94 protein-coding genes and 1 pseudogene are annotated in these 97,166 nt (G+C 69.5%); 51 read left to right on the forward strand and 44 right to left on the reverse strand.

Annotated elements, in window-relative coordinates; genetic code table 11:
- The first annotated feature begins 613 nt into the window (after positions 1 to 613).
- From U9J39_RS27395 to U9J39_RS27415, 5 genes are read left to right on the forward strand one after another with little or no spacing between them, the layout of a single operon-like run.
- Complete coding sequence (locus tag U9J39_RS27395) at positions 614 to 1,798, forward strand: AI-2E family transporter (RefSeq protein ID WP_116312227.1); 1,185 nt, start codon at positions 614 to 616, stop codon at positions 1,796 to 1,798.
- On the forward strand, positions 1,798 to 2,496 hold the full coding sequence (locus U9J39_RS27400) for a paraquat-inducible protein A (RefSeq protein ID WP_115708426.1): 699 nt from the start codon (positions 1,798 to 1,800) through the stop codon (positions 2,494 to 2,496). Before U9J39_RS27395 ends, U9J39_RS27400 begins: the two co-directional genes overlap by 1 nt.
- Positions 2,493 to 3,230, forward strand: coding sequence for a paraquat-inducible protein A (locus U9J39_RS27405; protein WP_115708424.1), 738 nt, complete (start codon positions 2,493 to 2,495; stop codon positions 3,228 to 3,230). Before U9J39_RS27400 ends, U9J39_RS27405 begins: the two co-directional genes overlap by 4 nt.
- Positions 3,217 to 4,890, forward strand: a complete 1,674-nt coding sequence (locus tag U9J39_RS27410) for a PqiB family protein (protein ID WP_326348605.1) — start codon at positions 3,217 to 3,219, stop codon at positions 4,888 to 4,890. Before U9J39_RS27405 ends, U9J39_RS27410 begins: the two co-directional genes overlap by 14 nt.
- Positions 4,887 to 5,507 (forward strand): PqiC family protein, encoded by a 621-nt coding sequence (locus U9J39_RS27415; RefSeq protein ID WP_115708420.1) that lies wholly within the window; start codon positions 4,887 to 4,889, stop codon positions 5,505 to 5,507. The genes U9J39_RS27410 and U9J39_RS27415 overlap by 4 nt, the downstream gene beginning before the upstream one ends.
- Here U9J39_RS27415 and U9J39_RS27420 read toward each other — a convergent pair.
- The gene (locus tag U9J39_RS27420) at positions 5,504 to 6,034 is read right to left on the reverse strand and encodes a nucleoside 2-deoxyribosyltransferase (RefSeq protein WP_115711563.1); all 531 of its coding nucleotides are present in this window, start codon (positions 6,032 to 6,034) and stop codon (positions 5,504 to 5,506) included. The two genes, U9J39_RS27415 and U9J39_RS27420, sit on opposite strands and share 4 nt — an antisense overlap.
- 161 nt (positions 6,035 to 6,195) lie before the next feature.
- Here U9J39_RS27420 and U9J39_RS27425 point away from each other — a divergent pair, with 161 nt between their 5' ends.
- From U9J39_RS27425 to U9J39_RS27445, 5 genes are all read left to right on the forward strand, one after another.
- Positions 6,196 to 7,137 (forward strand): 2-hydroxyacid dehydrogenase, encoded by a 942-nt coding sequence (locus U9J39_RS27425; protein ID WP_326348607.1) that lies wholly within the window; start codon positions 6,196 to 6,198, stop codon positions 7,135 to 7,137.
- An 80-nt stretch (positions 7,138 to 7,217) separates the two neighbouring features.
- Positions 7,218 to 7,412, forward strand: coding sequence for a DUF1059 domain-containing protein (locus tag U9J39_RS27430; RefSeq protein ID WP_012351957.1), 195 nt, complete (start codon positions 7,218 to 7,220; stop codon positions 7,410 to 7,412).
- A gap of 223 nt (positions 7,413 to 7,635) precedes the next feature.
- The gene (gene modA, locus U9J39_RS27435; RefSeq protein WP_326348608.1) at positions 7,636 to 8,403 is read left to right on the forward strand and encodes a molybdate ABC transporter substrate-binding protein; all 768 of its coding nucleotides are present in this window, start codon (positions 7,636 to 7,638) and stop codon (positions 8,401 to 8,403) included.
- A gap of 18 nt (positions 8,404 to 8,421) precedes the next feature.
- Entirely contained in the window at positions 8,422 to 9,132 is a 711-nt protein-coding gene (gene modB, locus U9J39_RS27440) for a molybdate ABC transporter permease subunit (protein WP_115679551.1), read from the forward strand.
- Between the two features lie 22 nt (positions 9,133 to 9,154).
- The gene (locus tag U9J39_RS27445; RefSeq protein ID WP_115679550.1) at positions 9,155 to 9,877 is read left to right on the forward strand and encodes a sulfate/molybdate ABC transporter ATP-binding protein; all 723 of its coding nucleotides are present in this window, start codon (positions 9,155 to 9,157) and stop codon (positions 9,875 to 9,877) included.
- On the opposite strand, the gene U9J39_RS27450 is transcribed toward U9J39_RS27445, so the two are convergent.
- The 5 genes from U9J39_RS27450 to U9J39_RS27470 all read right to left on the reverse strand — a co-directional run bounded on the left by U9J39_RS27450 (position 9,847) and on the right by U9J39_RS27470 (position 13,071).
- A complete protein-coding gene (locus U9J39_RS27450) occupies positions 9,847 to 10,386 on the reverse strand; it encodes a class IV adenylate cyclase (protein WP_326348611.1) in 540 nt (179 codons plus the stop codon). The genes U9J39_RS27445 and U9J39_RS27450 overlap by 31 nt on opposite strands.
- A gap of 15 nt (positions 10,387 to 10,401) precedes the next feature.
- Complete coding sequence (locus U9J39_RS27455; protein WP_116312223.1) at positions 10,402 to 11,001, reverse strand: LysE/ArgO family amino acid transporter; 600 nt, start codon at positions 10,999 to 11,001, stop codon at positions 10,402 to 10,404.
- Between the two features lie 52 nt (positions 11,002 to 11,053).
- Positions 11,054 to 11,848, reverse strand: a complete 795-nt coding sequence (locus U9J39_RS27460; protein WP_326348612.1) for a TOBE domain-containing protein — start codon at positions 11,846 to 11,848, stop codon at positions 11,054 to 11,056.
- 96 nt (positions 11,849 to 11,944) lie between these two features.
- Complete coding sequence (locus U9J39_RS27465; protein ID WP_326348614.1) at positions 11,945 to 12,778, reverse strand: tyrosine-protein phosphatase; 834 nt, start codon at positions 12,776 to 12,778, stop codon at positions 11,945 to 11,947.
- Between the two features lie 47 nt (positions 12,779 to 12,825).
- Complete coding sequence (locus U9J39_RS27470; protein WP_326348616.1) at positions 12,826 to 13,071, reverse strand: RNA-binding protein; 246 nt, start codon at positions 13,069 to 13,071, stop codon at positions 12,826 to 12,828.
- A gap of 318 nt (positions 13,072 to 13,389) precedes the next feature.
- On the opposite strand from U9J39_RS27470, the pseudogene U9J39_RS27475 reads away from it, so the two are divergent.
- Positions 13,390 to 13,518, forward strand: a pseudogene (locus U9J39_RS27475) (anion permease); the annotation flags it as partial.
- A gap of 59 nt (positions 13,519 to 13,577) precedes the next feature.
- Positions 13,578 to 14,273: a transglycosylase domain-containing protein gene (locus U9J39_RS27480; RefSeq protein ID WP_116312220.1), complete on the forward strand. Its 696-nt coding sequence runs from the start codon at positions 13,578 to 13,580 to the stop codon at positions 14,271 to 14,273.
- 27 nt (positions 14,274 to 14,300) lie between these two features.
- On the opposite strand, the gene U9J39_RS27485 is transcribed toward U9J39_RS27480, so the two are convergent.
- From U9J39_RS27485 to U9J39_RS27505, 5 genes are read right to left on the reverse strand one after another with little or no spacing between them, the layout of a single operon-like run.
- Positions 14,301 to 14,525, reverse strand: a complete 225-nt coding sequence (locus tag U9J39_RS27485; RefSeq protein WP_115708374.1) for a formate dehydrogenase subunit delta — start codon at positions 14,523 to 14,525, stop codon at positions 14,301 to 14,303.
- Positions 14,522 to 15,388 carry a formate dehydrogenase accessory sulfurtransferase FdhD gene (fdhD, locus tag U9J39_RS27490; RefSeq protein WP_116312219.1) on the reverse strand — a complete coding sequence of 289 codons (867 nt, stop codon included), beginning with the start codon at positions 15,386 to 15,388 and terminating at the stop codon, positions 14,522 to 14,524. The genes U9J39_RS27485 and fdhD overlap by 4 nt, the downstream gene beginning before the upstream one ends.
- A 15-nt stretch (positions 15,389 to 15,403) precedes the next feature.
- Positions 15,404 to 18,283 (reverse strand): formate dehydrogenase subunit alpha, encoded by a 2,880-nt coding sequence (gene fdhF / locus U9J39_RS27495; RefSeq protein WP_326348618.1) that lies wholly within the window; start codon positions 18,281 to 18,283, stop codon positions 15,404 to 15,406.
- A 30-nt stretch (positions 18,284 to 18,313) separates the two neighbouring features.
- On the reverse strand, positions 18,314 to 19,876 hold the full coding sequence (locus tag U9J39_RS27500; RefSeq protein WP_116312217.1) for a formate dehydrogenase beta subunit: 1,563 nt from the start codon (positions 19,874 to 19,876) through the stop codon (positions 18,314 to 18,316).
- Complete coding sequence (locus U9J39_RS27505; protein ID WP_326348619.1) at positions 19,873 to 20,412, reverse strand: formate dehydrogenase subunit gamma; 540 nt, start codon at positions 20,410 to 20,412, stop codon at positions 19,873 to 19,875. The genes U9J39_RS27500 and U9J39_RS27505 overlap by 4 nt, the downstream gene beginning before the upstream one ends.
- A 160-nt stretch (positions 20,413 to 20,572) precedes the next feature.
- Between U9J39_RS27505 and U9J39_RS27510 the strand changes: the two genes are divergently transcribed.
- Positions 20,573 to 21,673, forward strand: a complete 1,101-nt coding sequence (locus U9J39_RS27510; RefSeq protein WP_115708364.1) for a substrate-binding domain-containing protein — start codon at positions 20,573 to 20,575, stop codon at positions 21,671 to 21,673.
- Here U9J39_RS27510 and fdxA read toward each other — a convergent pair.
- Together fdxA and U9J39_RS27520 are read right to left on the reverse strand one after the other, a co-directional pair.
- Entirely contained in the window at positions 21,670 to 21,999 is a 330-nt protein-coding gene (gene fdxA, locus U9J39_RS27515; RefSeq protein WP_116312215.1) for a ferredoxin FdxA, read from the reverse strand. The two genes, U9J39_RS27510 and fdxA, sit on opposite strands and share 4 nt — an antisense overlap.
- Positions 22,000 to 22,133: 134 nt before the next feature.
- Positions 22,134 to 22,601 carry a hemerythrin domain-containing protein gene (locus tag U9J39_RS27520; RefSeq protein ID WP_115679516.1) on the reverse strand — a complete coding sequence of 156 codons (468 nt, stop codon included), beginning with the start codon at positions 22,599 to 22,601 and terminating at the stop codon, positions 22,134 to 22,136.
- A 358-nt stretch (positions 22,602 to 22,959) separates the two neighbouring features.
- Here U9J39_RS27520 and U9J39_RS27525 point away from each other — a divergent pair, with 358 nt between their 5' ends.
- Positions 22,960 to 23,607, forward strand: coding sequence for a recombinase family protein (locus tag U9J39_RS27525; RefSeq protein WP_116313233.1), 648 nt, complete (start codon positions 22,960 to 22,962; stop codon positions 23,605 to 23,607).
- 97 nt (positions 23,608 to 23,704) lie between these two features.
- Complete coding sequence (locus U9J39_RS27530; RefSeq protein ID WP_116313232.1) at positions 23,705 to 24,118, forward strand: hypothetical protein; 414 nt, start codon at positions 23,705 to 23,707, stop codon at positions 24,116 to 24,118.
- A 15-nt stretch (positions 24,119 to 24,133) separates the two neighbouring features.
- On the opposite strand, the gene U9J39_RS27535 is transcribed toward U9J39_RS27530, so the two are convergent.
- From U9J39_RS27535 to U9J39_RS27570, 8 genes are all read right to left on the reverse strand, one after another.
- On the reverse strand, positions 24,134 to 25,081 hold the full coding sequence (locus U9J39_RS27535) for a glycosyltransferase family 4 protein (RefSeq protein WP_326348621.1): 948 nt from the start codon (positions 25,079 to 25,081) through the stop codon (positions 24,134 to 24,136).
- Positions 25,074 to 26,075, reverse strand: a complete 1,002-nt coding sequence (locus U9J39_RS27540) for a glycosyltransferase family 9 protein (RefSeq protein ID WP_240987706.1) — start codon at positions 26,073 to 26,075, stop codon at positions 25,074 to 25,076. Before U9J39_RS27540 ends, U9J39_RS27535 begins: the two co-directional genes overlap by 8 nt.
- A 125-nt stretch (positions 26,076 to 26,200) precedes the next feature.
- A complete protein-coding gene (locus tag U9J39_RS27545; RefSeq protein ID WP_116312213.1) occupies positions 26,201 to 27,187 on the reverse strand; it encodes a glycosyltransferase family 2 protein in 987 nt (328 codons plus the stop codon).
- Positions 27,174 to 28,955, reverse strand: a complete 1,782-nt coding sequence (locus tag U9J39_RS27550; RefSeq protein ID WP_115708357.1) for a carbamoyltransferase family protein — start codon at positions 28,953 to 28,955, stop codon at positions 27,174 to 27,176. Before U9J39_RS27550 ends, U9J39_RS27545 begins: the two co-directional genes overlap by 14 nt.
- Positions 28,936 to 30,177: a glycosyltransferase family 9 protein gene (locus U9J39_RS27555; RefSeq protein WP_326348622.1), complete on the reverse strand. Its 1,242-nt coding sequence runs from the start codon at positions 30,175 to 30,177 to the stop codon at positions 28,936 to 28,938. The genes U9J39_RS27550 and U9J39_RS27555 overlap by 20 nt, the downstream gene beginning before the upstream one ends.
- A complete protein-coding gene (locus U9J39_RS27560; protein WP_326348623.1) occupies positions 30,174 to 30,815 on the reverse strand; it encodes a D-glycero-alpha-D-manno-heptose-1,7-bisphosphate 7-phosphatase in 642 nt (213 codons plus the stop codon). The genes U9J39_RS27555 and U9J39_RS27560 overlap by 4 nt, the downstream gene beginning before the upstream one ends.
- Positions 30,812 to 31,582: an SDR family oxidoreductase gene (locus tag U9J39_RS27565; RefSeq protein ID WP_373429494.1), complete on the reverse strand. Its 771-nt coding sequence runs from the start codon at positions 31,580 to 31,582 to the stop codon at positions 30,812 to 30,814. Before U9J39_RS27565 ends, U9J39_RS27560 begins: the two co-directional genes overlap by 4 nt.
- Before the next feature lie 195 nt (positions 31,583 to 31,777).
- Positions 31,778 to 32,296: a hypothetical protein gene (locus U9J39_RS27570; protein ID WP_326348624.1), complete on the reverse strand. Its 519-nt coding sequence runs from the start codon at positions 32,294 to 32,296 to the stop codon at positions 31,778 to 31,780.
- A 386-nt stretch (positions 32,297 to 32,682) separates the two neighbouring features.
- Here U9J39_RS27570 and U9J39_RS27575 point away from each other — a divergent pair, with 386 nt between their 5' ends.
- The 4 genes from U9J39_RS27575 to U9J39_RS27590 are packed head-to-tail and all read left to right on the forward strand — an operon-like array spanning position 32,683 to position 36,775.
- The gene (locus U9J39_RS27575) at positions 32,683 to 33,954 is read left to right on the forward strand and encodes a glycosyltransferase (protein WP_116312207.1); all 1,272 of its coding nucleotides are present in this window, start codon (positions 32,683 to 32,685) and stop codon (positions 33,952 to 33,954) included.
- A gap of 48 nt (positions 33,955 to 34,002) precedes the next feature.
- Entirely contained in the window at positions 34,003 to 35,031 is a 1,029-nt protein-coding gene (locus tag U9J39_RS27580; RefSeq protein WP_115679506.1) for a UDP-glucuronic acid decarboxylase family protein, read from the forward strand.
- Between the two features lie 29 nt (positions 35,032 to 35,060).
- Positions 35,061 to 35,837 carry a PIG-L deacetylase family protein gene (locus U9J39_RS27585; RefSeq protein WP_326348625.1) on the forward strand — a complete coding sequence of 259 codons (777 nt, stop codon included), beginning with the start codon at positions 35,061 to 35,063 and terminating at the stop codon, positions 35,835 to 35,837.
- Positions 35,838 to 35,866: 29 nt separating this feature from the next.
- Entirely contained in the window at positions 35,867 to 36,775 is a 909-nt protein-coding gene (locus U9J39_RS27590) for a glycosyltransferase family 2 protein (RefSeq protein ID WP_116312205.1), read from the forward strand.
- A gap of 30 nt (positions 36,776 to 36,805) precedes the next feature.
- Here U9J39_RS27590 and U9J39_RS27595 read toward each other — a convergent pair whose 3' ends face one another.
- Positions 36,806 to 39,502, reverse strand: coding sequence for an ABC transporter transmembrane domain-containing protein (locus U9J39_RS27595; protein ID WP_326348626.1), 2,697 nt, complete (start codon positions 39,500 to 39,502; stop codon positions 36,806 to 36,808).
- Positions 39,503 to 39,676: 174 nt separating this feature from the next.
- Here U9J39_RS27595 and U9J39_RS27600 point away from each other — a divergent pair, with 174 nt between their 5' ends.
- Positions 39,677 to 40,285 (forward strand): UdgX family uracil-DNA binding protein, encoded by a 609-nt coding sequence (locus U9J39_RS27600; protein WP_115708341.1) that lies wholly within the window; start codon positions 39,677 to 39,679, stop codon positions 40,283 to 40,285.
- Positions 40,286 to 40,290: 5 nt separating this feature from the next.
- Here U9J39_RS27600 and U9J39_RS27605 read toward each other — a convergent pair whose 3' ends face one another.
- Complete coding sequence (locus U9J39_RS27605) at positions 40,291 to 40,572, reverse strand: hypothetical protein (protein WP_326348628.1); 282 nt, start codon at positions 40,570 to 40,572, stop codon at positions 40,291 to 40,293.
- Positions 40,573 to 40,852: 280 nt separating this feature from the next.
- Between U9J39_RS27605 and U9J39_RS27610 the strand changes: the two genes are divergently transcribed.
- The gene (locus tag U9J39_RS27610; protein WP_326348629.1) at positions 40,853 to 41,236 is read left to right on the forward strand and encodes a hypothetical protein; all 384 of its coding nucleotides are present in this window, start codon (positions 40,853 to 40,855) and stop codon (positions 41,234 to 41,236) included.
- A gap of 6 nt (positions 41,237 to 41,242) precedes the next feature.
- On the opposite strand, the gene U9J39_RS27615 is transcribed toward U9J39_RS27610, so the two are convergent.
- A complete protein-coding gene (locus U9J39_RS27615) occupies positions 41,243 to 42,184 on the reverse strand; it encodes a zinc-binding dehydrogenase (protein ID WP_326348630.1) in 942 nt (313 codons plus the stop codon).
- Between the two features lie 209 nt (positions 42,185 to 42,393).
- On the opposite strand from U9J39_RS27615, the gene U9J39_RS27620 reads away from it, so the two are divergent.
- Both U9J39_RS27620 and U9J39_RS27625 read left to right on the forward strand, forming a co-directional pair.
- Positions 42,394 to 43,407: a LacI family DNA-binding transcriptional regulator gene (locus U9J39_RS27620; protein ID WP_326348631.1), complete on the forward strand. Its 1,014-nt coding sequence runs from the start codon at positions 42,394 to 42,396 to the stop codon at positions 43,405 to 43,407.
- A gap of 79 nt (positions 43,408 to 43,486) precedes the next feature.
- Complete coding sequence (locus U9J39_RS27625) at positions 43,487 to 44,431, forward strand: LysR substrate-binding domain-containing protein (RefSeq protein ID WP_252674618.1); 945 nt, start codon at positions 43,487 to 43,489, stop codon at positions 44,429 to 44,431.
- A gap of 53 nt (positions 44,432 to 44,484) precedes the next feature.
- Here U9J39_RS27625 and U9J39_RS27630 read toward each other — a convergent pair whose 3' ends face one another.
- The 5 genes from U9J39_RS27630 to xseA all read right to left on the reverse strand — a co-directional run bounded on the left by U9J39_RS27630 (position 44,485) and on the right by xseA (position 51,010).
- Entirely contained in the window at positions 44,485 to 46,197 is a 1,713-nt protein-coding gene (locus tag U9J39_RS27630; RefSeq protein ID WP_326348632.1) for an amidohydrolase, read from the reverse strand.
- Positions 46,198 to 46,263: 66 nt separating this feature from the next.
- Positions 46,264 to 47,244: a tripartite tricarboxylate transporter substrate binding protein gene (locus U9J39_RS27635; RefSeq protein ID WP_326348633.1), complete on the reverse strand. Its 981-nt coding sequence runs from the start codon at positions 47,242 to 47,244 to the stop codon at positions 46,264 to 46,266.
- Positions 47,245 to 47,297: 53 nt separating this feature from the next.
- Positions 47,298 to 48,392, reverse strand: coding sequence for a porin (locus U9J39_RS27640; RefSeq protein WP_115708331.1), 1,095 nt, complete (start codon positions 48,390 to 48,392; stop codon positions 47,298 to 47,300).
- Between the two features lie 450 nt (positions 48,393 to 48,842).
- Positions 48,843 to 49,424 (reverse strand): superoxide dismutase [Fe], encoded by a 582-nt coding sequence (gene sodB, locus U9J39_RS27645; protein WP_012351891.1) that lies wholly within the window; start codon positions 49,422 to 49,424, stop codon positions 48,843 to 48,845.
- 200 nt (positions 49,425 to 49,624) lie between these two features.
- Positions 49,625 to 51,010 carry an exodeoxyribonuclease VII large subunit gene (xseA, locus tag U9J39_RS27650; RefSeq protein ID WP_326348635.1) on the reverse strand — a complete coding sequence of 462 codons (1,386 nt, stop codon included), beginning with the start codon at positions 51,008 to 51,010 and terminating at the stop codon, positions 49,625 to 49,627.
- Between the two features lie 1,073 nt (positions 51,011 to 52,083).
- Here xseA and U9J39_RS27655 point away from each other — a divergent pair.
- From U9J39_RS27655 to U9J39_RS27690, 8 genes are all read left to right on the forward strand, one after another.
- Positions 52,084 to 52,704 (forward strand): MotA/TolQ/ExbB proton channel family protein, encoded by a 621-nt coding sequence (locus U9J39_RS27655; protein ID WP_026164567.1) that lies wholly within the window; start codon positions 52,084 to 52,086, stop codon positions 52,702 to 52,704.
- A 24-nt stretch (positions 52,705 to 52,728) separates the two neighbouring features.
- Entirely contained in the window at positions 52,729 to 53,154 is a 426-nt protein-coding gene (locus U9J39_RS27660; protein ID WP_115679493.1) for an ExbD/TolR family protein, read from the forward strand.
- A 149-nt stretch (positions 53,155 to 53,303) separates the two neighbouring features.
- The gene (gene lpxK / locus U9J39_RS27665; protein WP_326348636.1) at positions 53,304 to 54,407 is read left to right on the forward strand and encodes a tetraacyldisaccharide 4'-kinase; all 1,104 of its coding nucleotides are present in this window, start codon (positions 53,304 to 53,306) and stop codon (positions 54,405 to 54,407) included.
- Positions 54,388 to 54,591, forward strand: coding sequence for a Trm112 family protein (locus tag U9J39_RS27670; protein WP_012351886.1), 204 nt, complete (start codon positions 54,388 to 54,390; stop codon positions 54,589 to 54,591). The genes lpxK and U9J39_RS27670 overlap by 20 nt, the downstream gene beginning before the upstream one ends.
- A gap of 11 nt (positions 54,592 to 54,602) precedes the next feature.
- Positions 54,603 to 55,412 (forward strand): 3-deoxy-manno-octulosonate cytidylyltransferase, encoded by an 810-nt coding sequence (gene kdsB / locus U9J39_RS27675; protein WP_115679491.1) that lies wholly within the window; start codon positions 54,603 to 54,605, stop codon positions 55,410 to 55,412.
- A gap of 390 nt (positions 55,413 to 55,802) precedes the next feature.
- A complete protein-coding gene (gene adk, locus U9J39_RS27680; RefSeq protein ID WP_115679490.1) occupies positions 55,803 to 56,468 on the forward strand; it encodes an adenylate kinase in 666 nt (221 codons plus the stop codon).
- Between the two features lie 118 nt (positions 56,469 to 56,586).
- The gene (locus tag U9J39_RS27685; protein ID WP_326348637.1) at positions 56,587 to 56,796 is read left to right on the forward strand and encodes a type II toxin-antitoxin system Phd/YefM family antitoxin; all 210 of its coding nucleotides are present in this window, start codon (positions 56,587 to 56,589) and stop codon (positions 56,794 to 56,796) included.
- Positions 56,797 to 56,957: 161 nt separating this feature from the next.
- Entirely contained in the window at positions 56,958 to 57,716 is a 759-nt protein-coding gene (locus tag U9J39_RS27690) for a 3-hydroxyacyl-CoA dehydrogenase (RefSeq protein WP_018008911.1), read from the forward strand.
- A gap of 18 nt (positions 57,717 to 57,734) precedes the next feature.
- Here U9J39_RS27690 and U9J39_RS27695 read toward each other — a convergent pair whose 3' ends face one another.
- Positions 57,735 to 58,544, reverse strand: coding sequence for a helix-turn-helix transcriptional regulator (locus U9J39_RS27695; RefSeq protein WP_116312198.1), 810 nt, complete (start codon positions 58,542 to 58,544; stop codon positions 57,735 to 57,737).
- 158 nt (positions 58,545 to 58,702) lie between these two features.
- Here U9J39_RS27695 and U9J39_RS27700 point away from each other — a divergent pair, with 158 nt between their 5' ends.
- Entirely contained in the window at positions 58,703 to 59,482 is a 780-nt protein-coding gene (locus U9J39_RS27700) for a class I SAM-dependent methyltransferase (protein WP_326348639.1), read from the forward strand.
- 15 nt (positions 59,483 to 59,497) lie between these two features.
- Here U9J39_RS27700 and U9J39_RS27705 read toward each other — a convergent pair whose 3' ends face one another.
- Positions 59,498 to 60,415: a LysR family transcriptional regulator gene (locus U9J39_RS27705; RefSeq protein ID WP_326348640.1), complete on the reverse strand. Its 918-nt coding sequence runs from the start codon at positions 60,413 to 60,415 to the stop codon at positions 59,498 to 59,500.
- Between the two features lie 104 nt (positions 60,416 to 60,519).
- Between U9J39_RS27705 and U9J39_RS27710 the strand changes: the two genes are divergently transcribed.
- A complete protein-coding gene (locus tag U9J39_RS27710) occupies positions 60,520 to 61,545 on the forward strand; it encodes a bile acid:sodium symporter family protein (RefSeq protein ID WP_018008907.1) in 1,026 nt (341 codons plus the stop codon).
- A 78-nt stretch (positions 61,546 to 61,623) separates the two neighbouring features.
- Here the strand turns inward: U9J39_RS27710 and U9J39_RS27715 are convergent, their stop codons facing one another.
- Together U9J39_RS27715 and tsaE are read right to left on the reverse strand one after the other, a co-directional pair.
- On the reverse strand, positions 61,624 to 63,144 hold the full coding sequence (locus tag U9J39_RS27715; protein WP_116378193.1) for an N-acetylmuramoyl-L-alanine amidase: 1,521 nt from the start codon (positions 63,142 to 63,144) through the stop codon (positions 61,624 to 61,626).
- Entirely contained in the window at positions 63,138 to 63,650 is a 513-nt protein-coding gene (gene tsaE, locus U9J39_RS27720) for a tRNA (adenosine(37)-N6)-threonylcarbamoyltransferase complex ATPase subunit type 1 TsaE (RefSeq protein ID WP_115708318.1), read from the reverse strand. The genes U9J39_RS27715 and tsaE overlap by 7 nt, the downstream gene beginning before the upstream one ends.
- Positions 63,651 to 63,666: 16 nt before the next feature.
- Here tsaE and queG point away from each other — a divergent pair, with 16 nt between their 5' ends.
- Positions 63,667 to 64,881, forward strand: a complete 1,215-nt coding sequence (gene queG / locus U9J39_RS27725) for a tRNA epoxyqueuosine(34) reductase QueG (RefSeq protein ID WP_115708316.1) — start codon at positions 63,667 to 63,669, stop codon at positions 64,879 to 64,881.
- A 21-nt stretch (positions 64,882 to 64,902) separates the two neighbouring features.
- On the opposite strand, the gene U9J39_RS27730 is transcribed toward queG, so the two are convergent.
- Positions 64,903 to 65,796, reverse strand: a complete 894-nt coding sequence (locus tag U9J39_RS27730) for an AEC family transporter (RefSeq protein WP_326348642.1) — start codon at positions 65,794 to 65,796, stop codon at positions 64,903 to 64,905.
- 157 nt (positions 65,797 to 65,953) lie between these two features.
- Here U9J39_RS27730 and U9J39_RS27735 point away from each other — a divergent pair, with 157 nt between their 5' ends.
- From U9J39_RS27735 to plsY, 6 genes are all read left to right on the forward strand, one after another.
- Positions 65,954 to 66,649, forward strand: coding sequence for a chalcone isomerase family protein (locus U9J39_RS27735; RefSeq protein WP_326348643.1), 696 nt, complete (start codon positions 65,954 to 65,956; stop codon positions 66,647 to 66,649).
- A gap of 103 nt (positions 66,650 to 66,752) precedes the next feature.
- Positions 66,753 to 67,721, forward strand: coding sequence for a tripartite tricarboxylate transporter substrate binding protein BugE (locus U9J39_RS27740; RefSeq protein WP_115662932.1), 969 nt, complete (start codon positions 66,753 to 66,755; stop codon positions 67,719 to 67,721).
- Positions 67,722 to 67,827: 106 nt separating this feature from the next.
- Positions 67,828 to 68,307, forward strand: coding sequence for a methylated-DNA--[protein]-cysteine S-methyltransferase (locus U9J39_RS27745; RefSeq protein ID WP_115708310.1), 480 nt, complete (start codon positions 67,828 to 67,830; stop codon positions 68,305 to 68,307).
- On the forward strand, positions 68,304 to 69,242 hold the full coding sequence (gene xerD / locus U9J39_RS27750) for a site-specific tyrosine recombinase XerD (RefSeq protein ID WP_115679478.1): 939 nt from the start codon (positions 68,304 to 68,306) through the stop codon (positions 69,240 to 69,242). Before U9J39_RS27745 ends, xerD begins: the two co-directional genes overlap by 4 nt.
- Before the next feature lie 19 nt (positions 69,243 to 69,261).
- Positions 69,262 to 69,753 (forward strand): aminoacyl-tRNA deacylase, encoded by a 492-nt coding sequence (locus tag U9J39_RS27755; protein WP_116312193.1) that lies wholly within the window; start codon positions 69,262 to 69,264, stop codon positions 69,751 to 69,753.
- 124 nt (positions 69,754 to 69,877) lie between these two features.
- Positions 69,878 to 70,486: a glycerol-3-phosphate 1-O-acyltransferase PlsY gene (gene plsY / locus U9J39_RS27760; RefSeq protein ID WP_115708308.1), complete on the forward strand. Its 609-nt coding sequence runs from the start codon at positions 69,878 to 69,880 to the stop codon at positions 70,484 to 70,486.
- A gap of 102 nt (positions 70,487 to 70,588) precedes the next feature.
- On the opposite strand, the gene U9J39_RS27765 is transcribed toward plsY, so the two are convergent.
- Both U9J39_RS27765 and U9J39_RS27770 read right to left on the reverse strand, forming a co-directional pair.
- On the reverse strand, positions 70,589 to 71,860 hold the full coding sequence (locus tag U9J39_RS27765; RefSeq protein ID WP_116312192.1) for an ATP-binding protein: 1,272 nt from the start codon (positions 71,858 to 71,860) through the stop codon (positions 70,589 to 70,591).
- 33 nt (positions 71,861 to 71,893) lie between these two features.
- Positions 71,894 to 72,637 carry a response regulator gene (locus U9J39_RS27770; protein ID WP_111518539.1) on the reverse strand — a complete coding sequence of 248 codons (744 nt, stop codon included), beginning with the start codon at positions 72,635 to 72,637 and terminating at the stop codon, positions 71,894 to 71,896.
- Between the two features lie 336 nt (positions 72,638 to 72,973).
- Between U9J39_RS27770 and U9J39_RS27775 the strand changes: the two genes are divergently transcribed.
- The 4 genes from U9J39_RS27775 to U9J39_RS27790 are packed head-to-tail and all read left to right on the forward strand — an operon-like array spanning position 72,974 to position 82,388.
- Positions 72,974 to 74,440 carry an MdtA/MuxA family multidrug efflux RND transporter periplasmic adaptor subunit gene (locus tag U9J39_RS27775; RefSeq protein WP_326348645.1) on the forward strand — a complete coding sequence of 489 codons (1,467 nt, stop codon included), beginning with the start codon at positions 72,974 to 72,976 and terminating at the stop codon, positions 74,438 to 74,440.
- Positions 74,441 to 74,449: 9 nt separating this feature from the next.
- A complete protein-coding gene (locus U9J39_RS27780; RefSeq protein WP_115708305.1) occupies positions 74,450 to 77,572 on the forward strand; it encodes an MdtB/MuxB family multidrug efflux RND transporter permease subunit in 3,123 nt (1,040 codons plus the stop codon).
- Between the two features lie 2 nt (positions 77,573 to 77,574).
- A complete protein-coding gene (locus U9J39_RS27785; protein WP_326348646.1) occupies positions 77,575 to 80,871 on the forward strand; it encodes an efflux RND transporter permease subunit in 3,297 nt (1,098 codons plus the stop codon).
- Between the two features lie 17 nt (positions 80,872 to 80,888).
- Positions 80,889 to 82,388, forward strand: a complete 1,500-nt coding sequence (locus U9J39_RS27790) for an efflux transporter outer membrane subunit (RefSeq protein WP_326348648.1) — start codon at positions 80,889 to 80,891, stop codon at positions 82,386 to 82,388.
- Here the strand turns inward: U9J39_RS27790 and U9J39_RS27795 are convergent.
- Positions 82,385 to 83,287, reverse strand: coding sequence for a LysR family transcriptional regulator (locus U9J39_RS27795; protein ID WP_115679469.1), 903 nt, complete (start codon positions 83,285 to 83,287; stop codon positions 82,385 to 82,387). The two genes, U9J39_RS27790 and U9J39_RS27795, sit on opposite strands and share 4 nt — an antisense overlap.
- 108 nt (positions 83,288 to 83,395) lie before the next feature.
- Between U9J39_RS27795 and U9J39_RS27800 the strand changes: the two genes are divergently transcribed.
- From U9J39_RS27800 to U9J39_RS27830, 7 genes are all read left to right on the forward strand, one after another.
- Positions 83,396 to 83,860 carry a PACE efflux transporter gene (locus U9J39_RS27800; protein ID WP_115708301.1) on the forward strand — a complete coding sequence of 155 codons (465 nt, stop codon included), beginning with the start codon at positions 83,396 to 83,398 and terminating at the stop codon, positions 83,858 to 83,860.
- Between the two features lie 152 nt (positions 83,861 to 84,012).
- Entirely contained in the window at positions 84,013 to 85,266 is a 1,254-nt protein-coding gene (locus tag U9J39_RS27805) for a flavin-dependent oxidoreductase (RefSeq protein ID WP_116312189.1), read from the forward strand.
- A 111-nt stretch (positions 85,267 to 85,377) separates the two neighbouring features.
- Entirely contained in the window at positions 85,378 to 86,529 is a 1,152-nt protein-coding gene (locus U9J39_RS27810) for an ABC transporter substrate-binding protein (protein WP_326348649.1), read from the forward strand.
- On the forward strand, positions 86,526 to 87,113 hold the full coding sequence (locus tag U9J39_RS27815; protein WP_115708296.1) for a MarR family winged helix-turn-helix transcriptional regulator: 588 nt from the start codon (positions 86,526 to 86,528) through the stop codon (positions 87,111 to 87,113). Before U9J39_RS27810 ends, U9J39_RS27815 begins: the two co-directional genes overlap by 4 nt.
- A gap of 51 nt (positions 87,114 to 87,164) precedes the next feature.
- Positions 87,165 to 88,802 (forward strand): D-alanyl-D-alanine carboxypeptidase/D-alanyl-D-alanine endopeptidase, encoded by a 1,638-nt coding sequence (gene dacB, locus U9J39_RS27820; protein ID WP_326348650.1) that lies wholly within the window; start codon positions 87,165 to 87,167, stop codon positions 88,800 to 88,802.
- A 187-nt stretch (positions 88,803 to 88,989) separates the two neighbouring features.
- Positions 88,990 to 89,826, forward strand: a complete 837-nt coding sequence (locus tag U9J39_RS27825; protein WP_115708292.1) for an AzlC family ABC transporter permease — start codon at positions 88,990 to 88,992, stop codon at positions 89,824 to 89,826.
- Positions 89,823 to 90,149, forward strand: a complete 327-nt coding sequence (locus tag U9J39_RS27830) for an AzlD domain-containing protein (RefSeq protein WP_092307849.1) — start codon at positions 89,823 to 89,825, stop codon at positions 90,147 to 90,149. The genes U9J39_RS27825 and U9J39_RS27830 overlap by 4 nt, the downstream gene beginning before the upstream one ends.
- Positions 90,150 to 90,197: 48 nt before the next feature.
- Here U9J39_RS27830 and U9J39_RS27835 read toward each other — a convergent pair whose 3' ends face one another.
- From U9J39_RS27835 to pgk, 7 genes are all read right to left on the reverse strand, one after another.
- Positions 90,198 to 91,187, reverse strand: coding sequence for an L-threonylcarbamoyladenylate synthase (locus U9J39_RS27835; RefSeq protein WP_115708290.1), 990 nt, complete (start codon positions 91,185 to 91,187; stop codon positions 90,198 to 90,200).
- Between the two features lie 39 nt (positions 91,188 to 91,226).
- Positions 91,227 to 92,471 carry a 5-(carboxyamino)imidazole ribonucleotide synthase gene (locus U9J39_RS27840; RefSeq protein WP_092307845.1) on the reverse strand — a complete coding sequence of 415 codons (1,245 nt, stop codon included), beginning with the start codon at positions 92,469 to 92,471 and terminating at the stop codon, positions 91,227 to 91,229.
- 41 nt (positions 92,472 to 92,512) lie between these two features.
- The gene (purE, locus tag U9J39_RS27845; RefSeq protein WP_115708286.1) at positions 92,513 to 93,010 is read right to left on the reverse strand and encodes a 5-(carboxyamino)imidazole ribonucleotide mutase; all 498 of its coding nucleotides are present in this window, start codon (positions 93,008 to 93,010) and stop codon (positions 92,513 to 92,515) included.
- A 167-nt stretch (positions 93,011 to 93,177) separates the two neighbouring features.
- Positions 93,178 to 94,086, reverse strand: a complete 909-nt coding sequence (locus U9J39_RS27850) for a phosphoribosylaminoimidazolesuccinocarboxamide synthase (protein WP_326348655.1) — start codon at positions 94,084 to 94,086, stop codon at positions 93,178 to 93,180.
- Positions 94,087 to 94,249: 163 nt separating this feature from the next.
- Positions 94,250 to 95,314 carry a class II fructose-bisphosphate aldolase gene (fba, locus tag U9J39_RS27855; RefSeq protein WP_018008879.1) on the reverse strand — a complete coding sequence of 355 codons (1,065 nt, stop codon included), beginning with the start codon at positions 95,312 to 95,314 and terminating at the stop codon, positions 94,250 to 94,252.
- A gap of 50 nt (positions 95,315 to 95,364) precedes the next feature.
- Complete coding sequence (gene pyk / locus U9J39_RS27860) at positions 95,365 to 96,801, reverse strand: pyruvate kinase (protein ID WP_115679458.1); 1,437 nt, start codon at positions 96,799 to 96,801, stop codon at positions 95,365 to 95,367.
- A gap of 91 nt (positions 96,802 to 96,892) precedes the next feature.
- The coding region (gene pgk / locus U9J39_RS27865) for a phosphoglycerate kinase (protein WP_326348658.1) at positions 96,893 to 97,166 on the reverse strand (274 nt) is incomplete at its 5' end.

Raw genomic sequence — 97,166 nt, forward strand, 5'->3', positions numbered from 1 at the left:
TGGACAATCCCAATGAGGGTGTAGGCAGCCTGCTGCCGGCCGTATCGCGGGGACGCCTGCGGCTGCTGCGCAGGCTCGATTGCGCTGGCGGGTATTTGGCGCCAACGCAGCCAAAGGCGCCGCTGTACGATTCTCAGCCCGGGCCACAGACCGCAGCGCCAAGCGAGCGCAGCGATGCGTCCCGTGCCAGGGCCTACGCCGCGCGATAGGGCCGGCGCGCAGCGCAGCCGTAGGCGTTCCTACGGCAACGCCCGCAGCAGGGACCACCCACCGCTCTGGGCTCGTTCAACCTGCACTTCAACGCCCCTGCCACCGTGGTGCACCCCTGCGGCAGGCAGTCCCGCTATGCGAGGAAGCAAAGCCCCGTACGAAAACCCCCGGGCCCACTACGATAAGACATGCCGCCCGCAGGGCAGTAAACGCGCTTTTTGGTTACTTTTTGGCGCTCGGCCAAAAAGTGACCCGCCCAGCAGGGCGGAACCAGGCGGTCCAAAAGCCGACAGCATGTCACCACCAGCACCACCCCCTTTCCCATCCCCCCACCCCCCATAAGCTATATTTACGCCGTCCCCGTCACACCCACCCCCCGGGGGACAGAACAGAGACCCCAACCATGAGCTCCGGCCAGTTAATCGAAAAAATCGCCGCCGTCTTCGCGCTGATCGTGCTGATCGGCGGCTCGCTGCTGGTCCTGGCGCCGTTCACCACCGCGCTGCTGTGGGGCGCGATCCTGGCGTTCAGCTCCTGGCACCCCTACACCGTGCTGTCGCGCTGGCTCGGCAACCGCCGCGGCCTGGCCGCGCTGATCTGCGTGCTGCTGGCCACGGTGATCGTGCTGGGCCCGTTCGTCTATGCTGGCGCCAGCTTCTCCGCGCACCTGGACGACCTCGCCGCGCTGGTCGACCGCTATATGGAGCAGGGGCTGCCGCAGCTGCCGCTGTGGCTGAGCAGCCTGCCCTATGTCGGCAGCTACCTGCAAAGCTCGTGGGACGGCCTGATCAATGCCGATTCCGAGATGGTCGCCAACCTGCGCAAGCTGATCGCGCCGGTCGGGCACGTGCTGCTGGGCGCGGGCCTGTCGATCGGGGCCGGGCTGGGGCAGCTGGCGCTGTCGATCATCCTGGCATTCTTCTTCTACACCGGCGGCGAGTTCGCCATTGCCTGGCTGCGCGCGGGCATGCGCCGCATCGCCGGCGAGCGCGCCGACCACCTGCTGGAGCTGGCGGGCAGCACCGTCAAGGGCGTGGTCTACGGCGTGCTGGGCACCGCCTTCATCCAGGCCGTGCTGGCCGGCATCGGCCTGTGGATCGCGGGCGTGCCGGGTGCCGCCATCCTCGGCTTCGTCACCTTCTTCCTGTCAGTGGTGCCGGTCGGCCCGCCGCTGGTGTGGCTGCCGGCCGCGCTGTGGCTGTACCACACCGGCGCCACCGGCTGGGCCATCTTCCTGGTGGTGTGGGGCGTGGGCGTGGTCAGCATGGCCGACAACATCGTCAAGCCGCTGCTGATCAGCAAGGGCACGGGCATGCCGCTGATCTGGATCATGCTGGGCGTGCTCGGCGGCGCGCTGGCGTTCGGCTTCCTGGGCGTGTTCATCGGCCCGACCCTGCTGGCGGTGGCCTATGCCCTGCTGCGCGACTGGACCATCGGCTCGCAGGGCGAGCTGCAGCGCGACCTGCAGCAGGGCGCGGCGCTGGCATCCGCGCCGGCACCGGCCGCTGCGTCCGGCCCGGCATCGGCCCCGGCTGTGGTCGACAACCCCGATGTGCCGCCGGCAGCCACCGGCAAGCGATCCGGCTGATGGCGGCACACGACGTACCCCCGGCCCCGCCGGAGACCACGCTGCCCGACACCTCGCCGGCCGCGCTGCACCGGCTGGTGGCGTGCGAATACTGCGACGCCGTCTACGAGCGCACGCCGATCGCACCGGGCGAGCGCGCGCTGTGCCTGCGCTGCGGCGGCCAGCTCTACCGCGAGAGCCGGCGCCACTACCACCGGCTGCTGCCGCTGGTGCTCACCGCGCTGATCCTGTTCCTGATCTCCAACGCCTACCCCATCGTCGAGATGGACCTGAAAGGGGTGCGCACCCAGACCACGCTGCTGGGCGCGGTGCAGGCGCTGTATGCGGACCAGATGGCGCTGGTGGCGGCACTGGTGTTCGCCACCACCATCCTGTTTCCGCTGTCCGAGCTGCTGATGATGACTTACCTGCTGGTGCCGATGGCACAGCACCGCATGCCGGCCGGCTTCGACCGCATCGTGCGCGGCATCCGCCAGACCCGGCCGTGGGGCATGATCGAGGTCTTCATGATCGGCGTGCTGGTGACGCTGGTGAAGCTCTCGACCATGGCGCGCGTGCTGCCCGGCATTGCGCTGTGGTCGTTCGCCGCGCTGGTGATCGTGCTGGCGGCGATGCTGTCGTTCGATCCGCGCGACCTGTGGCGCCACCTGGAAACGCCCGACGACAAGGCCGCGGCGGCCGACGGGGAGCGCCGATGACCCAGCCGCAGCGACCGCCACCGCCCGCCGGCCGCCTGGCCCGTCCGCGCCAGCTCGCGCGGGAGGTGGTGGCGGAACTGACCGACGACGACGAGAACACTCCGCTGCCGCAGGTGCCCACCGCCAGCCGGCTCGGGCTGGTGTCGTGCCATGCATGCGACCTGGTCAGCCCGCGCACGCTGGAAGGCTCGCCCTGCCCGCGCTGCGGCGCCAGCCTGCACCATCGCAAGCCCGACAGCCTGGCGCGCACCTGGGCCTTCCTGCTGGCCGCGTACATCCTCTATATTCCTGCCAACATGCTGCCGGTGATGGTGACCCAGTCCATCCTCGGCACGCAGCAGGACACCATCCTGTCGGGCGTGATCTACCTGTGGCTGTCCGGTTCGCACATGCTGGCCGTGCTGGTGCTGATCGCCAGCATCGTGGTGCCGCTGCTGAAGATGGTGATCCTGACCTTCCTGCTGCTGTCGGTGCATTTCCGCTCGAGCTGGCGGATCCGGCAGCAGACCCGGCTGTACGGCCTGGTGGAGGTGATCGGCCGCTGGTCGATGCTCGATATTTTCGTGGTGGCGCTGCTGGCCTCGCTGGTGCGGGCCGGGGCGCTGGCCACCATCATCCCCGGCGGCGGCGCGCTCGCCTTTGGCGCGGTCGTGGTACTGACCATGCTGGCCTCGCTCAGCTTCGATCCGCGCCTGCTGTGGGATTCGCTGGAACCTGACAATGCCCGACACTGACAACCAAGCCCCGGCGGGTGCCATGCCGCCCTCTCCGCCCTCTCCGCCTTCGCCACCCCCGTCCGGCCTGCCCCGGCCCGAACGGCGGCGCCGCGCGCGCTGGCTGCCCTCGCTGGTATGGCTGATCCCGATCGTCGCCGCGGTGGTCGGAATCTCGCTGCTGATACACACGCTGACTTCGCGCGGGCCGGAGATCACCGTCAGCTTCCGCACCGCCGAAGGCCTTACGCCGGGCAAGACCGCGGTGCGCTACAAGGACGTCGACATCGGCCTGGTCAAGTCGGTGCGCCTGGCGCGCGATCGCTCGCACGTGGTGGCGTCGATCGACCTGACCAAGGACGCCGAGAACTTCGCCGTCGCCGACACCCGCTTCTGGGTGGTGCGCCCGCGCTTCGCCGCCAGTGGCGTGTCGGGGCTGGAGACGCTGCTGTCCGGTGCCTATATCGGCGTCGACGCCGGCAAGTCGACGGACTCGGCGCGCGACTTCAAGGGCCTGGAAGTGCCGCCGGTGGTGACCACCGACGCCTCCGGCAAGCAGTTCGTGCTGCGCGCGTCCGAGCTGGGTTCGCTCGACATCGGCTCGCCGGTCTATTACCGCCGCGTGCTGGTCGGCCAGGTGGTGGCCTACCAGCTCGATCCCAACGGCCGCGACATCACGCTGCGCGTGTTCGTCAACAAGCCCTATGACAAGCTGGTCACCGCCGACACGCGCTTCTGGCATGCCAGCGGAGTCGACCTCAAGCTCGATGCCGGCGGGCTCAAGCTGTCGACGCAATCGCTGGTGACGGTGCTGCTTGGCGGCGTCGCGTTCCAGGCCCCTGACCACACCACCGCCACCGACGCCGCCGCCGAGAACACCCAGTTCCTGCTGGCCGGCGACCAGGCCGAGGCGATGAAGGAGCCGGAAGAGCTGGCGCCGACGCTGGCGGTGCTCAATTTCGACCAGTCCGTGCGCGGCTTGTCGCCGGGTGCGCCGGTGGACTTCCGCGGCGTGATAGTGGGCCAGGTACGCTCGATCGGCATCGAATTCCAGCGCGAGAAGCGTGCCTTCCGCATGCCGGTGGTGGTCGAGCTGTACCCGTCGCGCATGGGCTTCCGCGAACGCGACGTCGAAGACCGCGAACGCGCGCGCAAGATCATCCAGGGGCTGATGCAGCGCGGCATGCGCGCGCAGCTGCGCACCGGCAACCTGCTCACCGGCCAGCTGTACGTGGCGCTCGACTTCTTCCCGAAGGCGGCGCCGGTCAAGGTCGACCTGGACGCGCCGATCCCGGAGTTCCCCACCACCCCCGGCGCCTTCGACCAGCTGCAGGCGCAGGTGGGCGACATCGTCAACCGCATCGACAAGGTGCCGTTCGACCAGATCGGCCAGGACCTGCGCACCACGGTGACGAGCCTGAACAAGACCCTGGCCACCGCCGACAAGCTGGTGCAGCAGCTCAACGGCGATGTCGCGCCGCAGGTGCTGGCCGCGCTGCAGGACGCGCGCAAGACCCTGACCGCGGCCAACGGCACGCTGGCGTCGGACGCGCCGCTGCAGCAGGATACGCGCCGCATGCTGCAGGAGCTGACGCGCACCGCCACGTCGCTGCGCACCCTGACCGATTACCTGGAACGCCACCCTGAAGCGCTGCTGCGCGGCAAGCCGGAGAAAGAATGATGAAGCGCCTTCCGCTCACGCTGGCCTGCGCCAGCTTCGCCGCGGCGGTACTGGCAGGCTGCGCCTCGCCCGAGCCGCGCTACTACACGTTGTCGCAAGGCCCCGCCGCCGTGGCGGCGCCAGCGCCGGCAGCCGCACCGTCGACGGACACGCTGTGGCTGGAGGTAGCGCCGGTGCGCGTGCCGGAGCGCCTCAACCGGCCGCAACTGGTGGTGCGCGATGGCCAGAACGGAAGCGGCGGCGATGCCGGCGTGCGCCTGCTGGACCTGTCGCGCTGGTCCGCGCCGCTGCCGGACGAGCTGCGCGATGCGCTGTCGCAGCGACTGCAAGCCACGCTGGGCGCGGTCGACACCTACCAGCAGGGGCTGTCCGACGTGCAGCCGCTGTACCGCATCACCACCGAAGTGCTGCGCCTGGACGCCGACGTGGGCCAGCGTGCCGGCGCCACCATCAACTGGACCGTGCGCCGGCTGCCCGATGGCAAGGTGGTCAGCGGCAGGACCCAGGCCGAGCTGCCCGCGCCGGGCGCGGTCGACGGGGTGGTCGCGGCGTATCGCGAGATCGTCGCGAGTACCGCCAACGATATCGCGGCCGGCGTGCAGGCGCTGCGGCGCTAGCTGCCGCTGCGGAGGGCCGCGTCGATGTCGTGCCGGGCGGCGGCCATGGCTGTCAGGCACTCGGCCGCGCCACCCCGCACCAGCCGCACCGGGCACGCCAGCATCAGGTTCTTGCCGAGCCCGAAGTCCTCGACGGTAAAGCCACGCGCATCCAGCGGCGTGCCGTCGGCATCGATGGCCATCGTGACGCGCTCGCGCAGCGTGCCGGTGTCGGCGCTGTAGCCCCACACGGGCTTTTGCAGCGCCACGGCAAAGCCGACCTCGAACGCCGTGCCGGAATCCGCTTCACCGGGGCCGCGGAAGTCATCCAGGTTGGCCATCACCAGGTCGGCGCGCCGCAGCAGCGCGATATTGGCGTCATAGATCCAGCGTGCGGTGTCGGGCCCGGACAGGCCTTCGGGCGCGGACTGGTCGAGCGGATACAGGCCGGTGAAGCCGTGCGTCGCGCACAGCGCCTTGAGATGCTCGCCCCAGGCGCGCGCGTCCTTGCGGAACACGTCAAAGCCGGCGAGGTAGATGGTGGTCATGGCACGTGGAAGCAGCGTGGCGCGGCGCTTGGCCGCGAGGCTTGCAGCATAACCCGCCGCCCGAACATCGCACAGCTTGCGCGCCCACGCCCGGCCGGGCGCCGGCGCGGGGCTGGCCCTTGCGCTAACATTGCCGGTCACGCCTCGACCTCCTCCTCCCCATGCCCGCTCCCCAGATCCTCCAGGTCGGCCCGCTCGCGCCGCCGGCCAATGCCACCCTGCAACAACAGTACGGCGCCGCGGCGCTGTGGCAGCAGGCCGATCCGCTGGCCTGGGCGCGCAGCGAGGGGCAGCAGGTGCGCGTGGTGGTGACCTCGGCGCGCCACGGCTGCAGTGCCGCGCTGATCGATGCGCTGCCGAGCCTCGAAGCCATCGTCAGCTTCGGCGTGGGCTATGACGCGATCGCGCTGGACGCAGCGCGTGCGCGCGGCATCCAGGTCAGCAACACGCCCGACGTGCTCAACGACTGCGTCGCCGACCTCGCCTTCGGGCTGCTGCTCGACGCGGCGCGCGGCATCGCCAATGGCGACCGCTTCGTGCGCGCCGGGCGCTGGCCGCAGGGCGGCTTCCCGCTGACCACGCGCGTCTCCGGCAAGAAGCTGGGCATCCTGGGCCTGGGCCGCATCGGCGAGATCGTCGCGCGGCGCGCGCAGGGCTTCGACATGGAGATCGCCTACCACAACCGCCACCCGCGCCAAGGCGCGCCGTGGCGCTTCGAAGCGGACCTGAAGGCGCTGGCAACGTGGGCCGACTTCCTGGTGGTCGCCACCGTCGGCGGGCCTTCGACCGCGGGGCTGGTCTCGCGCGAGATCCTCGATGCGCTCGGCCCGCGCGGCATCCTGGTCAACGTCTCGCGCGGCAGCGTGGTCGACGAGGCGGCGCTGGTCGCGGCGCTGGCCGAAGGCCGGCTCGGCGGCGCGGGGCTCGATGTGTTCCAGGACGAGCCCAACGTGCCACCGGCGCTGCTGGCGATGGACCATGTCGTGCTGGCGCCGCACATGGCCAGCGGCACGCACGAGACGCGCGCCGCCATGACCGCGCTGACGCTGCAGAACCTCGACGCGTTCCTGGCCGGCGGCAAGGTGCTGACGCCGGTGCTCTAGGGCACCAACCGGCAAGGACCGCGTGCCTATACTGGAGGCACCGGCTCAGCCCACCCCGCGGGCCGGCGTCAGGAGGCATCATGGCACGCAAGTTTATCGATTGCCGCGAGTATCCGAGCGACACCCACTGCACGGTCGCGCTGAGCGCCGACAGCGAGGACGAACTGCTCGAAGCCGCGGTCCAGCATGCGGTGGCGGTGCACCAGCATCAGGACACGCCTGAGCTGCGCAGCCAGCTGAAATCCATGTTCAAGGAAGGCACGCCGCCGGCCTGAAGCCGGCAGGGCTGGCGCCGGGCAGGCGCCAGCCGTTCCCTCCCCGGGGTTCATTCGCAGCCCCTGATACCGCACTTATGCCGGTTGGAATACCCCTGACACCCGTCATGGCGCATCATTGACGCCTCGCTATATACAGACGTATATTGCGCCTGACAGTCCACCCGCTCCGGCCTTGCCGCGCCAGCCCATGCATGCCGGCGGCCGCTTCCCGAGGATTCCGATGCCTGCCTTCCGTTCCCGCCGTCGCGGGCTGCTGCTGGCCGCCGCCACGCTGGCGCTGGCCGCCCCGCCTGCCTTCGCCGCCGACCTGGTGGTGTCCGCCGCAGCCAGCCTGACCAACGCCTTCAAATCACTGGCCGAGTCCTACGAGCGCGCCCACCCCGGCACGCACGTGGTGCTGAACTTCGGCGCCTCCGACGTGCTGATGCAGCAGATCGTCAAGGGCGCGCCGGCCGATGTGTTCGCCTCGGCCGACCAGGAGGCGATGAACAAGGCCGAGGCCGAAAAGGTGATCGCGCCGGCCTCGCGGCGCAACTTCGCCGCCAACCAGGTGGTGCTGATCGTGCCGGCCGACAGCAAGCTGGCGATCGCCTCGCTGCAGGACCTGACGCGCCCGGAAGTCCGGCGCATCGCCTACGGCAATCCGGTCTCGGTGCCGGTGGGCCGCTACACCCGCGGCGCACTGGAAGCGGCCGGGCTGTGGGACGCGGTCGCCGCCAAGGGCGTGCCGGCGCAGAACGTGCGCCAGAGCCTGGACTACGTCGCGCGCGGCGAGGTCGAGGCCGGCTTCGTCTTCGCCACCGACGCCACCGTGATGCCCGACAAGGTCAAAGTGGCGGTGCGCGTGCCCAGCCGCATGCCGGTGACCTACCCGATCGCCGTCACCAGCCAGGCACGCCAGCCGAAGGAAGCCGTGCAGTTCGTCGACTATGTCGCCTCGCCGGAAGGCCAGGCCATCCTGTCGCGCTTCGGCTTCCACAAGCCCTGACGCCGCGCCGCGCACGCCATGGATGCCGTCTGGGTACCGCTGCTGCTGTCGCTGAAGGTGGCGGGCTGGGCCACCGCGCTGAACGCCGTGCTCGGCGTCGGCGCGGCCTGGGCGCTGGCGCGCTGGCGCTCGCCGCTGCGCGACGTGGTCGACGCGGTGCTGACGCTGCCGCTGGTGCTGCCGCCGACGGTGCTGGGCTATTACCTGCTGGTGCTGGTGGGACGCCGTGGCGTGTTCGGCGAGTGGCTGGCGCGGCTCGGCATCGAGCTGGTCTTCACCTGGCAGGGCGCGGTGCTGGCGTCGACCATCGTCGCCTTCCCGCTGGTGCTGAAGTCCGCGCGCGCCGCCTTCGAAGGCGTGGACCACCAGCTGGAGAACGCCGCGCGCGTGCTGGGCGTGCCCGAAGCCGGCATCTTCTTTCGCGTCACGCTGCCGCTGGCGGCGCGCGGCATCATCGCCGGCGTGCTGCTGGCGTTTGCGCGCGCGCTGGGCGAATTCGGCGCCACGCTGATGATCGCGGGCAACCTGCCCGGGCGTACCCAGACACTGTCGGTGGCCATCTATGAGGCGGTCCAGGCCGGCGACGACAACACCGCCAACCTGCTGGTGCTGGTGACCTCCGTCACCTGCGTGCTGCTGCTGGTGATTGCCGGACGCCTGGTGCCAGCGGCCGCGCGCCATCCCGCTGAACTCTACGAACGCCGGCGCTTGCGCCCGCGAGTCCGCTAACGCCAGCATCACGCATATCGCCATGAGCATGCACGTCAGCATCCGCAAGCAGATGGTCTCGGCCGACCGCCACTTCGGGCTCGATATCGAATTCGATTCGGCCAGCCGGCGCATTGCGCTGTTCGGCCCTTCGGGCGCCGGCAAGAGCCTGACGCTGCGCGCCATCGCCGGGCTGCTGACGCCGGACAGCGGCCGCATCGTGCTCAACGGCCGCACCCTGTTCGACGCCGACGCCGGCATCGACGTGCGTCCGCAGGAGCGCCGCGTGGCCTACCTGTTCCAGGAATATGCGCTGTTCCCGCACCTGACCGTGGGCCAGAACATCGGCTTCGGCCTGGCGCGCGGCTGGCGCAATCCGCGCCGCGGCGCCGCGCATCCGCAGGCGCAGCGCTGGATCGATGCCTTCGGCCTGGCCGACATCGCCGGCAACTACCCGGCGGAGATCTCCGGCGGCCAGAAGCAGCGCGTGGCGCTGGCGCGCGCACTGGTGGCGCAGCCCGACATCGTCCTGCTCGATGAACCGTTCTCGGCGCTGGATCCCGCGCTGCGCGCGCGCATGCGGGCGGAGCTGCGCACGCTGCAGGCCAGCCTCGACGTGCCGATGCTGGTGATCTCGCACGACCCGGCCGATGTCGAGGCGCTGGGCGACCACGTGCTGGAAATCCGCGAAGGCCGCATCTTCGGCAGCGGCACCAGCCGCCACCATCCGCCGGTCTACGCGCCGGTGCCGGCGCGCGTGGCCTGAGCCGCGCGCAGCAGGTCCACGTACGCGCCTTCGATCAAGGCGGACGCGGGAACGCCCAGGCGGGCCAGCAGGGCGTGGGCCTCGGCCACGCCGTCAGCCACGCTTTCCGCATCGGCCAGCACCACTTCGAGCTCCAGGAAATCGCCGAGCGCCTCGACCCGGTCCAGGTGCACGCGCGTGCGTCCCGCCAGGTACAGCGTGCGCAGCTTGCGCACGCGCCCGCCCTCACCGTGCGCGGCGGCCAAGGCGGCGCGCAGCGTGCCGGGCGATGGCGTCGGCGACAGGATGTAGAAGCTCTCCTTCGGCCCGGCCTCGTCGGCGCGCGCGTAGAAGATCAGTTCGCCGCGCTCCGGCGCGAACTCGCGCAGCTTGAGCCGCCCGTTGGCGCAGCGGAAGAAGGTATCGTCCTGGCAGATGTATTCGGGTCCGTGGTCGGCCAGTGCGGCGGCGCGCGGCAACAGCGCCTCGACGCTGTCTATGCGCGCCTTGATCTCGACGTTTCTTGGCATCCGTGCTCCTTCCGTTCAACCGATCAGCAAACGCGCGGCAATCACCCACATGGTGATGCCGATCACCACCTCCAGCACCTGCCATGCCCGCGGCCGCGCGAACACCGGCCGCAGCAGTGCGGCGCCATAGCCCAGCGCGAAGAAGAACAGGAACGATGCGCTCATCGCCCCCGCGGCGAATTCGCGCGCGTGGCCCGCGAACTGGGTCGACACCGAACCGATCAGCATCACCGTGTCGAGATACACATGCGGATTGAGCCAGGTGAAGGCCAGGCACACGGCCAGCGTCGGCGCCAGCGGCCGCGGCGCGGCATCGCTGGGATCCAGCACCGCGTTCGAGCGCCACGCCGCGACGAAGCTGCGCGCGCCATACCAGGCCAGGAAGGCCGCGCCGCCATAGCGCATGGCCTCGCCCAGCCACGGCAACGCACGGATCATCACGGCAAAGCCCGACACGCCCAGCAGGATCAGCAGCGCATCCGACAGCGCGCACACCAGGCAGACCCAGAACACGTGCTCGCGCCGCAGGCCCTGCCGCAGCACGAAGGCATTCTGGGAACCGATGGCAAGAATCAGGGAAAGACCGAGGGAAAAGCCAGCCAGCGCGGCGTGCATTGCGAGGGAAACGACATGCTTTGGGGGCGGCTATTATTGCACGCCGCGGCACTCATCCCACTATGCCGAGGATCACGCTCGAGGCCTTGAAGATCGCCACCGCGGCCACGCCGGCCTGCAGTCCCAGCGCCTCGACGCTGCTGTTGGTGACGATCGCGGCCACCGTGCCGCCACCGTCGAGCTCGATCACCACCTCGGCGTTCACCGCACCAGGCATCACCCGCGCCACCACGCCCGCCAGCTGGTTGCGCGCCGACAGCCGCAGCCCCGGGTCGGGCAGCCCCACCAGCACCGACGATGCCTTGATCAGCGCAAACGCCTCGACGCCTTCGGCAAGTTCCAGCGTCTCGACGCTCTCGTGCGTGATGGTGGCGACGATGCGCTGCCCGCCGGTCAGCTCCAGCACCACCTCGTCGTTGACCGCGCCGCCCTTGACGCTGGCCACGCGCCCGAACAGCTTGTTGCGCGCACTGGTCTTGATCATCATTCGCCTCATCAGGTGGATATCGTCGGCCGCGCCCTCGCCCAGCCGCGACAACTGCGCGACAAAGCGCCGGTGCTCGTCCTCGAGCGCGCGATAGGTGCGGATCAGCTGTTCGCCGCGCGCGGTCAGGCGCGTGCCGCCGCCGCCCTTGCCGCCCGCGGCGCGCACCACCAGCGGCTCGCCGGCGCTGTTGTTCATCGCGTCGATGGCGTCCCACGCCGCCTTGTAGCTGATGCCGACGGCGCGCGCGGCGGCCGTGATCGAGCCGTGCGCGCCGATGGCGGCGAGCAGCGCGATGCGGTCCTTGCCGCCCCATTCCTGCGAGCCGGAGCGGAACCAGATGGCTCCCTGGAGTTCAAGCATTGGGGGTCGGGCGCCGCTGGCCGGCACCGCAATGAAGTCGGTAACGCGGTTATGGTAATCCGATTTCGGGATCCGCCCCGCCAGTGAGCCGGTGATTCAGCCGGCCAGGTAGTGCGCGCGCAGCTGCGCGACGTCGACCTGCAGCGCGTCGCGCAGGTAGTTGCCGACGCTGCCCCAGCCCGCGTCGATGGCCTGCATCGACGCCTCGAGATAGCTGGCCCGGACTTCCAGCAGCGGCATCATCACCGCGGCATCGATGCCGAGCCCGCCCATCTGCGCCAGCGCGGCCGCGTTGAACTGCGCGTTGCGCTGGTTCGATTCCAGGTAGTTGGCCAGGATGTCGTCCTGGCCGACACCCAGCGCGGCCAGCAACAGCAGCGCGGCAAAGCCGGTGCGGTCCTTGCCCGCGGTGCAGTGGAACAGCAGCGTCTGGCCGCCCTGCACGGTCTGCATGAAGCCGGCGAAGGCGGCGCGGTAGCGCACCGGGAAATCGCGGTACACCTCGAGCATGAAGGCATCCATTTGCGCCGGCGTGCTGGCGCGCAGGCGCGGCATCAGCACATCCATCGCCATGCTGCCTTCCAGCACCGGCACCGCCTGCCAGCGGAAGCGCTGGCCGAAGGCCGCTTCGCCCGGCGACTTCTCGCCGGGTGAGCGGAAGTCCACCACCATGTCGAGCCCGAGCGCCTGCAGCCGCTCCAGGTCGGCATCGCTCGCCAGCGCCGGGTTGCCGCTGCGAAAGAGCCGGCCCTGGCGCACGCGGCGCCCTTGCGCGCCCACCAGTCCGCCCAGGTCGCGCGCGTTGCTGATGCGCTCGAATACCAGCTCCGGCACCTCCGGCATGTGCGGCACGGCACCGGTCGCCGCCGGTGTTGGCGGCATGGCCGCGAAGGCATGCGGGCATGCCGCGCGTTGAAGCCACTTGAGCATTGTTCTTTCCAGTTTGTCGTTGCCGGGCGCGCCGGTGCCGCGTCGCTTCAGCGCTCGCGGTACGCCGGCACGTGCCAGCGCAGGATGCAGCCGGCGATATAGCGCCGGTCCAGCCGCGCCACCAGTTTCCAGACCGTCAGCGCGCCGGCGTCGATATCGACCCAGGCCCAGGGATGCCTGGGGTCGCCTTCCTGCACCAGTTCCACCGAACGGATCTTCGCATACCGTGCCAGCGCCTTGCGCAGCACCGCCGGGTCCAGCCCGGCCTTGAGACCGCGTACTAAAACCTTCATGGTCGGCTCCAATTATTTCAGATCACTCCGGCTCGTGTCTCGCGGAACCCGGAACGGCCCCGGTATCGGATCATGCGGACTGCCGCGCAGGCCTTGTGTGGCGAGCCTCTCACTGGTATGACGCGCGCGGCGGCCGGGGAATCCGGCGATCTGCCATCGCCTTGATCTTGCGCATGACGGGCGTAACTATCCGGCCTCGGTCCTCGACATCGCCCGCCGTCGGCCGGAGAATTTCAGATAGTCGAAACGACAAGGAGTGTCGGCGATGCGGCGCGTGCTGGCGCCGATCGGCGACAGCGTTACCAGCGCGATGCGCCGGTCTGCCTGGGCACCGAGACCTTCAACGGGCGGCAGTTCGCGCGCATCGGCATCCCGGTCACGGTCATCGGCTACGCCATGATGCTGCTGTTCGCCGCGACCTACTGGCGCTGGCTTGGCTGGGTATAAGTAAAACCGCAAACCCGCGGGCTCGCGCGGGGCGCGCGGCGGCTGGCACAATACGCGCCATGAAAAGCCTCTGCTCCGCCCTGCTCAAGCTGCTATTGCTCGCCGCGATCGGCGGCGCGCTGCTGGCCGCCATCGCCCTCCTAGCCGCCAACCGGCAGTTGCCGTCGCTCGACGCGCTCACCGCCTTCCGCGATACGCCGGACTACGTGCCCATCGGCAAGATGCCGCGCGCGCTGACCGAGGCCGTGGTGGCGATCGAGGACGAACGCTTCTACCTGCATGACGGCATCGACTACGTCGGCGTGATCCGCGCGGGCGTCGCCAACCTGTCGGACGAGCTGTCGCAGGGAGCGTCGACCATCACCATGCAGGTCGCGCGCAATTTCTACCTGTCGCGGGAAAAGACCTACACGCGCAAGCTGTATGAGGTGCTGCTGTCGTACCGGATCGAAAAGGCCCTCAGCAAGGACGAGATCCTCGAGCTGTACCTGAACAAGATCTACCTGGGACAGGGCGCCTATGGCTTTGCCGACGCCGCGCGAACCTACTTCGGCAAGCGGCTGGACCAGCTGACGCTGGCTGAGTGCGCGATGCTGGCGGGATTGCCGAAGGCGCCGTCGGCCAACAACCCGGTGGCGAATCCGCGGCGGGCGCGGCAGCGGCAGGTTTATATCCTGCAGCGGATGCTGGAGCTGGGGCGGATTTCGCGGGGAGAGTATGACGGGGCGTTGCTGGAGCCGTTGCGGCTGCGCTGACCCGGGCCAGTCCGCCACGCGCCCCGGCTACTCCAGCATGGCCCGGTGCCGGCCCAGCGCCTCCCGCACAATTTCCAGCAGCCCGCTGCCGGCATCGGCATCGACATGCCCGAGCAAGGCCCGGCGCATGCGCGGCTCCCAGAAGCGCTTGATGTGCCCGGCAATATCCGCGACCGCCTCCTCGCGATCGGGCATGGCTTCGAAGAAGCTGCCGATCTGGTTGGCCATGGTGATGAGGTTGTCGATCTTCATGCCAGACTCACTTCGTGCTGCAGACGTTGGGGATGGGCGTACACCACGTGCGCGCCGGCGCGCACGAAGCCGGCCAGGGTGATGTCGGCTTGTTCGGCAAGCCGCACGGCCAGCGCCGTCGGTGCGGACACTGCTGCCAGCACGCCGGCGCCGATGGCGGCGGTCTTCAGTACCATTTCATAGCTTGCGCGGCTGGTCACCAGCACGGCGCCGCCGGAGATGTCCTCGCCGCTGCGGGCGAGCGCGCCCGCGAGCTTGTCCAGCGCGTTGTGGCGGCCCACGTCTTCGCGCACCAGTGATACATGGCCATCGGCACGCAACCATGCGGCAGCGTGGGTCGCACCCGTGTGTTGCTGCAGCTCCTGCCGCAGTTGCAGTTGCACGAAGGCGGCCTGGATCACGTCGGTATGGAAGCTGGCATCGCTGCGCACCGGTGCCGGCAGGCGCATCACCTGTTCCAGCGATTCGGTGCCGCACAGCCCGCAGCCGGTGCGCCCGGCCAGCGAGCGGCGGCGGTCCTTGAGCCGCATGAAGGCTTCCGATGCGATCTCCAGCTGCACCGCGATGCCTTCCTCGCGCGTGTCGATTTCGATGTCATAGACATCGGCGGCACGGGTAACGATGCCTTCGCTAAGGCTGAACCCGAGCGCAAAGTCCTCCAGGTCGGCCGGCGTGGCCAGCATCACCGCGTGCGAGATGCCGTTGTACACCAGCGCGACCGGCACTTCCTCGGCCACTTCATCGGGGCTCAGCATCAGCTCGCCGCGGCGCCAGCGGCTGACCGCGAAGGTGCTGTGAGTGGCGGGCACGGCTTCTTCCGCCGCGGCCGGATCAACTTCCGGCGACTGCATGCAGCGCATCATCGCGTGGCCCTCCGCTCAGCCCGCGGCCTGCGCCGGGTCGGCGCTGGCCGCCTCCAGCAGCCGCAGCTGCGTGGCGTTGAAGTCCTGGTACTGGCGCTGCCATGCCGATGGCTGCGCCACCGGCAGCACCTGCACCGCGGTGACCTTGTACTCGGGGCAGTTGGTGGCCCAGTCCGAGTTGTCGGTGGTGATCACGTTGGCGCCCGACTCGGGGAAGTGGAAGGTGGTGTAGACCACGCCGGGCTGCATGCGCTCGCTGACGATGGCGCGCAGCACGGTGTCGCCGGCGCGGCTCTGCACCCCGACCCAGTCGCCGTCCTTGATGCCACGTTCTTCGGCATCGTGCGGATGGATCTCGAGCCGGTCCTCGGCATGCCAGTGGACGTTGTCGGTGCGCCGCGTCTGCGCGCCGACGTTGTACTGCGACAGGATGCGCCCGGTGGTCAGGATCAGCGGGAAGGCGCGCGTGACCTTCTCGGTGGTGGGCACGTACCGGGTGATGATGAACTTGCCCTTGCCGCGCACGAAGGCATCGATATGCATGGTCGGCGTGCCTTCCGGCGCGTCGGCATTGCACGGCCACTGGATGCTGCCCAGCTGTTCCAGGCGCTGGTAGCTGACGCCGGCGAAGGTCGGCGTCAGCCGCGCGATCTCGTCCATGATCTCGGACGGATGCTGGTAGTCCATCGGGTAGCCGAGCGCATTGGCCAGCAGCATGGTGGCCTCCCAGTCGGCATAGCGCGCCTTGGGCGGCATCACCTTGCGCACGCGCGAGATGCGGCGCTCGGCGTTGGTGAAGGTGCCGTCCTTTTCCAGAAACGACGAGCCCGGCAGGAATACGTGCGCGTACTTGGCGGTCTCGTTCAGGAAGATGTCCTGCACCACGATGCATTCCATCGACGACAGCGCCTCGGACACGTGCTGCGTGTTCGGGTCCGACTGCACGATGTCCTCGCCCTGGCAGTACAGGCCCTTGAAGCTGCCCGCCAGCGCGGCCTCGAACATGTTGGGGATGCGCAGGCCCGGCTCGGGGCTGATCTCGACATTCCACGCGGCTTCGAACAGGCCGCGCGTGGTCGAGTCCGACACGTGGCGATAGCCCGGCAGCTCATGCGGGAACGAGCCGATATCGCACGAGCCCTGCACGTTGTTCTGCCCGCGCAGCGGGTTCACGCCCACGCCTTCGCGGCCGATATTGCCGGTGGCCATGGCGAGGTTGGCGATGCCCATCACGGTGGTGGAGCCTTGCGCATGCTCGGTCACGCCCAGGCCGTAGTAGATCGCGGCGTTGCCGCCGGTGGCGTACAGGCGCGCCGCGCCGCGCAGCTGGTCCGCGGGGATGCCGGTGACGCTTTCCATGGCCTCGGGCGAGTTCTCCGGCAGCGCGACAAAGTCGCGCCACTGCCCGAACGCGCGATCCTCGCAGCGCTCGGCGATAAAGGCTTCGTTGAGCAGGCCTTCGGTGACGATCACGTGCGCCAGCGAGGTCACCAGCGCGACGTTGGTGCCCGGGCGCAGCTGCAGGTGGAAGTCGGCGCGGATATGCGGCGAATCGACCAGGTCGATGCGGCGCGGATCGACCACGATCAGCTTCGCGCCGGCGCGCAGGCGCTTTTTCATGCGCGAGGCGAACACGGGGTGGCCATCGGTCGGGTTGGCGCCGATCACCATGATCACGTCGGCCTTCTCGACCGACTTGAAGGTCTGCGTGCCCGCCGATTCGCCCAGGGTCTGCTTCAGGCCGTAGCCGGTCGGCGAATGGCATACGCGCGCGCAGGTGTCGACGTTGTTGTTGCCGAACGCGGCGCGCACCAGCTTCTGCACCAGATAGCCCTCCTCGTTGGTGCAGCGCGACGACACGATGCCGCCGATCGAGTCCTTGCCGTGCTTTGCCTGGATCCGCTTGAACTCGGACGCGGCATAGTCGATCGCCTCTTCCCACGACACCTCGCGCCACGGATCGGTGATCCTGGACCGGATCATCGGCTTGAGGATGCGGTCCTTGTGCGTGGCGTAGCCCCAGGCGAAGCGGCCCTTGACGCAGGCGTGGCCCTCGTTGGCCTTGCCGTCCTTGTACGGCACCATGCGCACCACTTCATTGCCCTTCATCTCGGCCTTGAACGAGCAGCCCACGCCGCAATAGGCGCAGGTGGTCACGGTGCTGTGCGAAGGCTGGCCCAGCTTGATGATGGAAGTCTCGGTCAGCGTCGCGGTCGGACACGCCTGCACGCAGGCGCCGCACGAGACGCAGTCCGACTCCATGAACGGCTGGCTGGTGCCGGGCGAGACGCGGGAATCGAAGCCGCGGCCGCTGATGGTCAGCGCGAAAGTGCCCTGGGTTTCCTCGCAGGCGCGCACGCAGCGGTTGCAGACGATGCACTTGGACGGGTCGTAGGTGAAGTAGGGATTGGACTCGTCCTTCTTCATCTGCGTGTGCGTGGCGATCGGGGCCGATTCCGGTCCGCCATCGTTGTAGCGCACCTCGCGCAGGCCGACCACGCCGGCCATGTCCTGCAGCTCGCAATTGCCGTTGGTGGGGCAGGTCAGGCAATCGAGCGGGTGGTCGGAGATATACAGCTCCATCACCCCGCGACGCAGGTCGGCAAGCTTGTCGCTCTGGGTCTTCACCTTCATGCCGGCTTCCACCGGCGTGGTGCACGAGGCCGGATAGCCGCGCCGCCCCTCGATCTCGACCAGGCACAGCCGGCACGAGCCGAAGGCTTCGAGGCTGTCGGTAGCGCACAGCTTGGGCACCGCGATCTGCGCCTCCATCGCGGCGCGCATCACCGACGTGCCGGCCGGCACGGTGACGCTGACGCCGTCGACCTCCAGGGTGACCATGTCGGTCGATGGGCTGGCGGGCGTGCCGAAATCAATCTCGTTGCGGGCGTTCATGGCGGTTTGTCTCCCGTGTCTCTGCCTGGCTCAGGCGGCCCTGGCCGGATTGGATGCGAGGCCGAAGTCCTCGGGGAATTCGTTCAGCGCGGACAGCACCGGGTACGGCGTCATGCCGCCCATCGCGCACAGCGAGCCGTTGAGCATGGTGTCGCACAGGTCGCGCACCAGCTGCACATGCCGGACCGGCTGTTCGCCGGCGATGATGCGGTCCATCACTTCGACGCCGCGGGTCGAGCCGATCCGGCACGGCGTGCATTTGCCGCACGATTCGATCGCGCAGAACTCCATTGCGTAGCGCGCCTGCTTCGCCATATCGACGGTCTCGTCGAACACCACGATGCCGCCGTGGCCGACCACGCCGCCGAACGCGGCATAGGCTTCATAGTCCAGCGGCACGTCGAAGCGCGACTCGGGCAGGTAGGCGCCCAGCGGCCCACCCACCTGCACCGCGCGGATCGCGCGGCCGCTGCGGGTGCCGCCGCCATAATCGACCAGCAGCTCGCGCAGCGTGACGCCGAACGCCTTCTCCACCAGCCCGCCATGCCGGATGTTGCCGGCCAGCTGGAACGGCAGCGTGCCGCGCGAGCGCCCCATGCCGAAGTCGCGGTAGAACTGCGCGCCGCGCGCCAGGATCACCGGCACCGTGGCCAGCGAAATCACGTTGTTGATCACCGTGGGCTGGCCGAACAGCCCCTTCAGCGCCGGCAGCGGGGGCTTGGCACGCACCACGCCGCGCCGGCCTTCCAGGCTTTCCAGCAGCGCGGTTTCCTCGCCGCAGACATAGGCGCCGGCGCCCTTGCGCACTTCGAGATGGAAGCGCCTGCCGCTGCCGCGGATGTCGTCGCCGAGCCAGCCGGCGGCGAGGGCGATGCCGATCGCACTTTCCAGCACGGCGATCGCGTGCGGGTATTCGGAACGGCAGTAGATGTAGCCCTGCTCCGCGCCCACCGCCAGGCCGGCGATGGTCATGCCTTCGATCAGCATGAAGGGGTCGTCTTCCATCACCATGCGGTCGGAGAAGGTGCCCGAATCGCCTTCGTCGGCATTGCAGACGATGTACTTGATGGCGGACTGGGCGCCGAGCACCGTCTTCCACTTGATGCCGGTCGGGAACGCGGCGCCGCCACGGCCGCGCAGGCCGGAGTCGGTGACTTCCTGCACGATCTCGGCGGGCTGCATCGCCAGCGCGCGCTCCAGGCCGGCGTAGCCCTCGTGCGCGCGGTAGTCGTCCAGCGACAGCGGATCGGTGATGCCGACGCGGGCGAAGGTCAGGCGCTCCTGCCGTTGCAGGAACGGGATCTGCTCGGTCGGGCCGTGTGCCAGCGCGTGCGCGCCGCCCTGCAGCAGGCCGGCGGCGAACAGCCCCGGCACGTCGGCCGCGCCGACCGGGCCGTAGGCCACGCGGCCGGCATCGGTCTGCACCTCGACCAGCGGCTCGAGCCAGAACATGCCGCGCGAACCGTTGCGCACGATGCGCACCGTCTCGCCGCGCGCGGCGGCTTCGCTGGCGATGGCGCGCGCGACCTCGTCGGCGCCCAGCGCCAGCGCGGTCGAGTCGCGCGGCACAAAGAGAGTAGTGACCTTGCTCATGCCTGCGCCTCCGCTTCTGCCGGGGTCGACGGCGCGCGCAGCGCGCGCACCAGCGCGTCGAAGCGCGCCGCATCGACATAGCCGTGCAACTGCTCGCCCACCATTACCGCCGGGCCGCAGGCGCACTGGCCCAGGCAATAGACCGGCTCCAGCGTCACCTGCCCGTCCGCGCTGGTTTCATGGAAGCCGCAGCCCAGCGCGCGCTGCGCGTGCTCGGCCAGCGCCTCGGCGCCCACGGCCTGGCACGCCTCGGCGCGGCATACCTGCACCACGTGGCGGCCGGCGGGCTGCTGGCGGAAGTGATGGTAGAAGGTGATCACGCCGTGCACCTCGGCGCGCGACAGGTTCAGCGCACGCGCGATCACGGGCACGGCGGTGTCGGGAATAAAGCCCTGGGTGTCCTGGATCTCGTGCAGGATCGGCAGCAGGGCGCCCGGCATGTGCTGGCGTGCCGCGACGATGGCGGCAATGTGCGCGGCATCGGCGGATGCCGGGGCACCGGGGGCACGGGGTGCGTGGGGGGCGATGTCTGGCATGGCGTCTCCTGTGAGGGCTCGCCAGGACCGGCCAAAGTGCCTGCCGGATCCCGCTTATATGCTATTTTTTTCCTATTTCCGGGCTATCGGATCGCCGTTTCGCCCGTTAGGCGGACTATATGAGAGTGACAGCGGCCCTTCAATAAGCTATTTTCTACATATGATCCGCATCTCGATCCAACCCCATCTGCAGATCCGGGACGACGCCCGGCCGGGCGCCGAGCCGCTGGACGTGTCCCGGCTGGTGGCCCTGCTCGGCCATATCGGCGACTCCGGCAGCATCAGCCAGTCGGCCCAGGCGGTGTCGTTGTCGTACCGCTATGCCTGGGGCATCCTGCGCGATGCCGAGGCGCTGTTCGGCGGCCCGCTGATCGACAAGACGCGCGGGCGCGGCAGCGCGCTGACGCCGCTGGCGCAGCAGCTGGTGTGGGCCAGCAAGCGGATCGGGGCGCGGCTGTCACCGACGCTGGACAGCCTCGCGTCCGAACTGGAGATCGAGCTGAAGAAGCTGATGGCGCAGCCGGAGGCGACGGCGCGGCTGCATGCCAGCCACGGCTTCGCGGTGGCGGCGCTGCGCGACTTCCTCGACGAGCAGCAGGTGCGGCACGACCTGAAGTACTGCGGCAGCGTCGAGGCCGTGGCCGCGCTGGCCGAGGGCGCCTGCGACATCGCCGGCTTCCATGTGCCGGTGGGCGAGTTCGAGCACGGCATGTGGCGCCACTTCACCACCTGGCTCAAGCCCGAGACCCACTGCCTGGTGCACCTGGCGGTGCGCAGCCAGGGACTGTTCGTGCGGCCGGGCAACCCGCTCGGCATCCACACGCTCGAGGACCTGACGCGGCGCGAAGTCCGCTTCGTCAACCGGCAGGTAGGCTCCGGCACGCGGCTGCTGCTGGACCTGATGCTGGCGGCGCGCGGCATCGACGGCGCGCGCATCGAGGGCTACAGCAATGGCGAATTCACCCACGCCGCGGTGGCGGCGTACATCGGCAGCGGCATGGCCGACGTGGGCTTCGGCGTGGAGACCGCGGCGCGGCGCTTCGGGCTGGCCTTCGTGCCGGTGATCAAGGAGCGCTACTTCTTTGCGATCGAGCGCGCCAAGCTGCGCAGCGCGGCGCTGGCCGGCGCGGTCGGGGCGCTGACCAGTGAGGCCTTCCGCCAGCGCGTCAACGCGCTGCCCGGCTATGACGGCACCCTGACCGGCACCGTGCAGACCTTGCCGGAAGCCTTCCCGGACTACCGCGACACGCCGCAGCGCTAGCGCCGCAGCAACGACAGGCGGTCAGGATGGCCGGCCCACTGCTCGTGGTCCGGCAGCGGTCCCTTCGCCTTCATCAGCGGCAGCCAGTCGGGCCGTCGCGACAGCTCGGCGTTGAGCGCCAGGAAATGGCGCTGGGCTTGCGGCAGGTCATGCTCGGAATAGATCGCGCCGACGGGGCACAACGGTACGCACATCGAGCAGTCGATGCATTGGTCGGGATCGATGGCAAGGAAGTTCGGCCCTTCGTGGAAGCACGACATCGGGCAGACTTCGACGCAGTCGGTATGGCGGCACTGGATGCAGGCATCCGTCACGACAAAGGTCATGGGGCAGTTACGGCACGGCAGGGAAACAGTGCGTGATGGTAAAGGCCGGCCGGGGCGCGTGGAGCACCCCGGCTTGTGCGACTTCTTCAAATTCGCTGAAGCGGCGGGGCGCCGCGCCCGCCCGGCACGCCGCGTCAGGCGGTCTCGCGCATCAGCTCTTCCTTGCGCGCGGCCATGGTCTGCGCCACCTCGCGCAGGTCGACCTTTTCCTTGATCACGTTCTTGAACAGCTCGCCTTCCTCTTCCTCGACGTGGTGGGAAACATATTCCGACAGCACCGTGAAGCTGGCCTCGAGCATGTCGCCGGCGGGGTCTTCCTCGATCGCGGCGATCAGGTCCTTGGCGACCTGGTGCTCGACCTGGGCCTCGTCCAGCATGTCATCGATTTCTTCGCTGACGCCCCGCAACGCCGGGTAGAAAATTTCTTCCTCGATGGTGGCGTGCACCGTGAGCTGGTGGCACACGTCGAGCGCGATCGATTCCTTCTCGTCGCGGTCGTCGGTGTCCTTGAACGCCTTGAACTGCTTCTTGACCGCACGGTGGTCGTCCATCAAGGCACCGAGTGCCTCGGCCTGGTCTGCGGGGATCTTCGACTTGTCCACGGTTCTCTCCTGGTGGGGAGCCGGCACTCCGGCTTCGCCCCGCAAGGAAGGCAGATTCCGTGCCCGCGCCGCATCAGCGCCGCGGCGCGCGCGTGGCGGGCCGGCCTGCGTGTCATTGCAATTCCTGCGCGAAGCCTTGTAATTGTGCCCGCGACGGCGCGTGGGGCCGCGCATGGCATGCGCGCATCGCCTTTGCCCACGGGTATGGCGTTGCACCGCTTTGATGGGGAGGCGCGACGCGCGGCATGAAAGTTGCGGCAGCTACGGCAACCGTTGCGTTATCCCGCAACCAGCCGGAACAGAATCCTCTGCCCGGACCGCTCTCACCAGCGTGCGGCGCGCGCCGTCCGACACCATCATGCCGACCACCTTCCTCTACTCCAATTGCGCCGATGCAGCGTCGGCGGTCCAGGATGAACTGCAGGCCGCCAGCGCCGCCGGCTATGGCGTCGACCCGCAACACGTGTTCTGGGAGGCCGCGCCCGCCTCGGTGCCGGCACTGCAGCGCTCGCGCCTGCGCACGCTGCAGCAACAGGTGCAGCCGGGCGACGCGGTGGTTGCGCTGCGCCTGTGCAGCCTGGGCTGGAGCGTGCCCGAAGTGCTGGCCACGGTCCGGCGCTTCCGCCTGCTGGGCGTGGCGCTGTACTGCGTGCAGCTGTCGCGCGATGACCTCGCCAGCGCGACGCCGCCCGAAGCGGTCGAAGTATTGCGTGCGGTCGCGGCGCTCGAAGGTGCGACCCGCAGCGTGCGCGTGCGCGAAAGCCTGGCCGCGGCCAAGGCCATGGGGCGGCAGGTGGGCCGTCCGCCCAAACACACGCCCGAGCAGCGCCACGCGATCCTGAGCGCGCTGTCGGCAGGCTATTCGGTCAGCGAGACCGCGCGGCGCTTCAGCACCTCGCGCCAGACCGTGCTGCGCATCCGGGCGGCCGAGCCGCTGGCGCAGCGCGCGGCGGCCATCGCCCTGGCCGACGCCGAAGAATCCGCCACCGAAACGGCGACGGAATGAAACCCGCCGCCACAACGCGCGGCACGCTGGTGTCGCGCTCCGCTGCATGCCCGGCCGCTTGCCCGGCCGCTTGCCCGGCTGCATTTGGCTGGCTGCCATGACCGACCTCCCGCCCAACGCCATCGACCTGCCCGCGGCACTGGTCGATGCCACCGTGCCGGCCGCGGCCACGCCCCTGCGCGCGCGCTTGGCAAGGCCTACCCTGCTGCTGGAAACGCTGCTGGCGACGCGGGTGGAACTGCTCAGCCGCGACCACGGCTGGCCGCCGCACACCCTGGCGCAGCGCCGCGCCGTGCTGATGCGGCTATGGGAGCAGCGCGCACCGGGACTGTTCGAGCAGGATGGCACCGCCGACAGCATCGAACGCTGCCTGCAGGCGGCGTTCGCCGAAGCGGCCGCCGGACGCCGGCTGGAAGCGGCGCTGCAGTTCAAGCGCGCCTACTACCTGGTGTGCTGCACGGCGTCGTCGGGCAGCCGCGCGAGGCTCCACGGCAACGGCGGCCCGGCCTGACGGCACGTGGCGCGGTCACGCGCAGACCGCGCGCAGCGTCTCGTCCCACTCCGCCACGAAGCGGCCGATGCCGAAGCGCTCGCGCGCCAGCCGGCAGCCGCGCTCGCCCCAGGCGCGCGCCAGTTCCGGATCGTCCAGCAGTTCGCGCATCACGCTGACCAGCACCTCGACGCGGGTATCGACATAGCCGTTGTTGCCGCTCTGGATCACCGTGGCCAGCTCGGTGGTGGCCAGGCCCACCACCGGCACCCCCAGCATCATCGCCTCCACCACCGCCAGCCCCAGGCTGGTGTAGCGGATCGGGTTGAAGAAGAAGCGGTAGCGCGCGACAAACGCCGCCAGTTCCGGGTTCGGTATCTCGCCCAGCCCCCCCGCCTCCTGCGCCGCCATCCCGACCAGGTCCAGGGGCACCTGCTCGCGCACGCGCGCGAACAGGTCGGCGCCGAGCCGGCGGCCGCGCCGCGACAGGTGGTTGACCACGCTGATGCCGCGCGCCAGTTCGCCGCTGTAGCGCACCGCCTCGTCGACCAGCACGCCGTGCTCGATCACGCGGCACGGCGTGACGCCGCTGTCCCACATCAGCGCGTTGAACGGCGTCACGTGCACCAGCAGCATCGACGGGTCCTGCACCGGATGGCACGTGTTGGTCGGGTGTTCCTGCGGCGGATCGTGTTCCAGGTAGATCGCCGGCAGCGCGCGCTGCGCGGCGCTGAGCAGGTCTGCGCGGTCATGCTCGTAATGGTGGCGGTGCTGGTACAGCACGCAGTCGAAGCGGCCGGCCGGGACCGCGCCGTAAGGCACCTCGTGCACGTTGGCCCCCCACGGCAGCGCGCCGCCGGCGCCGGCATAGCCGGGGGTGCCGTCGGCGCGCGTGACCAGGTACAGCTCGTGCGGGATCTGCGACAGGTAATACAGGTAGTTCCCGTGCACGTGCCAGGTCAGGATGCGCAGCCGCCTAGCCATGGCGGCGCTCCTGGGCCGCCAGCGCCAGCGCGGCCTCCACCACGCTGGCCACGCTGATATTCGACGCGCACGGGTGCCCCGCGAGCGGGCAGCGCTGGTGCATGCACGGCCGGCATGCCGGCTGGTCGGCCAGCACGCGGTGCAGCGTGGTGTCGAGCGGCGCCCAGCGCGCGCTGTCGCTGCCGCACGAGACCACCACGCTGGGCGTGCCCACCGCCGCGGCGATATGCGAAGCACCGGTGTCATTGCACAGCAGCAGGCGCGCATCGCGGATCAGCGCGGCCAGCGTGCCCAGCGCGGTCTGCCCGCACAGGTTGACCACCGGCTTGCCCAGGCGCCGCGCCAGCTGCGCCACCAGCGCGGCCTCGTCGCGGCTGCCGGTCAGCACCACCTTCCAGTGGCGCCGCAGCGCGCGCCCGGCCTCGGCAAAGCGCTCCACCGGCCAGCGCCGCGACAGCATGCGCGCGCCCGCGTGCAGGCAGACGTATTCGCCGGCAACCAGCCCATGCTCGGCGGCCAGCAGCCGCCAGCTGGCGTGGTCGAGCGGACGCAGCGGAAACGCCAGGCTGCGATCCGCGCACGGATAGCCCAACGCCTGCATCAGCGCCAGCAGCCGCTCGACCTCGTTGCCCTGCGGCCACGGCACCAGCACGCCGGCGCGGCTGCAGCGCGCCGCGGCGGGGTCCGGACAGAAGCCGGCCATGCGCCGGGCGCCCAGGCGCTGCACCACGGCGTTGGTGAGCGCGCCGCTGCCGTGCAGCTGGATCGCCAGGTCGAAGCGCGCCGCGTGCGCGGCCGCGTAGAACGGGCCGGCCGCGGCTTCGGCGCAAGGTTGTTCCGGCATCCCCGGTGCGCCGGGAAATATCATCAGGTCATCCACCAGTGCACTGAAGCGCGACACGAACTCCTGTGCCCACGGCAGGCCGACCAGCGTGATGCGGGCCTCGGGCTCGCCCGCGCGCAGCGCCCGCAGCGCCGGCACCGCGCACAGCATGTCGCCGAGCTGGAGCGCGCGGAACACCGCGATGCGCCGCACGCGCGCCGGCGCCGCGCGACGTCGCGCCGCTTGCTGCGGGTGCCGCGCGAGGGGCAAGGCCGTGACCGGCTCGACGCGTGCGTTCATAGGAACACCACCCGGAAGGCCAGCGCGCCGCGCAGCCGCCAGTACAGCGACAGCGGCGGTATCAGCATGGAGGTGAACGCCATCTCGGCCACATGGGCCGGCGTCAGCGCCGCGCCGCGCAGGCGCCGCGCGCACAATGCCGCGGTAAATCCGAACCACAGCAGGCCCGCCGCCGCGGCCACCGCCGGCGCGCCCGCCAGCCACGCGCTCGGCGCGGCCAGCAGCGCCAGCACCGTCACGTAGTAATGCCAGGGCGGCACGCGGCGAATGCGCTGCCGGTACAGGCGCGGATGCTTCTTGTACAGCAGCGCGTCGAAATACACCTTGGCCTGCGCCGCCACGCTGCTGCCCCATGCGGCCGGACGCACCGGATGCGCCACCACGGCCGCGGGCGCGCGCCCCACCGGGCAGACCTGCTCGATCAGCCGGAACTGCAGGTCCGAATCCTCGCGCCACGCGCGCGTGAAGCGCTCGTCGAAGCCGCCGATGCGCAGCAGCGCGTCGCGCCGGACGAAGCAATTGGCGGTGACGAACTCGGCGTGCGCAAGGCCGCCGGTATCGCGCTCGTGGTCGGTCGGTCGCGCCGGCAGCGGCACGTGCACGGTGCCGGCCACCGCGCAGCACTCCGGCTGCTCCGCCAGCGCCGCGCAGCCCGCTTCGAGCCAGCCCGGATCCGGCACGGTGTCGTCGTCGGTAAAGGCAATCACGGACGCGCGCGCGCGGCGCCAGCCCGCATTGCGCGCGCCCGACGGTCCCTGCGTGCCTGGCACCGGCACATAGCGCAGCGCATGGTGCGGATGCTGCGCGGCCATCAGCGCCACCAGCCGTTCGATGCGGGCCTCGCAGCCATCGTCGGCAACGATGATCTCGTACGCCTGCGCGGACAGGCGCTGCGCGCACAGCGCCTGCAGGCAGCGCGCCAGCAGCGCCGGCCGGCGCCAGGTGGGCACCACCACCGCAACCCTTGGCTCAGGCCTGTCCATGGGCGCCTCCCGTCTGTCCCTGGGCGCCTCCGGCGCCGGGTTTCTCCAGCAGGAACGGGCCGATCACCAGCGCGTCCAGCGGCGAGGTCCAGAAGCACTCGACCGCATCGCGCGGCGTGCATACGATGGGCTCGCCGCGCGTGTTGAACGAGGTGTTGACCAGGATCGGCACGCCGGTGCGGCGCTCGAACGCGGCCAGCAAATCGTAATAGGCCGGGTTCTGCTCGCGGCGCACGGTCTGCACGCGCGCGGTGCCGTCGACGTGGCAGACCGCCGGGATGCGCGCCGCCTGCTCCGGACGCACGTCGTAGATGAACAGCATGAACGGCGCTTCGCCGCGGCCGGGCTTGGCCGCGCTGAACCACTCCGGCGCGCGCTCCTGCATCACCACCGGCGCCACCGGGCGGAAGTCTTCGCGGTCCTTGATCTGGTTCAGCCGTTGCTGCATGCCGGGATCGATCGGCGAGGCCAGGATCGAGCGCGCGCCCAGCGCGCGCGGGCCGAACTCCATGCGGCCCTGGAACCAGCCGATGATCTTGTCCTGCGCCAGCAACTCGGCGGTCTGCCCGGCCAGGTCGTCGAGCCGGCGGTAAGGCAGCCTGGCCCAGTCGAGGAAGGCCGCGATCTCGTCCTCGCCATACGCCGGGCCCAGGTAGGCGTGCTCCATGGACCATTGCCGCGCCGGACGTCCGCGTTGCAGGAAGTCGATCCACAGCGCCGCGCCCAGCGCGGTGCCGGCATCGCCGGCGGCGGGCTGCACCCAGACCTCGTCGAACGGGCTCTGGTCACGCACGCGCGCATTCATCACGCAGTTCAGCGCCACCCCGCCGGCCATGGCCAGCTGCCGTTCGCCGGTGGCCTCGGCCAGCCAGGTGGTCATGCCGACCACGGTTTCCTCCAGCACCTCCTGCAGCGAGCGCGCGATATCGAAATGCGCGGCGCCGAAGTCCTCGCCGCGCTGGCGCGGCGGCCCCAGCAACGCTTCCAGGTCGGGCTGCGCCACGCGGTAACCGCCTTCGGCATCGCGCCGCACCATGTCGCGGAACACCCCAAGGTGCGCAGGCTTGCCGTAGGAGGCCAGCGCCATCACCTTGTACTCGTCCGACGAATGCAGGAAGCCCAGGTGGCGCGTGACGCGTTCGTACAGCAGGCCGAGCGAGTCCGGCAGGTCGATCTGCTTGATGCGCCGATACTCCTTGCCGTCGAACACGCCGTAGCTGGTGGTGGCGCGTTCGCCGCGGCCGTCCATGGTCAGCACCGCGCAGCGCGCGAACGGCGCCGCCAGGAAGGCGCTGGCTTCATGCCCCATGTGGTGCTCGACGAAATGCCAGCGGAACGGCCCGTCGTGGCGCACGCCGCGAAAGCGCGCGGCGAGGTGGTGCGGTGCGCCGCCGGCCAGTTGCCGCGGTGCGTTGACCACGTACGACAGGAACAGCGGATCCCACGGCGACTCGTGCCCGCTGGCAGCGCCGTGCGCTGACGGCTCCAGCGGCAGCGTCACGGTGGCGTCATGCCGGCGCGCGCCCAGCATCAGCGCGGGGTCGAACGCGTAGGCGACATGGTCGACCTCGCGCAGCGCGATGCCGGCCTCGCCCAGGCAATAGTCGATGGCGTGGAACGGCAGTTCCCATGCCGTGAACGGCACCGGGCGCTTGCCGTGCTTGATATGGGTGAAGCGTTCGTCTTCCGCCGCGGCGATGACCTCGCCATCGCGCACCAGGCAAGCGGCGGAGTCATGGTAGGCGGCGTTAATGCCAAGGGTGTACATGGTCGGCCTCGTCATGTGGGAGGTGGCGGGTTGCACTGTCGTCCGGCATCGCGGGCACGGCATCGAACTCGGCAGGCGCCGCTGCGGCCGCGCCCACGCCCGGCCACGGCAGTTCGACCGCGGGCATGCTGTCGGGATTGCCGCCCAGCAGCGCCAGCGCGGCCTGCACCGCGTGCGCGGCCGGCACGTCTTCCAGGCAGCGATGGTGTCCCTGCGGGCACATGCTCTTGTAGCAATAGCGGCACGGCACATCGGCAAACAGCGTGCGGTGCGGCACCTGCCACGGCGTGTGCTGCGGATTGGTCAGCGCGTAGAGGTCCACCACCGGCGTGCCCAGCGCGGCGGCCAGGTGGACCGGCCCGGTGTTGTTCGACACCAGCAGGTCGGCGGCTTCCAGCAATGCGCCCATTTCGCCCAGGCGCAAGGCGCCGGCGAGCGGCACCACGCGCGCGTGGCCGGCGGCGGCGCAGACCGCGCGCACGATGTCGTGCTCGGCGGCATCGCCGGTCACCAGCACGTGCGCGCCGGCCTTCACCGCCAGCGCGTGCGCCACCTGGGCAAAGCGCGCCGGCGGCCAGCGCCGCGACGGCGCGCTGGCGCCGGGATGCACCACCACCACCGGCCCGCTGCGGCCGCCGCGGATCGCGGCCAGGCGCCCGGCGAGCGCGGTGCGGTCCGCCGCCAGCACGCGAAAGCGCAGGCGCGTCTCGCGTGCGACGGCTCCCACCTGCGCCACCAGGTCGAGCTGGCGCTGCGCCTCGTGGCGCGGACGCTGGCCCGGCTGCGTGCCCGGCTCGGTGTCGGGGACCCAGTCGCTCAGCAGCGTGTAGGGGTTTTCGCGGCAGCAGGCCAGCCGCAACGGAATGCCCGCCAGCGCGCACAGTACCGCGGCGGGCAAGGGGCTCTGGCTGTAGACGGTAAAGATCACGGCCGCGTCGAAGCGAAAGCGCGCCAGCCAGCGCGCGCAGGCGGCAATCTCCGGCCCCGGCGCCGGTGCCGCCCGGGCCTCGGCATGCCTGGCCCAGGGCGCGTCCCAGGCCAGCACGCGGCCGACCATCGGCAGGTGCGGCGCCAGGGCCGCCGCGCTGTGCGAGGTCAGCAGCGTCAGCCGGCGCGCCGGCAGTGCATCGGCCAGGGCCTGCATCGCCGGCGTGCTCATCAGCACGTCGCCCATATTGTCGAGGCGCACGCACAGCACGCTGCGCGCGGATTGCCAGTTCATGGCGCCTCCGCACGGCATGGTGACGCGGCCGTCGATGCGGCGGCGCCGACAGGGTCCGCTGCGCGGGTGCGCGCAACCACCAGGCGCGCGGCGGCGTCGAGCGTGGGCACCACGTAGTCGGCCTGGCGCGCGGGCGAGAGCTGCCATTCGGTCTCGTTGCCGCAGTCGACCAGCACGGTGGCGCAGCCGGCGCGGTTGCCGGCCTCGACGTCATTGAGGATGTCGCCGATCATCCAGGACCGCGCCAGGTCGAGCCGCCATGCCGCGGCCGCCTGCAGCAGCAGCCCGGGCATGGGCTTGCGACACAGGCACGCGCGCGCGTAGGGCGCCACCTGCCCTTCGGGATGATGCGGGCAATACAGGAAGCCGCTCAGCGCCGCGCCCTGCTCGGCAAACATGGCCGCCAGCCGTTCACGCACTGGCACCAGCTCGGCCTCGGTATGCAGGCCATGGGCCACGCCGGGCTGGTTCGTCACCACCACCAGCGGCAGACCCAGGCCGCCCAGCAGCCGCAGCGCGGCGGCGGCGCCTGGCGCAAGCCGCATGCGCGCCGGATCGACGTTGTAAGGGACGTCGTCCAGTACCGTGCCGTCCTTGTCCAGCAGCACGGCCGCGCGTAGCGGGGCAGCGAGGCTCATGGCCACGAGGTCTCCTTCATGGGCAGCACCATCACCTCGGGGATCACGGTTTCTTCCGGCTGCGTCAGCACGAAGCGCACCGCGTTGGCGACATTGGCCGGGTCCTGCAGATTGCCCTGGTCGATGTCGGGAAAGCGGTCCAGCAGGAACGGCGTGCGCATGCCGCCCGCGACGATCGCCGAGACCTTGATCCCGTGCGGCCGCAGTTCCGCATGCAGCGCATGCGAAAAGCCCAGCAACCCCCACTTGGTCGCGTGGTAGGCCGAGGCATTGGGCCACGCGCGCTTGGACGCGGTCGAGGCAATGTTGACGATATGCCCCCCGCCCTGCGCCTTCAGCACCGGCACGGCGGCATGCGCCATCAGGTAGGGGCCGTACAGGTTGACCATCAGCACTTTGCGCCAGGTCTCGGCATCGACCTCGTCCACCGGCAGGGTGATGTCGATGGCGGCGTTGTTGACGATGCCGTCGAGGCGCGCGCCGCGCGCGCGCACGGCTTCGAAGGCGGCGCGCACGGACGCGGGGTCGGAGACATCCAGGTGCAGCGGCCACGCCTGCGCGCCGGCCTCGGCCAGCCCGCCGGCGCTGTCGCGCGCAAGCTTGTCGTCGATATCGGCCACGATCATGGCGGCGCCGGCCGCGCTCAGCGTGCGGCAGATGGCGGCGCCCAGGCCGCGGCCCGCGCCGCTGACGAGATAAGTGCGGTCCTGCAGCGGCATGGCGGCCTCGGTGTGCGCGGCGGGTCGTGGCGATTGCGAAGTTGGCATGGTGGTTCCCTGGCGATCGGTGTGGTGGACTGTGATTCGGACCACGAATCGGACCGAATCGGACAACGAATCGGACATCGGTGCTGGCACCTTGTCGGCTGCCGCATGCCGCGATCAGGACAGGCATGGCCAGGTGCGCAGGCTTGCTGCCAGTGCGAAATGTGTGCCAACAGTCGGGCGAACGCGGCTGCCGGATCAGCCGGCCGGCTGCGCGTGCACGCAAGCCCCTTGCGCCACCGCCCGCAGCAGCATCGCCACGCAGCCGGCAAAGGCCTCGTCGTACCACGCGTTGGCCCCGCTGACGGCGACCACGATGCCATCCACCACGGCGGCGCCGCCGAGCAGGGTGTCGTCGCTGCGCAGCCGGTGCGGGCTGCAGTGGACCACCTGCGCGCTGGCCATGCCGGTGCGCCAGCTCAGGCTGGCCTTGGCGCGCGCGTAGCGGCTGTAGTCGGCATCCCAGGCCTCGCGCGACGGCAGCGAATGCTCATAGAGGATCGCTTCCTCGAAGGCGCAATCGCCGGGCTGCAGCGTCGGATCCATCACGACCACATGCATGCAGCCGCTTTCGCCGACGGCCTTGTCGCGCAGCGAGGCCTGCAGCATTGGCAGCGCCAGCTCGACCGCGCGCCGCGCCGCGGCGGGATCGCTGAACCGGCTGGCGCCGGCATGGGAGGCGCGGGGCGCCTGGCCCGCATCCGGGTTGGGTGGCATGGGCAGCTCCATCGATGGTTTGGGACGGCACGCCGCGCCGCCATCGCGTACAGCGCGGCTTGCATCGGAGTCATCGACACAGCAAACATCGGGCCGGTTGCAAGCCTGCTCTGGCTCGCGTCCAACCGCAAGGACCGGTAAGCGCAAATTACAAAGCGGCGGCGTAAGAATGACTAAACCGCGCGCGCACAGGCTGTCGTGCGTCTTCTTCGCAATGCGGTGAGCCTGGCTCCTCGAGAACCGCTATATCGCTTCTGCTTCGGTTCCCCGCCCGACGTGTTTATCGCCGGAATATTGCACAGGGGCGATGGCACGCTAGCTGCAAGGGCCACCACCTCCATACCGCCCGCGCTCGCGGTCACGGCGGCAAACCACCGGAGCCAACCATGCGCAAGATCGCGCTTATCAGCGAACATGCCTCGCCACTCGCCAGCGTTGGCAGCACCGACTGCGGCGGTCAGAACATCTATGTGGCGCATCTTGCAAGACAGCTTGGCAGCCGCGGCTACCAGGTCGATGTCTTCACGCGGCGCGACAAGGCGCTGCTGCCCGAGGTGGTGGCGTTCGCGCCCAACGTGCGCGTGATCCACGTCACGGCAGGGCCGCCGGTGCAGATCCCGAAAGAACAGCTGCTGCCCTATATGGAAGACTTCGGCGCGTTCCTGGCCGACTTCGTGCGCGGCGATGCCACCGGCTACGACGTGCTCCATGCCAACTTCTTCATGTCCGGGCTGGCCGCGCTGCGCGCGCGCCACACGCTCGGCATCCCGCTGGTGATGACCTTCCATGCGCTGGGCAAGGTGCGCAGGTTGCACCAGGGCAGCACCGACGGCTTTCCCGACGACCGCTTCGGCATCGAGGACACGCTGGTGCGCGAGGCCGACTGCGTGGTGGCGGAATGTCCGCAGGACCGAGACGACCTCGTCAATCTTTACAGCGCCGATCCCGCGCGCGTGCAGACCGTGCCGTGCGGCTTCGATGCGGCCGAGTTCGCGCCGGTGCCGCGCGACGCGGCGCGGCGCGCACTGGGCTGGCCGCTGCATGGCTTCCGCGTGCTGCAGCTAGGGCGGCTGGTGCCGCGCAAAGGCATCGACAACGTGATCCGCGCGCTGGGCTGCCTGCGCCGCGACACCGGCCTCGACGCCACCCTGTACGTGGTCGGCGGCAACGCCGAGCAGCCGAGCGTGCAGGCCACGCCGGAAATCGGCCGGCTGCAGGACGTGGCCAGCGCCGAGGGCGTGGCCGAACGCGTGGTGTTTACCGGCAGGCGCGGGCGCGACACCCTGCGCCTGTTCTACAGCGCCGCCGATGTTTTCGTGACCACGCCGTGGTACGAGCCCTTCGGCATCACGCCGGTGGAGGCGATGGCGTGCGGCGCGCCGGTGATCGGCGCCGACGTCGGTGGCATCCGCTCCACCGTGGTGGATGGACACACCGGCTTCCTGGTGCCGCCCAAGGCGCCGGCGGCGCTGGCGGCGCGGCTGGCGCAGCTGGCCGCCAACCCCGCGCTGGCGCGCAAGCTGGGCGAAGCGGGCCGGCGCCGCGCGCAGGCGCATTTCACCTGGGCCGGCGTGGCCAGGCAGATGGAGGCGGTCTATGCGCACGTCTGCGCCGGGGTGCCGGCACTGCAGGCCGGGGCCCGCCGTGTCGCGGCCTGATGCGGACTCGACCGGCCGGCACGAGCAAGCAATGCAAGGAGAGCGGAAATGAAGGAAAGCGATCGCAAGCGCATCCTGGTCACCGGCGGCGCGGGATTTCTCGGCTCGCACTTGTGCGAGCGGCTGGTGCGCGCCGGGCAGGACGTGCTGTGCGTGGACAACTTCTACACCGGCACCAAGGAGAACATCGCGCATCTGCTCGGCCGGACCAATTTCGAGCTGCTGCGGCACGACGTCACCTTCCCGCTGTATGTGGAGGTCGACGAGATCTACAACCTCGCGTGCCCGGCCTCGCCGGTGCATTACCAGCACGACCCGGTGCAGACCACCAAGACCAGCGTCAACGGCGCCATCAACATGCTGGGACTGGCCAAGCGGCTCAGGGCGCGCATCCTGCAGGCCTCCACCAGCGAAGTCTATGGCGACCCCGAGCACCATCCGCAGCAGGAAGGGTACTGGGGCCACGTCAATCCGGTGGGCATCCGCTCCTGCTACGACGAAGGCAAGCGCTGCGCCGAGACCCTGTTCATGGACTACCACCGCCAGCATGGGCTGGACGTGCGCATCGCGCGCATCTTCAATACTTACGGGCCGCGCATGCACCCGGCCGACGGGCGCGTGGTCTCGAACTTCATCACCCAGGCGCTGGCGGGGCAGCCGCTGACGGTTTACGGCGACGGCGCGCAGACGCGTGCCTTCTGCTATGTCGACGACATGGTCGACGCGCTGGTCCGGCTGATGGAAGCCCCCGCCAGCGGCACGCCGGTCAACCTGGGCAACCCGCGCGAAAGCACCATGCTCGAGATCGCGCAGGCGGTGCTGCGCGCCACCGGCTCGCCGTCGCGCATCGAGATGCGGCCGCTGCCGGCCGACGACCCGCACCAACGCTGCCCCGACATCACGCTGGCGCGCCAGCTGCTGGGCTGGGAGCCGCACACCGCGCTGGAAGACGGCCTGCGCCGCACCGTCGATTACTTTGCCGCGCGGCTGGCCGCGCAGGCGCATGCCGAGGGTGCGCCCGGCAACGTGGTGCCGGTGTCCGCCACCGCGCGCGAAGCGCGTGCCGCGCTCAGTTGACGGCGTACCGGGGCGCGCGAGGGGGCGGCATGGGCACGGCGATGGTGGTCGATCTCGCCGCTGCGGTGACCGTGATCTCGCCGCATCTGGACGATGCCGTGTTCAGTTGTGGCGGGCTGATCGCGGCCGCGCGCGCGGCGCGCGTGGTGACGGTGTTCGCGGGCGTGCCGCCGGCGGACATGCCGGCGCCCGACTGGGACCAGGCCGCCGGCTTCGCCAGCGCCGAGCAGGCGGTGCTGTCGCGCCGCCGCGAGGACAACCACGCGCTCACCATGCTGGGCGCACACGCGGTGTGGCTGGAGTTCTGGGACAGCCAGTACGGGCGCCGCTATACCGCGCAACAGCTTGCCGACGCGCTGCACACCGTGCTGCTGATGCAGACCGAAGGCGTGGTGGTGGCTCCGCTCGGGCTGTTCCATTCCGACCATGCCCTGGTGCATGACGCCTGCCGGCTGCTGATGCTGGCCGCGCACGCGCGCGGCCCGGCATGGAACGGGCCGGCCGCCGCACCCGCCGCCGCGCCGCCGCCCGTGCAGTGGCTCTATTACGAGGACGCGATCTACCGCCGCATGCCGGGCCTGCTGCAGCAGCGGCTGGTGCAATGCCGGGACAGCGGCCTGTGCGCCACGCCCGTCAACCTGCCGGTGGCGCAGTACCTGACGCAGAAGAGCTACGCGCTCAACGCCTACCAGAGCCAGCTGCAGCTGTTCAGCGAAGACCGGCTGTGCGACCTGTGCGCCCCCGAGCGCTACTGGATGCTGCAGCCGGCCGGCCCCGCCCCTGAGCCTTGCCTGAGTCCTGCCTGAGTTCTGAGTTCTGAGTTCTGCCAACAGCCATGCCGATACCAGCCACCGCTTCCGCTTCCCGCGCTACTCCGCGCACCCGCCCTTGCGACATCAGCGTGGTGGTGCTGACGCACAACCGGCGCGATTCGGTGCGCACCGCGCTGGCGCGCCTGAGCGCGCTGCCGGAACGCCCGCCCATCGCCGTGGTCGACAACGCCTCGGACGACGGCACCGCCGCCATGGTGCGCAACGAATTCCCGCACGCCGCGCTGCTGCGCAGCGCGCGCAACCTCGGCGCCGCGGGCCGCAACCTGGGCGCGGACTGGGCCCGCACCCGCTATGTCGCCTTCTGCGATGACGACTGCTGGTGGGCACCCGGATCGCTGTCGGCGGCGTGCGCCATGTTCGAGCGCCATCCGCGCGTGGCCGCGCTGACGGCGCGCATCCTGGTGGGCGAACACCGCGGCGAAGACCCGACCTGCGCGCGCATGGCGGCCAGCCCGCTGCCCTCGGCGATGCTGCCGGGCCGCGCGATCCTGGGCCTGATGGCGGGCGCCACCGCGTTCCGCACCGATGCCTTCCGCCAGGCCGGCGGCTACCATCCGCGCTTCTTCCTGGGCGGCGAGGAAACGCTGCTGGCGCTGGACCTGGCCGCGCATGGCTGGCAGCTGGTGTACGCGCCGCAGCTGGTGGTGCACCACCATCCCAGCCCGCTGCGCAACCCCGCGCAGCGCCGCTCGCTGCTGGCGCGCAATGCCATCTGGTCCGCCTGGCTGCGGCTGCCCTGGCAGGTGGCGCTGGGCGAGACCGCGGCGGCATTGCCGCAGCTGTGGCGCTGCCAGGGATGGCGCGGCCTGGTCGAGGTGCTGGGCGGCATGCCGTGGGTATGGCAGGAGCGCCGGGTGATCCCGGCAGAAGTGCTGAAGCTGCGCAGCCGCTTGCGCGAGCCGCGCGCCTGAGGCGCGGCCGCTGCGGTCAATGTGGCCGCGCTACGCTTCCTGCGCGTCGGAGCGCACCGCCAGCGAACGGATCGCCGCCACCAGCTCGCCCACCCGCACCGGCTTGGACAGGTGCAGCTGGAACCCCGCCATCAGCGCGCGCATGCGGTCCTGCGGCTCGGCGTGTCCGGACAGCGCGATCGCGGTCATGCGCTTGCCCAGCGGCACCTGCATCTGCGCCTCGAGCCGTCGCACCCGGCGCAGCACGGTGTAGCCGTCTTCCTCGTCGAGCGCGAGGTCGCACAGCAGCACCTGCGGCCATTGGCCGGGATGCGTACCCGCCAGCAGCGCGATCACGTCATCGCCACGCTGCTGCGCAATCGCATGGGCACCGTAGTCTTCCAGCGAGGCGCTCAGCACCTCGCGCGTGGGCTCGTCGTCGTCCAGCAGCAGCACGCGCAGGCCCTTGAGCGCCTGTGCATCGGGCGCCTCGGGTGCGGGCCCGGCGTGCGGCGTGGCGTCCGGCGCGCGGCGCGGCTCGGCCTCCTGCACGGCGCGCATCGGCATCAACAGCTGGTAGGCGTGCGCCGGCCCGTCGGCAGTCAGCGTGACGCCGTGCTCGGCCAGCCATTCGTGCAGGCCCTGCACATCCTGCAGCGGCAAATCGCCCGGCGTGGCGGACAGCCGCAGGCCGGCCTGGCCGTCCAGCCGCTCGAGCCGCAGTTCCAGCCGCCCGCCCGGCTCGATGGTGGCGATCATGTGCTGGCACAGCTCCCAGATCGCCTTCTGCAGCACGCCCGGATCGCCGGTGACGCGCAGCTCCGACTCGCTCTGCACCGTGAACAGGTTGACATGGCGCTCGGCGATCAGCTCGCGCAGCCCGTCGACCACGCTGGCCAGCAGGATCTCGAGGCGCACCGGCTGCAGCGCCAGGCGCCGTTCGGCGCGTTCCAGCTCGCGCTGCTGCTGCTGCAACTGCCACATCTGGGTGTAGATGCCGCCGCGCTCGAGCAGCGTGGCGTGGTTGCCGTCTTCGACGATGCGGCCGTGCTCCATCACCAGGATACGGTCGGCATCGACGATGGTCGAGAGCCGGTGCGCGATGATCAGCGCGGTGCGCCCGCGCGCGACTGCGGACAGCTCCTGCTGGATCGCGCGCTCCGAGCGCGTGTCCAGCGCCGAGGTGGCCTCGTCGAAGACCACGATCGGCGGGCGCTTGAGCATCGCGCGCGCGATCGCCACGCGCTGGCGCTCGCCGCCCGACAGGCGCACGCCGCGCTCGCCCACCTGGGTTTCGTAGCCGTCGGGCAGGCGGTCGATAAAGGCGTCGAGCTGCGCCGCGCGCGCCGCGGCGACGATGTCGGCGCGGGTGGCGCCTTCGCGGCCATAGCCGATGTTGTAGGCAATGGTGTCGTTGAACAGGATGGTGTCCTGCGGCACGATGCCGATCAGTTCGCGCAGGCTGCGCTGCGTCACCAGGCGCAGGTCCTGGCCGTCGATGCTGATGCTGCCGCTGTCGGGCTGGTACAGCCGGAACAGCAGCCGCGCCAGGGTCGACTTGCCCGAGCCGCTGCCGCCCACCACCGCCACGGTCTGGCCGGCGCCGGCGCGGAAGCTGACGTCCCACAGGGTCTGGTGGCTGGGGTCATAGCTGAAGTTGACGCGGTCGAAAACGATCTCGCCGCGGCTCACGCGCAGCGGGCGCGCCGCCGGCGCGTCGCTGTCCTCGCCGGGCTTGCCATGGGCGTCTAGCAGCGCGAACAGCCGCTCGACATTGGTCATGGCGTCGTTCGACTCGCGGAAGATAAAGCCGAGCGTGTTGAGCGGCAGCACCACCTGGATGATGTAGGCGTTGATCAGCACCAGGTCGCCCACCGACAGCGAGCCCTGGATCACGCGCTGCGTGGCCAGCAGCATCACCGCGCCGACCCCCACCGCAATGCACACGCTCTGCCCGATATGCAGGGCCGACAGCGCATACTGGTTTTCCACGCTGATGCCGATCCAGCGCTGCAGCATCTCGGACAGGCGCCGGGTCTCGAACGACTCGCGCGCGAAGAACTTGACGGTGTCGTAGTTGAGCAGGCTGTCCACCACCTTGCTGTTGGTGGTGGCCTCGACCGCATTGACCTGGCGCTGCACGCGCATGCGCCGCTGCGTGAAGACATAGGTAAAGCCCGCGTACAACACGAACACGCCGAGGATGATGGCGGCGAAGGCCGCGCCATAGGCGCCGATCATGATGGCCAGTACCGACACGATCTCCATCAGCGTCGGCACGATGGTGAAGACCGCCACGCCCAGCAGGAAGCCGATCGCCGCGGTGCCCTTCTCGAGGTCGCGGATCACGCTGCCGGTGGCGCGCTGCGCGTGGAAGCGGGCGCCCAGCGCATGCAGGTGCGCGAAGGCGCGTTCCATGAAGCCCGCCACCGTGCTCTGCGTGACGTAGGCAAAGACCACGTCGCGCAGTTCGCTGAAGGCGTTGCCGAGCAGCCGCAGGATGGCATAGGCCAGCACCAGGAACACCGGCATCGCCACCAACCCCAGCCGCGCCGCATCGGTGCCGGCCGCGGCGGGCGTGACCTCGTCGACCACCAGCTTGAGCATCAGCGGCACCGCCACGGCACAGGCCTTGGCCAGCAGCAGCAGCGACACCGCGACCAGCACGCGCGCGCGGAAGCGCCAGATCGCGCGGAACAGTTCGGCGGCGATGCGGCGGCGGGAGGCGGGACGGTTGGTCTGGGGCATGCGCGGTTCAGGCGTCAGGCGTTCGGTGCGGCATGGCAAGGCACGCATGGCGTGGCCGGCGCGCGATCCCTCGGAGAAGGCAAGTTCCATACCGATCGCAACGCGGCGCCATGGCGCGAAACCTGCAGCGCATCGGCAGCAGCGCCCGCGCGCGCTGCGTCACCGCCATCCGCCATGCCCGAGCGCAACAAGCCGCCTGTCAGCCGCGGCGAACTGAACCAATGCCGGCGCTGCCCGTTGTGGCGCAACGCCACCCAGGGCGTGCCCGGCGCCGGCGCGGCGCACGCGCGGATCATGCTGGTGGGCGAACAGCCGGGTTCGCAGGAAGACCTGCAAGGCTCGCCTTTTGTCGGGCCGGCCGGACACCTGCTGGATGAAGCGCTGCAGGCCGCCGGCCTGGACCGCGACAAGCTTTTCATGACCAACGCGGTCAAGCATTTCAAGTTCGAGTGGCGCGGCAAGCGCCGCCTGCACAAATCGCCGGCGCAGCAGGAGATCGAGGCCTGCAACCTGTGGCTGGAGCGGGAGCTGGAAAAAGTGCACCCAGCGGTGGTGGTGGCGCTCGGCGCCACCGCGGCGCGCGCGGTGCTGGGCCGCAAGAGCGTGACGCTGGCGGGCATGATGGAGACGCCGGTCGAGCACGAGGGGCGGCTGGTCATCGCCACCTACCACCCCTCGTTTGCCCTGCGCCAGCGCAGCGACGAGGCGCGTGCCGCGGCCTTCGACCGCATCGTGCGCAGTCTGCAGGCTGCCGCGCGGCTGGCGCGCGGTGCCAGGCAATGACCGGATCAGGACCGGTTCACTGTCGGCGGCGCGTCGGGATCGCGGCTGCCGGGATCGTGCAGGTCACGCGCGCCGACTCCCGGCGGCATCTCGCCCTTGCCGCCCTTGTCCGGCTTGCGCGCCGGCTGGCCATCCTTGCGGTGTGATGCCGCATGCTCCCAATCGGCACGGGCGCGCTCGCGCGCACGCTGGTTGTCCGCGGCGTTTTCCTTCAGTTCACGGTCATCCAGGCCCTGGCGCCGGTCCAGCGCCGGATCGTTCGACGTGTCGTGCTTGCTGTGTTTCATGACGCCTCCGCTGAGGTGGGCCGCAATCGCGGGCCAACGCTGACGTGCGCGCAACTTCCGTTCCCGCGGCACTGGCCCCGGCCGCTGCCCGCGCCTGCCGGCACCGCTGCGCCCGTCGTCGCCGCGTCCTTGTAACAACCACCGGCGCTTGTAGAAAGTGCGTTGCGCCGGTGCTCCGCCCGGCCCCGCTCGGCGGTATGCGAGATGGCCCGGCAAATGCTTTTGCCGTACCAGCATGCCCGCGCTTGACAGCACGCCAGCGTTCAACAGGAGAATCCAGATGCGATCCACCATCCCCCGCGCCGCGGCCGTCGCGCTGCTGTGCGCGCTCGCCGGCGGCACCCTGGCGCAGCCGCCCGAAACCGGCGTGCGCACCGACAAGGGTCCCAAGGGCAGCCAGACCATACCGCCGCCCGGTGCCAGCGTGGCGCCGGGCAGCACGCCGGGCGCCACGCCCACCAACCCGGGCGGGCTGGCCAGGGATCTCGGCGACGTGCCCAAGGAGCCGCACACCGCCGGCGGCCTGCCCGGCCACGACAAGGCCAAGCCGGCCTCGGAAAGCGCCGGCAAGGTCGACCGCGACGGCCTGCACGGCAAGCCGCGCACGGGCACCGGCGGGGCCTCGATCGACCAGACCCGCGTGCCGGACTCCAAGGCGCGCTGATTTTCTTCAGGGCATCAGCACGAAGCGCTGGCGCGCGCCGCGGGCCTGCGCCGCCCACACGCGGCCGATCGCTTCCAGCGGCTCGGCGACGATATCTATCTCCATGCGCCCCGCGGCGGTATGCCGGCACAGTTCGGCGTAGGCCTGCGCCTGCGCCGCGATGGGCGCGTGGTAGTAGGCAAAGCCCATGATGTCGAAGCACGCCTGGCGCGCGGCGGCGCCGGCAAAAGTGATGGTCGGCGCGACCGTGGTGCCGATATGGACCAGCCGGCCGCCGTGGCCCAGCGCCAGCAACGCGGCTTCGGCGGGCGCGCCGCACAGGTAGTCCAGCACGATATCGACGCTGCCGTCGGCCGCATTGCGGTAGGCGTCGAGCAGGTCGCCGGGCTGGTCGAGCGGCACTACCGCATCGGCGCCCAGCCGGCGCGCACGCTGCAGCGCGTGCACATCGCGCCCGGCGGCGATGACGCGGCCCGCGCCGAGCAGCTTTGCCGAGGCCACTGCCAGCAGCCCTGAAACGCCGGTTGCCCCAAGCACCAGCACGGTTTCGCCGGGCTGCATGCGGGCGCGCCATGACAGCGGCAGCCATGCCGCCAGGCCGGCGTTGCCGAGCGCGGCCGCGCGCGCATCGTCGATGCCGTCCGGCACCGGGAAGGTGAGCGCCGGGTCCACCAGCGCGCGCTGCGCCATCGACCCGTACGGCGCGCGCGGCGCATTGACGTTGAAGTAGACGCGCCGCCCATCGGCGAGGCGCCCCACGCCCTCGCGCCCCACCACGAAGCGGCCCGCGCCTGGCTTGAGGTAATGGCGGCCTTCGGCAATCGCCATGTCGAGCCGCGTCAGCGCCGCCGCCGCAACCTCGACCACGACCTTGCCCGGCCCTGCGGCCGGCTCGTCGAACTCCTGGTACACCGGCGCCTGGCCGGCGAGCGAAACCGCTGCCTTCATTTCCGTCTCCTTTTGCTACGCCCGGCCGGCCATGGCTTGGCATGACCGCGCCGGGCAGATTACAATGCAATCGATTGCACGACAAGCGAGGTTGCGCGCATCCGGGCGGATTCTAGGAAGCGCCGGTGTCTTGCGTCCAATCCACTTTTTGCCGGTATCCCGATAACCAGGCGGTATGGCGCGCCGTCTGCCGCACGTAACACATAGCGATGAGCAAGCCCACCATCAAGCAGATTGCCGAAGCACTCGACGTGCATCCGTCGACCGTGTCGCGCGTGCTCAACCCGCAGACCCGGCACCGCATCGGCGACGAACTGGTGGCGCGCGTGCTGAAGGCGGCGCAGGACCTGCACTACTCGCCCAACCGCATCGCCGCGGCGCTGCGCACGCGGCGCTCGGGCACCATCGGCGTGGTGGTGCCGGACATCGGCAGCCCGGTGTTTCCGCCGATCGTGCTAGGCATCGAGAACGCACTGTCGCGGCACCGCTATATCCCGATCGTCGCCAATGCCGGCGGCGACAAGGCGCGCCAGACCTTCATCGTCGATCAACTGCTGGCGCGGCAGGTCGACGGCCTGATCCTGGCCACCGCCGAGCGCAACGACCCGGTGGTGGACCATTGCCTGGCGCAGGGCGTGCCACTGGTGATGGTCAACCGCAGCGACGATGCGGGGCGCGTGTCCAGCATCGTCGGCGACCACCGCCAGGCGATGGCGCTCGCCGTCGGTCACCTGCACGCGCTGGGCCACCGGCGCATCGGCCATGTGGCCGGACCGGGCAATCTCTCGACCGGCCACGAACGCGAAGCAGGCTTCCTGCAGGCGGTGGCGGAGCTCGGTATGGCCGTCTCCCACTGCCCGGTGGTGCGCGCGCCGGCCTACACGGAAGCGGCCGGCCAGGCCGCGTGCGCGCAACTGCTGGCACAGCGCCGTCGCGTCACCGCGGTGGTGGCCGCCAATGATTTCCTGGCGCTGGGCTGCTATGCGGCCGTCAACGCGGCGGGCGGCAGTTGCCCGTCGGACCTGTCGGTGGTCGGGCACAACGACATGCTGCTGATGCATGCGGTGGCCCCGGCGCTAACCACCATCCGCGTGCCGTTCTACGAGATGGGCACGCGCGCCGCCGTGTTGATGCTGGGCGCGCTGGACGGCAGCATCACCACCACCGCGCGGACCCTGCTGGCACCGGAACTGGTGGTGCGGGGCTCGACCCGGCCGCTGTAACGCTGGCGCTCGCAAGGGCGCCGTTTTTTTCGACAATTTGTGCAATCGATTGCACAAATCCGGCCAGTAGAGCTACGCCATGGATCTCCGACAGCTTCGCTACTTCAAGGTGCTGGCCACGCTGCAGCACTTCGGCCGCGCCTCGGCAGCGCTGCATATCGCGCAGCCTGCGCTCAGCCGCCAGATCCGGCTGCTCGAGGAAGAACTGGGCGTGCGCCTGCTGGAGCGCCACGTGCGCGGCGCCACGCCCACGCCGGAGGGCCTGGTGCTGCTGGACCGCGCCTCCTTCCTGCTGCGCTACGCCGACCAGGTCAAGGTGGACATCGCCGACCTCGCCGCGTCGCCGCGCGGGCTGGTTGCGGTGGGGCTGACGCCGGCGCTGGCGCCGCTACTGTTCATCCCGCTGGCCGAAACGCTGCGCGAGCAGTATCCGGAGATCCGCCTGCGCCTGGTGGAGAATTTCGCTCCCGCGCTGCAGGATGCGCTGCTGCAAGGCACGCTCGACGTCGCGCTGCTGAGCGGGCCGGTGTCGAGCTCCGGGGTCTCGGCGGTGCCGCTGGTGGCGGAGAGCCTGTGCGCGATCGGCCCGCGGGGTGATGCCGCGCTGGGTGATGGGCCGGTGGAGATCGAACAGCTGCAGGGCCTCCCATTGATCCTGACCGGCGTGCCCAAGTCAGGCGTGCGGCTGGCGCTGGAAGCGCTGGCGGCGCGCCAGGGCCTGGAGCTGCAGGTCACGATGGAGGTGGAATCGATCGAGGTAGCCCGGCGACTGGTAGCGCGCGGGTTCGGCTGGACCGTGCATTTCGCCGCGGCGATCCGGGACGAACTGGAGGCCGGACACCTGCAGGCCGTGCCGGTGCAAGGGCTCGAACTGCATCGGCTGATCGGCTATGCCGCGGCACGGCCGCCGTCGCGGGCGACGCTGGCTGTGATGGAAACGCTGAGGCGGGTGGCGACGGAGTTGGCGGTGGCTGGGAGCTGGCCGAATTGCAGGGTGCTGGGGGAGATCGGGGGTGGTTCTTAGTGGGCGTTGGCGCGGTTAAGCACGTCTTCCCTTCCGCGGAGCTTTCGCTGCTCCTATCGCTCCTTGCGCGCAGCAAAGCCCCCATCGCCATGCACCACCCTGCCACCCACCATCGTCAGCACCGAACGGATGCGGTGGATGTCTTCAACCGGGACGGTCAGGTAGGGCCGGTCCAGCACCGCCAGATCGGCCAGCTTGCCCGCCTCCAGCGTGCCGCGCGAAGCCTCATCGAACGAAATCCACGCCGCGTTGGCGGTATAGAGCCGCAACGCCTCCAGCCGCGACAGCCGGAACTCATCCTTACGCCGGACTTCCCTGCCGATCGAATAGCCCCCGACATGGAACTCCAGCGCACGCCAGACGCCCGGGATACCGATGCGCGTGGCATCCGTGCCCCCTGCCACTTTCAGCCCGTGCTGCAGGGCCAGCCGCACCGGCGGCGCGGCCTCGGCCACATGATGGCCATTGGCGTGGCCGATGGCGCCGGCCTCGAAGTACGGCCCCATCTGCACCGTGTAGGCCAGCCCTAGCGCCTTCATGCGGCGGAAGGTCTCGGGCTTGCCGGTGTTCAGGTGGGCCATGGCCCAGCGCAGCTTGCCCAGGTCATGGTGTCTTGCCACTTCCTCGAACACGTCGAGGATGGCGTTGGCGGCATCGTCGGTATAGGCGTGGATCTCGACCGGATAGCCGCGGCTGGCGGCGAAGGTGGCAACCTTCAGCAGTTCCTCGCGGTCCTTCGCCGACGGCTGGAATCCGGGTCCCATCTTCACGCCGTCGTCCATGCCGAACACCAGCATTTCGCCCGGTCCCAGGAAGCGCAGCTTGCCGTCGCCCAGGCGCGGCGGCAGGTAGGCCAGCGTGTTGCGGAACCACTCGGCCTCGTTGCCCGCGACCATGGTGGGGATGCGGTAGCCGACCCGCAGCGACAGGCTGTCTTCGCGCCACAGAGCGAACAGCGGATCGTACGCGGGGCCCGGTCCGGCGGTGGGGTCGATCAGCGCGGTCACGCCCAGGCTGTTGAGGCGGCCGAAGAAGGCTTGCAGGCTGGCCTTGGGGTCGACCTGGCTCTGCGCCAGGATGCGCCCGAACAGCGCCGACAGCGGCCGGATCGCGCCGAAGATCCGGCCGGTGACACGGCCGTCGCGGTCGCGCTCCATGCGGATGCCGGGCGGCAGCGCATCGGGCTGATCGAGCTTGAGCACTTCGATCGCCTTGGCGTTGACCAGCGCGTAGTCGTACAGGTACTGCACGTAGGCCGGATTGCCGGGGAGCAGCGCGGTCAGCTCGGCCGGGGTCGGCGCGCGCTTCTCGGTGAACTGGTCGGGGTGCCAGGAACCGGTCACGGCCACCCATTTGCCGGGGCCGCGCGCCAGCGCGGTCTTGCGCAGCTGTTCCAGGCCCGCAGCCAGGCTGGTGGTTTCGCCCTCGTACCAGTAGGTTTCGAAGGCATAGCTCTGGCCGCCGCGAATGGCGTGGATATGGGTGTCGATCAGCCCGGGGATCACCGTGCGCCCGCCCAGGTCGATCACCTCGGTGGCTGGTCCTGCCAGGCGGCGGATGTTCGGGTTGGTGCCCACTGCAACGATGCGCTCGCCACGGATGGCAATGGCCTGCGCCACCGTATCCGCGCCGTCCATGGTAAGCACCGTGCCGTTGACCAGGATCCGGTCCGCGGGCGCGGCGGCGGCCTGCGCCTGTGCTCCTCCGGCCGCGATCACGCAAGCCGCCGCCATGGCATGCGCCAGGCCCCGTGCAATCCAACGCATATCGATGTTCCCTTGGTTTGAGAGAGGCGGCGCCCGGATGATGCGCCGGGCGCCAGTGCCGCGGCGTTACTGGCCCGGCTGCGCACCCGAGCGCTTGACGATGGGCTCGAGCTTGGCGATGTCGACGGCGATCAGCTTGTCGAACGCGGCCGGCGTCGACGGCTTGGCTTCGGCGCCTTGCGCCATCAGCTTGTCGCGCGTTGCCGGCGCACCCAGCGCCTGCTGCATCGCCGTGTTCAGGCGCGCCACGATCTCCCTGGGCGTGCCCGCCGGCGCCAGCACGCCGAACCAGGCATCGAACACATAGCCCGGCACGCCCGCCTCGGCGATGGTGGGCACGTCCGGCAGCGACGGCACCCGCGCCGCCGTGGCCACGCCCAGGATGCGCAGCTTGCCGTCCTTGACGAACTGCAGCGCGGTGATCGACGGGGCGAAGAACATGTCGACGCGTCCGCTCATCACATCGGTGATGGCCGCCGGCGCGCCCTTGTACGGGATATGCCGGGTCTGCACGCCGGCGCTCACGTTGAACAGCTCGCCGCTCAGGTGCGAAGAGCTGCCGCTGCCCGCCGAGCTGTAGGTGACCGAGTCCGGCCTGGCGCGCGCGGCGGCCAGAAGGTCCTTGAGCGTGCGGTACGGGCTGGAGGCGCTGACCACCAGCAGGTAGGGCATGGTCGCCACCGTGGAGATGCCCTTCAGGTCGCGCGTGGTGTCATACGGCAGCTTCGGATAGAGCGTGGGATTGACCGCATGGCCGGCGGAGGTCAGTAGCAGGGTGTAGCCGTCAGCGGGAGCCTTGGCCACCACCGCGGTGCCGATGGTGCCGCCGGCGCCGGGCCGGTTGTCGACGACGATCTGCATGTTCGACGAGGCGCTCATCTCGGCGCTGACGATGCGCGCGAGCAGGTCGGTGGCGCTGCCGGCGGCAAACGGCACCACCATGCGGATCGGCTTGTCGGGGTAGCTGTCGGCGCGCGCGGCGCCGTGCAGCAGCGGCAGGCACAAGGCGGCGGCCAGCGTGGCGCGCAGCATGTGGCGGAATCTCATGTGGGGTCTCCTGGATCGTTGGTGTCTTGGTAATGGCCTGCGGCGAAGCGCCTTCAGAACACGTGGCGCATGCCCAGCGCAAAGGTCTGCGGATCGGCGCCGGCGGAGATGCCGAGCTCGTTGATGGCAAAGTCGTAGGTGGCGTTCTTCTTGTTGAAGATGCGGCTGTAGAAGCCGAACACCGAGGTGCGCTTGGACAGCGGGTATTCGTAGCCGACGGTGGCCTGCACGGCGCCGGTGTCCGGGCCGCTGCGGAAGAAACCGACGGTCTCGGTGGCGTTGCCGCGGCCGTTGCCGGCGTAGCCGACGCCGGCACGCAGGCTGCCGGTCCACAGCTTCTGCACCACCGAGGCGTAGTACGCATCGCGCTTCAGGTCGCCGGTGGCGGTGCGGTAGTGCAGCCGCTCGTAGATCGCGGATACCCTGGTGGTGGGGAACTGGTACGACAGGCCGATCTTCATGCCTTCGTCGTCGCGGCCCGCGGTCTGGTAGTTGTTGTGGCGCTCGTAGGCCAGCACCACGTTCAGCGGGCCGTTGTCATAGGCCCCGGCAAACGACCACAGGCTCGGGTTGCGCGGCACCGTGGCGCGCTCTTCATTGACGCCCCACGTTACGCCGCCGCTGAAGCCGTTCCATTTGGGGCTGCGGTAGTGCACGCTGTTCTTCTGGCGGCGGTCGAAGGAGGTGGTGTCCTGGATGTTGTCGGAAGTCGGGGTCGAGCCGTTGCCGATCAGCGCCATATAGCCGGCCGTGGTCGGATAGAACGGATCGTAGGCGGAAGTCGCTTCCAGGTAGGGCGTGGTCCAGTTCCCCATGAAAAAGCTGCCGGCCGACCCGGCCAGCCCAACACGGGTATTGCGGCTGGCCAGTTGCCCGCTGCCCGTATCCAAAGAGATATTGCTTTCGATCTGCCAGATCGCCTTCAGACTGCCATACAGCGCCTCTTCGCCACGCATGCCGAACACCGAGCGGTTGTTGGTCAGCCGGCCGGTGCCGCCGAGCCTGGTGCCATCGGATGCCGTCGACGCATCCGAGTATTCCATCGACGTATTCAGCCTGCCGTACAGCGTGACGTGGTTCTGCGCCGAAGCGACGGTGCAGCAGGCCGCGAGCGCCGCAAAGGTGGCGCCCGCAAGGGGGTTGTTCATGTTGTCTCCAGTGTCGGTCTTGCGCCTGTCCGAATCGATACGGGGATGCCTGCCCCGCCCCGTGCACGAAATCGCGGGCAGCAGCAACCCCTGCCCGGACTACGGCATCAGCAATTTGTGGATTCTTGATTGCGCTATCTCATGCGGCGGATGTACGCGGCGATGCAGCGTGAGGGGATTCTAGAAATCGGGTATCGCAGCGTCCATTCGCATTTTCTTTTGGTCACCATATCGATTTGTTATCGTGATGGCGGACCACGCCGGCATGGACATCCGCAGCATAGGGCGCGGGTGCGGGACCCGGTAGTGGGCGGTAGTGTGTCGCTGTGTTCCAGCCATGGGACGGCGTGAACACAGGAAGTGCGGAGTGTGCGGGACTACGGAATCGCGGGGCAACAAAAAAGGGCCTGGCGGCCCTTTTTGTTTGCTGCGGTCTGGACGATGCGTGGATCAGCCAGCGAAGTTCTTGCCGGCGAAGTCCCAGTTCACGACATTCCAGAATGCCTCGACATACTTCGGGCGGGCATTACGGTAGTCGATGTAGTAGGCGTGCTCCCACACGTCGCAGGTCAGCAGCGGCTTGGCATCGGTGGTCAGCGGCGTGGCGGCGTTGGAGGTGGACACCAGGTCCAGCGAGCCGTCGGCCTTCTTGACCAGCCAGGCCCAGCCCGAACCAAAGGTGCCGACGGCAACCTTGGTGAACTCTTCCTTGAACTTGTCGAACGAGCCCCACTTGGCGTTGATGGCATCGGCCAGTGCGCCGGTCGGCTGGCCGCCGCCGTTGGGCTTCAGCGAATCCCAGTAGAAGGTGTGGTTCCACACCTGTGCGGCGTTGTTGAAGATTCCGCCCGACGACTTCTTGACGATCTCTTCCAGGGTCGCGTTCTCGAACTCGGTGCCCTTGATGAGGTTGTTCAGGTTGGTGACGTAGGTCTGGTGGTGCTTGTCATGATGGAACTCCAGCGTCTCCTTGGAGATGTGCGGAGCCAGGGCATCATGCGCGTACGGAAGCGGGGGGAGCTTGTGTTCCATTGTTCTGTCTCTGTGGGTTGGGGTTGTTGGGTCCGGAATTGCCGATTGTAGGGGACTTGCAAGACCCACGCAAACCGCGGCGCAAAGCCCCCTGCTCCGATGTTAGTTTGTCCGCGCGCGGCTTTCCGGGAGATTTCGGCGCAGCCTTTCGGGCCTGTGCCGCACGCGAATGGGAGGCGTTCCCGGCGCCGCGCGGCGGCTCAGAATTCCGGCAGCTTGGCCTGCACGCCGGCGATCGCCAGGTCGGCCACGCCCTCGGCCAGGTGCGCTTCGACCACACTGCCCGCGCGGATCTCGGCGGGGGCACGCAGCGCGCGTCCGCGCTGGTCGAGCAGCACCGCATAGCCGCGTTCCAGCGTGCGCTGCGGCGCCAGCAGCTCGAGCGCGCCGGCGCTGCGCGCCAGGCGCTGGCCGGCGCGCTCGTGCTGGCGCAGCGCGGCGGCCTGCAGCCGCTGCCACAGGCGCGTCACGTCGGCGTGGGCCGCGGCGGCGTCGGGGCGGCATGCGCGCCAGCGCATCTCCACCAACTGGTGGCGATGGCGCTGCGACACCACGGTGTCGCGCAATGCCGACCGCAAATGTCGCGCCAGATTGTCGATCTGCGCGCGGCGCTCCTGCAGTTGCGCCTGCGGGCTGCGCACGCGCCGCGCCAGCCAGTCGAGGTGCTGCGCGCGCAGGTCCAGCCCGCGGCGCAGGCATTGCCTCAGCGCATCGCGCGCGCGCGCGGTCTGCGCGAGCAGGTGCGCGCGATCCGGGCTGACCAGCTCGGCCGCGCCGGTGGGGGTCGGCGCGCGCACGTCGGCGACAAAATCGGCAATGGTGAAATCGGTCTCGTGGCCGACGCCGGAGACCACCGGCAGCGTGCAGCGCGCGATCGCCTGCGCCACCACCTCTTCATTGAACGACCACAGGTCTTCGATGCTGCCGCCGCCGCGGCACAGGATCAGCACGTCGCACTCGGCGCGCGCGGCCGCGGCGTCGAGCATGTCCGCGATCTTCTGCGCCGCGCCCGCGCCCTGCACCGGTACCGGATAGACCACCACCGGCACATGCGGCGCGCGCCGCCGCAGCGTGGTGAGCACATCGCGCAGCGCCGCAGCCTGCAATGAGGTGACCACGCCGATGGTGCGCGGCTGTGCCGGCACCGGGCGCTTGCGCTCCGGCGCGAACAACCCGGCCTGCGACAGCTTTTCCTTGAGCCGCAGGAAGGCTTCATAGAGGTTGCCGAGGCCGGCGCGGCGCATGGCCTCGACCCCCAGCTGCAGCTCGCCGCGCGCCTCGTACATCGAGACCACGGCGCGCACCTCGACCGCCTCCCCCTCGCGCGGCTGGAAGTCGACATGCTGGTTGCGCCCGCGGAACATCACGCAGCGGATCTGCGCGCGCGCGTCCTTCAGCGAGAAATACCAGTGGCCACTGGCGGCACGCGTGAAGTTTGAGATTTCGCCCCGTACCCAGGCGAGCGGGAAACTGCGTTCGAGCACGCGCGCGATGGCGTGGTTGAGTTCGCCGACGGGGATCACCTCGCGGCCGCTGCGCGGCGTGGTGGCGGAAGGGTCACGCGAAAAATTCGGCAGGTCAGACATGGCGAAGCCGCGGACATGCGGCGTAGATCAGACATGTCCACAGCATAACTGCAATGTCAAGGGGGTAGCGCTGATGGGCGCGCGCTACCCTGAAAGCCGCATGAATTCGTGCAAGCCTTTGATTCTTATGCGGTTTATGAGCGCAACAAAAATTAGGCAATATAACCATTTCTCTTTTGCATCAACCACTTACATGCCGGGCCAAGGGCTTGTTCACAAAGTTATCCACAGCCTTTCTGGATAAAATGCGATGTATAGAACACTTTTCCAGCTTGCGTGGCGGGTAGCCCGCTTATTGGATGCGCCAAGCGCCTCGCCCTGCGCCTGGCCAACACGCGCCTGAAGGCAGCCCCGTCATGGAACGCGTCTGCTGCATTTGCACATTTTCTCGGCAGTACCAAAGAAACCGTTGATATTCAAACGCTTGCGTATCTTCTCCCGGATTTGTCCACAAGCCATCCACAGCGCTCTCCCTCCTCGCTGTGGACAAGCCCTGCCTTTGACCACGCCCGCCCGCTGCAGCGCCGGCCCAAAGCGAATAAGCCTGTCTGCCCGTTTTTTAAGCAGGGAGTTGGAGTCCCTTTGGAATCAACGTCTTATGGAAACTCTCCGGCACCTTTCCACAAGCCCTCCACAGTACTGTCCCGCTGCTTTGTGGAAAGTCGTGCGCTTGCGCACCGAAGCCGGGCCCGAAACCGTGGCAGCGGTCGCCGCGGCACGTGCCGGATGCGCCGCAGCCGCTGGGGAGCGCTGTTGCACAAAATTTAAGCAGCATCTGTTTCGCCCTTTCCGATCAATGAGTTAGCCATCTTGTCCGGCGGCTTTCCACAATCGATCCACAACACTGTCCCTGCCGGCTGTGGAAAGCGGCAGCCTGTACGGCAGTGACACGATGCGCGCCGGAGACAGGCGCCCATCGTCCCTTGCCGCGCGCCAGGCCGCGGGTTAGAGTGGCGCCTGTTTTTTCAGAGCAATGCCGGAGCGCGCAGCAAGGCATCATGCCCACGCGCCTCAAGGCATGCCGGTTGGTGGTTTGGGGTTTCGTAATTCGGTTGTCGATCCCGGGGGTCCAATTGTTTTCCATCATTCAAGCGGCCGGCTGGCCGATCTGGCCGCTGTTGCTCGCCTCGGTCATCGCGCTGGCGCTGATCGTCGAACGCTTCCTGTCGCTCAAGCGCAGCAAGGTGCTGCCGGCGAAGCTCTATGAAGAGGCGCTGGCGGCCGCGCAGCAGCGCCGTGCCACGCCGGAAGTGGTCAACACGCTGGAGCAGAATTCACCGCTGGGCCGCGTGCTGGCCGCCGGGCTGCGCCACGTGGTGCTGCAGCCGCATACCTCGCGCGACGCCGCCAAGGACGTGGTCGAGGAAGCCGGCCGCGTGGTCGCGCATGAGCTCGAGCGCTACCTCAACGCACTCGGCACGATCGCCTCGGTGGCCCCGCTGATGGGGCTGCTGGGCACGGTGATCGGCATGATCGAGATCTTCGGCAGCCAGGGCGGCACCGGCACCAGCCCGGAGCAGCTGGCGCACGGCATCTCGGTGGCGCTGTACAACACCGCCTTCGGCCTGATCGTGGCGATCCCGGCGCTGATCTTCTGGCGCTACTTCCGCCGCCGCGTGGACGACTACGTGGCCGAGCTGGAATTCCGCGCCACCTCGTTTCTCGACGCCATCCTGCCGCAGCGCCGCGCCTGAGCGCGGCACGCCCACCCGAACGCCATGCACTTCCGTTCCCGCCAGCGGCGCGAAGAGCCGGAGATCAACCTGATCCCGCTGATCGACGTGCTGCTCGTGATCCTGATCTTCCTGATGATCACGACCACGTACTCGCGCTTTACCGAGCTGCAGATCCAGCTGCCCACCGCCGACGCCGAACGCGCCCGGCAGCAGCCGCAGGAGATCGTGGTGTCGGTGTCCTCGCGCGGGGTCTACTCGGTCAACAAGCAGGTGATGGAGCAGAAGGACGTCACCAGCCTGGCCGACCAGCTGCGCACCGCCGCGGGCACCGGCGGCCAGCCGCCGGTGGTGATCGTCAACGCCGACGCCCAGGCCACGCACCAGGCCGTGGTCAACGTGATGGAGGCCGCGCGGCTGGCCGGGCTGTCGCGCCTGACCTTCGCCACGCAGAGCGCGCAGCCGCGCTGACCCCGGGGCCGGGCCGCGCCTGCCGCGCGCGGTCCGCGGGCTTGCCCCATGCGCACGGCAGTGCCCATAATGGTTGGGCCGCCCCCAGGGGCGAAGCCGCGAGCGCACTACAATCGCATCCCGACCATCGACTCTCGCCCGCCGCGTCCATGCCCGTTCCCCGCCATGCCCTTGCCGACTTCGTGACCGCCCAGTGGCAACGCCGCGGCTGGTTCGCGTGGCTGATGCTGCCGTTCTCGCTGCTGTTCGGCCTGGTCGCGCGGGTGCGCCGCCATGGCTACCAGCGCGGCTGGTTCAGGTCGACGCGGCTGCCGATGCCAGTGGTGGTGGTGGGCAACGTCACCGTCGGCGGCACCGGCAAGACCCCGGCGGTGATCGCGCTGGCGCATGCACTGACCGAGGCCGGGCTGCGGCCGGGCGTGGTCTCGCGCGGCTACGGCGTGCAGCTGAAGCACCCGCGCCGGGTCAAGCCGACCTCGCAGGCCGGCGACGTCGGCGACGAACCGCTGCTGATCGCGCGCGCCACCGACGTGCCGGTCTGGGTCTACCCCGACCGCGCTCTGTGCGCGCAGGCCATGCTGGTGTCGCACCCCGGCATCAACGTCCTGCTGCTCGACGACGGCCTGCAGCATTACAAGCTGCAGCGCGACTTCGAGATCGTGATGTTCGACGCGCGCATGGGCGGCAACGGGCTGATGCTGCCGGCGGGCCCGCTGCGCGAGCCGCTCTCGCGCCCGCGCGACGCCACCCTGATCAACGACCCCAATTTCCGCGCCACGCCCGACTATCCCGGCGTGTACGGCATGCGGCTGGAACTGGATGACGCCTGGCAGCTCGCCGACCCCACCATGGCGCGGCCGCTCAGCGCCTTCGCCGGCCGGCGCGTGCTTGCCGCGGCCGGCATCGGCAATCCCGAGCGCTTCTTCGCCAGCCTGCGCGGCGCCGGCCTGGCGCCGAAGACACTGCCGCTGCCGGACCACTATGACTTCGTGGTCGACCCGTTCGTCGACCATCCCGATGCGCTCGATGCCGACGTGATCCTGATCACCGAGAAGGATGCCGTAAAATGCGAGCGCTTCGACGACCCGCGCATCTGGGTCGTGCCCACCCGGCCCGTGATCGATGCGGGCCTGATCGATAAAATCCGCCGCGCCGTGCAGGCGCAAATCCAACCCGCGCCGACCGCGCCGGCCGCCGCGAGCGGCGCCGCCGGGCGCAACGAGGAACACCGAGATGGACAACCGGCTGCTTGAAATCTTGGTCTGCCCGCTATGCAAGGGCAAGCTGGAATATGACCGCGCCGCGCAGGAGCTGATCTGCCACGCCGACAAGCTGGCCTACCCGATCCGCGACGGCATTCCCGTGATGCTGGCCGACGAGGCCCGCCAGTCGGTGCCGGGCCGCGTGATCGAGCCGGACGCGCCGGCGGGCAACTGAGCAGCGCGGCCATGACCCTGCCCGCGTTTACCGTCGTCATTCCCGCACGGCTGGCTTCGACCCGCCTGCCCGACAAGCCCCTGGCCGATATCGGCGGGCGCCCGATGGTGGTGCGCGTGGCCGAGCGCGCGCATGCGTCGTCGGCGCAGCGCACCGTGGTCGCCACCGACGCGCCGGCGGTGGCGCAGGCCTGCGCCGCGCACGGCATCGAAGCGGTGCTGACCCGCGCCGACCACCCTTCCGGCACCGACCGCCTGTCCGAGGTCGCCGCGCAACTGGGCCTGGCCGATGACGCCATCGTCGTCAACGTGCAGGGCGACGAGCCGCTGATCGAGCCGGCGCTGATCGACGAAGTCGCGCTGCACCTGGCGCACCACGCCGATTGCGCCATCGCCACCGCGGCCCATCCGCTGCACGACAGCGCCGAGGTGTTCAACCCCAACGTGGTCAAGGTGGTGTGCGACGCCGCCGGGCGCGCGCTGTATTTCTCGCGCGCGCCGATTCCGTGGGCGCGCGACGCATGGTCCGGCGTGCCGGCCATGCCCGCCGAATCGGCCCGGGTGCCGCTGCCCGACATGCCGGTGCTGCGCCATATCGGCCTGTACGCCTATCGCGCCGGCTTCCTGCGCCGCTTCCCGACGCTGGCGGCAGCGCCGCTCGAGCAGGCCGAGGCGCTGGAGCAGCTGCGCGCGATGTGGCACGGCGAGCGCATCGCGGTGATGCAGACCGCCGGCGCGCCCGCGCCCGGCGTCGACACCCAGGCCGACCTCGAGCGGGTGCGCGCGCTGTGGGCGCAGTCGATGGCCCAGGAAGGGCCCTGACAGGCATCCCCCCGGGCATCGCCGCCAGCGCGGGCGGCGCCTGCCCGCTCAGGTCGATTCTGCTGCAACCGAACCGGGGGGCCGATTTCGGGCCGAATCCCGGCTGCCTCATGGCATAATGCTTGCCGATACAGAGCCGCCCCGCTGGCGCGAGCAATCGCGCCGCCGGCCAAGGCTCGGTGGGGAGATAAAGATAGAGCCCGTCCGGTGCGCCGCGCCGCCATCCCCCTGGCAGCCGCCGCCGGCCGTACGCGTGGGTACGCCTGAGCCGTGCCCGCGCTGAACGCAGTCAGCGCGTCCCGGGACCGCAGTCAGTCTCGCGTCAAGTTACGGCGTTACCCTCCTTCTGATCTCCCGCCATACCGGATTAAAAACTCTGAGGACCCGTAAATGCGTTTGATCCTGTTGGGCGCGCCTGGCGCCGGCAAAGGCACGCAAGCCAAGTTCATCTGCGAGAAGTTCGGCATTCCGCAAATCTCCACCGGCGACATGCTGCGCGCCGCGGTGAAGGCCGGCACGCCGCTGGGCGTGGAAGCCAAGAAGGTCATGGACGCGGGCGGACTGGTGTCGGACGACATCATCATCGGCCTGGTGAAGGACCGCCTGAAGCAGGACGACTGCAAGAGCGGCTACCTGTTCGACGGCTTCCCGCGCACCATTCCGCAAGCCGAGGCGATGAAGGACGCGGGCGTGGCGATCGACTACGTGCTCGAGATCGACGTGCCGTTCGACGCCATCATCGAACGCATGAGCGGGCGCCGCGTGCACGTGGCATCGGGCCGCACCTACCACCTCAAGTACAACCCGCCGAAGGCGGAAGGCGTCGACGACGAGACCGGCGAGCCGCTGATCCAGCGCGACGACGACAAGGAAGAAACCGTCAAGAAGCGCCTCGACGTCTACTCGCAGCAGACCCGCCCGCTGGTCGACTACTACTCGGCCTGGGCGGCCAACGGCGACGCCGCGGCCAAGGTGGCGCCGCCGAAGTACCGCAAGATCCTGGGCGTCGGCAGCGTCGACGAGATCACGGCGCGGGTGTTCGAGGCGCTGAAGTAATTGTCTCGCTGGACACTGCAAGAAAACGAAAGCGGCCTTCGGGCCGCTTTTTTTATTGAGCAAAGAACGTTGCTCTGGCATCGTGATGGTTCGAATCGTCGGCTAATCTGGAGACGGCATGCCGCCCAGCCATATATCGAAAACGGATTTCAAGGCACGCGCGCTCGAATATTTTCGCCAGATTGAAACCAACGGAGAAACGATGGTCGTGACCGACCACGGTCGACCGGCGTTTGAAGTGCGTCCATACCGCAGACTGGCGCGCAATCCCCTCCACGTCTTGCAAGGTACGGTGGTCCGCTGTGAAAGACCGTGTGATCCAGTGTGAACGACCGTTCAGTGACGTCGGGGTGATCGGCGCCCAATTTTCGGGCAACTTCACCTGAACAGTACCCTTACCGGAAATTGACCGCCCCTTGCACATCGGCCCCGCCTCCGTACAATGCTTAACGTTTACGTAAACGGAAACCATACCGAGGAGACACCATCGTGGAAATCAAGGACAACGTCTTCATCATCACCGGCGGCGCCTCCGGCCTTGGCGCCGGCACCGCCCGGCTGCTCGCCGAAGCCGGCGCCAGGGTTGTCATTGCCGACCTGAACGAGGCTGCCGGCCAGGCGCTGGCGGCCGAGACCGGAGGCCGGTTCGTGCGCTGCGACGTCACCTCGGAAGCCGATGGCCAGGCCGTGGTCGCGGCGGCGCAGTCGCTTGGCCGCCTTGCCGGCCTGGTCAACTGCGCCGGCATTGCCACCGCCAACAAGACGGTCGGCAAGAATGGTCCGCATCCGCTCGATGCCTTCGACAAGACCATCCGCATCAACCTGATCGGCACCTTCAACATGATCCGCCTGGCCGCCGCGGCGATGGTGCAGAACGCGCCGGACAGCGAGGGCGAGCGCGGCGTGATCATCAATACCGCCTCGGTGGCGGCCTTCGACGGGCAGATCGGGCAGGCCGCCTATGCCGCGTCCAAGGGCGGCGTGGTCGGCATGACGCTGGCGATCGCGCGCGACCTGGCGCGCGACGGCGTGCGCTGCATGACCATCGCCCCGGGCCTGTTCGAGACCCCGATGCTGCTGGGCATGCCGCAGGAGGTGCAGGACGCGCTGGGCAAGATGGTGCCGTTCCCGTCGCGGCTGGGCCGGCCCGCCGAATACGCGAAGCTGGCGCGCTCGATCATCGAGAACCCCATGCTCAACGGCGAGGTGATCCGCCTGGACGGCGCGATCCGGATGCAGCCCAAGTAAGCGCAGCGCGCTGCCCGCTCAGCCGGGCAGCAGCATCACCAGCATCAGCCCCGGCGCCGCCGCGGGCACCAGCGTCAGCTGCTCGAACTGCAGCGCACCCTGGCGCGGATGGCGAAAGCCGCGGCGCCCGCCTTCCCGGTCTTCCACGTCCTGCGACAGCCAGGCGGCGCGGAAGTCCGCGCTCTCTGCCATCAGTCCCTCGATCAATGCCCGCGTCGGCGCCGCGTCGGCGTGGCGGATGCTGTGCGCGCGGAACTCCGCCACCAGCCGGGCGGCGCGATGCGGCCAGTCCTGCACCAGTGCCTGCAGCGCCGGCGACAGGAACATCGCGCGCAGCAGGTTGCGCTCGGTGCCGGCGGCGTCGAGCCAGCCGGTGAACAGGTCCGCGGCCGCGGCGTTCCAGGCCAGCGCGGTCCATTGCCGGTCGAGCAGGTAGGCCGGCCCGTCGATGGCATGCACGCTCGCCAGCACCGCGGGCGGCACCGGCTCGCCCTCGGCGTGTTGCGGGTCGCGCCGCCCGGCCAGCTCGAACAGGTAGGCGCGCTCGGCGCGCGACAGCCGCAGCGCCGCGGCCAGGCTGGCCAGCGCGCGCGCCGACAGCGACACCGGCCGACCCTGCTCCAGCCACGTCACCCAGGTCGTGCTCAGTCCCGCCAGCTGCGCCACTTCCTCGCGGCGCAGGCCCGGCGTGCGGCGGCGCTGGCCGGGCGCCAGGCCCACGTCCGCCGGCGCCAGGCGTTCCCGGTGCGCGCGCAGGAAAGCGCCGAGCACGGCTTCGCGCGAGGCTGGCGAGGCGGGCGAAGCGGAAGGTTGGGCGTGTGGCGGCATGGCAGGCTGGTGGCACTTATACCAGGATAAAGCGATGACTTGTACCGGGAAAACGACCGGCCTACAGTATGCCGGACCCGCCTCGCGGGCAAGTCCCCTCCCCGACAACAACAGCGCCGCCCGCCCTGGCTCGGCCGCGGCACAAGGAGCCCAGCACCATGCAGCAACAGGAACTCGTCGCCGCCCAGTTCGGCGCCACCGCCAGCGCCTATCTCACCAGCGCGGTCCACGCCAGCGGCGCGGACCTGCAGCAACTGAAGGACGAACTGGCCGCGCTGATTCCCGCGGCCAATCGCGCACGCAGCCGCGTACTCGACCTGGGCTGCGGCGCCGGCCATGCCAGCTTTGCCGCCGCGGCGATGGCGGGCGAGGTGACTGCTTACGACCTGTCGGCCGACATGCTGGCTGTGGTCGAGGCCGCTGCGCGCGAACGCGGGCTGGCCAACGTGCGCACCCGCCAGGGCGCGGCCGAGCAACTGCCGTTCGGCGATGCCAGCTTCTGCGCGGTGGTGTCGCGCATGAGCGCGCACCACTGGCGCGACGTGCCGGCCGCGCTGGCGGAAATTCGCCGCGTGCTCAAGCCCGGCGGCAAGGTGGTGATGATCGACATCGCCGGCGCGCCGGACCCGTTGCGCGATACCTGGCTGCAATCGGTCGAGTTGCTGCGCGATCCCTCGCACGTGCGCGACTACACGCCGGCAGGCTGGCGCGCGATGTTCGAAGCCGCGGGCTTTGCCGCGGAAGCGATTGCCGTATCAGAAACCTGGCGCATCGGCATTGAGTTCGACAGCTGGGTGCAGCGCATGCGCACGCCGGCGGTCGCGGTGGACGCGATCCGGCACCTGTGGCAGGTGGCGCCCGCGGAAGTGCGCGAGCACTATCGCGTGCAGGCAGACGGCAGCTTCGAGCTGGAAGCGGTGATGGTCACCGCGCGCTGACAGGAGCAAGCCTGCTCAGGCCGCAGCGCTGATCGTTGGCGCTTCGGCCCGCACGGTCAGGCGCCGCACCAGTTCCCACACCGCCGCCGCGGCCGGCGACAGCGAGCGGTCCTCGCGCCGCACCATGACGATGCTGCGCTCCTCGCGCGGCACCAGCGGGCGCCACACCAGCGGCGACGCCGCCGGCAGCGGCAGCGAGAACGACGGCAGCACCGAGGCGCCGATGCCGGCCTCGACCATGCCGAACACACTGGCCGAATGGCCCAGCTCCTGCACCACCTGCGGCACCACGCCGTGGCGGCCGAACACGCGGTCGATCAGCGGCCGGCTGCCCGAGGCAAAGTCCAGCAGCACCAGCCGCATCCCATGCAGCGCCAACCACGGCACCGATTCCGCCTGCGCCAGCGGATGGTCGCGCCGGCAAACGAAGCAGAACGGGTCCGTCGCCACCGGCTCCACCAGCAGCCCGTCGCGCACCAGCGGGTCGATCAGCACGCCGAAATCCACCGCACCGGCGCGCACCTGCTCCAGCCCGTCGGCCTGGACGTTATCGCGCACGGTCAGGCGGATCTCGGGATACTGCGCGGCGCACGCGGCCACGTAGAGCGGCATCAGCCGGGCCGAAATCGTCGGCGCGCCGGCTATCACTACACGACCCCGATAGCGTTCACCCAGCTGCCGCGTTTCTTCGAGGGTATCGTCGAGCTGCCCGAGCAGGCGCTCCAGCGCCGGTGCCAGCGCATGGCCGGCTTCGGTCAGCACCACTTCGCGCGTGGTGCGGTCCAGCAGGCGCACGCCGAGCGCGTCTTCCAGCTCGGCAACGCCGCGGCTGACCGCCGGCTGGGTCAGTCCGACGGCGTCCGCGGCCCGGCTGAATCCGCCGCTGCTGGCCACCGCCAGGAACACACGCAGCTGGCGCAATGTGTAATTCATGCAACAAGTGGATAAATAGATTCTATAAATGAATTTGCATTCTAGACCCGGCTGGCGTCCAATACTAGGCAAAACCCTAACATCGCAGGATTTCACCCGCAGTCATGTCCCGTATTGTCCGCAACCTCAAGAAGCTCTATGACCTGATCGACGGCTTTGTGCTCGTCATGCTGTCCGCCATCGCCATCGCGCTGGCCGCGCCCGAACTCGGCACCGGCGACGGCCCGCTGCACCTCGGCGTGGTGACCAGCCTGGGCGTGGCGCTGGTGTTCTTCCTGCACGGCGCGGCGCTGTCGCGCGACAAGCTGGTGGCGGGTGCCAAGCACTGGCGCCTGCATGTGTTCGTGCAGGTCTTCACCTACGTGGTGTTCCCGGTGGTCGGTGCGCTGCTGATGCTGTCGCTGCGCAATACGCTGCCGGCCGACCTGCTGCTGGGCGTGTTCTTCCTGTGCGCGCTGCCGTCGACGGTGTCGTCGTCGGTGGCCATGACCTCGATGGCGCGCGGCAATGTCTCGGGCGCGATCTTCAACGCCACCATCTCGGGCCTGATCGGCATGCTGGTGACGCCGCTGCTGATGGGGCTGGTGATCAGCGCCAGCGGCGCCTCGATGCCGCTGGGCAAGGCGCTGACCGGCGTGGCGCTGCAGCTGCTGCTGCCGTTCGCGCTGGGACAGCTGCTGCGCCCGCTGATCGGCAGCTGGCTCGCCAGGAAGAAGCACATCACCAACAAGATCGACCGCGGCGTGATCGTGCTGATCGTCTATTCGTCGTTCTGCGACGCCACCGCCGAAGGCCTGTGGCACCAGTACCAGTGGCAGACCATCGGCGCGGTGATGGGCATCGCCGCGGTGCTGCTGTTCGTGGTGCTGGGCTTTACCACGCTGACCGCGCGCCGCCTGGGCTTTTCCGTCGAGGACGAGATCACCGCGGTGTTCTGCGGCTCGAAGAAGAGCCTGGCCAACGGCATCCCGATGGCCAAGATCCTGTTTGCCGGCCATCCGGCGCTGGGGCTGCTGGTACTGCCGCTGATGGTCTATCACCAGCTGCAGCTGATCGTCTGCTCGGTGATCGCATCGCGCTATGCCAACCGCGATGCGTTGCTGGAGGACCAGGCCACCGCGCGCGCCTGAAGCACGCGGCCATGAAAAAAACCGGACATGCCCTGGGGCATGTCCGGTTTTTTCTGTGCCTGCCGCCGGCGCGACGGCTCAGACCGACGGATTCTTCGACAGCGGCGGATTGCGCGCGAAGTACGAACGGATGCCTTTCAGGATGGCATTGGCCAGCTGCTCCTGGTGCGCGTTGTCGTTGAGCTTGCGCTCCTCTTCCGGATTGCTGATAAACGCGGTCTCGATCAGGATCGACGGGATGTCCGGCGCCTTCAGCACGGCAAACCCCGCCTGTTCGACGTGGGCCTTGTGCAGCTTGTTGATGCCGCCGATCTCGCCCAGCACGGCCTTGCCCACCAGCAGGCTGTCGTTGATCTGCGCGGTGGTCGACAGGTCCAGCAGCACGCGTGCCACCTGCGCATCCTTGTTGCCCATGTTGGCGCCGCCGATCAGGTCCGAGGCGTTTTCCTTGTTGGCCAGCCAGCGCGCCGCGGTGCTGGACGCGCCGCGCTCGGACAGCGCAAACACCGACGCGCCGCGCGCCTCGGGCGACAGGAAGGCGTCGGCGTGGATCGACACGAACAGGTCCGCCTGCACCCGGCGCGCCTTCTGCACGCGCACGTTCAGCGGCACGAAGAAATCGGCGTCGCGCGTCATCATCGCGCGCATATTGGGCTGGGCGTCGATCTTGGCGCGCAGCCGGTGCGCGATCTGCAGCACCACGTCTTTCTCGCGCGAGCCGGCCGCGCCGATCGCGCCCGGGTCTTCGCCGCCATGGCCGGGGTCGATCGCCACGGTCAGCAGGCGGCGCATCTTGAACGGACGCTCGGCAGTGGGATTGTCGCGCGCGACCGGCGGCACCACGGGCGCGTTCGGGGCCGGCACCGGCGGCACCGGCGCCGTGGACGGCGTCGAGGGTCGTGGCCTTGCGGCGGCCACCGGCGGCGGCAGCGGCGCGGTGGTGGGCGGCACCTCGCCCTTCTCGTCGAAGCGGCGCACCAGCGCGCCGATGGCGTCTTCTTCGGCGCCGGCCGGGGCGCCGGCGATGCCTTCCGCGCCCGGCGCCGGGTCGGAGGTGGCAAAGCGGCGCTGCTTTTCCTCGGTGTCGCGCACCAGCTTCCACAGCGGGTCGGGCGGGTTGACCGGGTACAGGTCGAACACCAGCCGGTTGCGGTAGCTGCCGATGGGCGCCAGCGTGAACACCTGCGGCGCCACGTTTTCCTTCAGGTCGAACACCATGCGGACCACGCGCGGGCGGTTCTGCCCCACGCGCACGGTCTGGATATACGGGTCGTTCGGGGTGATCTTGGCCACCAGCTCTCGCAGCGTGGGCGACAGGTCGAGGCCGTCGATGTCCACCACCAGCCGGTCGGGCTCGCGGATCATCTGGTGCACCGCGGCCAGCGGCGTATCGGATTCGATGGTGACGCGGGTGTAGTCCTCCGCCGGCCACACGCGCACCGCGACGATGCCGGCGCCGAACGCGATCTGCGGACCGGCCAGCGTCAGCACGGCGGTGCCGGCGCCCAGCTTCAGCGCCTGCGCCATCCATTTGCGGCGCGCCTGCAGCAGGCCGTCGGGTCCATCGGGGCGGTCGGTGGCAAGTCGCTTGATCAGCATGCGTTCAGCAAGGTAAGTCCAGTGGGAGTATAGGCGCGCATGGTCGCGATCCGCCGCTCGCCGGCGTCATCGGCGCCGGCCATGTCCGATTGGAGCAACACGTGCAGGTCGGGTTCCCCCAGCAGGCGCCCGGCCTTTTCCGGCCACTCGACCAGGTTGAAGGCCGGTTCGGCGAAGCAGTCGCGAAAACCCGCGTCGAGCCACTCTTCGGGATCGGCAAAGCGGTACAGGTCGAAGTGGTAGACCGTCAGCGGCGAGCCGTCGGCGCGGGCCACTTCATAAGGCTCGCACAGCGTATAGGTCGGGCTGCGGACCTTGCCCGCGTGGCCCAGGGCGCGCAGCACGGTACGCGACAGCGTGGTCTTGCCGGCGCCCAGGTCACCGGAAAGCTGCACATGCACCGTGCGCGGCGGCATGGCCTGCACGGCGGCGGCCAGCGCGGCGCCCAGGCGCGCGGTGGCGGCTTCGTCAGGCAGCGTCAGGGTGCGTTCTTCGAGCAAGGGCATTGCGTACAATTCAGGAATGATCGACCGAGTCGCCCCCGGGCAGGCGGATGCGCCGCCCACACCAGTACCAGACACCAGCGGCCATGCGGCCGCGGGCCCGGGGGAGCTTGCGGCGCTGGCCGCGTCGATCCGCGCATGGGGCGCGGCGCTGGGCTTTGCCTCGGTGCGCATCGCCGATGTCGACCTCGCGCACGCCGAGCCCGGACTGCTGGCCTGGCTGGCGCAGGGCTACCACGGCGACATGGATTATATGGCCAACCACGGCCTGCGGCGCGCCCGTCCGGCCGAACTGGTGCCCGGCACGGTGCGCGCGATCGTGGCGCGCATGCCCTATGTCCCGGTCGCCGGTGCGCACGCCAACGCCGCCGACTGGCGCCGCCACGAACTGGCGCGGCTGGACGACCCGGCCACCGCGGTGGTGTCGCTGTACGCGCGCGGGCGCGACTACCACAAGGTGCTGCGCAGCCGGCTGCAGCAGCTGGCCAGCCGGATCGAGGCCGAGATCGGCAAGTTCGGCTATCGCGTCTTTACCGATTCGGCCCCGGTGATGGAAGTGGCGCTGGCCAGCCAGGGCGGACTCGGCTGGCGCGGCAAGCATACGCTGCTGCTGGACCGCGACGGCGGCTCGATGTTCTTCCTCGGCGAGATCCTGGTCGACATCCCGCTGCCCGCCGATCCGCCCGAGTCCGGCCATTGCGGCAGCTGCCACCGCTGCCTGGACATCTGCCCCACGCGCGCCATCGTCGCGCCCTACCGGCTCGATGCGCGCCGCTGCATTTCCTACCTCACCATCGAGCACAAGGGCGCGATCCCGGTGGAATTCCGCGCACCGATGGGCAACCGCGTCTACGGCTGCGACGACTGCCAGCTGGCGTGCCCGTGGAACAAGTTCGCGCACGTGGCCACGGTGCCGGACTTCGACGTGCGCAACGGCCTCGATGCGCCGGACATGGTGGCGCTGTTCCAATGGACCGAAGCGGAATTCAACCAGCGCCTCGAGGGCAGCCCGATCCGCCGCATCGGCCATGAGCGCTGGCTGCGCAACCTGGCGGTGGGACTGGGCAACAGCCTGCGCACGGCACTGTCGGGCTCGCGCGCCGAGGACGCGGCCCTGGCCGCGCGCATTCGCGGCGCACTGCTGGCGCGGCGCGAGACCGCCACCCCCATGGTGCAGGAACATATCGACTGGGCCCTGGCGCAAGGCGGCCCGCCAGCGCAACGGGCAGGCTGACCTCCCATCTCCCCGGCCAGGTCAGCTCACCAGCGCCAGCCACAGCGGCGTGGTGACGATCGCCGCCACCGTCATCAGCGAGATCGTCGCCGCCACCATCGGCCCGTTGCCGCCCATGCGCACGGCCAGGATGTAGGCGCTGGAGGCGGTCGGCAGCGAGGCGTACAGCACCACGATCTGGTATTGCAGCGCGGTCAGCGGCAGGTGCCGCCCCACCAGCCAGGCCACGCACGGCATCGCCAGCAGCTTGACCCCGGTCCACCACGCCACCGGCCCGGCGGTGCCGGTGGCGCCGCTGATCTGCAACCCCGCGCCCACCGTCATCAGGCCCAGCGCGGTCGACGCCGAGCCCAGCCGGTTCAGCGTCATGCCCAGCACCTCGGGCGCGTGCAGCCCCATCAGGTTGGTCGCCAGCCCGCCGGCGGTGGCCAGGATCAGCGGGTTGCGCGCCAGTTCCTTCCACAGCGCGGACTGGCCATGCCGGGCCAGCGCCCACACCGCGGCCACGTTGCACAGCGGCACGGTGCAGCCCACGATCACCGCCATCAGCGCCAGCCCTTCGGAGCCGCCCAGCCGCGCGGCCAGCGCCAGCCCGATATAGGAATTGAAGCGGAACGCGGTCTGCAGCCCCGAGGCAAAGCTGACCGGATCCGGCCGCAGCACCCATTTGACGGCATAGCCGCCGGCCAGGCCGGTGGCCAGCACCAGCAGCGCCAGCCCCAGCATGGCCGAGGTCGACGAGAAGTCCAGCACCGCGGTATTGGTCGACTGCAGCAGCAGCGCCGGGAACAGGACGAAGTAGACCAGCCGCTCCACCCCGCTCCAGAAGGCGCGGTCGAAGGGGGAATAGCGCACCAGCAGCCAGCCGATCAGGATCAGGCTGAAGTCCGGGACCAGCAGGAGGGCGGAAGACATCTAGGGTTGTTGTGGTGGTGGCAGTGGCATGGCGCGGCACTGCCCGGGAAGCCGTCGCACCGAAACCGCGGTGGGGAGAGATAACGGCAAAAACGCCGGAATGTGCAGCCTAGGGCAGATACGGATAGGTATTTTTCCAGATTTCGGGCAGCATGACATGCCAAGTTGTACGCCTGCCGCCATGTTGTCCCGCATCCGTTCCGCGCGCCTGCGCGTGGACACCCTCCTCCGCTCCCGACTCAGCCCTGCTTTCCGGCCGGGCCACCGCCTGCGCCTGGCCGTCGTGCTGGCAGCGCTCGGCGCCGCGGCCGTGGTGCATGCCGTACCGGGGCCGGCGCGCGCGGTCGAGATCGCCGGCGTGCGTTTCGACGATGCGGCGCGCGTGGGCGGCAAGGAACTGCAGCTCAATGGCGCGGCGCTGCGCACCGGCTTCCTGACCAAGGGCTACGTGGCCGCGCTGTACCTGGAGGAAAAGGCCCGCAACGCGGCCGTGGTACTGGGCACGTCCGGCGCCAAGCGGCTACAGTTACGCATCCTGCGCGAGACCGAGCCGCCGGCGGTGGTGCGCGCGATCCGCCAGGGCATGCGCGACAACCACAGCGAGGCGCAGATGCAGGCGCTGGCGGCGCGGCTGGTACAGTTCGAGCGCGCCCTGGGCGAGATCGGCACCGCGCACAAGGGCGACGTCATCAACGTGGATTTTTCCCCGCAAACGGGGACGGTCGTCGCCATCAACGGCACGCCGCGCGGCCGGCCGATTCCCGGCGAAGACTTTTACCAGGCCCTGCTGCGGGTGTTCCTGGGCGAACACCCGGTCGACGCCGGGGTCAAGCGCGGCCTGCTGGGCGGCTGACCCAGATTACGCTGCCGGCGCACCGCCCGACCTGTGGCACTGCGACGGTTTTTTTGCTTCCGGGCGGCATCCTGCCCGGATTTCTGACGGGAGACATGATCTCATGCAAGCTGGCAAACTCGCACTGACCCTGGCCCTGGCGGCCGCCGCCACCGCGGCGCAAGCCCAGAGCTACCCCACCAAGCCGATCCGCCTGATCATTCCGTTCGCACCCGGCGGCACCACCGACATCGTCGGCCGCGGCGCGGCGGACCAGATGAGCCGCATCCTGGGCCAGCCGGTGGTGGTGGAAAACCGCGCCGGCGGGGGCGGTTCGATCGGCGCCGACGCCATCGCCAAGGCCGCGCCGGACGGCTATACCATCGGCATCTCGACGGTCTCGACCATGGCCGTGAACCCGGCCTGCAACCCCAAGCTGTCGTACGACCCGATCAAGGACTTCAAGCCCATCACCAACCTGGCCAACGTGGCCAACGTGATCGCGGTGAACCCCAACTTCCCGGCCAAGGACTACAAGGAGTTCCTGGCCGTGCTGAAGGCCAACCCTGGCAAGTATTCGTACGCGTCGTCGGGCACCTGCGGCTTCGGCCACATGCTGGGCGAGCAGTTCAAGGTCTCGACCAAGACCTTCATGGTCCATATCCCGTACCGCGGCGCGGGCCCGGCACTGAACGACGTGCTGGCCGGCCAGGTGCCGATCATGGTCGACAACCTGCCGTCGTCGATGCCCTACATCAAGGCCAACAAGCTGCGTCCGATCGTGGTGGCCTGGAACAAGCGCCTGGAGTCGCTGCCCAATGTGCCGACCTTCGGCGAAATGGGCCTGAAAGAGCCGAACGATCCGGCCTGGTACGGCCTGGTGGCGCCGGCCGGCACGCCTGACGAGGTCATCAAGAAGCTCAACGAAGCCGCCGTCAAGGCCCTGCAGGACAAGGACTTCCAGCAGCGCCTGCGCACCGCCGGCGCCGAGCCGTCGGGCAACACGCCGGCGCAGCACGCGGCCGAGATCAAGAAGGAATTCGACAAGATGAAGAACCTCGTGAAGGTGCAGAACATCAAGCTGGAGCAATGATCCGGGCGGTGTGACGCCACCCGCAAAGGGCCGCCGCGAGGCGGCCCTTTTTTCTTGCCCGCGCCAAAAAGCACTAAAATCCAGCATTCGCCCCAGCCTGACCGCCATGCCCGCACCCTACGACGCCATCCTTACCGCCCCGTTCGGCAAGATCGGCGTGCGCACGGACGGCGCGCGCATCCGGGCCATCGTGTACCTTCCCGGGCACGTCGAGGGCCTTGCCCCGGCCGATGCGCTGACGCAGCGGCTCGCGGCGCAGCTCGCGGCCTATTACGACGATCCCGACAGCGCCTTCGACGTGCCGCTGGCCGCCGCCGGCAGCGCCTTCCAGCAGCGCGTGTGGCAGGCCATCTGCGCGGTGCCGCGCGGCGCCACCACCACCTACGGCACCATCGCCGAAGCCATCGGCGCGATGCCGCGCGCGGTCGGCCAGGCCTGCGGGCAGAACCCGTTCCCGATCCTCGTCCCCTGCCATCGCGTGGTTTCGGCACGCGGCATCGGCGGCTTCTCGCACCATGCCGAAGACGGCTTCCACCTCGACGTCAAACGCTGGCTGCTGCGCCATGAGGGCGCCATGCTGATATGAGCGGCGCCCCGGCGGCAGCCGAGCCCAGCGCCGTCGCCAGCGCTGCCGACGAGGCGCTGGTCGGCCGCTTCTGCGATGCGCTGTGGCTGGAGGACGGGCTCTCGCGCAACACCATCGACGCCTACCGGCGCGACCTGACACTGCTGGCGCGCTGGCTGCAGCAGGAGCAGCGCGGCGAGCTGCTCGGCGCCGACGACGGCGCGCTGTCGGCATACTTCAGCGCGCGCCATACGCAGACCCGCGCGTCGTCGGCCAACCGGCGCCTGGCGGTGTTCCGCCGCTTCTACCAGTGGGCGCTGCGCGAGCACCTGGTGCAGGCCGATCCCTGCCTGCTGCTGCGCCCCGCCAAGCAGCCGCCGCGCTACCCCAAGACCCTGACCGAGGCCCAGGTCGACGCGCTGCTGGAGGCGCCTGACACCGACACCCCGCTGGGCCTGCGCGACCGCACCATGCTCGAGCTGATGTACGCGAGCGGGCTGCGCGTGTCGGAGCTGACCCAGATGAAGACTGTCGAGATCGGCCTGAACGAGGGCGTGGCGCGCGTGGTCGGCGGCAAGGGCGACAAGGAGCGGCTGGTGCCGTTCGGCCAGCAGGCCGGCGACTGGCTGCGCCGATACCTGGCCAGCGCGCGACCGGCGCTGCTGGCCGGGCGCGCGTGCGACGCGCTGTTCGTCACGCAGCGCGGCGAAGGCATGACGCGGCAGGCGTTCTGGCACCTGATCAAGCGCCATGCGCGCGATGCCGGCGTGCACGCGCCGCTGTCGCCGCACACGCTGCGCCATGCCTTTGCCACGCACCTGCTCAACCACGGCGCCGACCTGCGCGTGGTGCAGTTGCTGCTGGGGCACGCCGACATCTCCACCACCCAGATCTATACCCACGTCGCCCGCGAACGCCTGCGCGAGCTGCACCAGCAGCACCATCCGCGCGGCTGAGCGGCACACAGCGATCGCCATGAGCAAGACCAAGCACGTCTCCGAAACCCCTGCCACCCAGTTCCTGCGCAAGCACGGCGTGGCCTTCGGCGAACACCCCTATGACTATGTCGAGCACGGCGGCACCGGCGAATCGGCGCGCCAGCTGGGCGTACCCGAGCATGACGTGGTCAAGACCCTGATCATGGAAGACGAGCGCGCGCAGCCGCTGGTGGTGCTGATGCACGGCGACTGCTCGGTCTCGACCAAGAACCTGGCGCGCCAGACCGGGCGCAAGAGCGTGCAGCCTTGCAAGCCCGAGGTGGCGCAGCGGCACAGCGGCTACCTGGTGGGCGGCACCTCGCCGTTCGGCACGAAGAAGCGCATGCCGGTGTATGTGGAAGCGACCGTGCTGGAACTGGCGCGCATCTATATCAACGGCGGGCGCCGCGGCTACCTGGTCAGCCTGGACCCGAGGCTGCTGCCCGCGCTGCTCGAGGCCCAGCCGGTGCAGTGCGCGCTGCCGGACTGAACTTGCCGGCCGCGTGGCGCCGGTCCAGACCGAAGCAAGCCTCCACGCCAATCCGGGTAGTCACGGTCGTGGCCAGGCCCCTGCCGCGCTACAATCGCGCCAGCCTGAAAACATCCCACTCCACATGGCCAATCTGCTTTTTGCCCTTGCCGCTTACCTGATCGGCTCCGTTTCCTTCGCTGTGGTCGTCAGCAAGCTGATGGGGCTGCCGGATCCGCACTCCTATGGCTCGGGCAACCCCGGCGCCACCAACGTGCTGCGCACCGGCAACAAGAAGGCGGCCATCCTGACGCTGATCGGCGATGCCCTGAAGGGCTGGCTGGCGGTCTGGCTGGCGGCGCGCTTCGGCCCGGCGTACGGCCTCAACGACACCGGCCTGGCCATGGTTGCGCTGTCGGTGTTCCTGGGCCACCTGTTCCCCGTATTCCACCGCTTCGCCGGCGGCAAGGGCGTTGCCACCGCGGCCGGCATCCTGCTGGCGATCAACCCCGTCCTGGGCCTGGGCACGCTCGCCACCTGGCTGATCATCGCCTTCTTCTTCCGCTATTCGTCTCTGGCCGCGCTGGTGGCCGCGATCTTCGCGCCGTTCTTCCATGTGCTGATGAACGGCGTCGACGTGATGGCCGGCGCGATCTTCGTCATCAGCGTGCTGCTGATTGCGCGGCACCGGCAGAACATTGCCAAGCTGCTGGCGGGGAAGGAAAGCCGGATCGGGGAGAAGAAGAAGGTTTGAAGCAGGCAGGCCGCTGGCAAACGCAACGGCTGACCAAGTCAGCACGCCGGCGGCGTACTCCCTCTCCCGCTTGCGGGAGAGGGGAGCAAACAAGCTGCTTAGTCACACGCCAGCCGCCCCAAACAGCATCTCCACCCGCAGCCCGCCCCCGTCGGCATTCACCAGGTTCAGCTTCCCCCCCGCCTGCCGCACCAGCCGGTCGACGATCGCCAGCCCCAGCCCGGAATGCGCATTGCCGCCGCGCGCCGGGTCCAGCCGCACGAACGGCAGCGTGGCGCGTTCCTTGTCGTCGTCGGGAATGCCGACGCCCCGGTCTTCCACCACCAGCATGAAGCCGTCCGGCGTGCGCGAGGTCGCGATGCTGACCGGCGGCTTGCCATAGGCGTAGGCGTTGTCGACCAGGTTGCCGACGATGCGGTCCAAGTGCGTGGCGATCATGCGGAAGCCCTCGCCCGCGCCCAGCGACAGTTCCACCTGGCGCTCCTGCTCGGCCAGCGAGGCGGCCAGCTCGTTGACGCGCCGGTCCACCGGCACCGGCCGCGCGGTCGACTCGCTGGTCTGCGCGAAGCTCAGGAACTGCTCGACGATGGCCGCCATCGAATCGACATCGCGCGTGACCCCCGCGGCGGCCTTGGGATCGGCCAGCATCTCGGCGCGCAGGCGCAGGCGCGCCAGCGGCGTCTTCAGGTCGTGGGCGATGCCGGCCAGCATGGTGTTGCGCTCCTGGTCGATGCGCGCGAGGTCGGCCACCATGCGGTTGAAGCGCTCGATCAGCTGGCGCAGCTCGTGCGGGCCGCGCTCGCGCAGCGGCGGCACGGCGTGCTGGCGCGACAGCAGCGCGGCCGCGTTGGCCATGTCGCGCACCGGCCGCTGGATCTGCCATGCGATCAGCACGGCGAACACGATCGCCACGCCGACCACCAGCATCACCCCCGGCACCAGCCGGTTGTCCGGCGGCGGGTTGTGGACCCACAGGATCGGCATCGCGATCCAGTCGGCGCGGCTCGGCAGCTTGATCCAGATGCGCGGCGTGGTCTCGTCCTCCAGGCGGATCTCGGTGCCTTGCGGGAGCCGGCTGATGAACTGCTCCACCAGGCGGCGCGAGCGCCCGCCCTTGGGCGCGGTGGCGTGCTCGTCGGCATCGGCGGTGTTGGCGGTTTCCACCAGGCTGGGCAGCCTGGCCGGCGGCCGTGCATCGAGCGCGCGCTCGATGCTGTCGAGCTGGAACAGCATCTGCTCCACCGAATAGTCGACCTGCTGCTGGCGCCGGTCCATGCGCAGGATGGCCAGCCACGAGAAATGGCTGATCACCAGCACCGCGGCGATCAGCAGCGCAATGCGGCCGAACAGGGTATCGATACGTCGCAACTTCATCGGCAAGCAGATCCTGGTGGCGCCGGCGCCGGGTTATTCGGGGAGGCCCGCGGGAATCTCTTCCGCTTCGTCGGGCACGAAGGTGTAGCCGCGGCCGCGCACGGTCTGGATGTAGCGCGGGCGCTGCGCGTCCTCATCCAGCAGCCGGCGCAGGCGCCAGATCTGCACGTCGATGCCGCGGTCGCTGATGCCGCTGGCGCTGCCGTACATCAGCTCGACGATGCGCTCGCGCGACAGCACTTCGAGCGGATGCATCAGCAGCAGCTTGAGCAGCGCGAACTCGGTATCGCTGATCGACAGCGCCTGGCCGGCACGCGTCAGCGTGCGCTGGCGGAAGTTGACGCGGAACGGGCCGAACGCGACCGACTCGCGGTCCTCGGGCGCCGCCGCCGGGCGCGCCAGCTTGCGGCGCAGCACCGCGTTGATGCGCGCCAGCAGCTCGCGCGGCGAGAACGGCTTGCCGAGATAGTCGTCGGCACCGATCTCGAGGCCGACGATGCGGTCGATCTCGTCGCTGCGGGCGGTCAGCAGGATCACCGGGATATCGTCGTTGCGGGCGCGCAGGTTGCGCAGCGCGGTCAGGCCGTCGACCTTGGGCATCATCAGGTCCAGCACGATCAGCGCCGGCCGCTCGCGCTCCAGGCGCGCCTGCAGGCCGTCGCCGTCATGCATCACCGAGACGGCGAAGCCCTGCTGGGTCAGGTACTCGCGCAGCAGGTCGCGCAGTTCGGGATCATCGTCGACGACGAGGATCTGGGTAGGCTGGTTCGTTCGCATAGGCACATGATAGTCAGCCCCGGCGCCACATATGCCGGCGGGGCCGGACGGTTTTGTTTCCGCAGGTTACACCCGGGGTCCTGGTAATCCTCTGTAATAAATCGGCCGGACGCCGAAATACGGGCGTCCGTGCCCGCACATTATCCTTGCCGCATGACTTGCCGCCGGTGCCGGCCCATGCGCGCCGCGCGGCACTCGCCGGCACGCCGGCGCTTGCGGGCCCGCTGCCCCCCGAGGCCGGCCGGCACCCATGGCGATGCGGCATACTGCGGCATCGTCACTTGCCAGCAGAACACATGACGGTGCGCCGCGCGCGCCGTTCCCAGGATTGCGGACATGTCCAACCCCGAACCAGGCCAAACCCACCCCTCCCCCTCCCCGTCGTCCCGCCCGCCCGACCCGTCCGGCAAACCGCCGCGCCGGAACCGGCGCCCGCTGTATGCCGGGCTGCTGGTGCTGTTGCTGGCCGGGGCCGGCTGGTACTGGCATGCGCACCGCGGCGACACCCCCCAGGGCAGCGCGGCGGGCCCCGGCGGTGCCAGCGCACCCGCGGCGGGAGGCCGGGGAGGTCCAGGAGGTCCGGCCGGCATGCCGCGCTCGCCGGTGGTGGTCGCCACCGTGGCCCAGCGCGACATGGACGTGGTCCTGAACGGGCTGGGCAACGTGACCCCGGTCTCGAACGTGACCGTGCGCGCGCAGGTGTCCGGCCCGCTGCTCAAGGTACTGTTCAAGGAAGGCCAGATGGTCAAGGCCGGCGACGTGCTGGCCGAGATCGACCCGCGCCCGTTCCAGGCCGCGCTCGACCAGGCCGTGGGGCAGCTGGCGCGCGACCAGGCGCTGCTGCAGAACGCGCGGCTGGACCAGCAGCGCTACCGCACGTTGCTGGGCCAGGATTCGATCTCCAAGCAGCAGGTCGATACCCAGGACGCGCTGGTGCGCCAGTACGAGGGCGTGGTCAAGACCGACCAGGGCAACGTTGCCAACGCGCGCCTGCAACTGGGCTATACCAGGATCGTGGCGCCGGTGTCGGGCCGCATCGGCCTGCGCCAGGTCGATCCCGGCAATATCGTCAATACCAGCGACACCAACGGCATCGCGCTGATCACGCAGATCCAGCCGATCGCGGTGATGTACACCATCCCCGAGGACAACCTGCCGTCGGTGCTGAAGAAGCTCAACGCCGGCGAGAAGCTGCCGGTGCAGGCCTGGGACCGCCAGGTGCGCAATCAGCTGGGCGAAGGCGAGCTGCTGACCACCGACAACCAGATCGACACCACCACCGGCACGGTCAAGCTCAAGGCGGTGTTTCCCAATGCCGACGGCATGCTGTTCCCCAACCAGTTCGTCAACGTGCGCACGCGCGTCGATACGCTCAGGGACGCCACCGTGATCCCGGTGGCGGCGATCCAGCGCGGCCAGCAGGGCACCTTCGTCTATACCGTGGACGAAGCCAGCCAGGTCAAGGTGCAGGTGATCGAGCTGGGCCCCGGCGACGGCAGCCGTAGCGCGGTGCTCAAGGGGCTCGAGCCTGGCCAGCGCGTGGTGGTCGATGGCGCCGACCGGCTCAAGGAAGGCATGACGGTCGAAACCGTCGACCCGGCCGCGCGCGCCGCCGCGGTGGTGCCGGCCAGCCAGCCGCGCGCGCGCGGACGGCGCCATCGCGATGGTGCGGGCGGTGCTGGCGGTGCCAGCGGCGCGCAGGCCGATGCCGGCGCGGCAGGTGCTTCGGCACCGCAAGGCGAACGCCGCCGCCACCGCGAAGCCGGCGCCAGCGCACCAACCGCACGCGCGCCGCAGCCGTAAGGACGCCGCATGAACCCGTCCCGCCTCTTCATCGAGCGCCCGGTCGCCACGGCGCTGCTGATGCTGGCCATCCTGCTGTCCGGGCTGGTGGCCTACCGGCTGCTGCCGCTGTCGGCGCTGCCCGAGGTCGACTATCCCACCATCCAGGTCACCACGCTCTACCCCGGCGCCAGTCCGGACGTGATGACCTCGTCGGTCACCGCGCCGCTGGAGCGCCAGTTCGGCCAGATGCCGGGCCTCAAGCAGATGTCGTCGTCCTCGTCAGGGGGGGCGTCGGTGATCACGCTGCAGTTCGAGCTGACGCTGCCGCTGGACGTGGCCGAGCAGGAGGTGCAGGCCGCCATCAATGCCGGCAGCAACCTGCTGCCGTCCGACCTGCCGATGCCGCCGGTCTACAGCAAGGTCAACCCGGCCGACGCGCCGATCATGACCATCGCCATGACCTCCGACACCATGCCGCTGCCAAAGCTGCAGGACATGGTCGATACGCGCGTGGCACAGAAGATCTCGCAGATCCAGGGCGTGGGCCTGGTCACCATCAGCGGCGGCCAGCGTCCCGCGGTGCGGATCCAGGCCAACCCGGCCGCGCTGGCGTCGCTGGGCATGTCGATCGACGACCTGCGCACCGCGATTGGCGCGTCCAACGTCAACGGCGCCAAGGGCAGCTTCGACGGCCCGCAACGCGCCTCGACCATCGACGCCAACGACCAGCTGCGCTCGGCCGACGAATACCGCCAGATCATCCTGGGCTACAAGAACGGCGCGCCGATCCGCATCACCGACGTGGCCGAGATCGTCGACGGCCCCGAGAACAGCCGCCTGGCCGCGTGGGCCAACGACAAGCCCGCGATCGTGCTGAATATCCAGCGCCAGCCCGGCGCCAACGTGATCGAGGTGGTCGACCGCATCAAGGCGCTGCTGCCGCAGCTGCAGAACGCGCTGCCGGCGTCGGTGCACGTGCAGCTGCTGACCGACCGCACCACCACCATCCGCGCCTCGGTCGAGGACGTGCAGTTCGAGCTGCTGCTGGCGATCGCGCTGGTGGTGCTGGTGATCTTCCTGTTCCTGCGCAATATCCCCGCCACCATCATCCCCGGCGTGGCGGTGCCGCTGTCGCTGGTGGGCACGTTCGGGGTCATGTACCTGGCCGGGTTCTCGATCAACAACCTGACGCTGATGGCGCTGACCATTGCCACCGGCTTCGTGGTTGACGATGCGATCGTGATGATCGAGAACATCATGCGCTACATCGAGAAAGGCGATTCGCCGATGCAGGCGGCGCTGAAGGGCTCCAGGCAGATTGGCTTCACCATCATCTCGCTGACCTTCTCGCTGGTGGCCGTGCTGATCCCGCTGCTGTTCATGGGCGACGTGGTCGGCCGGCTGTTCCGCGAGTTCGCGATCACGCTGGCGGTGTCGATCCTGATCTCGGCGGTGGTGTCGCTGACGCTCACGCCGATGATGTGCGCGCGGCTGCTGCATCATGTGCCGGAAGAGAAGCTGTCGCGCTTCCACCGCGCCACCGGCCGCTTCTTCGACAACGTGATCGAGCGCTACGGGCGCGGCCTGGAATGGGTGCTCGATCGCCAGAAGGCAACGCTGGTGGTGGCGGTGGCCACGCTGGCGCTGACGGTGCTGCTGTACCTGCTGGTGCCCAAGGGCTTCTTCCCGGTGCAGGACACCGGCGTGATCCAGGGCATCACCGAAGCCGCGCAGACCACCTCGTTCGGCGCGATGGCGCGCAAGCAGGAAGCCGTGGCCAAGGTGGTGATGCAGGATCCGGCGGTGGCCAGCCTATCGTCGTTCATCGGCGTGGACGGCACCAACGCCACCCTCAATGCCGGGCGCATGCTGATCAACCTGAAGCCCAAGGACGAGCGCGATCCGATCGACGTGGTGACGCAGCGGCTGCAGCAGGCGGTGCACGACCTCGGCGGCGTGTCGCTGTTCACGCAGCCGGTGCAGGACCTGACCATCGAGGACAAGGTCTCGCGCACGCAGTACCAGTTCACGGTCGAAGATCCCGATCCCCAGACGCTGGCGACGTGGGTGCCGAAGCTGGTGGAGCGCCTGCGCCAGGAGCCGGAGCTGCGCGATGTCACCAGCGACCAGCAGAACAACGGCCTGCGCGCCTATGTCGATATCGACCGCGACGCCGCGGCGCGCTTCGGCATCACCACCGCGGTGATCGACAGCGCGCTGTACAGCGCCTTCGGCCAGCGGCTGGTGTCGACCATCTTCACGCAGTCGAGCCAGTACCGCGTGGTGCTCGAGACCATGCCGGAATTCCGTACCAGCCCGCAATCGCTGGCCGAGCTGCGCCTGCCCTCCTCGTCCGGCGGACAGGTGCCGCTGGGCGCGTTCGCGCGCATCACCGAGCGCACCGGGCCGCTGGTGATCAACCACCAGGGCCAGTTCCCGGCGGCGACGATCTCGTTCAACCTGGCGCCGGGCGCATCGCTGGGCGCGGCGGTCGACAAGATCACCCGGGTCGAGCAGGAGCTGGGGCTGCCGATCTCGATGCAGACCAGCTTCCAGGGCGCGGCGCTGGCGTTCCGCGCGTCGCTGTCGAACACGCTGTGGCTGATCCTGGCCGCGGTGGTGACCATGTATATCGTGCTGGGGGTGCTGTATGAAAGCACCATCCACCCGGTCACGATCCTGTCGACGCTGCCGTCGGCCGGCGTGGGCGCGCTGCTGGCGCTGCTGGTGGCGGGGATGGACCTGGGCATCATCGCCATCATCGGCATCATCCTGCTGATCGGTATCGTCAAGAAGAACGCGATCATGATGATCGACTTCGCGCTCGAGGCCGAGCGCGAAGGCGGCATGAATCCGCGCGACGCGATCTTCCAGGCCTGCCTGCTGCGCTTCCGCCCGATCCTGATGACCACCATGGCGGCGCTGCTGGCGGCGCTGCCGCTGATGCTGGGCTCCGGCATCGGCAGCGAGCTGCGCCGGCCGCTGGGCGTGACCATGGTCGGCGGCCTGCTGCTCAGCCAGGTGCTGACGCTGTTCACCACGCCGGTGATCTACCTGGCCTTCGACCGCGTGGCGACGCGCGTGAAGGGCTGGCGCAAGCGCCGCTTCGGCGATCCGGAGGAAGGCGGCACGGGCGAGGAGCCGGTCTGAGCATGAATCTCTCGGCTGCCTTTATCCATCGCCCGGTCGCGACCGCGCTGCTCACGCTCGGCATTTTGCTGGCGGGGCTCGCGGCGCTGCGGCTGCTGCCGGTGTCGCCGCTGCCGCAGGTGGACTTCCCCACCATCTCGGTATCGGCGTCGCTGCCCGGCGCCAGCCCCGAAACCATGGCCGCCACCGTGGCGACGCCGCTGGAGCGCGCGCTCGGCACCATCGCCGGCGTGACCGAGATCACCTCCAGCAGCTCGCTCGGCTCGACCCGCGTGACGCTGCAGTTCGACCTGTCGCGCGATATCGACGGCGCCGCGCGCGACGTGCAGGCCGCCATCAACGCCTCGCGCGCGACGCTGCCGACCAGCCTGCCCAACAACCCGACCTACCGCAAGGTCAACCCCGCCGACGCGCCGATCATGATCATCGCGCTGACCTCGCCGACCATGACGCGCGGGCAGCTCTACGATGCGGCCTCGACCATCCTGGCGCAGAAGCTGTCGCAGGTCGAGGGCGTGGGCCAGGTCACCATCGGCGGCGCCTCGCTGCCGGCGGTGCGGGTGGAACTGAACCCGACTGCGCTGAACAACTACGGCATCTCGCTCGAGGACGTGCGCAACACCATCAGCGCGACCAACGCCAACCGGCCGCTGGGCACGCTGGAAAACGCCAGCAGCAACTGGCAGGTCTACGCCAACGACCAGGCGATGAAGGCGGAAGACTACCTGCCGCTGATCATCCGCTACGCCACCCCGGGCACGTACTCGTCGGCGTCGGCGGGCGCGCTGATCGCCAGCACCGCCAACGCCACCGCCAGCGGCGGCGTCAGCACCAAGGTGGTCAACGGCGTCACCGTGACCACGCTGACCACCAGCAGCGGCACCACCACCATCACCAGCGGCGCCACCGGCGGCACCAGCGCCACCAGCGGCCCCAATTCGTTCGCGGTGCCGGTGCGGCTGCGCGACGTCGCCAACGTGGTCGATTCGGTGCAGGACACCCGCAACGCCGGCTCGGCCAACGGCAAGCCGTCGGTGCTGCTGGTGCTGAACCGCTCGCCCGGCGCCAACATCATCGAGACCGTGGACCGCGTCAACGAGATGCTGCCGCAGCTGCAGAAGATGATCCCGGCGGCGATCTCGATGGACGTGATGATGGACCGCACGCCCACCATCCGCGCCTCGCTGCGCGAGGTCGAGCACACGCTGATGATCTCGGTGGCGCTGGTGATCATGGTTGTGTTCGTATTCCTGCGCAACGTGCGCGCCACCCTGATTCCCAGCGTGGCGGTGCCGGTGTCGCTGATCGGCACGTTCTCGGTGATGTACCTGGCCGGGTTCTCGCTGAACAACCTGTCGCTGATGGCGCTGACCATCGCCACCGGCTTCGTCGTCGACGATGCCATCGTGGTGCTGGAGAACATCTCGCGCCATATCGAGGAAGGCATGAAGCCGCTGGCGGCGGCGCTGCGCGGCGCGCGCGAAGTCGGCTTCACGGTGCTGTCGATGAGCCTGTCGCTGATCGCGGTGTTCATCCCGCTGCTGATGATGGGCGGCATCGTCGGCCGGCTGTTCCAGGAATTCGCGATCACGCTGTCGGTGGCGATCCTGGTATCGCTGGTGGTCTCGCTGACCACCACGCCGATGATGTGCGCGCGCATGCTGCGCCCGGTGGAACCGGAGCAGCAGGGTCGCTTCTTCCGCGCCACCGAGCGCATGTTCCAGTGGCTGCATGACGGCTATGCGCGCTCGCTGTCCACCGCGCTGCGCTTCAGCCCGCTGGTGTGGCTGGTGCTGATCGCCACCATCGCGCTCAACGTGTACCTGTACGTGATCGTGCCCAAGGGCTTCTTCCCGCACCAGGACACCGGGCGGCTGATCGGCTTTATCCGCGCCGACCAGGCGACCTCGTTCCAGGCCATGCGCGGCAAGCTCGACAGCTTTATCAAGATCGTGCAGTCGGACCCGGCGGTGGAGAACGTGACCGGCTTTACCGGCGGCTCGCAGCGCAATACCGGGCAGATGTTTGTCACGCTCAAGCCACTGGCGCAGCGCGAATCGGCCGACACCATCATTGCGCGGCTGCGCGACAAGCTGGCCAAGGAGCCGGGCGCGAGGCTCTTCCTGCAATCGGTGCAGGACATCCGCGTCGGCGGACGCCAGAGCAGCTCGCAGTACCAGTTCACGCTGCAGTCCGACGACCTGGAGGTGCTGCGCGCGTGGGAGCCCAAGGTGCGCGCGGCGCTGTCCAACCTGAAGGGGCTGGAGGATATCGACACCGACACCAACGACAAGGGCCTGCAGACCTCGGTGATCATCGACCGCGACGCGGCCTCGCGCCTGGGCGTGACCGCGCAGCAGGTGGATGCGGTGCTCAACGATGCCTTCGGCCAGCGGCTGGTGTCGACCATCTACCATCCGCTGAACCAGTACCGCGTGGTGATGGAGCTCAGCCAGGAATACCTGCAGGGACCCGAGGCGCTCAAGGATATCTACGTGGTCACCGGCAACGGCAACCGCGTGCCGCTGGCCGCATTCGCGCGCGTGACGCCGAGCAGCACGCCGCTGGGCGTGAACCACCAGGGCCAGTTCGCGGCCTCGACGATCTCGTTCAACCTGGCCGAAGGGACTTCGCTGTCGCAGGCGACCGACGCCATCAACCGCGAGATGGCGCGCATCGGCGCTCCGGAGACGCTGCGCGCCAACTTCCAGGGCGGCGCCAAGGCGTTCCAGGACTCGCTCAAGAGCCAGCCCATTTTGATCCTGGCGGCGTTGATCACCATCTACATCGTGCTGGGCGTGCTGTATGAAAGCTATGTCCACCCGCTGACGATCCTGTCGACGCTGCCGTCGGCCGGCGTGGGCGCGCTGCTGGCGCTGCTGGCCTCGAAGACCGACTTCAGCATCATCGCGCTGATCGGCGTGATCCTGCTGATCGGCATCGTCAAGAAGAACGCGATCATGATGATCGACTTCGCCATCGACGCCGAGCGGCGCGAGGGGCTGTCGCCGCGCGACGCCATCTACCGCGCCTGCCTGCTGCGCTTCCGCCCGATCCTGATGACCACCATGGCCGCGCTGCTGGGCGCGGTGCCGCTGGCGCTGGGCCGCGGCGACGGCGCCGAGCTGCGCGCGCCGCTGGGCATTTCCATTGTCGGCGGGCTGGTGGTGAGCCAGCTGCTGACGCTGTACACCACGCCGGTGGTCTACCTGACGCTGGACCGCTGGCGCCTCAAGGTGAAGGCCTGGCGCCAGCGCCGCCGCAGCGCCGGCACGCCGGACCAGCCGGCCGCCGTCTAGATTTGCGAAGACTCGACATGAATGCTCTTACCCGTTTCCTGTCCCAGGCCCTGCCGGTACCACTGGCATGCGCGCTGCTGCTGGCCGGCTGCGCCGTCGGCCCCGACTACCAGCGCTCCGACGCGCCGATGTCGGCCGAATTCAAGGAAGCCGCGGCCGATACTGCCACCCCGGCCTGGACCGGCGACTGGAAGCCCGCCGAGCCGCAGGATGCGCTGGCGCGCCCCGACTGGTGGACCGTATTCGGCGATGCGCAGCTCGATGCGCTGATGGCCGAGGTGCAGATCTCGAACCAGAACATCAAGGCGGCCGAGGCCCAGTACCGCCAGGCGGTGGCGTCGCTGCAGGCGGCCCGCGCCGGCTTCTTCCCGCTGGTCGATGCGCAGGCCGGCGCCTCGCGCGCGCGCAATGCCACCGGCAACACGCTCAACGGCCAGAGCGCCACGCTGGGCGCGACCTGGGAGCTCGACGTCTGGGGCCGCGTGCGGCGCCAGGTCGAAAGCAGCGAGGCCAGCGCGCAGGCGAGCGAGGCCGACCTGGCGTCGACGCTGCTGTCGACGCAGGCCACGCTGGCGCAGAGCTACTTCCTGCTGCGCGTGGCGGATGCGCAGAAGGCGCTGCTGGACCGCACCGTGGCCGACTACCAGAAGTCGCTGCAGCTGGTGCAGAACCAGTACGCGGCGGGCACCGCGCAGCGCTCCGACGTGCTGCAGTCCGAGACCCAGCTCAAGAGCGCGCAGGCGCAGCAGATCGACATCCAGATCACGCGCGCGCAGCTGGAGCATGCCATCGCCGTGCTGGTGGGCAAGCCGCCCGCGGCGCTGTCATTGGCCGCCGGCGAGTTCCGCGCCGCGCCGCCGCGCGTGCCGGCCGCGGTGCCGTCGCAACTGCTGGAGCGCCGCCCCGACATCGGCGCGGCCGAGCGGCGCATGGCGTCGGCCAATGCGCAGATCGGCGTGGCACAGGCGGCCTACTACCCGACGCTGTCGCTGTCGGCCAGCGGCGGGCTGACCGCCAGCACGCTGGCGCGCTGGATGTCGCTGCCGGACCGGATCTGGTCGATCGGCGGCGGCCTGGCCGGCACCCTGTTCGACGGCGGCGCGCGCCGCGCGGCCAAGGCGCAGGCGGTGGCGGCCTACGACCAGACCGTGGCCAACTACCGCCAGACCGTGCTGGGGGCGTTCCAGGAAGTCGAGGACAACCTCGCCGCGCAGCGGCTGCTGGAACAGGAGGCGGTGGTGCAGAACGACGCACTGCGCTCGGCGCGCGAGGCGCTGGCGCTGGTGAACAACCGCTACCGCGCCGGCACCGCCGGCCTGCTCGACGTGCTGACGGCGCAGACCAGCGCCTACACCGCCGAGCGCACCGCGCTGTCGATCACCGGCCGCCAGTACACCGCGGCGGTGGTGCTGATCAAGGCGCTGGGCGGCGGCTGGCACGCGCAGCCCGCAGGTAGTAGCGGCAGCGCGAGTCCCAGCGTGCCAGCCGCCGCTCCCGCCACCGTCGGCCAGCGCTAGGCGCCGCGCTGCGGGGCATTCGGCAGCGGCTGCGCGCAGATGCGCTCGCGCAGCCAGGTGGCGGCCTTGCCCAGCGGCCGCTGCTTGTGCCACACCAGCTCCATCGCCACCGGCCAGTCCTGCTGCTGGAACGCCAGCGGCGGCGACACCAGCTGCGCCGCGGCCGGCGAATTGGCGACCACGTGCCACGGCACGAAGGCCCAGCCCAGCCCGCGCTTGACCAGCTCCACGATCACCCACTGGCTTTCCACCCACCACACGTCGGCGGCCACGCGCAGGCGCATCTTTTCCTCGCTGTCGGTGCGGGTCGCGACCATCAGCTGGCGGTAGCGCTTGAGCTCTTCCCAGTCGACCCGCTGCGACGCCAGCGGGTGGTCGGGCGCGCACAGGATCTGCATCGGCATCCAGCCGAGCGCATGGAAGCCCAGCTCCGGCGGCAGCACTTCCTGGCGCCACATGATGCCGAGGTCGGCGCCGCCCTCCAGCACCAGCCGGCTGACGTCCTCCATCAGCGGGAACAGCAGTTCCAGCTCCACCGCCGGGAAGCGCCCGGAAAACTCCACCAGCAGCGCACCCAGTGTCTCTTCCGGATAGAGCTCGTCGACCGCCAGCACCAGCCGCGTCTCCACGCCCTCGCCCAGGCTCTTGGCCACGCCGCGGAAATGCTCGCAGCGCTCCAGGATCACGCGCGCCTCGGCCAGCAGCCGTTCGCCTGCGGGGGTCAGCACCGGGTAGCGGCCGGTACGGTCGAACAGCGCGTTGCCGGCATCGATCTCGAGGTTGGACACGGCCGCGCTGACCACCGACTGGGCCTTGCCGAGCCGGCGCGCGGCGGCCGAGAACGAGCCCGTGTCGGCCGCCGCGACAAAGGCCTGCAATTGCTCCAGAGAGAGACTCATACGTAACCCCACCCCTTCATCTATCTGTTATGACGATAGTATCCAACTTGGCAATCCCTGCCCAGCAGATAGACTAGGCACCATCGTATTTGCCCGCAAGGAGAAATCATGCGCAATACCAGGGACCGGATCCGCCATGCCGTGGGCTTCGAGGTGGTCGGCCTGCTGATCTTCGCCCCGCTGGCGAGCTGGGCCTTCGGCTATGAACTGCACCAGATGGGGCTGATCGGCGCGGTCGCCTCGCTGGTCGCCACCGGCTGGAACTACCTCTACAACGTGCTGTTCGACAAGGGCATGCTCCGTTTCACCGGCCAGCTGCGCAAGTCGGTGCCGGTGCGCGTGCTGCACGCGGTGCTGTTCGAACTGGGCCTGCTGGTGGTGTTCCTGCCGTCGCTGGCGTGGTACCTCGACATCAGCCTGATCGACGCGCTCATCATGGACATCGCCGTGGCCGGCTTCTACATGGTCTACGCGCTGGTGTACAACTGGCTGTACGACATCGTGTTCCCGGTGCCGGCGCTCAAGGCGCAGGCCACCTCCCAAGCCAAGCCCGAAGGCACCGCGCTGGGCTGAGCGCGGGTTTTTCCCGACCCCGGGCGCGCCGCGCCGGGGTCTTCCCCGTCTTGCCGCCACCGGTCGAATCGTTATACTCCATAACAAATTCGATTCGCCGGGAGCGGCGCCGCGTGCGCGGCCCCGGCGCGACCTGCACGCGGGGAGACACCATGAAAATCGCAATCGCCGGGGGCGGCATCGGCGGACTGACACTGGCGCTGCTGTGCCACCGCCACGGCATCGAGGCCGAGGTCTGGGAAGCCAGCGAAACGCTGCGCCCGCTGGGCGTTGGCATCAACCTGCTGCCGCACGCCGTGCGCGTGCTGTCCGAGCTGGGCCTGCGCGATGCGCTGGCCGCGATTGCCGTCGAGACCTCGTCCCTGTCGTACTACAACAAGCTGGGCCAGCGCATCTGGCATGAGCCGCGCGGGCTGGCCGCCGGCTATGACTGGCCGCAGTTCTCGATCCATCGCGGCGAATTCCAGATGCTGCTGCACCGCACCGTGGTCGAGCGCCTTGGGGCCGGCGCGATCCATACCGGCCACAGTTTCGAGTCCGTGCTGGATACCGGCGCGCGCGGCCAGGCGCGCTTCGTGCTGCGCCGCCGCGCCGACAACGCCGCGGTCGAGTCCGGCGCCGACGTGCTGGTCGGCGCCGACGGCATCCATTCGGCGGTGCGCCGCCATTTCTATCCCGGCGGCGACCTGCCGCGCTTTTCGCGCCGGCTGCTGTGGCGCGCGGTCACCGAGGCGCCGCCCTACCTGGACGGCCGCTCGATGTTCATGGCCGGGCACCAGGACCAGAAGTTCGTCGCCTACCCAATCTCCGAACCGCTGCGCCGCCAGGGCCGCGCGCTGGTCAACTGGATTGCCGAGCTGCGCGTGCCCGACAGCGTGTCCGACACCCCGCCGCGCAGCGACTGGAACAAGCAGGTCGACAAAGCCGTGTTCCGCGCCCGGTTTGCCAACTGGCAGTGGGACTGGATCGACATCCCCGCGCTGATCGACGGCGCCGAGGCCATCTACGAATTCCCGATGGTCGACAAGGACCCGCTGCCGCGCTGGACCTTCGACCGCGTCACGCTGCTGGGCGACGCCGCGCACCCGATGTATCCGATCGGCTCGAACGGCAGCGCCCAGGCCATCCTCGACGCGCGCTACCTGGTCGACAGCCTGCTCGGCACCCGCGACACCGGCTACGCGCTGCGCGAATACGAGGCCGAGCGCCTGCCGCGCACCGCCGGCATCGTGCTGCGCAACCGCATGAACGGGCCGGAGCAGGTGATGCAGCTGGCCGAGGAGCGCGCGCCGCAGGGGTTCAGCGATATCGACCAGGTGATCCCGCGCGCCGAGCTGGAAGCGATTTCGCTGCGGTACAAGCAGCTGGCGGGGTTCGACCGGCAGTCGATGCAGGGCAAGGCGTAAGGCGATGCCTTGATCTCGACCGCGGGTGTACTCCCTCTTCCGCAAGCGGGAGAGGGAAGCAGACCAGCGGGATGGAAAACACATAAGATGATTCAGACCGAGGAGACAACCATGGCACCCCGAACCCCGACCGAGCTCACCCGCCTCGCGCTGGCCGCCCTGCTGGCCTTCACCGCCACCACCGCCCTGGCCGACATCACCGTCGGCGTCAGCCTGTCGACCACCGGCCCGTCCGCTTCCCTCGGCATCCCGCAAAAAAATACGCTGGCCTACCTGCCGCAGCAGATCGGCGGCGAGCCGGTGCGCTACATCGTGCTGGACGATGCCTCCGATCCGACCCAGGGCGCCAAGGCGGCGCGCCGCTTCGTCGCCGAGGACAAGGTCGACATCATCCTGGGCTCGTCCGCGGTGGCGCCGTCGATCGCGATTGCCGAGGTCGCCGACGAAGCCCAGACCGTACAGCTGGCGTTCTCGCCGATCGAACTCAAGCCCGGGCGCGGCGCATGGACCTTCCGGCTGGCGCAGCCGGTGCGGCTGATGGCCAATGCCGTGGCCGCCACCGCCAAGACCCAGGGCGTCAAGACCATCGGCTTTATCGGCTTTGCCGATGCCTACGGCGAGACCTGGCTGAAGGATTTCACCGCCGCCGCCACCGCCAACGGCATCCGCCTGATCGCCACCGAGCGCTACGGCCGCGCCGACACCAGCGTGACCGCGCAGGCGCTCAAGCTGATCGCCGCCCGGCCCGATGCCATCCTGATCGCCGGCGCCGGCACCGGCGCGGCGCTGCCGCACACCACGCTGCGCGAGCGCGGCTACGGCGGCACCCTCTACCAGACCCACGGTGCGGCCACCAAGGACCTGATCCGCATCGGCGGGCGCCTGGTCAACGGCGCGATCCTGCCCGCCGGCCCGGTGATCGTGCCGGAGCAGCTGCCCGCCGGCGATCCGGTGCGCAAGCCCGGGCTGGACTACGTCACCCGCTATGAAAAGCAGTACGGGGCCGAGACCCGCACGCAGTTCGGCGCCCATGCCTACGATGCCGGGCTGGTGCTCGAGCGCATCGTGCCGGTGGCGCTCAAGCAGGCCCGCCCCGGCACGCCGGCCTTCCGCCAGGCGCTGCGCCACGCGCTGGAAACCGAGCGCGACATCGTGGTCTCGCACGGGGTGCTGAACTTCAGTGCGCAAGACCACTATGGCTTTGACCAGCGTGGTCGGGTTATGGTGACAATAGAGAACGGCAACTGGAAACTGCTCAAATGATTCCCGACGCATCCGGCACCCCGCCCGCCACCCCCGCGCGGCGGGCCCGCACCGCCGCAGCGCCCGCGCGGCGCAGGACGCGCGATGCGCTGGCGCCCGACCCGGCCGCCGGCGACGGCGCCGATGGCGGCTTCGACCCGCATGTGCCGAACATCGACTACGGCGTGCTCGACAACCTCGTCGGCTATGCCATCCGCCGCGCGCAGATCCGCATCTACGAAGACTTCGTGCAGTCGCTGGCGCAATGGCAGATCACCCCGCCGCGCTTCTCGGCGCTGGTGATCATCTCGCGCAACCCGCACCTGAAGCTGACCGAGCTGGCGCAGATCCTCGGCATCGCGCGCTCGGGCGCGGTGCTGCTGGTGGATGCGCTCGAGGCCATGAAGCTGGTGGCGCGCCGCCCCGCCGCGGGCGACCGGCGCGCCTACAGCCTGGTGCTGACCCCGGCCGGCCGCCGCACGCTCGAAGCCGCCACGCAGGCAGTCCAGGCGCACGACGCCCACGTCAGCTCGGCGCTCAGCGAGGCCGAGCAGGCCACGCTGAAAGCGCTGCTGGCACGGCTGGCACCGCCGCGCGCCGGCTGAACCGCCGGACCCGCGGAGCTGTCATCCGCTTGCGGGCGGCCATGCGTTAACATGGCCGCCATGCCAAGAACCCTCGCCGCGCCCACCGCAGCGCGACCCGGCGCGCTGCCGCGCCGCCTGTCGCTATTGCTCTCGTCCATCCTTGCCGCCGTGCTGCTGGCCGGCGGTCCGGCACTGACCCCGGCCTACGCCAAGCCGCCCGCCAAGGCGGCCAAGGCGACCAAGCCCGCCAAAGCACCGAAAGCCGGCAAAGCCGCTGCCAAAGCCGCCACCAGAGCCGCCACCAGAGCCGCCACCGATCCGGCGCTGGCCAGCGCCGGCGTGCCCGCGCCGGTGGCCGCGGCGCTGCGCCGCGCCGGGGTGCCGGCCGCGGCGGCCAGCTTCTATGTGGTGCGGCTGGGCGACAGCACCGCGCGCGCCAGCTGGAACGCGCAGCTGCCGATGAACCCGGCGTCGACCATGAAGCTGGTCACCACCTTCGCCGGCCTGCAGCTGCTCGGGTCCGACTATCGCTGGCAGACCTCGCTCTACGCCGACGCGCAGCCCGGCTACGACGGCACCGTCAACGGCAACGTCTACCTGCGCGGCCACGGCGATCCCAAGCTGGTGCCCGAGGAAATGGCCAAGCTGGTGGCGCGGGCGCGCGCCGCCGGCGCCAACACCATCAACGGCGACCTGGTGCTGGACCGCAGCTACTTCGCCGATGGCCTCGACAGCAACGGCACCATCGACGGCGAGGTGCAGCGCGCCTACAACGTCGGCCCCGATGCGCTGCTGTACGCCTTCAAGACGCTGTCGTTCACGCTGACGCCGGACCCGGCCTCGCAGACCGTGGCGGTCAGCGTCACGCCGGAGCTGGCGCAGCTGAAACTGGACAACCGCCTCACGCTGACCAACGGCCGCTGCGGCGACTGGCAGAGCAGCGCCAGCCCGACCGTGCTGCCGCAGGCCGACGGCACCGTGCTGGCCTCGTTCTCGGGCGACTATTCCAGCGACTGCGGCGAGCACGTGCTCAATATCGCCACACTGTCGCATGTGGAATTCACCTGGGGCGGCTTTGTCGCCGAGTGGCAGCGCGCCGGCGGGCGCTTTGCCCGCCTGCCCGCGCTGCGCAGCGGCAAGGTCCCGCGCGGCGCGGTGCTGCTGGCGCGCCATTACGGCCTGCCGCTGGCGGATATCGTGCGCGACATCAACAAGTTCTCGAACAACGTGATGGCGCGGCAGCTGTTCCTGACCCTCGGCGCCGAGATGGACCGCGGCGGGCCCGCCAGCACCGGCCGCTCGATCCGCGTGGTGCAGCGCTGGCTGGCGCGGCAGGGGCTGGAGCTGCCGGGCCTGGTGCTCGACAACGGCTCGGGCCTGTCGCGCGCGGAACGCATCAGCGCCTATGACATGGCGCGGCTGCTGCAGCAGGCCGCGGCCAGCCCGGTCGGCCCGGTGCTGATCGACTCGCTGCCGGTGCTGGGCGTCGACGGCACGCTGCGCAACCGCCTGACCCGCGCCAGCGCGGCCGGCAGCGGCTACCTGAAGACCGGCACGCTGGCCGATGTGCGCGCGCTGGCCGGCTACGTCGATGCCGCCGAGGGCGGCCGCTACGTGGTGGTGAGCATGATCAACCATGCCAACGCCGCGCAGGCGCAGGAGGCGCACGACGCGCTGCTGCAGTGGGTGTACCGCGGGGCGCATTGACGCCCCGCCGGGCGCGCTGGGGCGCGGGGCCGTGGCCTGCCCCCAACGCCGCGGCGGCATTTTGTTAAGCGCTCGCTTACCAGCCCGCCATCCCACCCTATAATGCCTGGGTGCCGGCGCGTCCTGCGGCGGCAGCCTTCCGGGCCGGCCTGCGGCCCCGGGCCGCATCGCCCCCGCTTCCTCTGACATGACTTCCCCACAACCCCCGGTGTGGTTGCGCCTCTGGCATCGCTTCGCACCCGCCGAACGCGCCGGCTTTATCGACGGCGCGCGCCGCTTTGCCCCGTCGCTGCCCGCGGTATTTTCCTGGGGCCTGGTCACGGGCGTGGCCATGAGCAAATCCGTGCTGACCGTGCCCGAGGCCATCGGCATGTCGCTGCTGGTCTACGCCGGCTCGGCGCAGCTGGCGGTGCTACCGCTGTTCGCAGCAGGGCTGCCGCTATGGACCATCTGGCTGACCGCGGCCATGGTCAACCTGCGCTTCGTCATCTTCAGCGCCGGCATGCAGCCGCATTTCAGCTACCTGACGCTGGCGCGGCGCACGGTGCTGGGCTTCTTCAACGGCGACCTGCACTTCGTCTACTTCCTGCAGAAGTACAGCACACCGGGCTACGAGCCCGGCAAGGAAGGCTACTTCTGGGGCATGGCACTGACCAATTTCTGCATGTGGCAGGTGTCGTCGATCATCGGCATCGTGCTGGCCAGCCTGTTCCCTGACAGCTGGGGCCTGGGCCTGGCCGGCACCATGGCGCTGATCCCGGTGATGATCGCCACCATCAATTCGCGCTCGACGCTGATGGCGGTGGTGATTTCCGCGGTGCTGGCGCTGCTGTGCTTCGACCTGCCGTACCGGCTGGGGCTGGTGGTGGCCGTGGTGGGCGCGATTGCCGCCGGCATGGCCAGCGACGAACTGGCCGCGCGCGCCGCGCTGCGCGGCATCCAGCGGCGCAGGCAGGCACCGCTGGCCAAGCCCGCTTCCAAGCCAGCGCCCGAGCCGGCGGACGTACCGGGAGACCGCGCATGAGCCATACCGAAGTCTGGATCGCGCTGGTCGGCATGGCGGTCGTCACCGTGATCACGCGCGCGCTGTTTCTGATGGCGGGCGAACACATCACCGTGCCGGACCGCATCCAGCGCGCGCTGCGCTATGCGCCGGCGGCGGCGCTGGCCGCCATCATCCTGCCGGACCTGATGACCTGGCAGGGGCATTTCACCGTGGCGTTCTCCAACTACAAGCTGATGGCGGGCGTGGCCGCGACGGTGTTCTACCTGCTGACCAGGAAGATGGTGGGAATGATCGTGGTGGGGATGGCGGTTTATACGGCGTTGCGGTTGCTGGGGGGGTGAGGGCCGGCGGATCGACCAGGTCAGGCCAGCGGCAAACCCCTGTCCGCCCTACCCCCCAAACGCCGCCGCCGCCCGCTCCAGCCGGTCGCGCACTCCGGCCCAGTCCTGCCCCTCGGGCAACACCTCGAACACCAGCTGCGTATACCCCTGCCGGTCGAGCTTGCGCAGCAGCCGGTACAGCTCCTGCGCATAGGCGGCGGCATCGGCAGGCGCCTGCACCCAGGTGCAGCGCTGGTCCGCCAGCGGCGCGCGCCCGACCCATGCCACGCGGGCATCCGCCGGCAGCGCTTCCAGGCGCGCGGCGGCGGCCTGCGCATCGGCCAGCAGCAGCGGCGTGTGCGGCGCGTAGTGGGCCTTCAGCGTTCCCGACGCACGCGGCGCGGCGGCGTCCGGCGGCAGCGGGGCTTCGCCCAGCACCTGCGCGAGCATCCCCACCGTGACCGCGCCCGGGCGCAGAAGCACCGGGCCGATGCCCTGGTCCAGCCGCGACAGGTCGACGATGGTCGATTCGATCCCGACCTCGACGCCATCGCCCTCCAGCACATAGACCGCGTCGCCGAATTCCTCGCGCACATGCTGCGCGGTGGTCGGGCTGACCTGGCCGAACTTGTTCGCGGAAGGCGCGGCAATGCCGCCGCGGCCGCGCTTGAAGCGCGACAGCAGCGCCTGCGCCACCGGATGCGACGGGCAGCGCAGGCCGATGCTGTCCTGCCCGCCGGCGACGGCGGCATCGATATGCGCGGCGCGCTTCAGGATCAGCGTCAGCGGGCCGGGCCAGAAGGCGTCGATCAGCTGCTGCGCGGCCGCGGGCACGTGGTCGGTCCAGTAGCCGATGTCGGCACCGTCGACCACGTGCACGATCACCGGATGGTTCGACGGCCGGCCCTTGAGCGCGAAGATGCGGCCGACCGCCGCGGGGTTTTCTGCGTCGGCGCCAAGGCCGTAGACGGTCTCGGTCGGGAAGGCGACCAGTTGCCCGGCCTCGAGCAGGCGGACGGCTTCATCCAGTTCGGCGGCCGTGGGCGTGCGCGGCGACATCGTGTTCCTTCAAAGGGTGGCGTGGCGGTCGGCGGAAATTCAGAGCGGGATGTGCAGCGCCTGCGCGGCCGCCTGGAAAGCGGCGTCGGCGGCCTCGGCATGCTCGCCGATGCAGTTGACGTGCCCCATCTTGCGCGACGGGCGCGCATCGCTCTTGCCGTACAGGTGCAGCTTGGCGCCGGGTTGCGCCACCACCTCGTCCCAGGCCGGGGTGCGTTCCAGCCCGAACTCGAACCACACGTCGCCCAGCAGGTTCAGCATCTTGCCGGCCGAATGCTGGCGCGTGCTGCCCAGCGGCAGCCGCGCCATGGCGCGCACCTGCTGCTCGAACTGGCTGGTCTCGCAGGCATCCATGGTGATATGGCCGGAATTGTGGGGGCGCGGCGCCATTTCATTGGCGACCAGCGAACCATCGGTCAGCACGAAGAACTCGATGCACAGCACGCCGACATAGCCCATTTCCGTGGCAATCGCGGCGGCGGCGGCGCGGGCGCGCTCGGCGATCTCGGGCGAGACGCTGGTCGACGGCATCTCGGTCGAGAACAGGATGCCGTCGCGGTGCACGTTCTCGGCCAGCGGCCAGGTGGCGGTGGCGCCGTCCGCGCCGCGCGCGGCCAGCACCGACACCTCGTACGCCAGCGGCAGCATCTGCTCCAGCACGCACGGCACATGCTGCATCGCCTTCCACGCGGCGCGCACGTCGTCGCGCGTCTTCACGCGCGCCTGGCCCTTGCCGTCATAGCCCATGCGCGCGGTCTTGAGGATGCCGGGCAGCACGTGGTCGGGCAGCTGGTCGACGTCGGCGTCGTGCTGGATCACCCAGTGCGGCGCCGTCGGCACGCCGGTGCGCTCGGCGCACGCGGCAAAGAACTTCTTCTCGCCGATGCGGTTCTGCGCGATCGACACGCAGTAGCCGCGCGGCGCGACAAACGCGCCCAGCTGCTCGAGCCGGTCCAGCGACAGCGACGGCACGTTCTCGAACTCGGTGCTGACCGCCTGGCACAGCTTGCCCATCTCGGCCAGCGCGGCCTCGTCGGTGTACTGCGCGCAGATATGCTTGTCGGCGACCACGCCGGCCGGGCTGTCCTGGTCGGGATCGAGCACGCATACGCGATAGCCCATCGCCTGCGCCGCATGCGTGAACATGCGGCCGAGCTGGCCGCCGCCGAGCATGCCCAGCCACGCGCCGGGCAGGATGGGCGCGTCGGGACGGTCGACGCCGAACTCGGCGCGCGATTCCGGCGTGTGGGCTTCGGAGAGGTGGGGATGGATATCGGTAGGCATTGCTCGGTTCCGTGTCGGTCCGGAGAGTTACAGCGGCAGCATTACAGCGGCAAGGTCATGGCGCGCGCGGCTTCGGTCTGCTTGGCGCGGAAGGCTTCCAGCGCAGCAGCCAGCGCGTCGTCGGTAGTGGCCAGCGTGGCGATGGCGTGCAGCGCGGCGTTGGCCGCACCCGCCTCGCCGATGGCGAAGGTGGCCACCGGCACGCCCTTGGGCATCTGCACGATCGACAGCAGCGAGTCCTCGCCGCGCAGGTACTTCGACGGCACCGGTACGCCGAACACCGGCACGATGGTCTTGGCGGCGATCATGCCGGGCAGGTGCGCGGCCCCGCCGGCACCGGCGATGATGGCGCGCAGGCCGCGGCTGCGCGCGCTCTCGGCATAGCGGAACATGTCGTCGGCCATGCGGTGCGCGGACACCACCTGGGCTTCGAACGGCACGCCGAAATCCTTCAGCATCGCCACGGCGTGCTGCATCACGTCCCAGTCCGAGCTGCTGCCCATGACGACGCCGACCAATGGCTTATCTTGCTTGCTCACGTTTGATCCTTGCTTGTTTGCTCCCCTCTCCCGCTGGCGGGAGAGGGGCGGGGGTGAGGGCCGGGCGGCTCTCGACGCGTGGTGCCTTGCCAAACCACCCCTCACCCTACCCTCTCCCCATGAGGGGAGAGGGAAACACCGTCGGCTTGCGGGAAGCCGGGGGAAACTTACTTCAACTCTTCACCCGTCAGGCGCGTCAGCGCCTCGCGGTACTTCGCCGCGGTCTTCTCGATCACGTCGTCCGGCAGCTGCGGCGCCGGCGCGGTCTTGGGCCACGGCTTGCCGTCGATGCGCACCGCCTCCAGCCAGTCGCGCACGAACTGCTTGTCGAACGACGGCGGGTTGGTGCCCACCTGGTACGAATCTGCCGGCCAGAAGCGCGACGAGTCGGCGGTCAGCACTTCGTCCATCAGCGTCAGCACGCCGTTGTCGTCCAGGCCGAACTCGAACTTGGTATCGGCGATGATGATGCCGCGCGTGGCGGCGAACTCGGCCGCTTCCTTGTACAGGCGGATCGAGATCTCGCGCATCTGGCGCGCCAGCGCGATGCCGATGCGGCCCTCGACCTCGGCGAACGAGATGTTCTCGTCGTGCTCGCCCATCTCGGCCTTGGCGGCCGGGGTGAAGATCGGCTCGGGCAGCTTCTGCGCGTTCTGCAGGCCCGGCGGCAGCTCGATGCCGCACACCTTGCCGGTGGCCTGGTAGTCCTTCCAGCCGCTGCCGGCGAGGTAGCCACGCACCACGGCCTCGACCAGGATCGGCTTCAGGCGCTTGACCACCACCGCGCGGCCCTTGACCTGCTCCACTTCATCCGCGGCCACCACGGTCTCGGGTGCGATGCCGGTCTCGTGGTTCGGCACGATGTGCGCGAGCTTGCGGAACCAGAAGTTCGCCATCTGGTTCAGCACGCGGCCCTTGTCGGGGATCGGCTCGCCCATGATGACGTCGAACGCCGACAGGCGGTCGGTGGTGACGATCAGCAGCTTGTCGTTGCCGACGGCGTAGTTGTCGCGCACCTTGCCGTGGCCCAGCAGCGGCAGCGAGTTGATGGAGGACTGGTAGAGAGCGTTGGTCATGATGGTTCCGATCGAACGGAGGTAAAGCACAGCGTCTGCAAAAAACACTGACGCTTAAAAATGCGTCGTCCCCGCGGAAGCGGGGACCCAGTGACTTTTGCCTTTGGTCAGCGCCGCGTTAAAGACGCTGGGCTCCCGCCTGCGCGGGAACGACGATTGAAACTTACTGCACGACCTGCGCCAGCTTGCCCGACTTGTACTGCTGCGCGATCTCGCTCAGCGCCACCGGCTTGATCTTGCCGGCCTGGCCTTCGCAGCCGAACGCCAGGTAGCGCGCCTTGCACACCTGCTTGGCGGCTTCGCGGGCCGGCTTCAGGTATTCGCGCGGATCGAACTTGCTCGGGTTCTCGACGAAGAAGCGGCGGATCGCGCCGGTCATGGCCAGGCGGATGTCGGTGTCGATATTGATCTTGCGCACGCCGTACTTGATCGCTTCCTGGATTTCCTCGACCGGCACGCCGTAGGTTTCCTTCATGTCGCCGCCGAACTTGCGGATCTCTTCCAGCAGTTCCTGCGGCACCGACGACGAGCCGTGCATCACCAGGTGGGTGTTGGGGATGCGGGCGTGGATTTCCTTGATGCGGTTGATCGCCAGGATATCGCCGGTGGGCTTGCGGGTGAACTTGTAGGCGCCGTGCGAGGTGCCGATGGCAATGGCCAGCGCGTCGAGCTGGGTGGCCTTGACGAAGTCGGCGGCCTGCTCGGGGTCGGTCAGCAGCATCGAGTGGTCCAGCTTGCCTTCGGCGCCGATGCCATCTTCTTCTCCGGCTTCACCGGTTTCGAGCGAGCCCAGGCAGCCCAGCTCGCCCTCGACGGTCACGCCGATGGCGTGCGACAGCTGCACCACCTTGCGGGTCACGTCGACGTTGTATTCGTAGTCGGCCGGGGTCTTGCCGTCTTCGCGCAGCGAGCCGTCCATCATCACCGACGAGAAGCCCAGGTCGATCGCGGCCTGGCAGATCGCCGGCGACTGGCCGTGGTCCTGGTGCATCACCACCGGGATATGGGGATAGGCTTCGACCGCGGCTTCGATCAGGTGGCGCAGGAAGTGCTCGCCGGCATATTTGCGGGCGCCGGCCGAGGCTTGCATGATCACCGGAGCGTTGACCTCGTCGGCCGCCTGCATGATGGCCTGCACTTGCTCGAGGTTGTTCACGTTGAAGGCCGGCAGGCCGTAGCTGTTCTCGGCTGCGTGGTCCAGCAGCTGGCGCATCGAAACGAGTGGCATGTCTAACTCCTAAATGAAAATGGGATGTCTCGGTATTCTTCTGTCGGCGCTCAATGCCCCACCCTGACGATCTTCAGGGTGTTGGTACCGCCCGGCTGCCCCATCGGCTCGCCGATGGTCAGCACGATGAAATCGCCCCGCTGCACCACGCCCTGCGCCAGCAGCAGCTCCTCGGCCTGCTCCAGCGCGGTATCGCGGTCGGTGCTCGACTGCAGCGGCAGCGGCACCACGTTGCGGTACAGCTGCATCTTGCGCTGCGACGCCAGGTTGGGCGTCATCGCGTAAATCGGTACATGGATGCGGTGCCGGCTCATCCACAGCGCGGTCGCGCCGGAATCGGTCAGCGCCGCGATCGCCTTCACCTGCAAATGATAGGCGGTGAACAGCGCCCCCATCGCCACCGACTGGTCGATGCGCGAAAAGGTCTGGTTCAGGAAATCGGTGTCGAGCTGCACCACTTCGGACTTCTCGGCCTCGATGCAGACCGCGGCCATGGCCTCGACGGTCTCGACCGGATAGCGGCCGGCGGCGGTTTCAGCCGACAGCATCACCGCGTCGGTGCCGTCCAGCACGGCATTGGCCACGTCCGAGACCTCGGCGCGCGTCGGCACCGGGTTGACGATCATGCTTTCCATCATCTGCGTCGCGGTGATGGTGAGCTTGTTGGCCTCGCGCGCCAGCCTGATCATGCGCTTCTGCAGCGCCGGCACGGCGGCGTTGCCGACTTCCACGGCCAGGTCGCCGCGCGCCACCATGATGCCGTCGGAGGCCTGCAGGATTTCTTCCAGCACGCCCGGATGAATGGCCTCGGCGCGCTCGATCTTGGCGATCATGCGGGCCCGGTGGCCGTGCGGCTGGCCGGCCACGGCGGCCAGCTGGCGCGCCATTTCCATGTCGGTGGCGTTCTTGGGAAAGCTCACCGCGAGGTAGTCCGCGCCCAGCGCCATGGCGGTCTTGATGTCCTCCATGTCCTTGGCGGTCAGCGCCGGCGCCGACAGTCCGCCGCCCTGGCGGTTGATGCCCTTGTTGTTGGACAGCTCGCCGCCGACGCGCACGGTGGTGAAGATCTCGTTGCCCAGCACGCGGTCGACCACCAGCACGATCAGGCCGTCGTTAAGCAGCAGCAGGTCGCCCGGGCCCACGTCGCGCGGCAGGTCCTGGTAGTCCAGGCCGGCGCGCTCTTCGTTGCCGAGCTTGCAGTTGGAATCGAGGATAAAGGGCTCGCCCGGCTTGAGCAGGACCTTGCCGTGCTCGAACTTGCCCACGCGGATCTTGGGACCCTGCAGGTCGGCCATGATGGCGACCTCGCGCCCGCATGCCTGCGCCGCCTCGCGCACCAGCCGGGCACGGTCGAGATGGTCCTGGGCGGTGCCGTGCGAAAAGTTCAGCCGCACCACGTCGACCCCCGCCGCGATCATGCGCGTCAGGATTTCCAGCGAGCTGGAGGCGGGGCCGATGGTGGCGACGATCTTGGTGGAACGGGTCATGCGGGGTTTCCTGGTTTCAGCGCTCGATGGCCCGACGGCCGGTTGGCGCGACCGGCGGGCCCACGGCTCCGCCAGGCGCGGGGCGGATGCGTCAGCCTGCGGCGCGCTGCTCCAGCACTTCGAAGGCGGGCAGCGTCTTGCCTTCCAGGAATTCCAGGAACGCGCCGCCGCCGGTGGAGATATAGCCCACGCGGTCGGCAATGCCGTACTTGGCGATGGCGGCCAGCGTGTCGCCGCCGCCGGCGATCGAGAACGCCTTCGACTCGGCGATGGCCTGCGCCAGCACCTTGGTGCCGTTGCCGAACTGGTCGAACTCGAACACGCCCACCGGGCCGTTCCAGACGATGGTGCCGGCGGCCTTGAGC

Origin of the sequence: Cupriavidus sp. SS-3 (genome assembly GCF_035818815.1) — a bacterium.
Taxonomy (GTDB): Bacteria; Pseudomonadota; Gammaproteobacteria; order Burkholderiales; family Burkholderiaceae; genus Cupriavidus; species Cupriavidus taiwanensis_C.

Excerpts from the sequence above, each read along its gene's own strand:
- U9J39_RS27395 (WP_116312227.1), top strand. The coding sequence starts at position 614 with ATGAGCTCCGGCCAGTTAATCGAAAAAATCGCCGCCGTCTTCGCGCTG.
- U9J39_RS27400 (WP_115708426.1), top strand. The coding sequence starts at position 1,798 with ATGGCGGCACACGACGTACCCCCGGCCCCGCCGGAGACCACGCTGCCC.
- U9J39_RS27405 (WP_115708424.1), top strand. The coding sequence starts at position 2,493 with ATGACCCAGCCGCAGCGACCGCCACCGCCCGCCGGCCGCCTGGCCCGT.
- U9J39_RS27410 (WP_326348605.1), top strand. The coding sequence starts at position 3,217 with ATGCCCGACACTGACAACCAAGCCCCGGCGGGTGCCATGCCGCCCTCT.
- U9J39_RS27415 (WP_115708420.1), top strand. The coding sequence starts at position 4,887 with ATGATGAAGCGCCTTCCGCTCACGCTGGCCTGCGCCAGCTTCGCCGCG.
- U9J39_RS27420 (WP_115711563.1), bottom strand. The coding sequence starts at position 6,034 with ATGACCACCATCTACCTCGCCGGCTTTGACGTGTTCCGCAAGGACGCG.
- U9J39_RS27425 (WP_326348607.1), top strand. The coding sequence starts at position 6,196 with ATGCCCGCTCCCCAGATCCTCCAGGTCGGCCCGCTCGCGCCGCCGGCC.
- U9J39_RS27430 (WP_012351957.1), top strand. The coding sequence starts at position 7,218 with ATGGCACGCAAGTTTATCGATTGCCGCGAGTATCCGAGCGACACCCAC.
- modA (WP_326348608.1), top strand. The coding sequence starts at position 7,636 with ATGCCTGCCTTCCGTTCCCGCCGTCGCGGGCTGCTGCTGGCCGCCGCC.
- modB (WP_115679551.1), top strand. The coding sequence starts at position 8,422 with ATGGATGCCGTCTGGGTACCGCTGCTGCTGTCGCTGAAGGTGGCGGGC.
- U9J39_RS27445 (WP_115679550.1), top strand. The coding sequence starts at position 9,155 with ATGAGCATGCACGTCAGCATCCGCAAGCAGATGGTCTCGGCCGACCGC.
- U9J39_RS27450 (WP_326348611.1), bottom strand. The coding sequence starts at position 10,386 with ATGCCAAGAAACGTCGAGATCAAGGCGCGCATAGACAGCGTCGAGGCG.
- U9J39_RS27455 (WP_116312223.1), bottom strand. The coding sequence starts at position 11,001 with ATGCACGCCGCGCTGGCTGGCTTTTCCCTCGGTCTTTCCCTGATTCTT.
- U9J39_RS27460 (WP_326348612.1), bottom strand. The coding sequence starts at position 11,848 with ATGCTTGAACTCCAGGGAGCCATCTGGTTCCGCTCCGGCTCGCAGGAA.
- U9J39_RS27465 (WP_326348614.1), bottom strand. The coding sequence starts at position 12,778 with ATGCTCAAGTGGCTTCAACGCGCGGCATGCCCGCATGCCTTCGCGGCC.
- U9J39_RS27470 (WP_326348616.1), bottom strand. The coding sequence starts at position 13,071 with ATGAAGGTTTTAGTACGCGGTCTCAAGGCCGGGCTGGACCCGGCGGTG.
- U9J39_RS27480 (WP_116312220.1), top strand. The coding sequence starts at position 13,578 with ATGAAAAGCCTCTGCTCCGCCCTGCTCAAGCTGCTATTGCTCGCCGCG.
- U9J39_RS27485 (WP_115708374.1), bottom strand. The coding sequence starts at position 14,525 with ATGAAGATCGACAACCTCATCACCATGGCCAACCAGATCGGCAGCTTC.
- fdhD (WP_116312219.1), bottom strand. The coding sequence starts at position 15,388 with ATGATGCGCTGCATGCAGTCGCCGGAAGTTGATCCGGCCGCGGCGGAA.
- fdhF (WP_326348618.1), bottom strand. The coding sequence starts at position 18,283 with ATGAACGCCCGCAACGAGATTGATTTCGGCACGCCCGCCAGCCCATCG.
- U9J39_RS27500 (WP_116312217.1), bottom strand. The coding sequence starts at position 19,876 with ATGAGCAAGGTCACTACTCTCTTTGTGCCGCGCGACTCGACCGCGCTG.
- U9J39_RS27505 (WP_326348619.1), bottom strand. The coding sequence starts at position 20,412 with ATGCCAGACATCGCCCCCCACGCACCCCGTGCCCCCGGTGCCCCGGCA.
- U9J39_RS27510 (WP_115708364.1), top strand. The coding sequence starts at position 20,573 with ATGATCCGCATCTCGATCCAACCCCATCTGCAGATCCGGGACGACGCC.
- fdxA (WP_116312215.1), bottom strand. The coding sequence starts at position 21,999 with ATGACCTTTGTCGTGACGGATGCCTGCATCCAGTGCCGCCATACCGAC.
- U9J39_RS27525 (WP_116313233.1), top strand. The coding sequence starts at position 22,960 with ATGCCGACCACCTTCCTCTACTCCAATTGCGCCGATGCAGCGTCGGCG.
- U9J39_RS27530 (WP_116313232.1), top strand. The coding sequence starts at position 23,705 with ATGACCGACCTCCCGCCCAACGCCATCGACCTGCCCGCGGCACTGGTC.
- U9J39_RS27535 (WP_326348621.1), bottom strand. The coding sequence starts at position 25,081 with ATGGCTAGGCGGCTGCGCATCCTGACCTGGCACGTGCACGGGAACTAC.
- U9J39_RS27540 (WP_240987706.1), bottom strand. The coding sequence starts at position 26,075 with ATGCTGTGCGCGGTGCCGGCGCTGCGGGCGCTGCGCGCGGGCGAGCCC.
- U9J39_RS27545 (WP_116312213.1), bottom strand. The coding sequence starts at position 27,187 with ATGGACAGGCCTGAGCCAAGGGTTGCGGTGGTGGTGCCCACCTGGCGC.
- U9J39_RS27550 (WP_115708357.1), bottom strand. The coding sequence starts at position 28,955 with ATGTACACCCTTGGCATTAACGCCGCCTACCATGACTCCGCCGCTTGC.
- U9J39_RS27555 (WP_326348622.1), bottom strand. The coding sequence starts at position 30,177 with ATGAACTGGCAATCCGCGCGCAGCGTGCTGTGCGTGCGCCTCGACAAT.
- U9J39_RS27560 (WP_326348623.1), bottom strand. The coding sequence starts at position 30,815 with ATGAGCCTCGCTGCCCCGCTACGCGCGGCCGTGCTGCTGGACAAGGAC.
- U9J39_RS27565 (WP_373429494.1), bottom strand. The coding sequence starts at position 31,582 with ATGCCAACTTCGCAATCGCCACGACCCGCCGCGCACACCGAGGCCGCC.
- U9J39_RS27570 (WP_326348624.1), bottom strand. The coding sequence starts at position 32,296 with ATGCCACCCAACCCGGATGCGGGCCAGGCGCCCCGCGCCTCCCATGCC.
- U9J39_RS27575 (WP_116312207.1), top strand. The coding sequence starts at position 32,683 with ATGCGCAAGATCGCGCTTATCAGCGAACATGCCTCGCCACTCGCCAGC.
- U9J39_RS27580 (WP_115679506.1), top strand. The coding sequence starts at position 34,003 with ATGAAGGAAAGCGATCGCAAGCGCATCCTGGTCACCGGCGGCGCGGGA.
- U9J39_RS27585 (WP_326348625.1), top strand. The coding sequence starts at position 35,061 with ATGGGCACGGCGATGGTGGTCGATCTCGCCGCTGCGGTGACCGTGATC.
- U9J39_RS27590 (WP_116312205.1), top strand. The coding sequence starts at position 35,867 with ATGCCGATACCAGCCACCGCTTCCGCTTCCCGCGCTACTCCGCGCACC.
- U9J39_RS27595 (WP_326348626.1), bottom strand. The coding sequence starts at position 39,502 with ATGCCCCAGACCAACCGTCCCGCCTCCCGCCGCCGCATCGCCGCCGAA.
- U9J39_RS27600 (WP_115708341.1), top strand. The coding sequence starts at position 39,677 with ATGCCCGAGCGCAACAAGCCGCCTGTCAGCCGCGGCGAACTGAACCAA.
- U9J39_RS27605 (WP_326348628.1), bottom strand. The coding sequence starts at position 40,572 with ATGAAACACAGCAAGCACGACACGTCGAACGATCCGGCGCTGGACCGG.
- U9J39_RS27610 (WP_326348629.1), top strand. The coding sequence starts at position 40,853 with ATGCGATCCACCATCCCCCGCGCCGCGGCCGTCGCGCTGCTGTGCGCG.
- U9J39_RS27615 (WP_326348630.1), bottom strand. The coding sequence starts at position 42,184 with ATGAAGGCAGCGGTTTCGCTCGCCGGCCAGGCGCCGGTGTACCAGGAG.
- U9J39_RS27620 (WP_326348631.1), top strand. The coding sequence starts at position 42,394 with ATGAGCAAGCCCACCATCAAGCAGATTGCCGAAGCACTCGACGTGCAT.
- U9J39_RS27625 (WP_252674618.1), top strand. The coding sequence starts at position 43,487 with ATGGATCTCCGACAGCTTCGCTACTTCAAGGTGCTGGCCACGCTGCAG.
- U9J39_RS27630 (WP_326348632.1), bottom strand. The coding sequence starts at position 46,197 with ATGCGTTGGATTGCACGGGGCCTGGCGCATGCCATGGCGGCGGCTTGC.
- U9J39_RS27635 (WP_326348633.1), bottom strand. The coding sequence starts at position 47,244 with ATGAGATTCCGCCACATGCTGCGCGCCACGCTGGCCGCCGCCTTGTGC.
- U9J39_RS27640 (WP_115708331.1), bottom strand. The coding sequence starts at position 48,392 with ATGAACAACCCCCTTGCGGGCGCCACCTTTGCGGCGCTCGCGGCCTGC.
- sodB (WP_012351891.1), bottom strand. The coding sequence starts at position 49,424 with ATGGAACACAAGCTCCCCCCGCTTCCGTACGCGCATGATGCCCTGGCT.
- xseA (WP_326348635.1), bottom strand. The coding sequence starts at position 51,010 with ATGTCTGACCTGCCGAATTTTTCGCGTGACCCTTCCGCCACCACGCCG.
- U9J39_RS27660 (WP_115679493.1), top strand. The coding sequence starts at position 52,729 with ATGCACTTCCGTTCCCGCCAGCGGCGCGAAGAGCCGGAGATCAACCTG.
- lpxK (WP_326348636.1), top strand. The coding sequence starts at position 53,304 with ATGCCCGTTCCCCGCCATGCCCTTGCCGACTTCGTGACCGCCCAGTGG.
- U9J39_RS27670 (WP_012351886.1), top strand. The coding sequence starts at position 54,388 with ATGGACAACCGGCTGCTTGAAATCTTGGTCTGCCCGCTATGCAAGGGC.
- kdsB (WP_115679491.1), top strand. The coding sequence starts at position 54,603 with ATGACCCTGCCCGCGTTTACCGTCGTCATTCCCGCACGGCTGGCTTCG.
- adk (WP_115679490.1), top strand. The coding sequence starts at position 55,803 with ATGCGTTTGATCCTGTTGGGCGCGCCTGGCGCCGGCAAAGGCACGCAA.
- U9J39_RS27685 (WP_326348637.1), top strand. The coding sequence starts at position 56,587 with ATGCCGCCCAGCCATATATCGAAAACGGATTTCAAGGCACGCGCGCTC.
- U9J39_RS27695 (WP_116312198.1), bottom strand. The coding sequence starts at position 58,544 with ATGCCGCCACACGCCCAACCTTCCGCTTCGCCCGCCTCGCCAGCCTCG.
- U9J39_RS27700 (WP_326348639.1), top strand. The coding sequence starts at position 58,703 with ATGCAGCAACAGGAACTCGTCGCCGCCCAGTTCGGCGCCACCGCCAGC.
- U9J39_RS27705 (WP_326348640.1), bottom strand. The coding sequence starts at position 60,415 with ATGAATTACACATTGCGCCAGCTGCGTGTGTTCCTGGCGGTGGCCAGC.
- U9J39_RS27710 (WP_018008907.1), top strand. The coding sequence starts at position 60,520 with ATGTCCCGTATTGTCCGCAACCTCAAGAAGCTCTATGACCTGATCGAC.
- U9J39_RS27715 (WP_116378193.1), bottom strand. The coding sequence starts at position 63,144 with ATGCTGATCAAGCGACTTGCCACCGACCGCCCCGATGGACCCGACGGC.
- tsaE (WP_115708318.1), bottom strand. The coding sequence starts at position 63,650 with ATGCCCTTGCTCGAAGAACGCACCCTGACGCTGCCTGACGAAGCCGCC.
- queG (WP_115708316.1), top strand. The coding sequence starts at position 63,667 with ATGATCGACCGAGTCGCCCCCGGGCAGGCGGATGCGCCGCCCACACCA.
- U9J39_RS27730 (WP_326348642.1), bottom strand. The coding sequence starts at position 65,796 with ATGTCTTCCGCCCTCCTGCTGGTCCCGGACTTCAGCCTGATCCTGATC.
- U9J39_RS27735 (WP_326348643.1), top strand. The coding sequence starts at position 65,954 with ATGCCAAGTTGTACGCCTGCCGCCATGTTGTCCCGCATCCGTTCCGCG.
- U9J39_RS27740 (WP_115662932.1), top strand. The coding sequence starts at position 66,753 with ATGCAAGCTGGCAAACTCGCACTGACCCTGGCCCTGGCGGCCGCCGCC.
- U9J39_RS27745 (WP_115708310.1), top strand. The coding sequence starts at position 67,828 with ATGCCCGCACCCTACGACGCCATCCTTACCGCCCCGTTCGGCAAGATC.
- xerD (WP_115679478.1), top strand. The coding sequence starts at position 68,304 with ATGAGCGGCGCCCCGGCGGCAGCCGAGCCCAGCGCCGTCGCCAGCGCT.
- U9J39_RS27755 (WP_116312193.1), top strand. The coding sequence starts at position 69,262 with ATGAGCAAGACCAAGCACGTCTCCGAAACCCCTGCCACCCAGTTCCTG.
- plsY (WP_115708308.1), top strand. The coding sequence starts at position 69,878 with ATGGCCAATCTGCTTTTTGCCCTTGCCGCTTACCTGATCGGCTCCGTT.
- U9J39_RS27765 (WP_116312192.1), bottom strand. The coding sequence starts at position 71,860 with ATGAAGTTGCGACGTATCGATACCCTGTTCGGCCGCATTGCGCTGCTG.
- U9J39_RS27770 (WP_111518539.1), bottom strand. The coding sequence starts at position 72,637 with ATGCGAACGAACCAGCCTACCCAGATCCTCGTCGTCGACGATGATCCC.
- U9J39_RS27775 (WP_326348645.1), top strand. The coding sequence starts at position 72,974 with ATGTCCAACCCCGAACCAGGCCAAACCCACCCCTCCCCCTCCCCGTCG.
- U9J39_RS27780 (WP_115708305.1), top strand. The coding sequence starts at position 74,450 with ATGAACCCGTCCCGCCTCTTCATCGAGCGCCCGGTCGCCACGGCGCTG.
- U9J39_RS27785 (WP_326348646.1), top strand. The coding sequence starts at position 77,575 with ATGAATCTCTCGGCTGCCTTTATCCATCGCCCGGTCGCGACCGCGCTG.
- U9J39_RS27790 (WP_326348648.1), top strand. The coding sequence starts at position 80,889 with ATGAATGCTCTTACCCGTTTCCTGTCCCAGGCCCTGCCGGTACCACTG.
- U9J39_RS27795 (WP_115679469.1), bottom strand. The coding sequence starts at position 83,287 with ATGAGTCTCTCTCTGGAGCAATTGCAGGCCTTTGTCGCGGCGGCCGAC.
- U9J39_RS27800 (WP_115708301.1), top strand. The coding sequence starts at position 83,396 with ATGCGCAATACCAGGGACCGGATCCGCCATGCCGTGGGCTTCGAGGTG.
- U9J39_RS27805 (WP_116312189.1), top strand. The coding sequence starts at position 84,013 with ATGAAAATCGCAATCGCCGGGGGCGGCATCGGCGGACTGACACTGGCG.
- U9J39_RS27810 (WP_326348649.1), top strand. The coding sequence starts at position 85,378 with ATGGCACCCCGAACCCCGACCGAGCTCACCCGCCTCGCGCTGGCCGCC.
- U9J39_RS27815 (WP_115708296.1), top strand. The coding sequence starts at position 86,526 with ATGATTCCCGACGCATCCGGCACCCCGCCCGCCACCCCCGCGCGGCGG.
- dacB (WP_326348650.1), top strand. The coding sequence starts at position 87,165 with ATGGCCGCCATGCCAAGAACCCTCGCCGCGCCCACCGCAGCGCGACCC.
- U9J39_RS27825 (WP_115708292.1), top strand. The coding sequence starts at position 88,990 with ATGACTTCCCCACAACCCCCGGTGTGGTTGCGCCTCTGGCATCGCTTC.
- U9J39_RS27830 (WP_092307849.1), top strand. The coding sequence starts at position 89,823 with ATGAGCCATACCGAAGTCTGGATCGCGCTGGTCGGCATGGCGGTCGTC.
- U9J39_RS27835 (WP_115708290.1), bottom strand. The coding sequence starts at position 91,187 with ATGTCGCCGCGCACGCCCACGGCCGCCGAACTGGATGAAGCCGTCCGC.
- U9J39_RS27840 (WP_092307845.1), bottom strand. The coding sequence starts at position 92,471 with ATGCCTACCGATATCCATCCCCACCTCTCCGAAGCCCACACGCCGGAA.
- U9J39_RS27850 (WP_326348655.1), bottom strand. The coding sequence starts at position 94,086 with ATGACCAACGCTCTCTACCAGTCCTCCATCAACTCGCTGCCGCTGCTG.
- fba (WP_018008879.1), bottom strand. The coding sequence starts at position 95,314 with ATGCCACTCGTTTCGATGCGCCAGCTGCTGGACCACGCAGCCGAGAAC.
- pyk (WP_115679458.1), bottom strand. The coding sequence starts at position 96,801 with ATGACCCGTTCCACCAAGATCGTCGCCACCATCGGCCCCGCCTCCAGC.